The following is a 91,459-nucleotide window of genomic DNA, read 5'->3' as shown; positions in this document are numbered from 1 at the left end:
ACGGCCAAGCGGATGATCTCGGGGCTGGTTTTGAAATACTTGAAAGAGGCGGGATTGGTCATGGGCAAAAGCTACGCAACACCCCTGCCCCACTCAAGCAACATTCTTCTGACAAGACCCTATTCCCTTTTCACCAAACACCTGTTTTACGTTTTGAACATCGGAGCTCACCAATCACCCGAGTTTCTGTTCATGATTGACTGAGGGTCGCGGCCAAATGACACAAAAAATCGCTCTTTGGTCCATTCCAATATCCATTGCGGTACTGGCCCTAAAACTGTTGGCTTGGTGGCTGACGGGCTCAGTGGCTTTGTTGTCGGACGCAATGGAATCTACCGTGAATGTCGTTGCCGCGCTGTTGGCGTATTTCGCAGTTCGGGTCGCGAACAAGCCCCCTGATGAAAACCACCCGTTTGGTCACAAAAAGGCCGAGTATCTTTCCGCTGTCGTCGAGGGCGTGCTGATTGTGCTGGCGGCGTTCTTGATCATCAGAGAAGCTGTGCTGGCGCTCCCAAACCCGCATCTGGAGGATGCGCCGCTGCTCGGCATCATTGTCAATGTCATTGCAACGGGTGTGAATGGCGCATGGGCCTACCTATTGCTCAAAATCGGCAGGCGGGAGGGGTCGCCTGCTTTGGAGGCAAGCTCTCGGCACATTTTTACGGATGTCCTGACTTCAGTTGGTGTTATCGCAGGTCTGCTACTGGCGCTTGCCACCGGCTGGCTGATCCTCGACCCGATCCTGGCAATTCTTGTTGCGCTGAACATCTTGTGGGAGGGCTGGAAAGTTATTCGGGCGTCTGTCGATGGCCTAATGGATGTGACCCTTTCGGATCATGACTTGCAGACTGTTTCCAACGCAATCGAAGCAAATCTCGGCGCGGCCTTAGAGTACCACGACCTCAAAGGGCGCAGATCCGCAAATGTCATCTTCGTGGAGTTCCATCTTGTTGTGGACGGCACAATGCCAGTCAGCGCGGCGCATGATATTTGCAATTACATCGAGGACGAATTGGATCGTTTGTATCCGGACTCCGTCTTTGTCATTCACCTCGAACCTGATGACGAGCTGAAGGGTGACGGGGTTAGATCCCACTAAACTGGTCACATGGCTCCGCAAAAACTCTATTGGTTTTACTGATCTTACTAAGACGTTCGGCTTGAAATTCGTCAGACTTAAGCCCGATGTGGGAAAGCCGAACCAGAAGTAACCTGTCTCCAACGTCACGAAACGTGATGCTCAGAATTGGAGGCGAAAATGAAAATTCAAAGAAAGCTGGGTCAACTTCTAAGTACTGCGGCGTTGGCTTCGTTGATCGCGGCGACGCCTTATGTGCCAGCGTTCGACGCCGATGGTCGCCTACATTTTGAACCGTCATATGCCTTTGCCAAGAGCGGCAGGGGAAGCGACGGGGATGGTCGCGACGATGATCGTGACGACAACTCTGGGTCTGGCAATAGCGGCCGTGGTGGTGACAGTGACGGTGACCGGGACGACAACTCAGGTTCGGGCAATAGCGGCGGCGGTGGCGACCGGGACGATGATCGGGATGACGATAGAGACGATGATCGCGACGACGACAGAGATGATGACCGGGACGACAATTCGGGATCAGGCAAAGGTGGTCGCGACGACGATGATGATGATGACTCCAAACGCTCCAATAGAGGCAGCGGAAAGAAGGATCGGTCTCAAACAGGGGGCAATCCGTCGGGTTCGGCTGGGATAACGAAGGTCGAAACAAACGCTAACGGTATTGAAGTGCGGTACGCCGACGGAACCAAGGAGGAGATCGAAAACGGGCGGTATGAGAGAAAGAATGCGCAGAACCGAACTGTTGAGGAACGCCCCGCGACCGGCGCTGACGTCTCAAGGCTTCGGTCTTTGGCAAATGGTATCTCAATCGACAACGTGCGCTCTTCTGGGCAAGGCGGAACTGCTGGAAGTCGGCCCACGAAAATCGAACGCCAGGGCAATAATATCGAAGTGAACTATGCCAATGGGTGGAAAGAGGAGATCGAGTTCGGGCGCTACGAGTTGAAAGACCCGTACAACCGGACTGTTGTTGAGAGAAACGCAACGGCCTCTGATCGCCAGAGGTTACAATCGGTTGCCAACTGAACAGCAACACCAGTCTATTATCCGTTGGCGGCTTCTCATAGAGAGGGGCCGCCATCGTCGTTAACGAGACCGCCGTTAATCTCCCTTATTCCAAACATCATGTGCAATTAGCGCGGCCTCTACCCGATTTCGCGCGTGAAGCTTGGACAGGATTGCCGTCATGTAGTGCTTCACGGTCTTTTCCTGAAGGTCTAACTCATCAGCGATTTCACGATTACTCAGTCCTTTGGCCACACGTCGAAGTATTTCTTCCTCACGATGCGTAAGGTCATCGAGAATGCAGCTGCTAGTAGACATGCCGGTGTCAGCATTGATTTGCAGCAATACTCGTGAAGCCAAGCCCGGAGAAACGAATCCTTCACCTGCGGCGATGCTGCGTAAGGAAGCGGTTAGTTCGCTTGCGGTTACTCCCTTCACAATGTACCCAATCGCGCCCGCCTCCAAGGCGTCCGCGACATCGCTGCTGTTCTCTGAGACCGTCAAGATTGCAATGACGGGTGGATTTTCCATCGCCGCAATTTTACGTGTCGCGCTTATCCCGCCACCGGGCATAGAGAGGTCAAGAATAGCTATGTCCGGCTGATGCGTGCCGACCAGCGATACTGCCTCTTCAGCGTTGGACCCAGCGGCCAAAACTTCGAAGCCATCAGCTTCATCCAACGTTCGTTGCAAGCCATCCCTGAATATCGGGTGATCATCAGCTATTACGACAGATGTAGTCATGATGTGCCTAACTTTCTGGGAAAGAGTGTCATAGCTATGGTGGTGCCTTCGCCCGGTCTTGATGCGACTTCGAACCTGCCACCAATACTCTCGACCCGATCTCGCAAGCCCATTAGCCCCTGGCCACCATCGTCTCGCAACGCGGTTTCTTCTGACCTGTCAAATCCAGGTCCGTCGTCTTTGACCTTTACAACTATGCGGTCGTTCTGCGCCTCAGAGATAACCGTGCACTTGGATGCTGGAGCATACCTCGCGGCATTGGAAAGCGTTTCCTGAAGGAACCGAAAAACGCACAGTTTGTCGGACAATGACAACTCTAGGGCCTGGCTACCCAAGAATGAAATATCCGGTCGCAATGGGCTGTGTTCGGCGTGATCTTCTACGGCTCTCTTCACGACATCGACGAGTGACAGACCATCGATATCCGGCGCGGACAGCCCTCGCGATATCGCGCGAATTTCAGCCAGAGATTTTTGCAAAGATTGTTGAATTTCCACTGCCTCTTTAGGCATTTTGGACTCTTTGGCAAACGCCGCCTCCAATCTAAGGGCGGCGAGTGACAAGTATTGCGCAGGACCATCATGTAGCTCGGAGCCAAGTTTCTTGAGGAATCGATCTGTTTGCGTGGCATATCTTTCCGACGCCTCGACCACACGCGACCGCAGCAGGGCATTCTGCTCCGCCATCCTCTCACTTTCTGTCAGGCGTTGTTTAAGAAGAGACCCCTGTCGTCGAATTGTTTTGTCGCCAATTGCGACGATGGAATACAAAACAATCGTACTTGCCAGAAATGCGGAACCGACGACCAACCAGCTTGTTCGTCTGGCCTTGGCTAAGTCTAACTCCAGCTGATCAGCTCTTTCATAGAACTCCGCAACTGCGATGATCTCGCCAGACCAGAGTTCGCGGATCGGGCTGTAAACTTCAAGTAGTGGTATCCCCAATGCCGCCTCAGCGGCGCTTTCGGCATGATCAAGCTCTTCGAAAGAGCCGGAGATGTCACCGCTCCACGCTCGCCTTAGATCATCCGTTGGATTGAAACGGTTTCCAATGATGTCTGTATCCGAGGCGTGCGCAATCACACCGCCTTGCTTCCAGAATTTGTAGGAGACAATGCGGTCTCGCATTGGCTGGGTCATGAAAATCTCGTCCAGCGCCAGGCTCGCTTGCTCCGAAAGGCGGTCGCCATGTGCCAATTCCTGGCTGAGCGGGGATACTACACTTTCCATATACAGCGCCGCAGAGTTGGCAGAGTTTTGCACGACGGCGTTCTGGATTCGATTAGACACCCAGACCCCGACGATTGCGGTAGCAGTACCCATCACGAAAATGCTGGCCGCAAGGAAAACTCGCGACAACGACCAATTGCCAATCGTCAGGTCAGCTACTTTCGTTCTCATCGTGAAATCGACTATGAACTACAATCTGTTATCGCACCACAGACCTTGGTCTGACGTCATTTAGCTAAATCTCAGACCCTGAGCTTCCGCGCAGCGGCCACAGTCAGATATCATCCATCGTTCTCAGTCTTTGCAGCATCGGGCAGTGAACCTTACCACTATCACAATTGGCTGTAAGCTCACTCAAAGCACGCTCCAGGCGTCTGAGCTCATTTATCTTGGTTCGAACGCTGGCAATGTGAGCCTCGGCCAATTCTTTAACTGATCGGCAGTCATCGGCGCTTCCTTCTGACAGCTCCAAAAGCGCCTTTGCGTCTGAGAGAGAGAACCCCAGGTCGCGGCATTTCTTCAAAAATCGAAGTCTTCCCACATCGTTTGCCGAATAGAGGCGACGATTGTTCAGAGCTCGTGCGGGTATTGGTACGAAACCTTCGCGTTCGTAGTAGCGGATAGTTTCTATGCCGACCCCGCTTTGCCGGGAAGCCTCACCTATCGCAATCATGTGAAGTGCCCCCTATTGATCCTGTAGTCGCTACAGGAGTTGTACGTTCTGAATGCCGGTGCCTCGACACAATCAAATCGAGCACCTCGGGAGCGAAAGATGAAGAAATATGTGACCCTCAGCTACCTGGGATCGGTTTCCGCTCTGGGGGTCGCGACATGCTGTGTTCTTCCAATGGCCATGATGTTGCTCGGCTTGGGTGGCAGTTGGTTGGCGACATTCGGAAAAATAGCGGCAGCAAGCTACTATGTCCTCGCCATCTCAACAGCGCTGGTCGCGGTTTCATGGATCGTAGCGCATCGAAACGCGACGTTGGCAAATCTGAAATGTTGGCTTGGTGGAAGCACGACGATCACCGCGTTGGGATGGGTCATCTTGTTCAATGAGGCTCAAATCAACGATCTTCTAATCATACAGATGTGAGACAATGACAAAACAAACTGTGGTGCTCGATAGTACTTTGACCTGCCCTGAGTGTGGGCACTTTGAAACCGAGAAAATGCCAACCGACTCGTGCCAGTGGTTTTATGAATGCAAATCATGCAAGGCAGTTTTGAAACCATTGGAAGGCGATTGCTGTGTTTTTTGTTCCTACGCAACTGTCCCGTGTCCGCCAATTCAGTTAGGTGACTGCCGTTGTGGATAAGCGGGCCGCAACCGCAACATCCGAGAAAGGTAGTGATTGTCCGCATTGGCTCGTCGGCCAAAGTTTGCAAAGTCTGGTTTCTGCGCATTGCAGTCGTTAGGGCATCGCGCAGAAAATTGCACTTTGGGCTCGAAGCGGAAGATTAACGGAGGATTCCGAAAGTCTGCTTGGGAGCGGCGAGCGGACGATCCCGCCCGCCAAAGCATTAAAGATCGATACGTTCGGCAATACTAAGCGCGTCTTCAAGCTCGACGCCAAGGTAACGCACCGTACTGTCCACTTTGCTGTGACCGAGCAGAAGTTGAACGGCACGTAGGTTTCCGGTCTTTCTGTATATCAAAGCCGCTTTGGTGCGCCTAAGCGAATGCGTGCCGTAGCTGGACGGATCGAGACCAATCGCTGACACCCATTCCCGGACAAGCCTAGCGTATTGCCGGGTCGAAAGATGCGGCAAAGCATGCATACGACTTGGAAACAGATACCGTTGTCCATGCATGTATTGAGAAGAGACCCATTGCGACACGACTTCACGTGTATTCTCCGTCACTTCAAATTGCACCGGTTTTGCAGTTTTGCTTTGAACAACGGATACCCGATCGCGAACAGAATTGCCGACGGCGAGATCGTTAACCCTCAGGCGGACGAGATCGCACCCGCGCAACTTGCTATCGATGGCAAGATTGAACAATGCCAGGTCTCTCAGCTTGTTTGCAAGTTCGAGCCGAGCGCGAATGGCCCAGACTTGCTTTGACTGCAATGGTCGCTTCTGTCCGACTAGTCTGCCTTTGTTCCAAGGCGGACGACGCGTTGTGACAACGGGAAGTAGAGATTTGGACATCTTAGATCTCCGTCCATTCCCTTCCGTCCCAAACATCGACACTGTGCCGACAGCTGCAGTCTAATTGCCGCTCGCGTGTCTTCAGCACAGGAAATTCTCAGGTTTCAGGAACTGCCACCGCTGATCTTCTTACCCATCACATCCGCTGCCTGCCGCAACGGGTCATCTGCGAGGTGCGCGTAGCGTTGCGTGGTAGACGGGTTCGTGTGTCCAAGTAACCGACCGACTATAGGCAGACTCAGACCGCTGGAAACGAGATGCGACGCATGCGTATGCCTATTGTCGTGGATACGGTAGTCTTGAAGACCTGCTGATGTGGTGACCGAGCTCCAAAATTTCTTCAGATCTTTGTACGGTTGGTCCGGAGAGCGTCCCGGAAACAACCAACGACTTTCAGGAGATGCCCCTGCTTTCATTGCCGCAAGCAAATCACAGGTTGCTGACGAAAGCGGCAGGTGCTCTCGTCGCTTTTGCTTTGTGTGGTGCGACGGCTTTGTCCAGACCCCGCGGTCCAAATCGAAGTCTTCCCATTTTGCCTTCAGCACTTCGCCGATCCGTGCGCCTGTCAGGAGCTGCAGGCGAATAGCGTTCGCTGCAACCTGATTTGGATGCTCTGACAGAGCCACCAAAAGTCTTTGCAGCTCACCGTCTGACAACCAGCGGTCCCGCTTTTCCTCGGGGAACTTTTCTATGCCGCGCGCCGGATTGTCAGAACGCTGACCCCAGCGCACAGACAGTTCAAACATTTTCGACATGAGCGCCAGAGTGCGATTGGCTTGATAGGGCGTATCACGCATTTGATTGTGAAGCTTCTGAACATGCTGATGCGTCACTTCAATGACTTTAAGATCCCCAAGCTTGGGGAGAATGTATCTGTCCAGCATTGACCGATCATTCCGAACGCTACCGGGACGTTTCTTCGGTTCCGCATGTTCGGTCATGTATTGCGTGGCAAGTGAGTTCACCGTTGGTGAATGCCTTAGGCTTTGAGCATCGGCGACAGGATCTGCGCCACGTACCACGTCAGCAAGAAGCGCGCGTGCTATTTCGCGGGCGGCGCCCAAAGACAAGGTCGGCCCATATCGCCCAAGTGTCTTGCGTTTCGACCGACCGGTTTGTTTGTTGCGATATTGAACTAAGAAGCTTTTGACGCCGGTCGTTTTCACGCGAAGTCCAAAACCCGGCAGACCGTCGTCCCAATATATCGTGTCCCGGTTTGTCGCTGAAAGGCGATCGACACTTGATTTTGTTAATCTGACGTTCGGCATATTGGTCTCGGACGGCTTGGGTAAGCACAAGGTAAGCAAAGTGCGGAGAGTTGGGAAGGGTCTTATAGAAACCTCTGCACGCTAAAACTTTTGTTATTTAAGAGAATATACTGTCCAATCGAATTGGCTAAAATTCTATCGAAAAGGGGCTAATAAGACTTTTAATCAGTGGGTCGCAGGTTCGAATCCTGCACGGCTCACCACTTCTATAACAGTAGTAAAACCTGCATGCGTCGTCGGTTACTGCCTTTCGCAGAGATTCGCTTTCCAAGGGCATACGGCCGTTCTTTGATGAGAACTTCCAAGTGCCAAAGGGGCGCAGTTGATGCACTTTTCGTCGCGCTTAGGTACCGGCTGCTACAGAAGGTTTGGGATGAGGTTTAATTGATTTTGAATAGATTGATTTCGTCCTGCAAAGCCATCGGTTTTTATATTGCCATTTGGTCAGACAAATCCGGGCTCGCGACGATATCCCAAGGGGTAGTTCGTCACGACAATTAGCGGCTTAGTGACCCGGATTTCTTGCACAGCTCAAAAGTTTTCCACCTCGAGCAGCTTACAGCACAGAGATCAACACATTGGCGGCACCCGCAAATCCGGCCAATGCCGCTGCGCTTGCCAAGGTTATGCAAATTATTTCCCACACGCTTAGTTTCATTATGGCCCCCACCAAAATGCCCGTTACCGTGCAGATAGATCAGATCGGGAATATCGAAAAGGTAGGGTCAGTTTACGTTGCGGAAACTCGCTTTGTGGACAGCGCATATTCGCCGAGATAGGGTGTCTCCGGACGACTGGTGGCCGTTTTGGACCAAATTGAAACTTGACCTGTAGCCCTACAGCATCACCTGCCGAAACTGTCAGGCTTTTACCGACCCTTTCTGATAGGCTGCGATAAGAAGGCGTTGAATGTCCGACGTTCCGCCCAGCGTAATCGTGCCTGCCATATCGCGAACCATCCGTTCGCATTCTCCGGTCAAATAGCCGCTTGCACCGTTGATCCGCTGCGCGTCCAGTGCATTTTCTAGCAAAGATTCCGCAACCTGTAGCTTTGCCACCGACGGGGTCATGCGGTTTTGGATACCGGCATCCAATTCTCGCGCGGCGTTTTCGATCAAGAGGCGGGCGATCTCATAGCGGACCTGCATATCGGCCAGACGATTCGAGACGGTTTGATTGTTGATGATTGGCCTACCATTCGGCGCGCGATCACGGGCAAATAATACCGTTTCGTCCAACTGCCGTTTCATCGCCCCGACATGGCTTGAGAAAATGAAACTTCGTTCCCATGCAATCGAAAGGTTGAAGATAGCGTGCCCGGACCCTTCCGACCCTAAAAGCGACGCTTGCGGAATTTCGACGTTTTCAAATACCAGCTTCCCGGTAGGAACGGTTCGATGACCAGTCTTTTCGTACGGCGCGCTTCTCGAAATACCGGGCAGGTTTAGATCAACTATGAATGCAGACATTCCCCAAGCCCCGAGATCAGGGTTGGTTAGTGCAAAAACCTGGGCAACGTCGGCGGCAGGTGCCATCCCGATCCAAATCTTCTCACCGTTCAGAACATACCCGTTTTGCGTTTTCTGAGCCGTCGCGCGAATTCCCGTCACGTCTGAGCCGCTGTTCGTCTCGGTCACGGCATGCGCACAGATTGCATCACCATTGATCAGGACCGGCAACCATGCCGATTTCTGTTCCTCGCTGCCAAACTCCAGAATGGATTTCTGCATTGCCCAAAGCTGGCCGTTCAGGCCAAGCAACATGCCATTGTCCCGACACCCTTCGCCCAGCGCGTGCAGCGCCTGGACAGCGTCCAGAAACGACCGACCCTCGCCTCCGAACTGTTCCGGCACGGTTAACGCCAGAACCCCGGCGTCGGCAGCCGCGCGCCAAAGGGCCCGCCAATCAGCCGCGTCCTTGGCGCCACGTTTGTCGCGCTCTTCTACATCAGCGCTCAGAACCTCTTTGCCCAGGCTGCGGAAGGTTTCGCATTTTTCACCAATCGGTCGCATCGGAACACACCTGTTGTTTGAGCGGGATCAGAGAGTCTTCAACAAACTCATAACATTTTGCACGCTGCTGAAGTTTTCGAACGTGATTTTGTCTGCCGGTATTTCGACCTGCAATTCCGTTTCCAAATGCGCAACAAGGGTCATGACGGCCAGCGAGTCCAAAAGCCCTGACATCAGCAACTCATCAGACGGTGTAACCTGCCGACCGTCCAGAATGGTGCCCGAGATAAAATTTGCGATACCCTGCTCACTCATGCTGCTCAATTGTCAGCCTCCAATAGCTGTCTTCGATTGATCTTGCCCGTGCTTGTTTTGGTGAATGCTTCTTTGAATTCTACATCGTCAGGAACCATGTAGCCAGGAAGTTTGGACTGTAGGAATGACTTCAGATCCGCCGCGCTTAACTCATGGTTTTCCAACAAAGTGACAAACCCCAGAATTTTGGCACCGTCTGACGAGACAACAGCCGCTGCCTCTGCAACAGCTGCGTGAGAGTTCATTGCCAACTCGATCTCATCAAGTTCGATACGATAGCCGCGCACTTTGGCCTGGCGATCTTCACGTCCCAAGAAAACCCATAGCCCGGATGGATCCTGTTCGACTCTGTCCCCGGTCCGATAGAAACGCTTGCCGTCCAGTGTCGTAAATGATCGGGCATTCTGTTCGGGATTGTTCCAGTACCCGGTCATCATGGAACTGGATGAGACTAACAATTCACCGTCGCTTGTGCGCACAAACGTTGCGTGATCCATGGTTCGGCCGATGGGTATCGGCTCGTTGGCGGGGTGGGTGTCAGGAACGGTGTATTCCGAAACCTGATTGACCTCAGCCGGTCCATACGAATTTGATATTTTTGCAGAAAAAGCATCGCGCAACAGCGGCAGCGCTGATGGCGGCATCGGTTCGCCACCATAAATCAGCCATCGCAGGCGAGATACATCCCGCTTATCAAGCGCGCCGCGCTGGCAAAGTTGCACGAAAGTGTAGGGGACCGAGCTCCAAATGGTCCCGCCACGGTCTTCCAACAGTTTTGAAAGGCTTGCGGGGAACAGCAGCGTTGGCTCTGGGACAAGTTCGGTCGATGCGCCCACCATTGCAGGGGTAAAGAAATCGGCCAGGGAGAAATCAAAATGCAGCGGCACGGTGTTAAAGAACACGTCGTCAGGACTTAACCCATAGTGCCTTATCCAAGCGTGGGCAAACGCGCTGCCGGATGCAAATGTGTGACAAATGCCTTTTGGCGTGCCGGTGGAGCCAGATGTGAAGATGATATAGGCCAAATCATCCCGTCTGTTTTCATGACACTCAAAACCGTTCACCTGTTCATCTGGCAACGAACAGTCGCAATCGGGGATTTCTACACCGACAACATGAACGGACTTTTCGGCGACAATCTTTTTTATCAAAGCCTCACTTCGCGGGCCGCCAATCACAACCGAAATCGCGCAGTCTGAAATGATCCGGACCAAGCGCGCCACAGGGGCTGTGGGGTCGAGCGGCACGAAGGCTGCGCCAACCATCCAAACCGCGTGGATGGCGACTGGCATTTCCAGACCTTTGAACAACGCCAATGCAACACGATCACCGGGTTTGACCCCTGCTGAACGCAAGGTTACGGCCGTGGCCTCGGCTTTCCTGCGCAGTTCAAGGTAGGAAAGGGAAGCTCCGTTGCAGCTAAATGCAACGCGGTCGGGCCATTTTTCGGACGCACGCCAGAGCGATTTATCGATATCGCTTATTTCAATAGTATCGTTCAATAGGTCACACCGGCGATTTAGTCGAGCCATGCAGCACGTGGCTGGACGCGCCACAATCCCAGTCGCTGTCTGTTTCGATCTTAGACTTTTTTCGTTTGCAAAGTGGAGTTGGATCACTTGTGATTAAATTTGTTTGAGTCTTTTGCAGCCTATTTAACTTCAGAGCAAAGCCAGAGCGACACGCAGCGCCAGCGCTGAAAGGAACGGAAGCACCGGTTGCATTAGGTCTCGCAAAACTGGGTACCTAAGTGATATCTATGTAGGTGGACGACATGCGCGACAGGGTCTCTTGCCGCTGCATCATCTTTGGGGTTTCCGGCAGGTTTAGATGCTTCAGGATATCCGACCACCTGTGTAACCAATCGTGTTTTTGAAGGGCGTGTTTCAAGTTGATCTGGCGCATACGGTCTTGTTCAGCCGTGTCGTCGAGGATCGAAACGATTGCGTCCAGGGCTTTGTCAGGGTCTTCTGACAGACGGATTACGGATTCAGGCCAATCGAAACAGCGCAGATAATCCTCTGTCTCTGGCGCATACCCAACTTGAATGGCACCACCTGCGAGACCTTCGACATGTCGGGGCCCCCAGGCGATATTGCCCTTTTTCTGATCGTCGTGACCGATCTTGGCGATGTCGACCATGAATAGTTTCGAGTGTTGGATCAGATTTGCCAGTAAGTCCCGGTGCACTTTGTGCTGCGCCGTGGTCGGCGGTTTGGTTGCCGAGTCATATAGGTAGAAACCGCGCCGCTCTGCCAATGTGGTCAAAAGCCTGTCATGCAGTTCGGGACGGCGGCGTCCCATGCAATATATGTCAATCGGGCGGTCCGCGGTCAGAGCATAAGGCGCAAACCGAACCATGTCGGCGGCTCCGGGTAGGTGAATAACGGGTTTCCCGGTAATGCGGTGCAACGCATCGCAGGATTCGGCAAACGCGCTGGCAATCAGGTCGAATTTCGACAGTGACTTTATCAGTGGCAGATACTGATCGATACCGCTGCTCCAGACCTCTTCCAGCACACAGACCGCGAGACCACACCGGTCACGCCAATTTGGGATTGCATCCAACGCCAGCAACTCCAAAGGTTTTTGGGCATTGCAGAAGAACAGGTCATAGTTCCGCGTCAGTGGGGCTTTCTCCACCCCGGATGGCCAGTACTGAAACAGAGCGCTGCGCCGCGACAGCCACCGTTTGGGGTTCAATGGAATTTTGCCACTGGTCCTGAGGCGGGGTGCCACAAGCTGCGTATCTTCGATATCGGAAATGACGTCCTCGAACTCGAACCCTGAACAGCGGGACACATTGTCATTGAGATTGCGTTGCGAGAAAATCAGGACTTTTCGGTCTGAAGACGCCAAGTGCTTATCCTTTGTCAGCAATAAACCAGCCCGCATTACACACACAGAGTGTCAAATTTTAAACAGTTTTTCCGCAGTGCGGTCGGTTGCGCGGTACGAAGGCACAGTTTTGTGCAGAAAAAACCAAGAATCATGGAAACTGAACCCATTGTCTGGTTAGCTTTTGGCGTGCCTTCAAATGCCTGACAACGAGTGGCTGATTTTGACCAGCGTTGCCGGGCTGGAATTTTTTCGAACAAGGCGCAGTGTGTGTAGTTGGTAGCGGTCTAGTAGAGGCGGTTTTTAATGATTTTCACAGAAACGCATTTGCGTGGCGCTTATCTGGTAGACTTGCAGGAAATTTCGGACGATCGTGGGTTCTTTGCCCGGGCCTTTTGCGCAAATGAGTTTGAAAAGCATGGTTTGAAACCGGCAATCGCGCAAATAAACCTTTCATTTAATGAGAAAAAAGGCACGATGCGTGGTCTGCATTACCAGCAGGCCCCGGCGACCGAGGCCAAGTTCATGCGGTGTATCAGCGGCGCAATCTACGACGTGATTGTAGACATGCGCCCGGACAGCGACACCTACCTTCAGCATTTCGGCATAGAGTTGTCGGTGGAAAACCGGCGTGCGCTCTACGTGCCCGAAATGTTCGCTCACGGCTATCTGGCGCTGACGGATGGCGCGCAGGCTTACTACTCGGCCAGCGAATTCTATACCCCCGGCGTTGAGCAGGGGCTGCGCTACAATGATCCGGCTCTTGGTATACAATGGCCGCAACCTGTAACGATTGTTTCTGAAAAAGACGCGGGGTGGCCGCTGATTCAGCGCTAAGCCCCACCGCGAATCCCAACCGCGAATCCAAGGACAGACAAACTTTGCATGACACGTTCGACGGAACATAAAACAACGGTAATGGTCACGGGGGCCGGTGGCTTCATCGGTCGCGCTGCCGTCCAAGCGCTTGCCCGCCAAGGGCACCGCGTGATCGCCACATACCGGAGCGACCCTTGCCCCAAAATTTACGGCGATGTGCATTGGGTCAAGCTTGACGTGACAAACGCCTCGGATGTCAGTGCAATCATCCATCTGCACCGGCCCAGCCACTTGCTGGCCTTGGCCTGGTACATGGGGCCGGGAAACCAGCAGTCGCCAGAAAATTTTCGCTGGATTCAGCATTCAATCGACCTTCTGTTCGCTTTCTCGAGCGCAGGCGGCAAACGTGTAACGTTTTGCGGATCGTGTATGGAGTATGATTGGTCCGGCACTGACAAGCTGCGCGAAGACAGCGCTCCAATTTCTCCGGCCACGGAATATGGGGCGGCCAAGGCGGCTCTGTTCACGGCCTTTGGTCCCATGTGCAAGGCGCTGGGCCTGTCAGGGTCATGGGCGCGGCCGTTTTTCCTGTACGGCCCGGGTGAGAACCCGCGGCGGCTTGCGGCGGATGTCATCCGCTCGCTGCTGCAGGGGCAAGAAGCGCTATGTACACATGGGCAGCAGAAACGCGATTTTCTGCATGTTGAGGACGTTGCTACCGCTATGGTCGCCTTGCTGCTGAGCGATCTGCAGGGGCCAGTCAATATCGGCAGCGGAACGGCAATCCCGCTTGCCGATCTGATCCATGAGATCGGGCGTCAGACCAAGGCCGATGATCTGATCCGTCTGGGTGCCCGCGAGGCGCGCCCGGGCGATCCGCCGTTGGTCGAAGCCGACATCACCCGGCTGCACGACCAGCTGAAATGGACTCCTAGATTTACATTGAAAACCGGAATTGCGGATACCATCGCCTGGTGGCGCCGCGAAATTGTGAGAGAACGTTGATATGAGTGACAAAAACATTGTTATCCTGGGCTCCGGCATGTCCGGATTGGGCGCGGCCCACCACCTGCATGGTGCCGGCGTGTCCAGCAGAATGTATGACAAGAACGCCTTTCCCGGCGGTCATACAGCAACCTTTACCCATGATAGTGGTTTCATCTTCGATGACGGACCGCATATTTCCTTTTCGAAGGACCCGCGCATTCAAGACCTGTTCGCCGAGAATGTCGGTGGCCAATACGAAAAACTACAAGCCTATGTGAACAACTATTATCATGGCGCATGGGTCAAGCACCCGGCGCAGGCCAATCTGCACAACCTGCCGGACGAGCTGAAAACACAGTGCATTCTGGACTTTATCGAAGCCTCGAAACAGGATGTGGTTGAAAAGCCTGCAAATTATCTTGAGTGGCTGATCTCGGTCTTCGGCAAAACCTTCGCCACCCATTTTCCGGCCGTCTATGGAAAGAAATACCATACCGTCGATGCTGACCAGATGAGCACCGTCTGGATGGGGCCCCGGCTTTACCGGCCTTCGATGGACGAGGTCATCCGAGGCGCGATTTTTGCCGAGACCCCCGATGTTCATTACATCACCGATTTTCGGTATCCGACCGAGGGCGGGTTTATATCCTACCTCAAGCCGTTCATGGAAAAGACCGATCTTCATCTGGATCACAAGGTCGTCGCCATCGACCCCGAGGCGCGCACCGTGCAATTTGAAAACGGTGTGACCGAGAGTTATGACCACCTGATTTCCTCGATCCCGCTGCCTGACCTGATCCCGATGGTCAAAGGCGCGCCGGATCATGTGCGCAAGGCGGCGGCGAAGCTGGCCTGCACCACCTGTATCACGGTGAATATCGGCTTGGCGCGGGATGATTTCACTCCCGCCACATGGACCTATATCTATGACGAGGACATCGTTTTCACCCGCCTCAGCTTTCCGCACAAAATGTCGACAAAAACCTGTCCACGGGGTTGCGGATCAATTCAGGCGGAATGCTATTATTCTCACAAATACCGCCCGCTGGATGTATCACCGGATGAGCTGATTCAGCCCGTGATCGACGATTTGGTGAAGATTGGTCTGATCGAGCAAGATGAGAAAATCCTGCACACCGATGCCCGCTTAATCACCCATGCGAACATCATCTTTGACCTCGACCGGGAAGAGGCGTTGCCGATTGTCCATGACTGGCTGGATCAGGTCGGCATCCACTATGTTGGCCGCTTTGGGGAATGGGGATACCAGTGGACGGACGAGGCCTTTAAATCAGGTGAGCGCGGTGCCAGAACGGTGCTGGAAAAGATCGGGGCGCTGGTTTAAGCGCCCCGTAAAATTTCCTGTCATACGATGGGCTCGGTCCGGCGGAAATCCTTGTCCAGCTGGTTTTCCCGAAGCAGTGCTTCAAGCTGGGCAAGGCGTTTGTATTTGCGGCCCTCGAAATCCTCGACCTTGAGGTCACAAGCCTTTACCGCGTCATAAATTTGCTGCGCGCCCCGGACCGCGTCCCATTTCGGCTTGAACCCCGGAATGGATTTTTCGATTTTGGCCGAGCTGACGCGGTATGACCGATTGTCTGGTCCTGCATCCGCCGCGTAGTCTATATGTGCGCCAGGCACCGTCTTGGCGACAATCTCCGCCAGGTCACGAATCTGATAGTTATTCTCGGTCCGGCAGACATTGAAGGCCTCACCCGAAATGGCCTTTGGGTCGGCTTCCAACGTGGCAAGAAAGGCGCGAGCCATATCCTCGACATGGATGATCGGCCGCCACGGCGTACCATCCGACATCATGAGGATACGCCCCGAGGTATAGGCGTGCGCGATCAGATTGTTCAGCACGATGTCAAACCGCATCCGGGGGCTCGCGCCGTAAGCGGTGGCAAAGCGCAGGAAAGTGGGTGTGAAATTGTCATCGGCCAGCGGTTTCAGGTCGCGTTCGGCCAGAACCTTTGAGACGCCGTAATCCGTCTGTGGGTTTAACTTACCTTCTTCGTCGACAAAACCCTCACCCGCGCGACCATAGTTGGAACAGGAGGAGGCAAAGACGAACCGGGACACCCCCGCCGCCTTGGCCTGTTTTGCCACGTGAATCGTGCCTTCGTGGTTTATCTGTTGGGTCAGACCCGGCCGCAATTGGCCAAGGGGGTCGTTTGAAAGTGCCGCCAGATGCACGACCGCATCAAACCCTTTCAGGTCTTCGACCGTCAGATCACGAATGTCTTTACCCAGGTTGGGGATGTCCGGAACGGTGCCGCCCGGGGCGAAGTCCGCGCGGTCAAAGAGATTTATATCGCACCCAGTCACCTGGATTCCCGCCTCGGCCAATACCGGGGCGGTGACCGTCCCCACGTAGCCGAGATGACCCGTTAACAGAACCTTTTGAATTTTCCCATGTTGCCCACGGACGGTTGCCATTTTTCCACATCTCCTCAAGTCGGCGTTTGTCCGCCAGGTGATCCATGCAATACCAGAATCCCGGATGGCGATAGGCCATCAACTCACCCATCTCCATCAGTTTGGGCAGGGGGCCTTCTTCCCACATGATCTCATCGCCATTTACGCTGGCGACGGCGTCGAAAACGCCGGGTTCCAGTACGAAAAAGCCGCCATTGATCCAATCAGCCGCGGTTTCCGGTTTCTCCATGAAGCCTTCGACCAGACCATCCTCGCGCACCTGAAGGTGACCGAAAGTGGTAAGCGGGCGCACCATGGTGATGGTGGCGAGTTTTCCATGTGACCTGTGAAAGGCGATAAGCGCATCCAGATCGACGTTCGAAACCCCATCGCCATAGGTCAGCATGAAGGTCTCATTGCCAAGGTAAGGTTGCAGCCGGGCCAGACGCCCACCCGTCATGGTGTCCATGCCGGTATCGATAAGATCCACGGTCCAGGGCGGCGTCTCAGGCTCAGGCCCACCGTTGGCATAGTCGGGTTCGCCGAACAGCTCGCGCTGATCGAAATCAATACGCAGGTTTCCCTGATACTGGCACAGTTCTGAAATGTAGCGCTTGATCAGATCACCCATATACCCAAGCGCCAGAACAAACTCGTGATGTCCGTAGGTCGAATAGTGCTGCATGATATGCCAAAGGATCGGCCGGTTGGCGATCTCAACCAAAGGCTTGGGGCGGACCCGGGTCTCTTCAATCAGGCGAGAGCCCTTACCACCTGCAAATATGGCTGTTTTCAATTGTGCCTCCCAACGGAACTGATTACTGCAAAAACATTTAAAAGTAGGAACATTCAAATTCGACACTACGTAGGCGGCTGCTGTCAATCTTTGTGGCCACGGCAGGCGCAGAAAACGCAGAAATTTTTGATATTAGCTGCTCATAGGTCGATTGGTGGCTGCCAAACCAAATGCTTTGGCTGTGCCGCCATCATGCGCGACGGTTGAATCCCGGAACTTGGCATCGTCCCTGATCGCCCTGGCCACAAGGTTCATTTTGGTGACGTAGGCGACAAAGAATATCCAGTTGGCCTCTAGCCGACCAAGCAAGGTGCTTTCGGTAATATTCGCCAGCAAGTAGGTAACCATCAGCGCCAGGGCACAGACAATCCCGGCCCGGTTTTCGACGAATCGCATCGAAAAAAACGCGGAAAAGAAAAAGCGAACAATGGCGGTGCCCAAAAGTGCAACGCCCAGAAAGCCGGTATTCAGCCAGGTTTCGATCAGACCGTTATGAGAATAAAAGGGTGTGAAACCCAGATTGGCCTTGTTGGAAAACCATGCCAGGTGGCTGGAATCGGGGTGCCAGAACACTCCGTAGCCCCAGCCAAGCCAGAACCGGTCCATGACGTAAGGCCAGGTAAGCTCCCAAATGGGGATCCTCTCGGACAGGGTTGGTTTGCGACCGATCAGCGCAAAAAGCGGGTCGGCCAGCGGCGAAGACAGTAGAAAGGCGATCAAACTTATTAGCAGGACCGAGAACAGAATAAAGCAGATCGCCCAGATGACCTCGAACCGAGGAATGATTCGACTGACGACCAGCGCGCTCATCGAGACCAATGCAACCACTTGCGATGTGCGGGATTCAGACGCGACCAGCAACAGCAGGCCGAGGAAAAATGTGACCTGAAACACCAGCTTCAGTTTTCCTTTCACCTGACCGATCGCATAAAACGAGGTCAGCAAAGTCATGACACAGGCTGCACCCAAGCCGTTCTTGTGCAGGAAAATTCCGTTCCACGTATCGCCCCAGGGCGGTATCCCCCTGGCTTGTGGCAGGGCAGCGATGGCACCCATGGTCAGTAGCATTACAACCGCGTAAAACGACGCCATGAACAACAGCAACCCGCGCAGCGACATGATGCTGCCCAAAAAAAGGGCAAAAGCGGTTGTGACGACCAATGGCACGCATCGCTCGAATGAATAGGCCGGAAGGCTGCTTATTGTTGTCGAGACAAGCGCCCAGATCACAAGGATCGCAAGCTCTGGCGAAGCAAAAGCTCCGCGAATAAGATGCCGGTAATACAATGCTGTAATTGCCATGGCTGGCAGTAACATCAGGATTTCCAGCTTATTGGCCAGATTGTTCTGCCACAGCACAATGTTGAACAGATCCGTGCCGAAAAAAACCACAAGCATCAGACATAAAGCAAGGATCACGTGACGGAACGGCAGGTCCGATGCGTGTCGATTTGCGTTATTCTGGCTCAGGGCGGTCATTGTTAAATCTGTCAGACCAATTGATAGCGTTCCGGGCTGAACAACCCGGCGGTTTTTCGAATAAATGCGAGTGTCCGAAGCTTACGCAGCGATACGTGGATTGTCTATCACGGCAGAACCTGGGAATGCGGCAACGCCGACTTGGTGCACAATTACTCGGCAAATTCGGGGGGCCGTTAGGTTGCGAACAACGACCCTGCCGCTGCAAAGCGTGGTGTTTTACGGCTGTGATCAGGATATTGTTTTCCATCGGCACATATGAGTGTCAGTATGCTCCATGGGATACACACGCGGTCAGCTAGGCAGTCGGCGTGCCAGAAAATGGTGAGTTTTACGAGTGTTCAGTGCCTAATCCGGGCTATTGGATGTGGATGGGTTTAGAGTTGCCGGCCAAGGGATACAGTCCGCGATGACATGGTATTTTGTTCCACGAATGCTGTCGGCGTTTATCGCGATTGTGATTCTGATCGTAATGACCCGTGTTTTGGGTGCTGCAGACTTTGGGCGATACAATCTTACGCTTTTGTCTGGAATGTTGCTGTTTTCGTTTACATTCCAATGGCTGGCAATTTCCATTGGTCGATTCCATCACGCACCTGAGTTCGAAGGGCAGACGATCGCGACGGTCCTGGGGGCTTCGGCTCTGCTGGGGGTGTTTTTGCTGTGTCTCGTCGGTCTTGTTCGGATGGTTCTGCCAGCGGAGTGGGTCAGCAGTTTCTTCCTGGCCGTTGTGTTCTGCACCAGTCACGCGATGTATGAATTGGGAACGGTCTGCCTCAGGCAATACAATGAGGGACCGAAATTCGCCGCCGTGACCTTGCTGCGCCAGGCCTTGGGCGTGTCACTGGCCGTGACGTTTGTGGTGTATGGCGGAGGCTACGCAAGTGCGGTGATTGGAATGTCGATGGGCGCGGCGATTACAGGTGCCTATGCCCTGGTCATCGCGCTGCGCAGGTCCGGTATCGTGGTGCCATCCCGTGGTGCACTAAGAACTTATTTCCGGTTCGGATTCCCATTGGCGGTGGTGTCGTCCAGCGCCTCGTTCTTTGCGATGTCTTCTCAGTCTCTTCTGGCTTTCTTCGCGGGGATGGACGCGGCCGGATATTTTGCAGCGGCACAAACGCTTGCTTCCAAAGCGCTGAAATTGCCGATGACGACATTGTCGCGTGTCGTGGCCCCCAGTGTTTTCGAAGCGCATGAGACCAACGGGCTCCGATCGTCGGACGCCGTGCTGGAACGCTATTTCTCGTTCCTCGTGCTGATTTCAATGCCGATCGTCGTTGCGCTGGTCTTTGCTGCGGACGTATTTACGCATCTGCTGTTCGAGCAGAGCTTTGCCGACGAAACCGCACTTTACCTAAGATTGCTTTCCCCTGCCGCATTTATCGTCGGCTTGCAGGGTGCCTATTTCAGCTATGCATTTATGCGGTCAAAGAAAACCGGATTGCAGCTTGGCATTAGTGTTGCGTCACTTGTGGTGCATGCTTTGTTGTCGCTTGTAACTATCTACCTGTTCGGCGCGTCCGGCGCTCCGATTGCATTCCTGATCAGCGGTGTAGTTAGCTTTGTCGCTTATTACTACATCGGTCGAAAGGTCGACCCGCTACGGGTGTCGACGACAGAACTGAAATATGGCGTTCTTGGTGCGATAGCTTATGCGCCATTTTGTATCTCTGCCGGGATGTCAGCGAATCTGACCCTGCAACTTGCACTTCTAGCGGCTGGTTTGATGTTTATGTTCTGGGTGTTGGTGTTGCTTGGACAAGTTGCGGCGGTCGTCGTGTGGCGCAGGGCGCGCGAGTTCGTGTCTTGGGCGAAAACCTGAGCGCAAAACATCTCAACTTAACAGAGATTTGAGACCCAATGGGCAAGATTTTACCAATCGTGTGGTGCTAAATCGCCGATAGGTTATGGAAATCCGGGAAAAGCGCGCCCATCTATCGTCGACAGAACTGATTGGTGTTAAGGTTAAGGCCTTCTTAATGAGTTTCTTTTTGCGTCGATGACCGGGATCAGCATGCACCAAGAGGGTGCTGCCCCAAAAGTGACACAATGCTGCGTACAATCGGGCCAGTGCGTGAAACAAGTGGATGAGATCTAACCAAGCGAGCTGAGGCTGGAATGATAATTTTCTATTTACTATCAGGCCCTCTGTTTGCCACGGTTGTCTTCGTGGCGTTGGCGATATCGGATGCAAGCTCGATTGCAGCACTCTCCGGTGGACTTGTAGCTGGTTTTTGTGCGCCCGCTTTGATTGCTTCTTTGTATCTTGTTTGCAAAAGCAAGTTGCGTGTGAAGATCATCAATAAATTACCCCTGAAAACCGGACAGTAACGGGCTGTTTTTTGGGCAGGCCGCTCAAATTTTGACGTCTGCACCATCACGCGATGTGCGGTTGGGTATTACGGCCGTGATTATTCAGATAAAAATCGGGGTTGAAAGCTTTTCTGCAAAGAATACGAAATGTGTCACGCATGTGGAAAAGTTAACAAACAAGTTGTCACCTCAGGCAATAAATGCAAACATATTTCAGGCAAAAACCCGGCCATTTTATGACATCGAGTCGGGAAGCAAGACGAAACGGGGCAGCGGATGTGGTGTCGTTGCGCCGTTGATCTATTGAGCAAAAGAAGTTTGAAACTCACGGCTTTCGCCCTTTTTTTGGGGTAGGCTCGCGGGTCCATAAGGTGTGTTGTGCCTTGGTTTTAGGCGCTTTTTTGAGTAGTCAGTGCGTAAGTTTGGGGGTCATTATGAACCACAATCGAGGTTCTTTTCCGATAGAAGAGACCGAAATATATAATACAAGACAACATTTTATACCTGCTTCAAAAAATCGCGTAAATCTCCAAGGTTTCTATGCGGCCAAGGGTAAGCGTTTGTTGGATATTGTTCTGGTCTTGATTGGCGCGCCCTTTGTGCTGCCACTCATGCTATTGATTGCGATCTGCGTGAAACTGGACGGCGGGCCGGCAATTTACAGACAGAGGCGTGTTGGTCTGGGCGGGCGTGAGTTCGATTTTCTGAAATTCAGGTCCATGATGATCGATGCAGATCAGATATTTCTGGATCATCTGAGGGAGTGCCCTGCTGCTGCGGCTGAATGGCAAGCCCGGCAAAAGCTTGAAAACGACCCGCGTGTTACCAAGGTTGGACGGTTTATTCGGGCCTCCTCTTTGGATGAGTTGCCCCAGCTTTGGAATGTTCTGATCGGCGACATGAGCCTTGTTGGCCCGCGCCCGATGATGCCTCAGCAACAGGCGCTGTATCCGGGAAGCGACTACAACCTGATGAAACCGGGGATCACCGGATTATGGCAGGTGTCCGAACGCAATGATGTCGAGTTTTCGGACCGCGCCGTTTTCGACACTGAATATGCTCAGAAGGTTGGACTGTGGGTAGATATTAAGATTTTGTTTCAAACCATCGGCGCTGTTTGCAATGGCACAGGTCGCTGAGCCGTTGCACCACACCCAAAAAAACAGAGTGATGCTACGATCATGAAGTTGACCCGTAAGAAAATATTTCATTCCGCACCTGCACTGTTCAGGTTGTCATCATTGGCCCGAAGCCTCTGTGCGGCGCTATGCCTGTTTGTGTTGACGCACGGTCCTGCCGCTGCTGATTACAAGCTGGAGCCCGGAGACCAGATTCGTTTGTCCCTGACCGGCCTTGATGGCCTGTCTTTTGACGCAATCGTTGATGCGCATGGCAACGTAAACTTGAAATGGCTGGGCCATTTTGAGGCCAAAGGCCTGTTGGCCGATGAGCTGGAAAACCTTGTGCGGTTGGATGCGGCTGGCAAAATCGTCAAGCAATACAATGCGAATGGGGAAATCTACATCATCCAGCTGGACGGGGACGAGATCGAAGTCGCCCGCAATGGATACAGGCCCATCATAATCGGTGGGGATGTCGCGCGTACTGGTCAGATTGATTTCCGTCCGGCCATCACCGCGCGTGAGGCTGTGGCCCTTGCCGGTGGCGTCCGCAGCATGCTGTTGGCCGATGATGTTACTATCGACCCGATACAATTGATGCGGTGGCAAACCACCTATGGGCAAGCGGCGCTGCAACACGCGCAGGCAATCGTTCAGGTCTGGCGCACGACGTCCGAGCTGCGACAAGATCTTGACATGCCGCCACCGACCCACGCCCAAGTCTCGGTGTCCAACGCGGTTCTGGACGAGTTGATCGCCGAGCAGATCAGGATCAGAGCCGTCAATCAGGAAAACGAAGCCGGTGAGCGGCGTTATTTCGAAGATGCCGAGGACCAGGCCGAGCAACGCATTGAGATTCTGAAAGAGCAGGAGATCGAACTCGCCAAGGCTCTGGCGTCCGATGAAGAGGAAGAGGCCAGAGTGATCAGCTTGATCGAACGTGGGTTGGCCGCAGGGTCAAGGATTGCCGATACGCGCCGGACCACCGTGTTGTCCGCCACGCGCTTGTTGGAGGTCGAAGAAGATCTGGCGGCCACAAATCTGGTTCTGACCAGATTGAAACGGGACCGAGAGTTGTATGAACAGCAGCGATCCCTTGTGTTGTTGCAGCAGCGTCGCGATGCGCATCTGGCCCTTCGCGATGCCAGCTTGCAAATGGATACGATTGCAAAATATCTGGCTGGTGCGTCCAGCGAGATCGGCACCGAAAGCCTGATCAGTGATATTGATTACTCGGTTACGATTTTCCGGGTTGTCGACGGTGAATTGCAGGAGCTTCGGGCTGAGAAAATGACTCAGCTGCTTCCGGGCGACAGTGTCGAAATCTCGGTAGAGCAGGTGACACAGCAGACCATACAGCAAACAACACAATTGACCGAATAGTGGCCTGCGGGAAGGATCAGGTCGTGTTTAAGTAACGAGTAGGCCCAAGGAGTCGCGTATTTCGCGGGTTCCGGGGCGGTTTTAAGAAGTGAAGTTTTTTAATGGCGTATCTCAAAGCTAAGGCCGCGCCTCATTCGCAAGGCGCAAATCTGACGACGCTAAAGGCGTGCATCTTGGTGCTGTGCTTTGCGGTTATGCAGACTGTGCCCGCGGCGATAAATGGCTTTCCCTTTATTTTCTTCGATACGCGCGGTTACAACAATGCCGGCAAGGCGGTAGTAGAAACCATAGCGGGTAAGCAATGGGTCGATGAAGCGCCGGTAACCAAGGCGACCTCGCCAGCGGATCCTTCGGTCGAACAGGCTGTGGCGGCCGCACCGGGCCAACGCGTGATTTCGATGTCCCGTTCGCCTTACTACGGCGCTTTGGTCTTTGTGTCCCTGCAAGCCGAAGCACTTTTGTTGGTGCTGTTTCAATCGCTGATCGTTGGCTACGTGGCTTGGCTTGTGGTGCGGCAAATTTGCAAGGAAAACCCCACGAAACCTTATCTGGTCATTGGCGTAATCTGTGCCGCGGTTACACCATTGCCGTATTTCACAGCCTATGCCATGCCAGATGTGTTTGCAGCCGTGGTGCCGCTTTGTCTGTTTCTGCTGTGTGTTTCGAAACGCAGCCTGACGAAAACTCAGATAGTAATCTGCTGGGTCATTCTGGCCGCAGCGGTTGCCATTCACAGCAGCCATATTCTTTTGACCTTTGGCCTGTTGGTGCTTTTGGCGCTGATGTCGCTATGGCCACGGGTTAGACCGCTGCTATCTGGTTGGCTTATGTCATTTTTGGCTTTCAGCGCGGGGGTGTCGGCGGTTTTTGCCTTTGCCTTCGTGTCCCAGGCCGTCTTCGGCAGTTGGCCGCAGAACCTGCCTTTCCTCACAGCGCGCGGGATCGAGGATGGTCCGGTGGCCGAGCTGATGGCAAATGACTGCGGCGGGTATGAGTTTGCAATTTGTGACGCAGCGCCTTTGGACAATAACAGTTCGCAACTATTTCTTTGGGACAAGAACGGCTACTACCAGTCAGCAGATGAAGCTACGAAGCAACGGCTGAGTGACGAAGACTTCTCAGTTTTCCTGACAGCCGCACTTGCGGAACCAGTGATGCAGATACGGGCTTCGGTTGGGAATGCATTAAGACAACTTGGTATGTTTGGTTTATACGAATTCTATACCGCCAAACGAGTCTTTGCTGAAAGCGCGCCGCACTTCATGAATGGCTCTAACCTTAGCAGGTTCGGGGCGTCTTTGGCTGTTACTGGCGGCTTCCCGTTTATATTCCTGTCGACGTTTGTCTATGCGTCGGCCGTTATTAGTCTGATTACGGTGGCTATTATGTTCGGGGTGCGATCAATATCAAACACGGCGATGGCGTTGGCCGTGCTGATCCTGGCAACCTTGCTGATAAACGCTGTGGTCTGCGGCGTGTTGTCGGACCCGCACCACCGATATCAGGCGCGGGTTATCTGGTTGTTGCCCTTCCTGGCAACATTGCTTGTTTTTCAGGGTGCCCAACGCGCCAAGCTGGTCCCGACCCAGTTTTCCGCGGAAAATTCAGATGCAACGCTTTGACCTCAGACTTTGGTGGAGTCCACCGGTCGGCGCAAAAGCACGTCGAAGAAACAGAGTGTAAAGGCGGATTTCCAAAGATGCCCTCGTCCCAGTTCTTAAAATTCGCGATCGTGGGTGCTGTTGCCTTTGTGGTGGATGCGGGTTTGCTGCTCATCGCGATCGAGGGGTTGAACTGGGCACCAGAGGTTGCGCGGCTGCTATCCTTTTTGGGGGCTGTGACCACAACCTGGTATCTGAACAGAACGTTTACATTTGCCACCCAGGCATCGCCCACGGTGAAGGAATTCATCAGCTATGTGCTGGCGATGAGCTTTGGGCTGGCGGTGAATTACGCCGTCTTTGTCGCCGTGATCAGGTTGAACGAGATCGCGGGTGCCCATCCGGTGATTGCGCTGGTGCCATCGACGCTGGCCGGGATGATCATCAACTTTCTGTTCTCACGCCGTATTCTGGATGCGGGTGACGCCCCGAAATAGGGGGCTGTGCTTACAGGCGGGGCTTAATCAGCGGTCGTGCTATCGGCCAGATGACGGGCAAGCTCTTCCCGGTCTTCAGGGGTCAGAAGCCATTCGTCATCCATCCCGGTTGCAAGACCCAGCTGTTCGATATTGGGGCGCGACACCCCAAGAAGCTGCCGGACCTGGTCGCGGAACTTGAAACCGACAACGCCGGTAATGACACTGCCAGCGGCGAAACCACCAGCGCCGAACATGAGGTTTCTGCGGGTTACATCAAACTTCATTTATCACCCCCAGTTTGTCGCCCAGCCGCGCCGCAAAGGCCATGATGGTGAGCGTAGGATTGGCGTGACCGCCGGATGCAAACACCGATGACCCCGCCACGAACAGGTTCTGATACCCGTGCACGCGGCAATCGGCATCGACGACGCTGGTTTTCGGGCTGGCCCCCATTCGCGTCGTGCCCATGGTGTGACCACCCCCGGTGACGCCGAACATGATCTCTTCGTTGGACATCCGCAGTCGCCCGGTATCCGAGGCGATCAGCCGTTCGCCCAATGTTTCAAGAAAGGTATCGACCGCCCGGAAACTGCGGGCACCGATGTGGAAATCTGTGCGCAGCTTTCGCAGACCGGACGGGTCGGTGCCCTCTCTGACGGTGACCCTGTTTTTAGGTTCGGAATCCATTTCCGCCCGGACGATGATGCCATAGGCCACGGCACCGTCGCCCCATTTGCCGGCAAACATCGTTTCGACGGGATCTTCCGAAACGAACTTTCCGGGATACAGGGCGACCGACACCTCAAGCCCGCCGATTTGCCGATACAGGTCATCGTCCGGTTCCAGCAGGGCGGTCAGCTCACCGAAACCGTCGGGAGCAATGGGAAACTGAAAGGCCCCGTTGCAAATCAGCTTGGCGCAATCGGGGAAATGCGGATGCTCCATCAGATAGCGGCCGACCTGATCGTTCTCGTTGCCGACCGCAGGCCCGGTCTCGGGCTGCGAGCTGAGCAGAATTTGCGCGTTGCCCATCGCCCCGGCTGCAAGCACGACCGCTTGCCCGGGCCGCAGGTCAATCCGTCTGGTGCCGCCGTCCAGCGTGTAGATCGAGATGGCCTCGATCCCCTTCCGGTCGTCCCTTGGGTGCAGGTGGCTGAGGGTGGCGCCAAGCGCAAGATCGGTTGTGGGCAGTTGATCGTAGAGCTGGGGTTCGCGGATCAGGCGCAACGGGTCTTCGGTGGAGATGGGCCGGTAGACGAAACCCGGCTCAAAATCCGCCGCATAAGTCAGGAAAGGTTCTGGCCTGCCCAGATATTCCGCGGCCATTTTGTAATAGGGGTCCAGATCGCTGCGCGTGATTGGCCATTGTCGAAAATTGCGGTCGATCAGCGGGCTGCAATACCCGGCCCAGACAGCGGATGTTCCACCCATGGCGCGCACCCAATGCAGCGGCCAGTGCGATCCGTCCAGATGCCCGCGACCGAAGATCTGGGCAAAGTCGGATTGAATGTCATCGTTGTATTGGGCCTCTCCGGTCTCAAGCATGATCGCGCTTTTGTCGTGTGCGCCAAGGCGTTTGGCCATCGCATATGCGGCAAGACCGGAACCAGCGACAATAACGTCGTAGGTGTCGAAATCTACTTCACTCGCTAAAACCTGCAAACTGGCTACTCACTTTTTTTGGAAACAAAAACGGTCATTGGGCAATGCGGTCATGGTAAGCGATTCTTACGCGCGGTCGTATATTTTTTTCGGGTCCAAGCGCTCAATCCCAATCACAATCGGCGTTTCGTGCACCGCAGAGTGAATAAGCAACCAATCAGCCGAAGTTCGGATCGCCGTAAAGTTTCGCCTTCTTCAGGTCGACGCGCGTCGCCACCAGTGCGGATGGGCGCACGCCCACGTTTTCCAGTTCTCGGATCGCCTGCAACATCGAATTAACGCGTGTGCTGTTCCAGCGGGTAAACAACAGGACGCGGTTGGATATTTGCGACAGATAGGCCGATTCCACTGCCGATAGCAGCGGCGGGGTATCCAGCAGAATCACGTCATACATATGCGACAGCGAGTAGAGCAGATCAAGGAACGCCGGTGAGCATAGGAAATCTGCGGCTACCGTTTGGGCCTCTTCCCCTTCGCCGCAGATCAGCGGCAGGATATCCAGCCCTGCCTGCGGGCTGCCGACGACATAGTTCAAAAGAAACTCCGGGTCTGCTCCGGCGTGTTGCAGGGCGTCGGGTGTCAGTCGGGAATAGTCACGATAGGCCGAAGTCAACGTGTCACAATCTATGATCAGCGTGCGGTAATTCGCCTTGGCGCAGACTGCGCCCAATAACAGAAGCGATGAGGTCTTGCCCTCATCCGGCAGCGCGGAGGCACCCGAAAATATCACGCACTGCGTGTCCGAAGCAGAAAGCTTGTTCTTTCCTTCCGGACGGTTCGAAAAAATCATGCTGGCTTGGGCCTCTGGCTCGCTTTGCGTGTTCGAGACGCGAAGGCCGACATCGCTGCTGGCAAGCAGCTTGCGTCCGAAATGGTGCATTTCCGCATCCAGCTTGCCGTCATGAATAAAGAAGGTCTCGAACGGCGGGTCTTCTTTGGCCTCTGGCACGATCGCAGACAGCTTGACCCCGGTTGTGCTTTCAAGCTCGTGCGTTGTTCTGAGCCGCTTCTGAAAAAGCTCGCGCACAACCGTTCCGATCAGGCCGAAAAACACGATCGCGAACATGACGAGGATCGCCGTCTGCGAGCGTTTGGGTTCCGAAGGATCAATAGCAGGCCGGGCCCGTTCGATGATATGCGCGCCCGCATCCAGATAGTCCGCTTGTTCTGCCCTACGGCCCAGCTGCGACACGAAATCCCGATAGATGGTTTCCGTAACCAGAATCTCGTTTTCGATCCGCTTGGTGACCGAGTCGTGCTGCACCTGCCGGGCCTGCTGCTCGCGGAATGTTTCGATGCTTTGTTGCAGGCCAACCAGTTGGGCATTCAATTGATCCATTTTCCGCTCGGCGGATTGCTGTATCGCATCCAGCGCGGTGATGGCCGCATCGTCTGTAATGTCGCTGCTTGTGCTGCGTGACAACAGCCCGACCTGGGCGGCATAGTCGACTGCTTCGCGCAGATTACCCTGATCGCGCAGCTCTGTGATCGTGTTTGTTTGTTCTTCAAGCTCCTGCAGGGATGCGTTGGCCAGAGAAGATCGCCGTTCCGCCTTGATCCTTTGCGCCTTGATCGTTGCATATTCATCAGGGGAATAAGGCGTCTCGATCGAGTGCGTCTCAAGGTCTGAACTCAGTTTGTTCAAGTCTTCCCGCAGCTGACCGATACGGATAGTCAACCAGCTTTGCGATTGCCCAAGTGCTTCGCGCTTCATTTTGGTCAGAACGGTCAGGTATTCCGATGCCAGGCTGTTGGCGATTTCAGCGGCTTTGTGTTTCGACTTAGTGGTCACTCGAATTTCGTACACGGCCGATAGGTCCCCGACCTGTTCAATACGCCTCGATCTCAGCAGGTTTTCGACGGCTGCCTCGCGGCGTATCTCTTCCTCGGAACGTGTGTCGCCGTCAGCAGTCGCTTCGTCACCGCCCGCGAGTATATCCACCAAAGCATTCTTTAACCCGCGCGCCAGCGCGATCGGGTTCAGGGTAATTCCGCCTTCCTCTCCGGCAAACTCGGGATCGTTCTGCAAATTCAGGCGTTCAACTACGCTTTCAATCAGGTCCGTGGACCGCAGCAGTTGCAATTCGCTTTCAAGGGATGTCAGCGACAGCGGCAAGCCCGAGACCTGCGGCGTGAATTCCGTTTCCGTTTGTACACGGGTTTCGATCATGACCTTGGCGCTTGAGGTGAACCGGGTGTCGGCCGTGTAGGTCAGCAGATAGGCCAGAACCCCACCGCAGAACGCAAGTGCAAGAATCCACAGAATGGATCGGCGGATGGCCCAGACAGCATTGGACAGCAATCTAAGCTCGGGATCGCCGGCAGCGGCTTGCCCCACACCCGATAACTCTACGTCGAGCCCTCTGCGATACTGATCAGTCATAACTCATAACAACTTTTGACACAGATATAGTTCAGGTCAGCCCGGCAGCGTCTGGTGGACAACATGTGTCGTCAGCGGCCATCAGCCTGCGGGCTAGAAAAATTCAACAATGCATTAACCAAACCACAATTGACGGTGAAAAGTAAGCAAGTTTGACAGGAAACGCGCAAATACACATGTTATTCGAAACAATCCGGGTCAGAACCGATGAATTTCCTAGCAAGAATCGATGGGCCTGCTAACCTGCTTACACTTTCGTTTTTTTGTGACCAGTTGGCTTTTACATGAATAAGATTCTGGATAAGCGCCTGCCGCATGCTTTTGTCGGGGGCATGCCAGTTGCGATCGCGGGTGCCAACGAATTGACAGACGTCATGCTTGAGGACGTGCAGCGGCGGCGGTGCGGTAAGCTCAATCGTGCGACAACTGTTTTTTCGTCAAACGCACAGGCGATTTCGCTGTATGCAAGCGATGAACACTTCGCCAAGACAATGGATTTGGCCGATATTATCCACGCGGATGGCCAGATTGTTGTCTGGGCGTCCCGCTTATCCTATGGCCGTCTTGGCATCCCCGAGCGAACCGCAACAACGGATTTCATCCACTCGGCGGCCACGGTTGCGGCAAAAAATGGTCTGAGCTTTTATTTGTTGGGTGGGGTTGAAGAGATCAACCGCGAGTGTGCGGAAAAGTTGGCCCTTATGTATCCGGGCCTTACCATTGCCGGACGGCGACATGGTTACTTTGATCCCTCCGAAGAAGACGCGGTCGTGGCTGATATCAATGCCAGCGGTGCGGATATCCTGTGGGTCGGGCTGGGCAAGCCAAAGGAACAGTTTTTTGCGGAACGGATTGCAACGAAACTGTCGCATTGTGCCTGGATCGTCACTTGTGGCGGGTGTTTCCACTATATTGTGGGCGATTACGCGCGCGCGCCGGAATGGATGCAAACCTTGGGCTTGGAGTGGTTGCACCGCATCGCGACAGGGCCGGGCCATCTGGCCCGTAGATACATGCGGACCCTGCCTCATGCGCTCAGCATTGTGTTGCGCAAGGACGTTCCCAATCGTTTTGGCCGCAGGTAGGGGCAGACAGTTGCCATAAGTTTGAGTTTTGCCGCCGCCTCCGGTTGGTTGGTGTGTTGTGAAAGGTTCGGTGTGAGTAAGGTCGAGTTCATTGGAATCGGTGCGCAGAAGGCTGCGACGACGTGGTTGCACCATGTCCTATCGGAGCATTCTGCCGTGACCATGGGCGACACCAAAGAGCTCAACTTCTTTACCGCAAATTATGACCGGGGCTACATCTGGTACGAAAGTTGTTTCGCTGATGGCCCCGCCGGTACGATCAAGGGCGAATGCTCTCCGACATATTTCTTCAGTCTGGACGCCCCGCAGCGCGCAAGGGACTACAACAAGGACTTCAAGCTGATCTGTATCCTGCGCGACCCGGTCGAAAGAGCCTATTCCAACCATCTGCATGAAATCCGAAAAGGCCATATCGCATCCTCGATCTCGTTCGAAGATGCTCTGGCGCGGAACCCGGCCTATGCGCGGCAAAGCCAGTACAAAACGAACCTTGAACACTGGCTTGCCTGTTTTGACCGAAGCGCGCTGTTGTTGCTGTTTTCCGAGGATATCTCTGAAAATCCCAAGCGGGCATACGATCAGATCTGTCGTCACCTTGCAATTGCACCCGATCCGAATCCGGCGTCGCTGTCTGATCGCCACCACGAAACCGTCACCTACCGCAGCCCGGCTGTACAGCATACCCTGCGCCGGGGTGGTGACATGATGCGCTCGCTGGGGATGCGTAAAGCAGTACGAACGGTGAAAGCTTTGCCGGGGTTCAAACACGCGCTGTCCATGAACAAAGAGCACCTGAAAACAAAGATCGCGCCGCCAACGTCAGAAACGCGGCAGAGGCTGACTGACCTCTTCACGCCCGATATGGAGTTTGTGGCGCAGGTCACGGGCCGTGCGGAATTGCCCTGGCAGACTTGGCGCGAACGGAAGGGCGGCGTTTAACCCATGCGATTGAACCGTGCCGCCCAGATCTTCGGAGAGATGCGCATCAACCAGATGGGCCACGTCGCGCGGCGTCTGCTCGGTGCCCGGTTTCTGAGCATCGAAGATTTCTTACCACCGATTTCACCAGAACAAGGCGCGCGCCTTGCAGCCTTGGCGCGTGGTGCACGCGGTAAGATCAACGCTCCGATCCTCGTGCTGGGGGTCATGCCGCGCTCGGGCACGAATTTCGTACGTGATCTGGTGGCTATGCACCCGGATGTGGCGGCGGATGCCGGACGGTTGTATGAATTTCCATTATTGCATGCAGCGGATGACGCAGCTGCGTTTGGGCGGGATTTCCTAAGGTATTTTCCGCGAAACGGCGAGGTTCTTGAGAAATACGATCTGCTGGCGATGTTGGCAGGGGCGTGGTTTCGGGAATTGCAGGCGCAGGCGCCGGGCAAGCACATCCTGCTGAAGTGTCCGCATGTGCATAACCTGACCCTCGCGCCGTATATCTTCCCGGACGCCAAACTGATCCTGTGTCTCAGGGATGGGCGCGATGTCGTGGATTCAACGCTCAATACCTTTTCTCGGTATTCTGTGACCCGTAAAACCTTTCGCCAGTTGGCTGATGAGTGGCGGCTTGGAACCGAAGCCATAACAACCTTCGCCGAAGGCGGCGTGAATGAGACCGAAGACGCGTTGGTGGTGCGGTATGAGGATATCGTCGCGGACTCGCAGCTTTTTGTTACGAACATGCTGGCCCATACTGGGCTAAACCCCGAAGTTTTCCCTTGGGATAGGGTCGATCAATTGCCAGTGCGCGGTTCGTCGCGGTCAAATGCTTCAGACGATGCGCGTTGGCAGCCGCAGTCAAAAGCGTCGGACTTTAATCCGGTAAAGCGCTGGGCGGCATGGTCGAAAGCAGACAAAGCCCGGTTTGACAGGCTGGCAGGGCGCGCATTGGAGCTTGCCGGGTATGAGCGGTGAACGCAGAATACAACCCGGCCCGCATGTGGCCATTTGCGTCGCGACGTATCTGCGTCCGCTGGGCCTGCGGGCTTTGATCGAAAGCCTGAACGCGCAAACCATCAGCGATGAACAGGTGCAGGTGACACTGGTGATCGCCGACAACGCGCCCGATGCCACGGCTCAAGCCACGTTGGGGGATATCCAAAGCTTGTCGAACTGGCCGGTGATCTATGTGACCGAGCCGACGCGCGGCATCGTGGCGGCCCGGAATCGCACCTTGTCCGAAGTGCCCCAAGATGCCGATTTTGTTGCTTTCCTCGACGATGACGAAGAGGTTTCGCAAATCTGGCTGGCAGAAATGCTCAAAACCATGCGCCTGCCCGACACCGTGGCAGTTCAGGGCCCGGTTGAGCCGCGCTATAGGCAAGCCCCGCCGGACTGGGTTGATGCCTTGAACCTGTTTCGCATGGGACCCTATGATCAAGGGGCGGAATTGGTGTCGGCGGCGACCAACAATTCGATGGTGCGGTCTGCCGTCATCCGCGACCGGGGGCTGCGTTTCGATCCGCGTTTCAACATCACGGGCGGAGAGGACGAAGAGTTCTTTACTCGTCTGCGCGACGGTGGTGGCACGATCCGCGCGGCGGCAGATGCTCTGGTCTGGGATGACGTTCCCGAAAACCGCACCACGATCCGGTGGCTGGGGCGGCGTTGGTTTCGCAAGGGCAACACGCTGAGCCGCATTGCCCTGATCCGGCGTAAGGCTGTTGGGATGCGGGTGGTCAAAAGCCTTGGCGCCCTGGGGTGGGGGTGCGCGATGTGCCTGTGTCTGGGCTTCGGCTCACAGGCCAGGTGGTATCGCGGCCTGCTGGAAATATTTCGGGGCGCTGGCATGATGGCCGGCTTGTTGCGTTTTGAGTTCTCTGAATACAGCAACTCAGCCGTAAAGGTCGACCGGGTCGGAGGCCGATAACATGCAGCACACCACGTTTTCGATCATCATCCCGGCCCGAAACATGGAGCCGTACATCGCTGAAACGCTGGATAGCGTCAGCGCTCAGAGCTTTAGGGCATTCGAGGTGATCTGCATCGATGATGGCTCGACTGACAGAACGGGCCGCATCATTGAAGACTTTACCCAGCGCGACGTCCGTTTTTGCGTGGTGCAGGGCCCGTCAAAGGGTGTCAGCGCAGCGCGAAATCTGGGTCTAACACTAGCGAAAGCACCCTTTGTCTTGTTTCTTGATGCTGACGATCTGCTGCACCCCGAAGCGTTGCAGCGCTACTACGACACGCTGACACGCACCGAAGCGGTTGGTGCGCTGGCCGGTGTGCAGCGTATGGCTGTCGACGGCCATATCATGCGTGGCACGGATAACAGGTCACTGGTTCCTGCTCAGGATCAACTGGACGCGCTGCTGTGCAAGAATTTCGTGGTCAATGGCGGTGCTCTGGCGCTTCGCACTGACAGCGCAAAGCGGGTAGGCGGATATGACGAAAGCCTGGTAAAAGGCGAAGATTGGGAGTTCTGGTGCCGTCTCGCGTTGCTGGGAGAGTTCGCCGTGGTCGACGGGCCGCCGCTGCTGCGCTACCGTCAGGTGGCCAGCGGGGCCAATCATCAGGCGCGTGGGTCCGTTTTTGCCCGCCGTGTGCCCAGCATTCAGAAGGTTGCGGCCAATGCGGATATGAAGGCGCGGTATGGGTCTCGGCTTCGTCGACTTTTGCGTAAGCGTCAGATTGATATCTTTTGGTCAGGCGTTCGCAACCAATTCCAATATGGGCGCAAGTCGACCGCTGTGTTCGAAGGCCTGTGCGGCGCGGTTCTTTATCCCGATAGCCTGCTGCGACCAAAACTGATCTGGCGGTTCCTGCAGAGTTTGGACCGTCGTGCAAATCAAGGGACCGTTACACCCGGTAAAAGCGAAGGGAGGCACTGACAAATGAGGATATCCCGACGTGCGGTTTTGCTGCAGGGCACTGCGCTTGCTGTATCTGTTCCGTTTCTGAACCAGATGGCCCTGGCCGAGCCTGAAACCGATGGCGTGGTCGGGTTCGTTGGTGAGGACATCGTTCAGCTGACCGTCATTGATACGTTGTTTGAAATCTCGCCTGTGATTCCGGTAACCCAGCGGGATGACCGGGCGTGGTACCCCGATCCGACGGATAGTTTTGGATCGCTCGGGCAACTCAACGGTGTAGAAGGGTATTTCTCGGGTTTTGCTAATACCACGCTGCCGCAGGGTTTTACCGAATGGCCGAGGGTCATCAGCGATACCCGGCGGTCTGGGTTCCAGATGACCACAGGAGCGTTTCTTAAGCATATCCCTGTTGATCAGCCCGACCAATGGCGCGTCACTATTGATGGAAGTCCGGCGTATGTCGTGTCGCTCTATCGCAAATCTGTCCCGATCCGCACAAGAGCAGTTGCCAAACGCAAGTGGGAAAGCACCAAGCGGCACAACCTGACCCTGACGCTGGATCGTGCCATACCGGAAGGCGCCGTGGTTGTGCTTGAGGGGCCATCGGTGCCAGCGGTCAGTCAGCGCAAGTCGCCCGAAGTCTTCAACGAGGCGCTGCATGTGTGTCACGCAGGTTATCCGCTGAATGGTCCTAAAAAAGCGTATATCGGGGCATGGTGGGGGCACAACAATGTGGGTCAACCGGGCAGCACCGATGCAATTTTGTCCCAGAATACCGAATGGGCAGTTCTTTCAACCGCAGACGGCGCGACGGTTCGCACCGGCAGACTGACCCTTGCCAAACCCGCGTCCGAGCCGCATCGGAACGGTCAGAATTTCAATGGCTGCGACATATACGAGGCGGATTTTTCGGACCTAGACGAGGACGGAGAATTCATCCTTCAGGTCGACGGTTTCGGTCGGTCGTTTCCATTCCGGGTCTCAGCCGCGCCCTATGTGGAAACGCTGCGACTTGCGGCACGTTGGTATTTTCATCAAAGGTCGGGGTGCGAGATCGCCGAACCCTTCGGCGAAGGCCGGACCCGTCCGCGCAACGGCCACCCCGAGGATGGCCTGACAGTCTGGCAAACCGATATCCGCTTGGGCAGCACCGGTGAAGGGTATGGCAAGGCCGGGGCAAGTGGGCTTTTGTCTGAACAGCCCGTAGGCGTGACTGGTTTTGACAGTATTCCTGTATCGGCACGCGCGCAGGACAATCCCGATGCCTGGGGTGGATGGCATGACGCCGGGGACTGGGATCGGCGCATTCAGCACATGGATGTCGTCTATCACATGGCCAATATCATCGAGGCTTTCGACTATACCCGCGCGCTACACCTGAACCTGCCCGAAAGTGGCAAGCCGTTCGCTCATCCTGATGTAAAGGCGCGCAAGGACGCGACTGATCGCGGCGACGGGATGACTGTTTTGCCTGACCTTATACACGAAGCGCTATGGGGCATCTCATTGTGGCGTAGAACTCAGGGTGAAGACGGGGCGATTATAGGTGGCGTGGAGTATTCCAATCCAGGCATTTTCGGATCGGTGTCATGGAACCCCGTGCAACTGACCTATGCCTACGCCCCCGAGGATTGGGCCGCATTCAATTTCGCGCTGAGCGCGGCAAAGCTGGGTCATGTCATCAAACAGGTTTGCGGAGATTCCGCACTGGGCGACGCCTTGATACAAGAAGCCACGCGGGCCTGGCACTGGGCAGAACAGGATTTTCTCTCCGACACTGCCGAACCGCGCGACCCCGAGGCGGTCGAAGTCATCAATCGGTCGCGCGTGGCCTCGGCCGCAGTTGTATATCGGGCCAGCGGCGATACAGCGGCCCGCGATGTGTTCGAAGCGCACAACCCCTTTGTACCACGGGCCGAGTCCCCGGCAGAGGGGGTCAAAAGGGGAATATACTCCCACGCTTACCTCGAATACGTGCTGGCGGCGCGGCAGGGGAGGCTGGCAGATACGGAAATCGTTGACGCAATCGAAGGCTGGATCGGGTATCGCGCCAGACGCTCGGAACGCATGGGGGCTGATTTCGGCCTGCACAATACCGACACCTATCCGTGGGGGCGGGGGTGGCTGCGGTTTGGTCCCGGATCCAACTGGCGGGCCGGAGAAATCGCGATGTTCTTCTCGATGGACAAGCAGTTGTCACCGGAAATGTCGGATGCCGTGACCGAAGGGATGTGGTTCGGCCTGGGTTGCAATCCGTCGAACACGAGCTTTGTGCAGGGGTTGGGACACCGGGACTTCGCCGACCCGCTGATGACGGATGAAAACGGCAAACCTCCGATACCCGGGCAGATCAGCTTTGGCGTCGCAGGTGGCAAGCTTCACCAATGGGAAGAGCGCAAGACGTCGGGTGCGATTTACCCACCCAATCAAGACGACTGGCCGATTTATGCGCAGATTTTCGAAAGCCAAAGCATCGCAATTTGCTCTGAACATGGGGTGAAGTCCAACGCGTTGGAGTGGCTGGTGGCCTGCGCCATGGTTAACGCGGGAAGTCCTGAACCGTCTCAGTGACATTTTTCATCGCAGACCCTGCTGCCCTGAAAGGGTTGAACGGACCAAAAATCGCTCTTTATCATATAGGCAGCGGCAACCCTTTCGCGCCCCAGCGGTCTTGGATAAGACGGTTGCAGCGCCGTCAGAGCTTAGTCTGACGCAATTAACCAGGAGCGCATTCATGAAGTATCGTCGTCCGGTGTTTGCAGCTCTTTTCTGCGCGCTGCCTTTTGCGGTTCAAGCTCAATCCACGCAAGATGCGTCGGGGCTAATGATTGAGCTGAATGCAGTAGAAACTGTCGAAGGTGCCTGTCGGCTGACTTTTCTGGTCGAAAACGAAACTGAAACCGCGATTGATACTGCCGATTACCAGGTGGTGATCTTCGATGCCTCGGGTGTGTTTGAACGCCTGACCCTTTTTGGGTTCAGGGATCTCCCGGCGCAGCGTCCGCGCGTGCGCCAGTTCGATGTGCGCGGCCTGTCCTGTGAAAACCTCGGGCGCGTTCTGATAAATGGGTTAAGCGGCTGTACCGTCGAAGGCGCAGAAAGCGATATCTGCGACGAAACACCGACCCTGAACAGCCGTACAGAAGTGGAGCTTTTGGGATGAGTTTTCTTGACGCCCTGCGCGAAATCCTTGCCCTGGGCGGGCCGGTGGTGGCAGTCCTGATCGCGATGTCCGTGGTGACGCTGGCCGTCACGTTTTACAAGCTTTGGCAGTTCGCCGCATCAGGCGTGGGGCGGCACCGGGTGCTATCGCAGGCGCTGCAAGCCTGGGATGCCGGGGACAAACAGACCGCCCGCGCGCGGTTGGCAGAAAGCCACAGCTATCTTGCGCCGCTGGTCGGTGTTGCAATGGATGCGCCCGACACGCCCGGTTTGGATCAGCGATTGGACGCTGAGGCGGGGTTGGCGCTGGCCGGGCTTGAACGTGGCTTTCGCCTGCTGGACACGGTCGCGCAACTGGCGCCCTTGCTGGGTTTGTTTGGAACCGTGTTGGGCATGATCGAAGCGTTTCGAAGCCTGCAAGCTGCAGGCTCCTCGGTTGATCCGTCTCTGTTGGCAGGGGGTATATGGGTGGCGCTGGTAACGACCGCTGTGGGGCTTGCCGTGGCGATGCCAACCTCGATGGTGTTGTCCTGGTTCGAAAGCCGCACCGCGCGCGAACGGGTTTTTGCCGATAAGGCGTTGCGCACCGTTCTGGTGCCGGGGCAAGCGATCCCGTTGACCGAAGACGCGCACAGCATGGCGACCACGCCCGGACATGCGTAACATCGCACCCTTTGTCAGACGGCCGCTGGCGATGACGCCGCTCATCGACGTGATCTTCCTGCTGTTGTTGTTTTTTATGCTGACCTCAACCTTTTCCAAATATGGTGAGATTGAGTTGAGCAACGCGACAGCCGGTGGCGCGACGTCTGACGTGCCTCAGGACCGGGCGTTTGTTCAGTTGGGGGCTGACAGGCTGGTTCTGAACGGTGCGCCGGTAACACTGGACGACCTGACGGCGCAGGTGACAACAGGTCAGGTTTTGATCGACCTTGATCCCGACACAACGGCACAGAGGTTGGTGGACGTGCTGGTTCTGCTGCGCGGGCGTGAAGGTCTGAGTGTCTTGGTGCTGGAATGATCCGCTATAGCCGCCCCCGCCGCAAACGCGACTCGACTATTGCGCTGATCAATGTCGTGTTTCTGATGCTGATCTTTTTCTTGATCGCGGGCACGGTGGCCACGCCTTTGGACCCTGACCTGAATCTTGTCGACACATCCGAGCTCGAGGGGCGCGAGCCGCCCGACGCGCTGGTGCTGCATCGGGATGGGCGGCTCAGCTTTCGGGGCACGCCAGTAGACCCCGAAGCCTATATGGCTGGGCGCGACCCCGGACCGGTGCGTATCGTTCCTGATCGTGACGCATCAGGTGCCCGCCTGATGGAGGTGACAGGCGCGCTGCGCCGACTTGGAGCAACATCGGTGTTTGTGGTCACTGAAAAGGCACTGGAATGATCCGGGGGTCCGTGATCGTTGCGGGCTTTGCTGCTCTGCTGTCGTTGCTGCTGCACCTGATGGGGCTAAGTCTGACCGCGCCCAGATTGGCAGACCAGTCAACCGCTAGCGATGCGCCAGACAAGGTTGAACTTGGAAACAGCTTTGAGGATCTGGTCGACGCTGTTGCGGAACCGGTTGAACCGCAACCGGTGGAAGCACCTGAACCGCCTGTCGACGAATCGCCCGAACCCGCGCCCGAACCCGCTGAGATTCCGACCAGCGAGGTTCACGTGGCCTCGGACAATCCACAGCGCACATTTGCGCCGGATACAGGTACCTCGGAGGTTTTGCAGCCTGTCGCACCCGAGCCGGTCGAGGCTGACACTCCCGAATCCGAAAACACCACCGACGGTGACCAGAGCGCCAGTGACGACGCAGACGAGACACCGCCCGAGACCGCCGAGGCTGTTGAACCACCCGAGGGCACCCCCGAAGCTACCGAGCCGGTCAATGAGGTCCCCGTCGCATCCCAACCTGCTGAGACCGAACAGCTTGCCGCCCTGCCGGACCCGACCGACGAAACCGTGCCATCGGTCGTTCCCGTTGTTCCGTTGGAAAGCGAAACGGAGGAGGCCGAAATTGCCGCAACGCCGGTCGAGCCAGTGCCAGATACATCCGAGAACACTGAAAGCTCAGAGCTGGCCGTAACCTCTTCGATCCGCCCGCCGCGTTTGGATCGCCCTTCGCAGCCTGACCGACAAGGAACACTGAACGGAGCCCGAGATTTTAGTGCCCTTCGGTTCCCGTCCCGTGAAATCGAGTCTCCTCTGACCACCTACAGGCGCCGGGGTGTCGATACATTCACCTCGGGCGATAGCGGAACCCGGTCTGGCGGGCGTGGACCTGGAAACTCGGACAGAACCAATTACGCCGGGCGGGTTCTGGTTCACCTGAACCGCGCGCCGATCGTCTACACGGCGGCACGCGGGTTTGCGAAAGTATTTTTTGAAATCAATCCGGACGGAACCCTTGCGTGGGTTGATGTCGTAGACAGCAACGGGACACCGGATGTCGAGCGCGCCGCCAAGGCGCAGGTGCGCGCGGCCTCACCCTTTCCGAAACCACCAGGAGGCGTGAGCCGCAAGCTGTCCTTTGTGTATTCCAGCAACTAATCGGACGCGCCGGTCTCAAACTGATTCGACATAGCTTCCGCCTTTGGTTGGGGCGGTTCTTTCCTCGCGCAGATGTGTTTTTTTTCGACGAAAACGCGAGCGATGAGCCAAATGTTATTGTTTTGTAAATTTAAAGACCAATGACCGTTTTTCTGCATTCAACTTCTTGTTAAAAGATCGTGAAATCCATCAAGTAATTGAAAATAAACAATTAAGATAATTTCTCGTCTTAGGCCGTATGCAAAGGTGCAACGCAGGTTTCGCGCCGAGACGTTCAACAATTCCCGTGCGGTTGCCTGACCATCGAGTTTGTTCGATTAGGCAGTCCGTCACGCTCTGTGGCGACTCCTCTCAAAGTAAATGGAACTACCATGAAAAAGATTCTCATTGCATCGGCCGCTCTGATGGCGACTGCAAACGTTGCAGCGGCTGAATCCGGCGTCAAATTTGGCGGCTACGCTCGTTTTGGTCTTGGCTACGTCGAAGACCGTACCGGCACCGTCGAAAACTTCAACACAGTTGGCGGCGTAATCACGTCCACTGATACCGCCACTGTCGATACCGATAACACCGCCCTGATATCGCGGTTCCGCCTGAGCATTGACGGCTACACCGAGACGGACAGTGGCGTTCGCTTTGAGGCTCGTGTTCGCTTGCAAGCCGACGACACCCCTTCGACCGGCGAACAGCAAAAGGCTGGTCTGAACGGCGCTCGCTTCTCAGTCATCTACGGTGGTTTGCGTGTTGACGCTGGTAACGTTGCTGGTTCGTTCGACAACTTGGACGACTATTTCGGCACCGAAATCGGCCTGGAAGACTTCCTGGGGCAGTATTCGGGCGTGAACTACAGCTTCCTCGAGTACACCTCGACCGGCTCTGGCGCGAACGCTGTATTTGTCAAATATAGCGTCGGTGATTTGTCCGTATACGGATCGTATGACCAAAATACGATTGCTGTTAACGGCGGAAAAGACAGTGCAGACCGTTGGGACGTCGGCGCGAGCTACACTTTTAACGACATCATTACTGCATCGTTGCTCTACGGTGAAACCGACCTCGCAACTGGCGGTGATGAAAGCCTGGCCCTCTTCACCCTGGGTGTAGATATGGGAGATTTCTACGGCACACTGTTCTTGGCCGATGATGATGTTGAAAATGACGACGAAGACGGCACGGCGTACGGTTTCTCGGTTGCCTACAACGTAGGTGCTGCGACCACGCTGGAACTGGCATACGGTGACGGTTCGGCTGATGATGACCAGCGTTTCATCGGTGCCGGCGCAATCTATGATCTGGGTGGCGGCGCGTCTCTGCGCGGCGGTGTCGGCGAGATCAAAGATGGCGATGAGGACGGTATTATCCGTGCCGACTTGGGTGTCCGGTTCAACTTCTAAGTTGACCTAAGCTGAATATGTAGAAGGGCGGGTTTTCTAACCCGCCCTTTTTTCTGCCTATTTCTTTTCAAAAAACAAGATAACCTCGCCCAGACGGACCCCGAAGCGCGAGACATAGGCGCGGTTCAGCAGACGATCATCCGTCAGCAGCCACATCCAATCGTCGAAGTTCACGCGCATCGTTCCGTCTTTGACCGGCAGGTCGATTTTGTATTTCCAATTGAACGTATCGCCACGCTCGATCCCGCTGGCGGTGCCCAGAACGCCGGGTGCAGTACCGGTCCAGGAGTCTTCGCCGGCTTTAGTAAGTGTCCAGATGCGTTGTTCGGTTGCACCATCATCATAGACGAAATCCTCGACCAAGGTCAGGGTTTCGCCATCCCAGGTTCCGTCAATGTCGACAGTAAAGCGGCGGGGTACATTGCCCAGAACATCCTGAAACTGACCGTAGGCAACCGTTTTTCCCTCAAAGAACTCTTCAAGGTTCAGTTGCCGGTCGGACAGAAATGTCTTGGGGACGCGCGGTTTCGCGGAACAGGCGGCCAGAGCCGCAAGCCCCGCGATGGCAAAACCCAGGATCAGAACGCGGCGTGCAATCATTGAACGGTCCTCTGCTCCGCTGCCGCGTCATATCCGTTGGTACCGCTGACATGGGCGGTTTTGGTATCCGGTGCCGGACGCATTGTAGCAACCAGTTCCGCAACCTTGAGGCCAAACTTGCGCATTTCTGAACGGTTCATGATCACGCCATTTTCAGTCAGATACATCCAATCGGTGACATCAAGCGTGTGCCCGCCCGCGTCCTGCGGCAGGATGATGCGGTAGGTTAGCTTGACGGTCGAACCCGATATGGTTCCTTTGCCTTCGCCCACGATATCATCTGCCGTGGTGGTAAACGTGTTGCCGGTCCCAAGCGTCAGATGCCATTTCCGTGTCATTTTCTTGCCGTTGGAATAGGTGAAATACTCGGCCAGTGTACCGGTTTTTCCGTTCCATTCCCCAACCATGCGGGCGACGAAACTGTTCGACATTTTGCCATTGGGCCCATAGATCAAGCCTTCGGACAGTATTTCGCCGTTCAGAACCTCTTTCATTCTGAACTCAGGGCCGGTGCCGGAGTAATCGTTGGGTGATTGCGATCTGAAGCTCAGGAAACGGTTCTTGGCAACTAGAAGACCGAGGATTGCGAGCAAGAAAACAACAAGCGTATTCATTTGGCTGTAACCTCCGTGGGCAACGTCAGGACCAACCCGAACGCGCCAAGTTTCAGGATGCAGGGCAGTACGGCATATGCGATGGTGAGTGTCCGCAAAGCTTCGGCGGAATTCGCTTGCCCCGGATTGAATCCACTGCGTTCCAGCAGCGGCAAGGTGAAAAAGGCAGCAAGCGCAAGGCCCAGCTTGCCTGCAAATGACCAGATGCCAAACGCGGCCGAGGCGTTCAGTCCTGCACGCGTCAGCACGACTGAAAACATGGCAGGCAGCACTACCATATCCGCCCCAAGCGCGGCACCCGAGGCGAAGCAGATCAGTGCAAAGCCTGTCAGGTCCCCCGCCGACAACATCGCTGCGCCGACAAAACCGGCGATCGACAGTGGCATGGCAATCATCAAGGTCTGTTTCGCACCAATTCGGTTGCTGAGTTTGGCCCAGAGCGGCACGGTCGCCCCGGCGCTTAGGAAAAACAGGATCAGCAACGGTCCGGCCTTGCCGGGCAGTTGCAGGCGGTCTTCCACAAAGAACAGAAACAGAGTTGATGTGATGGCGACTGGCAGGCTGTTAATCAGCGCCAGAAACAAAAGGCGCAGCGCGCCGGCTTGACCAAGCCCCGAAAATGACAACCCCTCGCCGGTGATCGGTGCGCGACGCCACATCGGAAGCGTCATGATCAGGGTGAAGATCGCCAGCAATCCTAGAAACAGGCCAAACGCGGGATAGCCTTGTGCGCTGGCCCCCAATGCCACGAACAAGGTCGGAGCGCTGGCAGCAAGAACAACTCCGGTCAATTGTCCACCTTCCCGCCAGGCGGCCAGTGTCATAAGTTCCTTCGGGTCAGTGCGTTTTGCCAAGGTCGCGCTTCGGCCATACAACAATATGGTGCCCACGCTGTAGGCCGAGAACAAGAGGATCAAAACAGACACTAATGCAGCGATACTTGCCCCCTCGGGTAAACCAAACAGCAAGGGAAAACCCAGCGCCAGTCCAAACGCAGCGACAGCAGCAAACAGGGCTTGCGCGCGCGGCCAACGGTCGATGGCCCAACCGATAAGCGGATCCTGCACCAGATCGACCAGTCGGATTACCAGCAGAACGGTACCGATCACAGCCAATCCGATACCCAGATTAACGGCGGCAAATCGCGGCAAATGAATATACAGCGGAATACCTGCTGCCGCCAACATCAGGGCGTATAGGCTGACCCGGGGGTAAAGCATCACTGGCCTTTCAATTGCCGGGTGAAGCTGGCTGATCTTGTGTCATTGCCAAGGAAGATGGACATGAAGGCCCGCTTGGCCCCCGGGTAGGCCAGGGTGCAGGTTTTTTGGCCGTTGCGCCAAAATCCAACCTGGTTCGCACCTTCCGAGATGGCGACGTAATTGTCGCCCCGGCTGACGCCTTGGAAGCACTGCTCCAATTGACCTGCGGTGGGCGCAGGGTTGCCCTGGCGCGCCATCTCATCCAGTGTCGACTCGACCAGGGCTTTTTGTTTCAGGTTCTTTCGGTAGGTCAGTTGAATCCCAAAATCTTCATTCCAATTGAACGCGTCACCCTGCGAGGTGAAAAGCTTGGCGTCGTAAACCGGTACACCCAAAAATCGAAACGTCGCGCTGCCCTTGAGCTGCGCGTCAGAAAGCGTCTGATTGATAGGAGACGCAGCAAGCCCGCCCGGAGCCAGTATCACCAAGGAAACCAGCACCGTACGGCAAGCGTCAGGTATCAGCCTATGCAGGAATGACCGGGTCTTTTTCAAGCGTTCCATTGTCAGCTCCGAGTGTTTGCGGGGTGCCATTCAGACGCTCAACAACATGCATCGCGCTGGCAATCCCATCTTCGTGAAAGCCGTGCCGATTGTAGGCACCGGCAAACCAAGTTCGGTTCTGTCCCTGCATCTCGCGGATTTGCCCCTGGGCTTTCAGGGCGGCTTTGTCGAATACCGGATGGGCAAATTCGACCTTGTCATAGATTTTATCCGCGGGAATTTCCGATGACGCGTTCAGCGTCACGAACAGCGGGTCGCTGTCCGGAATGTTCTGTAGCCGGTTCATCCAATATGTCACGCCGACGTTTCCGGCTTGTGACCGATAGGTCCAGCTTGACCAGCAGGCGCGCCGCCGTGGCATCTGGCCCGGGTCACAGTGCAAAATTGCGGTGTTGGGCTGATAACGGATAGACCCTAATGCGGCCTTTTCTGCATCCGTTGCGGCCTCACCTAGAATCGACAGCGATTGATCGGAATGGGTGGCTAGTATGATCTCATCGAACAGATCAGCCTGTCCCTGGCTGTGTACCGTCACGCCGGTATCGTCCCGGTGAATGTGATCAACCGGGCAGGCCAGGCGTATTTCACTGCCACGCGCCCGCAAAGCAGCATCAATCCGGCGGACATATTCGATACTCCCGCCTTTGACCGTGTACCACTGATGCTGATTGGCCCGTCCGCTCGCCAACAGGGCATGATTGCGGAAGAACTGCACCAAAGAGCGGGCTGGGAACTGGTCGACAAACTCCACTGGGGTGGACCAGATAGCACCGCACATGGGCATCAGGTAATTGTGGCGGAACCAATACCCAAGGCGAAGCTGATCGACCAGCTCTCCGATCGTGGTGTCATCATCCTTGGCGGCCTCGGGGGCTTCTTTTCCGAACCGTACAATGTCCGCAATCATCTTGTAATAGGCCGGCCGCGCAAGGTTGCGTTTCTGCGCCGTCAGGGTACGCAAGTTGTTCAGACCGTACTCGATGCGGCCATTGTCAATCGTGGCCCCAAAGCTCATTTCAGATTTGATGAGCGGCACGTTCAGTTCGTCGAACAAACGCGTCAGATACGGATAGGTGGCATAGTTGAACACAATAAAACCGGTATCGACCGGCTGATCACCGTTCTTGCCAGCAAGCACAGTGCGCGCGTGTCCGCCAAGGCGCGGCTCGGCCTCAAATACGGTCACATCGTTGTTTTCTGAAAGATAGTAAGCAGCCGACAGACCGGAGATACCTGCACCTACTACTGCGATTTTCTTGCGTACGCCTCGGGTTTCGTCGAACATGCCATCCTCTATATGCGACATTTTACAATAAGATACGCATCGTATGCTCGGATGGATCAATCGGGTTGAATGTTTTCTCGGTGGGCTGATGCGCTGTTGCCCGGGATGTGATCCAGACGTTCTGCCCAACCGTAGAACACCCATCACAACGAAAACGGACGAGGAATGAGCAGTTTCAGCGGAAAAACCTATTGGATTATTGGCGCAAGCGAAGGGCTGGGCCACGCGCTGGCTGAGACGTTAAGCCGTCAGGGCGCGCGGCTGATCCTGTCCGCCCGAAATGCAGACCGCTTGGCTGAAATCTGCGATACGCTGCCCAATGCGCAATCCGTACCGTTTGACGTCACCGATCTGGACGCCGTGCGCCGCGCTGCGGTCGAGGTCGCTGAAGTGGACGGGCTGGTCTATAACGCGGGTGCTTATGAGCCGATGCGCACGGCCGATTGGGATACCGAGGCGGTATTGTCGATGACAGACGTGAACTATACTGGCGCGTTGCGGGTCCTGGGTGAAACAGTGCCGGATTTTGTGCGCTCGGGCCGGGGGGATATCACCTTGATCGGATCGCTTTCAGGATATCGTGGGTTGCCGGGGGCCGTGGGGTATGCGGCCAGCAAAGCAGCCCTGATTTCTCTGGCAGAGACGATGCGGTTCGATCTTGCCGGAACTGGCGTAACCGTGCGGATCGTCAACCCGGGTTTCATCAAGACCCGACTGACCGAGAAGAACGATTTCAAGATGCCGATGCTTATGACACCCGAAGATGCAGCCGAGCGGGTGGCCAAGGCGATGTCACGGCGCCGCTTCCGTACTGACTTTCCAGCGCCGTTTTCCTGGGGAATCCGGTTGCTGGATTACCTGCCGGATCTGTTGGTCTATCGCGGAAAATAGACTCTAACCAAACTGCCCCTGACAGAACCAGCCCGCCGACATGGTGCCGCCATGGCCGTAGAACAGCCACAACCGCTCCCCCTGTTCCGTCACCACCACCCAGTAATCCCGGACCCCGCTGCGCCAATTGGGGTCGTCCAGCCACCATTCCGGTGCGATCCGCTCTGGGCCGGTGGCCTGCGCCAGTTGCCAGTCACGCCCACGCCAGCGAAAGGCACTGGGCACTGTCGGGGTTTCCGGGGCCATGACCGGTTCGGGCTGCCACATCAGCAAGGGTCGCGGGCGGGGCGACGGGGGCCAGTCGTGTGCCGGTTCCGACCATGCAGCCGCCAGCGTCTGCGCGGTTTTTTCGGGGATATGAGAGGCAACGGGATGATGCCGTGTGATCGCCTCTAACCCCACCCGTGCGCCCAGCTTGCCGATGAGGTCATCGACAGCTCTGTTACCCTCCAATCGTTCGCGGGCCACGCGGCGGGCCTCGGCATGGCCTGCCATGGTACGGGCGTGGATGGGTTCGGACTGGATCGCCTCAAGCCGCAGCATGTCGATACCATAGCCCGCATCGATCTTGTCGATTTTCATCTCTAACAAAGGTCGAATACGGTGCTTGTCATAGGTTGGACGGGCCAAAGCAACCTCGATGATCTCGGCCGCCTGATCGGCGCGGTGCGCCTCCAGCCGTAATGTCCGCGCGCCGCGCCCCTTTTCTTCCAGCTTGGTGCAGAGCGTCGGCAGCATCCGGTCGATGGCGGCCATCACGTCCTCGATCAGGCCGATCGGATTGGGCAGCGTCATCCGCACGGCAAAGTGATACGGCGGGCGGGCGGGCGAGACAGGCTCGGGCGCGCTGCCCATGGCCTGATCCAGCCGTAGGACAAGCCCGCGCCCGAACCTGCGGGCCAACGACGCGCGCGGCTGGCCCAGCAGATCGCCGATCCGGCGCAGCCCCAGGCGGTTCAACTGCGCGACCACCTGATCCTCAAGCCGCAGCGCCGCGATGGGCAGGGGGCTGAGCGCGCCATAGGACTGTCCCGGCGCGGCAATCCGTGAACCGCCGCCCAAGGTCATCACCTGTGGTGCGGTTCCACCCTTGGTCCAGTGCCGCCGCTTGCCCGCCCGGGCGCGGGTGGCGCGTGCTTCTTGGCTGATGGCGTCGCCGTTGCGGTCGGATGTGGCCTCTTGCCCGGCATAGCGCGCCAAAGCCCAGGCCGCGCCCAGCGTGTCGGCGATGCCCATCTGCACGCTCAGACCCATATCGGCGCAGTCGACCTCAAGAACGTTCAGCAGCGCCTCTTCCCCGCCAAACAGATGCGCGCAGCCCGACAGATCGACGATCAGACCATCGGGAGCCTCTTCGGCGACCCACGGGCTGAACTTGCCCGCCCAGCGGCGCAGCGCGGTCAGAAACGCGGCCTCGGCCGGGGCGTTGCGGGGGCGTGTCACAAGGTTTGCGCACATGGCATGGGCATCGCGCACGGGCTGGCCCACGCGCAACCCGGCGGCCTGGGCTTCGGCGTTCAGTGACGTGACAACCTGCATATTCGATTGTTCCGCCACCACAGCCAAAGGCCCATCCTGCAGCCCCCGCGCAGCGCGGATCAGCCGTTCAGCCCCCAAACGGGGAAACCACAGGGATAATATTCGGCGTTTTGGCATCGGGCAGACATCAAAATGTTCTTACTTTGTTCTAAATGAGAATCATGCCCTGAGTCGAGTCCGCACTTACCCGCAGGTCAGCCGCTGAATGATCCCGGAGCCGTTCACATAGATGTTCAGCCGGTCGATGCGATAGTCCTGCGTGGCCAAGTCATCGGGGCCCAGCACGCGGGTCCGTTCCGGCAGGCTGGCCTGAATGGTCGAGACCGGCTGGCCCACGGAATCGGCAAAGGGTTCCCCTTTGCAGAAGGCCAGGTCCACCGGGGCGGCTTCAGGCTCAGTAGGGCCGGGCTCGGGCAGGTCGGTTTCAGCGCAGGCGGCAAGGACAATCAGGATCGGGATAAACCGGTGCATTGGCGCTCCTCTTTTCGGCAATGTCGTTTCTGAAATATCAAAAGCTTACAGAGCCTGCCATGAAAGCGCAGTTGAAAACACCCTGTATTTGACGCAGGGTCGGGTCAAACAAGACAGGGAGACAAGCACCATGCGTACCCGTGCCGCCGTTGCCGTTCAGGCTGGCAAACCTTTGGAAGTGATGGACGTAAACCTTGAAGGCCCCAAGGCGGGCGAGGTTCTGGTTGAAATAAAAGCGACCGGTATTTGCCACACCGATGAGTTCACCCTGTCAGGTGCAGATCCAGAAGGCTTGTTTCCAGCCATTCTGGGCCACGAAGGTGCGGGCGTTGTGCTTGAGGTCGGCGCGGGCGTGACCAGCCTGAAGCCGGGCGATCACGTCATCCCGCTCTACACACCCGAATGTCGTGAGTGTGAGTACTGTCTGCATCCCAAGACAAATCTGTGTCAGGCGATCCGTGAAACCCAGGGCAAGGGCCTGATGCCCGATGGTACCTCGCGGTTTTCGACGCTGGATGGGGATCCGATCCTGCACTACATGGGCTGCTCGACCTTCTCGAACCACACGGTTCTGCCGGAAATTGCGTTGGCCAAGGTGCGCGAGGACGCTCCCTTCGACAAGATATGCTATATCGGCTGCGGTGTGACCACGGGCATCGGCGCGGTGATCAATACCGCCAAGGTGGAAATTGGCAGCCGGGCCATCGTGTTTGGTCTGGGCGGCATTGGCCTGAACGTGATCCAGGGCCTGCGTCTGGCCGGAGCCGATCAGATTGTTGGTGTCGATCTGAACCCGTCGAAGGTCAATATGGCGACCGCGTTCGGCATGACCGACTTCGTGAACCCCAAAGAGGTCGAAGGCGATCTGGTTCCCTATTTGGTTAACCTGACCAAGGGCGGGGCGGATTACACATTCGACGCCACCGGCAATGTCGGTGTGATGCGCGACGCGCTGGAATCGGCGCATAAGGGCTGGGGTGAATCGATCATCATCGGTGTGGCGCCTGCCGGTGCCGAGATCTCGACCCGTCCGTTCCAGCTGGTGACTGGCCGGTCATGGCGCGGCACCGCGTTCGGCGGTGCCCGTGGCCGGACCGATGTACCCAAGATCGTCGACTGGTACATGGAGGGAAAGATTGAGATTGACCCGATGATCACCCACACCATGGGGCTGAACGACATCAACCACGGGTTCGATCTGATGCACCGGGGTGAAAGCATCCGGTCGGTTGTTGTGTATTAACAACCCTAAATTGACAGGGCGGGGTTTGACCCGCCCCTTTTGATTCTTATCTTCAGGTCATTGTAAATTTCTGAATTGAGGGACTAAATTGACCAACAAGACAACGGAACGCTTGGCTGTTCTGATTGACGCCGAGAATGTCCCGGCGAAGCATGTTGCCGAGATATTTGAAGAAGTCGCCACCTTGGGTGAGGCTAGCCTGCGCCGAATCTATGGTGACTTTTCGGGCGGCACCCCGCAAGGCTGGAGCGCCGAGAAACTGGCGGAATACGCCATCGTTCCTCACCAGCAATTCGCCAACACCACAGGCAAAAATGCCGGAGACATTGCCCTGGTGATCGATGCAATGGACATTTTGCATTCTGGCCGCTTCGACGGATTCGTTCTGGTGTCCTCGGACAGCGATTTCACCCGGCTGGCCAGTCGTATCCGCGAACAGGGGTTGAGCGTTTTCGGGATTGGTGAGCGCAAGACGCCCAAGGCCTTTGTCGCGGCTTGCAACCGGTTTATCTACATCGAGAATATCAAAAAAGAAGAAGCGCAGACCAGCGGCACCGAAGGGAAAGCGAAGAAGCCTTCTGTCAAACAGGATTTGAACCACGCATATCAGCTGATCCGGAATGTCGTGCTCAAATCTGAAGACCCGGACGGTTGGGTCGGACTTAGCGGGGTTGGTAGCCAACTCGGCATGAACTACCCGGATTTCGACACACGCTCCTACGGATTCAAGCGCTTGAGTGACCTGGTACGCGCAACCGGGAAGTTCGAAGAATCCAGCGAAAACGGGGGCCTAAAGATCAGACCAAAGGACAGGTAAGGGTTTACGTATCGCGGCTGCGCTAAGACTCCGGCCGGGCTGATGCCCCGGTATCCGACCGCGGTGACCGCACGCGCAAGACCGGCGTATTCGCTGACGTGTTCGCCCGGCTTTCACGCCAGACGACAAACACTCCAGATGCGATGATGATACTGGCCCCCACGGCGACCCAGCCGTCCGGGCGTTCGCCAAAAAAGGTCATGCCGAATAGCGTTGCCCAGATGATCTGACTGTACTGGCTGGGGGCGACAACCCCGGCAGGGGCCGCGCGGTAGGCCAGAATGATCAGGTGTTGCGCGATAACCGAGAAGATTCCAACCAGTGCCATCATCGCCAGATGTAGCAGAGACGGGGGTTGATAAACGGCGGGTTGTGCGAGACTCATGACTGCGATCGCCAGCAGCATCGGATACAGGATCAATACGGCCGAGCGTTCCTCGTTTCCGATTTTTCGCACCAGAACGGATGCAGAGGCGCTGCAAAACGCAGCCGTCAGCGCCGCAAGGTGGCCCAGTGTGATTTCGGTTGCGCCAGGGCGCAGGACGATCAGGACACCGATCATACCGACGCCAACGGCCGCCCAGCGTTGGCCGCGAACGACCTCACCCAAAACCGGAATCGACAGGACGGTCACGATAAGCGGGAAGGAGAACAGCAGCGAGTATACCTCGGCCAGCGGAAGCACTGAAAACGCATAGAACGCGCAGACCATGGACGTCACCATCAAGCCTGAGCGCAGCATAACCAGCCAAGGGTGATGCGGCAGGAAGTTTCCTGTTGTCCGGTCGGTCAGGATCGTCACAGCCATCGGCACAAAGGAAAAAAGCGTGGCGAAAAAGATGATCTGCATTACCGAATACGTGCCACCCAACACCTTGATAAGGGCATCATGGCTGGCAAAGACAGCAAAACCCAAAAATGCATAGCCAAGGCCGCGAAGGGTGGTGTTTTGAGTGCTCATCGCTGCGGCCTCAGGTGATGTATCGGCGTTACCGTCGCAGCGCGGGCGGGGTCCGGCTGTCGTGTCTTTGAGTAAACACATTTCAGTGGGGCGCATAGCCCCTAATTTACCGCTAACATTGCATACCCGCTATGTACCGGAATCATCGCAGGACCGGCGGCGCGTCTTTAGGCTGACGTGCGGACTGAACCCCCGCCTTCATGCCCGCTCCGATCCGACGGGCTAGCGCACTCCACGGAGTAGCCGTTTCCGGTGGCAGCGTCTGAGTGGCGACTTCTTCGAACAGGTCCAGCCAATGGGCGAACATCTCGGGTTTCACGTCGGGGCGTTCGATATGAACCCGCTGCGGATTGCCGTCATAGCAGCGCTCGAACAGGATAGCGTTTCGCCAGAAGGCGGCGATCTTTTCCTCATGCGCGGGCCAGTCGTGGACGTGCGTGTTGAAAACGGGGCCAAGCACCGCATCCTTGCGCACGCGGGCATAAAACGCATGGACTTGTGCGTTGATCTGGTCCGGCGTTGCAGGAAAGCGCGGCGGCAGGGTGGGTCTGGTCATTGGGCTCTCGGTTTTCGACTCTGATCAGGGCCATATCCGGTTCAGGGGTCACACGACAGGAGTGGTTTTGTCGCGCGGGTCCGGCGTCAGAAGATGCCGCAGCAGGGCCACCGGATGCGCCCGCAGGCTGAGGCGCGTGGCGACATAATCCTCGACCACCTGTTCGCCCAGGGTCATTTGGGGCAGATAGGCCGCGGGTTCATCCAGCACCTCGCCCTCAAGATCCTGCGAGAACAGCGGCAAGGGTTTAGCGGTTGCAATCGCCTTGGCCTGCCACAACGCCTCGCGCCGGGTCAGGCCGCAGGCGGCAAAGGCGTCGGCCTCGGCCAGCCGTTCGATCACCGCCGGACCAAGCCCGGCACGGCTCCAGACGTCATCGACTTGATGGTAGCCATTGCCGCGCGCGGCAGTCAGCCAACTGGCGTCTTCCTCGCTGAGACCTTTTATCTGGCGGAACCCCAGCCGCAGGGCCAGACCGCCATGGCCGTCAGGCTCCATCACATTGTCCCAGAAACTGGCATTGATGCAGACCGGTCGCACCTGCACGCCATGTTCGCGCGCATCCCGCACGATCTGGGCAGGGGCGTAGAACCCCATCGGCTGTGAGTTCAGCAGCGCGCAGGCGAAAATGCCCGGGTGATGGCATTTGATCCAGGCCGAAGCATAGACCAGCAGCGCAAAGCTGGCCGCGTGGCTTTCGGGAAATCCGTAGGACCCGAACCCTTCGATCTGCGAGAAACAACGCTCGGCAAAGTCGTCGTCATAGCCGTTGCGCTTCATACCGCGTAAGAAAAGCGCGCGGAATTCGCTGACATTGCCGTGCTTCTTGAACGTCGCCAGAGACCGCCGCAGCCGGTCGGCCTGTTCCGGGGTGAATCCTGCGCCGACAATGGCGATCTGCATCGCCTGCTCTTGAAACAGCGGCACGCCCAGTGTTTTGCCTAGCACCTCGCCCAGCGCGTCCGAGGGGAAGCTGACCTCTTCCTCACCATTTCGCCGCCGGATATATGGGTGGACCATGTCGCCCTGAATGGGGCCGGGGCGGATGATGGCGACCTCGATCACCAGATCATAGAAATTGCGTGGCCGCATCCGAGGCAGGAAATTCATCTGCGCTCGGCTTTCCACCTGAAACACGCCCACACTGTCCGCCTTACACAGCATGTCATAAACCGCCGGGTCTTCGGGCGGCAGGGTGGCAAGGGTATAGCGGGTCTGGTGGTGCTGGCCGATCAGATCGAACGCCTTGCGAATGCAGGTGAGCATCCCAAGGCTGAGAACATCGACCTTCAGAATACCCAGAGAGTCGATATCGTCCTTGTCCCAGCAAATGACGGTGCGGTCTTCCATGGTGGCGTTTTCGATGGGGACAAGTTCGTCCAAACGCCCCTCGGTGATGATGAACCCGCCCACGTGCTGCGAGAGGTGGCGGGGGAAGCCATCGATCTCATAGACCAATGATAGAGTCTGTTTCAGGCGGCGATCTTCGGGGTCCAAGCCAATCTCGCGCATCCGGTGCGCCTCGATTCCGACGGTCGAGAAGAAGCCCCAGAGCTGCGATGACAGGGCCGAGATCGTGTCTTCGGTCAGGCCCATGGCGCGCCCAACCTCGCGAATGGCGCGCTTACCACGGTAATGCACCACCGTAGCACAGAGGCCCGCGCGGTCCCGGCCGTAGCGATCATAAATGTGCTGGATCACCTCTTCGCGGCGTTCATGTTCGAAATCCACGTCGATATCAGGGGGTTCGTCGCGGGCCTCGGAGACGAAACGTTCGAACACCATCGTGCCCAGTTCGGGGCTGACTTCGGTGATGCCAAGGCAGTAGCAAACCACCGAATTGGCCGCCGAGCCGCGCCCCTGGCACAGGATATCGCGGGACCGTGCGAATTTGACGATGTCTCGGACGGTCAGGAAATAAGGTTCGTATTTCAGCTTGCCGATCAGGGTGAGCTCATGGGCCAGCATCTTTTTTGCCTTGTCCGACGCGCCCGCCGGGTAACGCCATTTCAGCCCCTCATGCGCCAGACGGTGCAGACGTTCGGTCGGGCTTTCCCGCTCGCTACCCTCACTGGGGTATTCATAGCGCAGTTCGTCGAGCGAGAATGTGAGCTGTTCGCTAAGGTCATGCGCGCGGGCGATAGCCCCTTCATGCCCTTTGAAAATGCGCAACATCTCTGGTTCAGAGCGGAGACGCTGTTCACCATTGGCGAGCGCCTCACGACCCAGATCATCGACCTTGCGGCGCAGGCGGATGGCGGTCAGCACGTCGGCCAGTTTGCGGCGGGTGCCGTGGTGCATCATCGGCGTGGCGCTGGCGAGAGTGGGGATGCCAAGTTGCTTTGATTCAGTCTCTAATAAGCTGAAATATGCAGTATCTGCCCCATCATACCGAGGATGCATTAACAGATGCATCCGTCCGGCAAAGCGGCGCGTCAGCTGTTGTGCCTGTGTCCGCCAAGCGTTCGCGCCGCCCGGGGACCGGGTCGCGTGTGGCCAGAGCAGCAGGTGAAGACCGTCTGAGAATTCCATCAGGTCCGACAGGTGCAGGATGCAGTCACCTTTCTCGGCGCGCAGACGGCCGGCGGAGAGAATACGGCACAGGTTACCCCAGCCCTGACGGTTCAGGGGCAGGGCGGTGACGGTGGGCGCGTCGGTGAAGATCAGCCGCGCCGCCGGGATCAGCCGTGGTACGGCATGGATGGGGTAGGAGGGCGGTTTGGGAATGTGGTCAGGGCAGGGTGGTCCGATCGAGGTGTTCTGGGCCTCCCACTCCAGCCGTTCACGCACCTTGCGGGCGATCTCGCGCCCCCTTGTATGGGCGCGAACGATCCCGGCGACCGAGTTGTCATCGGCAATGGCAATGGCGGGCAGGCCCAGGGTGACGGCGCGCTCCATATACTCCTCGGGGTGCGAAGCCCCGGTGAGAAAAGTGAAGTTCGATGTGATCGACAGCTCGGCATACATGGCGATTCCACATTTTATTCACGTTTTGTTCTTTTTCGAGTCCTTTGTGCCAAAATCAATGCTCATCGGTCAGAATGACGCTCTCGGTCCAAGATCGTGCAGAAAAGCATGTGCCGCGCATTTCTCAACGCGCGGCACATGATTGTAAGTCACTCGCGTGACTTGATGAGAAGATCGTAGCCCGTTGCGGCGTGAACGGGTTAGCCGTCCAGCCCCTCGGGCTTGCCGACAATTGTGAAATGCAGACCTTCGGGGTTGAGCAATTCACTGGCGACGCGGTTCACCTCTTCCAGTGTCACCGCGTTCACCTTGTCGTTCCGCGTGGCGATATAGTCGATGGGCAGATTTTCCATCTGCATCCCGACCATGATCCCGGCAATACGACCGTTTCCGTCAAACCGCAGCGGATAAGCACCAGTCAGATAGGTCTTGGCGTCGTCCAGCTCTTTCTGGGTGACGCCCTCGGTCGCGGCGCGAGCCCATTCCGCACGGATCACCTCGACCGCTTCGGCAATACGATCATTGGAGGACGAGACCGACCCCAGGTAGACTGACGCAAGATCTTTTGGCACCAGGTAGGTTGCGATGCCATAGGTTAGGCCACGTTTTTCGCGCACTTCCTGCATCAAGCGGCTTTCGAACCCACCGCCACCAAGAATGTGGTTGAGGATAAACGCGGCAAAGAAATCAGGATCGTCGCGATCAATTCCAGCATGACCAAACAGCGCAACCGATTGCGGCGTGTCAAACTCAACCACGCTCACACCGCCGGGGATGTTCACCTCGGCCCGCTCTGGTATGGGTTTGCCCGTTTCGGGCAGATCGGCCAGCAGCGTGTCCAGCAGCGCGCCAAGTTCTTCGGCAGTGATGTCGCCCACGGCGCCGACATAGAGCCTATCCTTGGCAAAAACGCTGTCATAGGCGGTCACCACGTCATCGCGCGTCAACGCGCCGACACTTTCGATCGAGCCTTTGCCCTCGGACCCGTAGGGATGATCGCCGTAAGCCATCCGCGCAAAGTTGCGCCCCGCGATATCGTTGGGATCGGTTTGATCCGAGCGTAGGCCGGACAGAATCTGCGCCTTTACGCGCTCCACAGCATCTTCGTCAAAGCGTGGTTCGTGGATCGTGGTGCGCAGCAGGTCGATCACTTCGTCGCGGTTTTCGGTCAGGAATTGCGCCGAGATCGACACCGAATCATCCGATGCGTCATATTGAAAGGAAGCGGCCAGAGCTTCGAGTTCGCGCGCGTAGGTCCGGGCGTCCATGTCACCCGCGCCTTCTTCGATAAGGCCGCTCATCAGGTAAACAGCGCCGCGTTTGTCCGGATCATCCAGCGACGTGCCGCCACGAAAACGCAACTCCAGCGCGGTGAACGGGATCGAATGATCCTCGACCAGCCAAGCGGTGATGCCACCGGGCGAGGTCACTTCCTTGATCTCAATCGCAGCCCAAGCGGGCAGCGCGATGACAAAGGCAATCAGGGTTGCGAAGATCCGTTTCATTGCGTCACCTCATCGTCTTTCATCAGCCAGCCAGTGACGGAAGTTTCAAGCTGTAGAACCTCGCGCGCGGCTGCAATGATCTCATCCCCGGTCACGGCTTGCAGGATATCGGGCCAGGCTTGCACGTCCTCGACCGTCAGGCCACTGGTCAAAGCGCGGCCGTAGCGGTTGCCAATCCCGTCCACATTGTCGCGCGCGTAAATCTGCGCGGCGCGCAGCTGCATCTTGATCCGGTCCAGATCGTCTTGGTTCACACCTTCGGCAATAAAATCGGCAACGGCCTGATCCATCGCATCTTCGGCCTCTTGCAGCGAAACGCCCTGTGCCGGAACAACCAGCAGATCAAAGGTTGTATCGTCCAGCGAAACGCCGCGGTAAAACGCGCCAGCATATACAACCTTTTGCTGTTCGAACTGAAGCTTTTCATTCAGATACGACGTGGTGCCGCCGCCCAACAATTCAGACAGAAGATACAGTGCTGCTGCCTTTTCCTGTTCACCCGGATCACGCTCGGGTGCAAGATAGCTTCGTTGGACATAGGGTTGCGCAACACGCGGGTCTTTGTACGTCAACCGTCGCGCTGCTGTTTGCGGGGGCTCTTGCGCGCGGTCCCGCTGCGACACATCCGGGTTGGCCGGGATAACGCCGTAATATTGCTCGGCCAAGGCTTTGACATCATTGGGTTTAACGTCGCCCGTGACCACAAGAATGGCGTTATTGGGTGCATAATTGTTTTGGTAGAAGGATAGTACATCCTCCATACCCAGTGTCTCCATCTCATGCCGCCAGCCGATGATAGGTACCGCGTAGCCATGGTTTAGGTATTGCGCGGCGCTGATCTGCTCGCCGAACAGGGCGCGGGGGTTGTTGTCTGTGCGCTGGTTCCGTTCTTCGAGGATCACGCCGCGCTCGGTGGTGATGTCTTCTTCGGTCAGACTCAGATTGCGCATCCGGTCCGCCTCCATCTGCATCATCAATTCCAACCGATCTGCGGCGACACGTTGGAAATAAGCGGTGTAGTCATAAGACGTGAACGCGTTGTCATTCCCGCCATTGGCCGCGACGGTGCCCGAAAACTCACCCGGAGCCAGCGTGTCGGTGCCTTTGAACATCAAATGTTCAAGGAAATGTGCAATGCCGGATGTACCCGCAGGCTCATCGGCTGATCCGACACGATACCAGACCATATGCTGCACAACGGGCGCACGGTTATCTTCGATGACGACGACATCCATGCCGTTGTCCAGCGTGAACGTCGTAACCGCCTCATGCCCTTCTTTGGCAATCAGGGGGCTGGCGGCGAGCAGGGCGGCAGATAATGCCAAAGCCCGAACCATGGGGCATCCTCCGTTTCGTTTGGTGCTATTCAAACTACGATGGTGCGGCGCAGGTTCAAGGCCGATGACGGAAAGTTAAGATTTATTCATTCGCCGGAGGCGCGGAAGGCGTTTCAAGCCCGGCCCGGCGCGCGGCTTCGTTTTGCGCGGCAGCATCAAGCGCTTCGCGTCGATAAACCTGCTCGTACCGATCCACTTTGAACAGGCGCAGACGCGTCAAACGGCCTTGTTTCCTGCGGAACTCAGCATCTTCGGTTTCGATGACCTGCCGTGTGTTGGCGGGAACGCCATAGCGGCTTGAGGCCGTGACCAGCGCGGCGTCGCTGGACGGGATGGACGTATTGGGGTTCAAAGCCGCCTCGCTGCCGCCCAATGCCACGATGGCATCCGCTTTGGGGTTCGGATCGGTCAGGTTGGCGCCGCCCGGCGTTGGGGCAGGCAGGAAATCGTAATCCTTGGGCTGCGTCAGCGGTTTGACTGGCATAACCGAGAACTCATCCGGGCCGTCACCGGGTGCCTCAAGATGGCGCAGGCCGATGTTCGAGCATCCGGCAATTGTAAAAGCCAATGTCACAGCAAGTATGGAACGCGGCAACCGCATCAGAGTCTCCAGCCTGTTTGTGGCGCTTTTATCCCATTTCTCGGAGGAGGTCACGAGGGCTTTTTCCCATCAAACACCACAAGGCCGATAGCACCGGCAAAGATAAACACATCGGCCAGATTAAAGACAAACGGGTTGTTTATGCCGCAGCAGGACATGTTCAGGAAGTCCAGCACAAAACCGTACAGCACCCGGTCAACCACATTTCCAAGCGCGCCACCAATAAGCAACCCGCCGCAGACAAGCATGAGTTTCGTGGGTGCTGTCCGCATCAACCAGACCAGAACACCGACCGAGATCGCAAGCGAAATGCCGATCAGCATCCAGCGGGCAGCCTCGGAATTTCCTTGGAACAGGCCGAAATTGATGCCCCGATTCTCGCCGTATTTGAACACCAGAAGCGGCGGCAGAATGTCGATATTGCCCTCGGCCACGCGCAAAACGTGGACGACCAGATACTTGCTGATCTGGTCGATCAGGAATGCGGCCAGCGCGGCCCAGAGCAGAAGGCGATAACGCATCAGTGACGGAAGTGGCGCATGCCGGTGAAGACCATGGCAAGGCCTGCATTGTCCGCAGCGGCGATCACCTCATCATCGCGCATCGAGCCACCGGGCTGAATCACGCAGGTGGCGCCAGCTTCGGCGGCCTCCAACAAACCATCGGGGAAGGGGAAGAATGCATCCGACGCCACGGCAGAGCCGATGGTCAAAGGTTGCGCCAATCCCAGCGCATCGGCCATGCGCTCGGCCTTTTTGGCGGCGATCAGGGCCGAGTCGACCCGGCTCATCTGGCCCGCACCCACGCCCACGGTTGCACCGTCCTTGACGTAGACGATGGCGTTGGACTTGACGTGTTTCGCCACTTTCCAGGCAAACAGCAGATCGCGCATCTGCTCGTCTGTCGGGGCTTTCTTGGTGACGACTTTCAGATCATCCAAGCCAACAAAGCCGTTATCCTTGTCCTGCACCAGCAGGCCCCCGGCCACCTGCCGTACGGTTTTGCCGCCGGCGGTCACGTCCGGCAAACCCTCGGTCGTCAACAGGCGCAGGTTTTTCTTGGCGGCAAAGATCGCCTTTGCCTCATCCGATGCACCGGGGGCAATCACAACCTCGGTGAAAATACCGGTGATCTCTTGCGCGGTTGCCGCGTCCAGCGGTTGATTCAACGCAACGATGCCACCAAAGGCCGAGGTCCGGTCACAGTCGAAGGCGGCTTTGTACGCCTCAAGCAAGGTCGCACCTTTGGCCACGCCGCAGGGGTTGGCGTGTTTGATAATGGCACAGGCTGCACTTTCTGACGGATCGAACTCGGCAACCAACTCGAACGCAGCATCGGTGTCGTTGATGTTGTTGTAGCTCAGTTCTTTGCCCTGATGCTGCACGGCGGTCGCCACACCGGGACGGTTGGTGCCATCGGTGTAGAACGCGGCCTGTTGATGGCTGTTCTCGCCATAGCGCAAGGGCTGCTTCAATTCTCCGGCAAAGGCGCGCCGGGTGGGCGTGTCCAGTTGCAGCGCATCCGCCATCCAGTTCGACACGGCAGTGTCATAGGCAGCCGTGCGCGCATAAGCCTTTTGCGCCAGCCATTGACGGAAGCCATACGATGTCTTGCCGTAATTCTCTTCCAGCTGATCCAGCAGGGAAGAGTAATCCTCGACATCAACCACCACGTTTACAAAGGCGTGGTTTTTCGAGGCCGCGCGGATCATCGCCGGGCCGCCAATGTCGATGTTTTCTATGCATTCATCGTAGCCCGCGCCTTTGGCCACCGTTGCCTCAAACGGGTAGAGGTTCACAACCAGAAGGTCGATCGCGCCGATTCCGTGTTCCTCCATCGCCGCAACATGGGTGTCATTGTCGCGTAGGGCCAGCAACCCGCCATGCACCATCGGGTGCAGGGTTTTGACCCGGCCATCCATCATTTCGGGGAAGCCGGTGATCTCGCTTACGTCCTTCACCTCTAGCCCCGCATCGCGCAGCGCTTTGGCCGTGCCGCCGGTCGACAACAGCTCAACCCCGCGCTCGACCAGTGCCTTTCCCAGTTCGACCAGCCCGGTCTTGTTGGAAACGGAAAGCAGCGCGCGGCGCACGGGGTGAAGATCAGTCATGGGTCCAAAGGTCCTTTTGGCGTCAGTCGAAATCGGGTTCGTCCCGGTGCAAGTCGCGCACGGCATAGGCTGTATCCTGTGCCTTGCTCAACGTCCACTGGATGCGCGTCGCATACTCCATTGCGCGCCCGGATAGAACGATCTGTTTTGTCGCGCGTGGTTTTAACCGGCCTTTTTCAAGATAAACGCTTGGTTCAACGGTTAGTTTTGCAGCACCATCATGACGGAAAACCCATATTTCCCCGCTTTTGAGAGCCATTGACACCGCTGCACCGCCCAGATCAATAGCCGCATCAACATCCGGATGCAGGTGAAACCGGATGTCATAACCAATCCCATTCAGGCCCGACGCATCCAGCGCCCTGTCAAATTGCCGTTTGGCCTTGTCGCTGGCGGTCAGCAAAATATCCTCGCCCGTCAACTCGCGCCCGTCAAAGCGCAGTTCGAACGTGCGGGCGTGGGTCAGGCCGAAAACCTTGGTGTAACCGTCATGCCCGGCCATGAAGCGTGCGCCTTCCATCGCCTCTTCAAATTCCACTGGTACGTCCTTGGGGGCGTCCACCAGTGCCTCGCTGTCGCTGCCGGGTCCTGCATTCGCCAATCGGGCACTGGAATACCCATCAAGGCACAACGTCGAATGAGACGGAGTCGCCCGTCCGGCCCGCCGCCATTCCGCACCGAAGGTTTCACCGGACCCGCAGTTCACAATCAACGGCCTCCGGCCTGATGTGAGTTCAAAGGCAAGGGTCGACGCGTGTGCATTGTAAGATGCGGCCCCTGTGGGCGGCGCGCTGGCGTCCAGAATCACGCTGGTGCGCCCCGCATAAAGGCGCGCGTAGCCCATCGCCAGACCGGATGCGGGCTGGGGTCGAACGCCGCTTTGGGCGAGGGCCTGATCCAACCGTCCCTCGACGCCGCGTCCCCCGCCATGAAACCGGGCAAGGGCGCCATCGGAATGGCGCAAGCTGCGCAAGGTGGGCGCGATGCGCTTGATCGCGTCGGCCTGCGCGCCGGGCGTCCCCCGTCCCAAAGCGCTGAGCGCGGCCGAGGTCCAGGACAGCAGAGTAAAAACTTCTAACAGTTCTTCGGGATTGCGGGTGGAAATGCCGCCCTGCCGGTCAACTTGTTTCTCGCATTCCTTTGCAAGGGCGCGCAGGGCCGGGTCTGACATCTGTTCCAGCCCTTTCAGCGCCAGCCCGGCCTGCACCAAACCGGCCAGCGCCTCGAATCGCGGCAGGCCCGGCGTGGCTGCGTGCCAGCGCTTTGACAGGAACCATGTTTGTTGTGCCAACGCGCGGAAGAACAGACGGGTTCGCTTTTCATCCGCACCCCGCAGCAGGAAGGCCGCGTGATTAATCCAACGCATCACGCGCCGTCCGGTCAGATCTGGGGCCCATCCGGGCCCGTGTCCGCGCCCATGCGCGTCGATCCAGCCCCAAACCCAACGCTGCGCCTTGTCGCGCGCCCGCATGTCTCCGACTGCGGCAAGATCATCCAGCCAGGCAAACCCGTGGCGCTCGTTGTCAAACCCGGTGCTGGGGGCGGTAACGTCCCACAGATCTGTATCTTCAGCCTCGACCAGATATCCGGCAAACAGCAAATTGCCCGCAACCAGTTGCCGCCCGCGCGCAAACGATCCAACGGTACGGGGTTCAGGCTCGGTCACGAAGCCGGTGACTGCCTTGCGTCTCTGGCTGAGCCGCGCGTACAGGCGGTTCTGAAACCGCGTCCACCGGTTTGTCATGGTATCTGTCTTTGACATGACGCTCGTTACTCTGCCCCTCGCGCTCTGCTGGCGCCTGAGACCCAACGATAGACCGCGCTGGTCGTCAAGTCACCGAAAAGCGTGCCCTTAGGCGGATTTGTTCAGGCAGGCGATGTAGAAGCCATCCATCCCGCCAAGGTCTGCCCAGTAATCGGGCCGCAGGCGCAAGCCGCCCTCTGGCGTAATCCATTCCTGGTCCACACCGGCAATCTTCAGCGCATCGCGGTCGACCGTCATGTCGGGGTTTTGATCCAATGCCTCTTCAATCTGCACCTCCCCCTCGTCTGGCAGCAGCGAGCAGGTGCAGTAAACCAGCCGCCCACCGGGTTTCAGCAAGGTCCAGGCATGGGCAAGCATCTGCGTCTGCAACGCGATCAGTCCGGCGAATTCCGAGCCGTCCTTGGCAAAGGGCAAATCGGGATGCCGCCGAATCGTGCCCGTGGCCGAGCAGGGTGCGTCAAGCAGGATGGCGTCGTACTGGCCCTGATGCTCTAGCGCATCGCCTGCAATAACATTTGCTTGCAGATTTGTGCGCTTGAGATTCTCGCGGACTCTTTCCAGACGCGACTCCGAGATATCCAGCGCTGTGACAGTCGCCCCGGCAGCGGCCAATTGCAGAGCCTTGCCGCCGGGCGCCGCACAAAGATCCAGTACGGATTCCCCGGCCCGTGGTGCCAGAACGCGCACCGGCAAAGCCGCCGCCGCGTCCTGCACCCACCAGTCACCGTTAGCGAACCCCGGCAGGGTTGAGACCTGCCCCGCATCGTGAACACGTAGCGACCCGGTCGGCAGCGCCTCTCCGGGTCCGGTTGCACCCGGCTTGAGCGTAATATCCAGTGGAGCACCTGTGAAATGGGCCCGTTCCATCTCTGCGACGGCGTCCGCCCCCCATGCCGCGATCAATGGTTCGCGTAGCCATTCGGGCAAACGCGGTACACGCATTTTGGGCCAGGCCTCAGGTCCTTCGTCGGCCACTTTGCGCAGAACCGCATTTACCAGACCCTTGAGCCGGCCATGCTTGCGCGAACGGCCCACGATTTCGACCATGGAATTAACCACGCCATGTGCAGCTTCACCCAAGCACAACTCAACCGCGCCCAGACGCAGCGCATTCTGCACGGTCAAAGCGGGCGTGCGGTTCAGATGGTTGTCCAGCAGACGGTCTGCGCGTTCAAGCCCGCGAAGGGTTTGCAAGGTCAGACGTTGCGCCCGGGCGCGGTCATCCGGTGCCAGCCGGTCCAACGCGCCGGCGGCCAGGCATTCAGGCAAAAGCCGCCCTTCGCCCAGTATTTGATCCAGCAGATAGATCGCGCTGCGTCGCGCTGCCGTTGCATTGTCGGACATGGAACCGCCTTTGATTATAAACGCGTCCGCATTGCCAACAGCGGACGCGGGCGTATATCAAGCCCATGCACGGAAAGGAACCCGATGTCATGAGTGACGACCGCAAAGATCTGCCCCCTGCCGCCCAACGCGCACTGGCCGAGGCGGAAGAGCGCCGCAAGAAAGCCGAGGCCGAGGCCAAAAAGATGCCCAGGGAACTGGGTGGTCGCGATGGGCCCGACCCTGCACGCTATGGCGATTGGGAGAAAAAAGGCATCGCGATCGATTTCTGATCCTTCGACCCAGTGAAGCGCGAAAAAGACGCCAAACCGGTCGTGTCGTACATTTGAGCCAACGCGCACCGCCCGTTTTGCAGGCCGTGCCGTGACCGGTTCATAGCCCCAGCACATCAACCATATTGTACTGGCCGGGTGCCTTGCCTTGCCCCCACAGCGCTGCTTTCAGCGCGCCGCGAGCAAAGATGGCGCGGTCAGTGGCAAGGTGGCGCAGCACGAGCCGTTCACCGGGCGCGGCAAAAAGAACGTCATGCTCGCCCACGATGTCACCGCCGCGAATGGCGTGAAACCCGATGTCGCCCCTTTTGCGCGCGCCGGTGATGCCATCGCGGCCCCGGTCAGCCACATCTGCCAGCTTGACGCCCCGCCCTTCGGCGGCGGCCTCACCCAACATCAACGCGGTGCCCGAAGGAGCATCGACCTTGTGGTGGTGGTGGCCTTCGATCACCTCGATATCAAAATCCTCATCCAGCGCGGCGGCGACTTTTTTGGTCAGTTGCACCAGCAGATTGACACCAAGGCTCATGTTCCCCGCCCGTAGGATGACAGCATGGCGCGCGGCAGGCTCTAGCGCTGCGATCTGGTCCTCGGTCATGCCGGTGGTGCCGATCACATGCACGCAACGCGCCTGTGCCGCCAGAGACGCGAATCCCAGTGTCGCCTCAGGCGCTGTGAAATCAATCACCGCCTGTGCCTGCGCGAAAGCCTCCAGTGGGTCGTCGGTAACTTCGACACCCAGGGCCTGACCACCCATTGCTTCGCCTACATCCTGACCGACCCAATCGTGGCCCCCACGCTCGACCACTCCGACCAGACGGGCTTGATCGCTATCCGATACGGTCTTGATCAGCATCTGCCCCATACGGCCCGAAGCCCCTGTGATAACGATCCCCGGAATATGGGTCATTGCGCTGGTCCTTTCGTATTTGTCGGCTCAAAGCCTCCTACCCCGTTCGCGCCCGCTTGGCAAAGCCTTGCTTTGGGCTTAGATCGGGGATATGGCAAAGAACAAATTCCACGATGGCCCCGGCCCGTCCCAACGACAGCTGCGCGTCGGCGAGCTGATCCGCCGCACCCTGTCCGAGGTTCTGGCGCGCGGAGATGTCCACGACCCCGACCTGAACCGTATGTCCATCACTGTGGGTGAGGTGCGCACTTCACCCGATCTGAAGATCGCCACTGCCTATGTGCTGCCCCTTGGCGGCAAAGGGCAGGAGGACGTGATCGAACTGCTGGCCCGCAACAAGGGTGAATTGCGGCGCGTGGTTGGCAAGAAGGTCGGCCTGAAATTTTCGCCCGATCTGCGGTTCCGTCTGGATGACACGTTTGACCGTCTGGACGACACACGCCGCATGTTTGAACAGGACGCGGTGCGCCGCGATCTGGACGAGTGATACGCGCACTTATCTCTTTGGGCGCTGTCCTTTGGGCCGCGCAAGCTGCTGCGGTGACCTGCGAAAAGGTTACCCATGAAGAAAAGCGTTACACGGTTTGCGAAGTGGATGCGTCCGAGGCAGACCTTCGCCTGTTTCTGAAGGATGAAAATGGCGAGTTGCTGGGGCATTTCTCCTCGGTGAACGAAGTGCTGGCCGCCGACGGCAAACGTCTGGCTTTCGCAATGAACGCGGGCATGTACCACGATGACCGCTCACCCGTTGGCCATTATGTCGAAGATGGTCAAGAACAGATGCGCGTGATCCCCAATGCAGGGCCGGGCAATTTCGGTTTGTTGCCCAACGGAGTGTTCTGCATTAGCGAAGGCCGGGCCGACGTGTTCGAAACGCTGGACTACGTAGATCGGGCACCCGTGTGTCGCTTTGCTACGCAGTCCGGTCCGATGCTGGTGATTGACGGGGAATTGCATCCGCGTTTTCTGCCCGATTCGACCTCGCTCTATGTGCGAAATGGGGTGGGCACCAGTGCGGATGGGACGCGGGCGGTGTTTGCAATCTCGGACGATTATGTCACCTTCCACGAGTTTGGCAGCCTGTTTCGCGATGTGCTGAAAACTCCGAACGCGCTGTTTCTCGACGGCAATATTTCCCGAATGTATGAGCGGGCCAGCAACCGGTCTGACATCGGGTTTTCGCTGGGTCCCATTGTGGGGGTGGTAGAAGACGCGCCCTGAAATTGACAGCGGCAAAGCGATCCGCTAGGTCGCGCGCCTCAGCAAGGATCAAGGTGCAAGATGGGACGCAAACGCAAGGGCCGCGACATTTCCGGTTGGCTGGTGGTGGACAAGCCTGCGGGCATGACCTCGACCGCGGTGGTCAACAAAGTGCGTTGGGCGATGGACGCCAATAAAGCGGGCCATGCGGGTACTCTGGACCCCGAAGCAACCGGCGTTTTGGCCGTGGCTTTGGGTGAGGCGACCAAAACCGTTCCCTACATCACCGATGCGCTGAAAGCCTACACCTTCACGGTACGTCTGGGGCAAGCCACCAACACCGACGATGCCGAGGGCGAAGTGATTGCGCAAAGCGATGCGCGCCCTTCGGATGACGAGATCAAGCAGGCGCTGGCCCCGTTTCTGGGCGACATCATGCAGGTGCCGCCCAAGTTCTCGGCCGTGAAGATCGACGGACAGCGTGCCTATAAGCTGGCCCGCGACGGCGAGGATGTGGAACTGTCCGCCCGGCCTTTGTGGGTTGAGGAGCTGATTCTGGTCGACCGCCCTGATCAAGACCACGTTGTGCTTGAGATGACCTGCGGCAAAGGCGGCTATGTCCGCTCGATTGCCCGCGATCTGGGCGAAGCACTGGGATGCCACGGCCACGTCAAAGAACTGCGCCGCATCTGGTCCGGCCCGTTCGAGGCCGAAGACGGCCTGAGCATCGAGCGGATCGACGAAATGGCCAAGACACCCGCGCTGGACGAGTATCTACACCCGCTGGAAACCGGCCTGACCGACCTGCCAGAGCTGAAGTGCACCCCCGAGGGCGCCACCCGTCTGCGCAATGGCAATCCGGGCATGGTTCTGGCTGGTGACGTGGAATATGGCGATGAGGCATGGGCTTCGCTCGACGGCAAGGCCATTGCTGTTGGCATATATAAATCCGGTGAACTACACCCGCACCGGGTGTTCGTCGATTGACCGGCATGCTAGGCGAAGGACATGATCACCCGTTCCCATACCAAGGGCGATGCGCCCTCGACCGCCGTTTACTCTGACTGCGAGAAGTATCGCTATAGCCTGACCCGTATCTGGGATCCGGCGGGGCGAAAGGCGCTGTTCGTGATGCTGAACCCATCGACCGCGACCGAGGTGCAGAATGACCCGACCGTCGAGCGCTGTGAACGGCGCGCGCGGGCCTTGGGGTTCGGCGCGTTTCAAGTGACCAACATCTTTGCCTGGCGCGACACCGATCCTCGCAAGATGCGCGCCGCAGCCGATCCGGTGGGGCCGGAAAATGACGCCGCCATTCTGGGCGGAGCAGATTGGGCCGATCAGGTTATTGCCGCCTGGGGCACCCACGGTGCGCATCTGGAGCGTGGCCCTGCGGTCGAAACCCTTTTGCGCGGAACGGGTCTGCCGTTGTTTCATCTGGGGCTGACCAAGGAAGGGCACCCGAAACATCCGCTCTATATCGCGTATACTCAGCAACCCGAACCATGGTGACAAAGGGTTAACCACAAGACCAGCTTGGCTTTGACCAAGCGGTTGATTGCATGGGATATTTATCCTCGGGGCGATGCGTTCACGGAGGGTTCCCATGTTTCTGTTCGGTTTGCTGAGCCTTGCCGCCGTCGGTGGTGCGGCTATTGCCTTGAGCGACGCGTTTGTCTCTGATGACGAGCCTGAAGAGGACGATAGCATTGATGACCAGCCCGACGCAATCTCTGAGGGTAAATTTATTGAATTCGACACGCCTGAGGAAGATACGCTCGAACCTGCAGAGCAGACCGAACCTGAAGAGCAGACCGAGGCGGAAGACTCCTCAACCGGAACGCCCCCAACCGGAACGATTGTGTCCGAGTATCAAGGCGATCTGGTCATTTCCGGTACTTCGGACGCGGATATTTTGACCGGGCAGTATGGCAATGATCAGATCAATGGCTTTGACGGCGATGACGTCATTCACGGCTGCGATGGCAATGATGTGCTGCATGGGGGCGCAGGTTTAGACATTATTCTTGGCGGTGAAGGAGATGACATCCTTCACGGTGAGGATGGGGGTGACCTGATCACTGGGAACGAAGGCGAAGACACGCTTTACGGCCATTTCGGCGCGGATCAGATGGAAGGGGGTGCGGGCGACGATACCCTTTACGGCGGACAGGACGATGACACTCTGCTTGGCGGTGACGGGGGTGACGCGCTGCATGGCGGTTTCGGCGACGATATCCTGGACGGAGGCGCGGGCGAGGACGTTCTGTTCGGCGGCGATGGCAATGATGTGCTTACCGGTGAGGACCCCGATGGCGAACACGCCCCTGACTTTCTGAACGGCGGTGCCGGAGAGGACACATTTCTGGCAGACAGTGGAGACATCGTTACCGGGGGCGACGGCGCGGATGACATCATTCTTGACCCCGATACCGAGGATGAAGCGGTGACCGTGATGGATTTCCAACCCGGCCAGGATAAGCTTTTCGTGTCCTGGGACGGTCAGGATGATCCGGAAATTCAGATCGAAACTGACGCTGAGAACGAAAATCTGGTCCATGTACTTGTTGAAGGGCAGGGTGTTGCGCAGTTGCTTGGCGCAGAAGGATTGACCGCTGACGACATTCAACTGATCTCTGGTGCTGAACTGGCGCACCTGACCGCGCTAAGCTGATTTAAGAAACCCTTTGCCATTCGAAGAAAATACGCCTATACGCGCCCATCCGCATCGGAATCGGTGCGGTTTTCTCCATGGGCCTGCGCTGGACGACATCCCGGCCTGCGCCATTCACGCTAACCTTAAAAGGAGACCCCGATGTCGATCACTGCCGCTGAAAAAGCACGCGTCATGAAAGAATTCGCAACCAAGGACGGCGACACCGGTTCGCCAGAAGTCCAAGTTGCCATCCTGACCTCGCGCATCAACACCCTGACCGAGCACTTCAAGACCCATAAGAAGGACAACCACGGTCGTCGCGGTCTGCTGAAGATGGTTGCCCAGCGTCGTAAGCTGCTGGACTACCTGAAGGGCAAGGAAGAAGCGCGTTACCAGGACCTGATCAAAAAGCTGGGCATCCGCCGCTAAGCGCTTTTTGCACAAGACTTGCAACCGGGTTTTCCGGTTTGACGCCCGTCATTTTGGCGGGCGTTTGCTTTTTCTGGTCGCCGGACGGGCAGGGCATCGCAAAACGCTGTTATCAGCCATGCGCTTTCTTGACGAGAACACGTTTGGCATTGCCACGCGCGGCATCCACCAGATCAGAAACGTCTTGGCTGTTGCAAGGTTCGAATATGCTGCCCCAGTTTTGGTGAACCCAAAGTGCCTTTCGTCGGTATTTTAAAGATCAATCAGGACAAGTTTGCAAGCAGTGTCGCGCCAAAGGAAAGGGTCAAAGATCGCATAGCCACAGCCGATATCTGCACTTGCTTGCGGTGCACAATCCGCGATGGTGCCCCGCAGTTGCTGGTATTCCAGATAAATGATTGCAGCTGCACGCCGGACAAGCTCATCTCTGTTGTTGTCGACCAGAGATGCGGCAGGGCGTGAATCTCCGGCTATCCAAGAGCTGATGGTTTTTGCTGATCTAGGCTGATCATGAATTATCTCTGATCGCTGCATGATCAGGTTTACCACGTCTTCGCGCGTTCCGACTACAGTGCCAGCCACAGGCGGGTAGCACATAATCAGAACGACCAGCATGAAGGGCGTGCCAATCGACACGGCTGCGCCCTGCAGCGCAGCAAAACCGCTACCCAAGAACAGGGCGAAAGCAACCAAACCTTGCAACTTGCCCTCTAATCCTGCGCCTGAGATCCGCCCGTTTTGCGGCTGCGCGCCGCACGCAAACGGTCTTTCAGGCCCGGCGGCCAAGCAGCTTGACCAGGTTCATCTGCCAATGGTTCGACCAGTTCGGCATCCATTCGGAAGGTCGCACGCATCTGCACCAAGCCGTCCACCACGTTCACCACGTGATCCGACGGATCGATGACCAATCTCCCGGTCAGACGTACCGGTTCGTGGTCGTAGGCGGGAGTCCAGCCATTGTGGAGTTTCACCCGGATCATCTGATTTGGTGGCGGGGGCGGCAAATGACTGCACATTCCGGGCTGAGGCACCAGATAGGCCGTGCGCTGCCCGTCTTTGTCTGGGGGTGCTGGAAGGGCATAGCCCGTCACGGTGACGATCTGTCCGTCCAATTTGGGGTTTCCAGCGGTGTCGGCTTTTTTGCGATGCCGGGATACCACCTCGCGCTGAGAGAGCAACCCATCGATATCGATCTGATCGGTGGCTAGTGCCTGTTCGGTCTCGGCCAAAAGCATATACCATCTTTGCCGCTCATCCGGACTGCCAACGTCCGTTTGCAACCGACCACGCAGACGGATTGCAAACAAGATGTCGTCACGTTGTTCCGGCGTGAGCGCGCGAAACGGGTCGTCAAAGCTCTGCGCTGCCGGATCCGGCAAGACTGTCCAATCGATCAAAGCGCCCGGTGCGGCAAATGCCGGACCCAACAGGCCCAACCATGCCAGAAATGCGATTGTCACCCAGGTTTTTGTCCGCATACCTTGCCCAAAACGCTCAATTCCACCGTATCTTAGCGGGTTTTGGCGCAGCGCGTCCACGCCGGGATCATCACGAAATCACATGCGGAGCAAGACCGTCTGGCCGTTCGGTTTCGCTTTCCTTTGGGTCCATTCTCATGTATGCGCCAGACATCTGAGACGTTGTGCCCTGACCCCGGCACTCGAATGGAAGATAAAGTGGGGTCGGCGGCAATGGGGCCGCCAAGCAAACGGGAGACCCGGGATGCGCCTGGGAGTGCTCCCTTTTAGGATACGCATATGTTTGATGTAACAAAGAAATCAATGCAGTGGGGCGAAGAGACGCTTACACTGGAAACCGGCAAGATTGCCCGTCAGGCCGACGGCACCGTGATCGCCACGCTGGGCGAAACCAGCGTCATGGCGAACGTGACCTTTGCCAAAGAGCAAAAGCCCGGCCAGGACTTTTTCCCGCTGACCGTACACTACCAAGAGAAATACTATTCCGCCGGTAAGGTTCCGGGCGGCTTCTTCAAGCGCGAGGCGCGCCCGACCGAGAAAGAAACGCTGACCGCGCGTCTGATCGACCGTCCGATCCGCCCGCTGTTCGTCGATGGTTTCAAGAACGAAGTGCTGGTGATGTGCACCGTGCTGAGTCACGATCTGGTCAACGATCCCGACATCGTTGCGATGATCGCGGCGTCGGCTGCGCTGACCATTTCCGGCGCGCCGTTCATGGGCCCGATCGCCGGTGCCCGTGTTGGTTTCGTGGATGGTGAATACGTCCTGAACCCGACCGTGGACGACATGCAAGACCTGCGCCTGAACCCCGAACAGCGTCTGGACCTGGTTGTGGCTGGTACCAAAGACGCCGTGATGATGGTGGAATCGGAAGCCTACGAATTGTCCGAGGCTGAAATGCTTGGTGCCGTGACTTTCGCGCATGAGCAGATTCAGCCGGTCATCGATCTGATCATCGGTTTGGCCGAAGAAGCCGCGAAAGAGCCGTTCGCCTTCGAAGCCCCCGATTACTCGGACCTGTACGCTGCCGTTGCAGCCGCCGGTGAAGAGCAGATGCGCGCCGCCTTTGCAATCACCGACAAGCAAGAGCGCACCGCCGCTGTTGCTGCAGCTCGTGAAGCGATCAAGGAAGCACTGACCGAGGAACAGCTGGAAGACAGTAACCTTGGTTCGGCGATGAAAAAGCTGGAAGCAGGCATTCTGCGCGGTGACGTCGTCAAAGGCGGCAAGCGCATCGACGGTCGTTCAACCACCGATGTTCGCGCGATCGAAGCCGAAACCTCGCTGTTGCCCCGTACGCACGGTTCCGCCCTGTTCACCCGTGGTGAAACGCAGGCGCTGGCTGTGACCACGCTGGGCACCGGTGACGACGAGCAGTTCATCGATGCGCTGCATGGCAACTTCAAATCGAACTTCCTGCTGCACTACAACTTCCCTCCCTACTCGGTTGGTGAGGTTGGTCGCGTTGGTTCGCCCGGTCGTCGTGAGATTGGTCATGGCAAGCTGGCATGGCGCGCGCTGCAGGCGGTTCTGCCTGCGCCGACCGACTTCCCCTACACCATCCGCGTGGTGTCAGAGATTACTGAATCCAACGGCTCATCCTCGATGGCGTCGGTCTGTGGCGGTTCGCTTTCGATGATGGACGCGGGTGTTCCGCTGAAGGCTCCGGTTGCCGGTGTCGCCATGGGTCTGATCCTGGAAGATGACGGGTCGTACGCTGTTCTGACCGACATTCTGGGTGACGAAGATCACCTTGGCGACATGGACTTCAAAGTAGCGGGTACCGAAAACGGCATCACCTCGTTGCAGATGGACATCAAGGTCGCAGGCATCACGCCGCAGATCATGGAAACCGCCCTTGCACAGGCCAAAGATGGCCGGATGCACATCCTGGGTGAGATGGGCAAAGCCCTGTCCGAGACCAGCGAATTCTCGGTCCACGCGCCGCGTATCGAGACCATGAACATCCCGACTGACAAGATCCGTGAAGTGATCGGCTCGGGCGGTAAGGTCATCCGCGAGATCGTGGAAACCTCGGGTGCCAAAGTCGACATCAACGACGACGGTGTCATCAAAATCGCTTCGCCCGATGGTGAATCGATCAAGAAGGCCTATGACATGATCTATTCGATCGTGGCCGAACCGGAAGAGGGTCAGATCTATACCGGTAAAGTGGTCAAGATCGTCGACTTCGGTGCCTTCGTGAACTTTTTTGGCAAGCGCGACGGTCTGGTCCACGTGTCCCAGATTGAAAACCGCCGCCTGAACCATCCGTCGGATGTTCTGAAGGAAGGTCAGGAAGTGAAGGTCAAGCTGCTGGGCTTTGACGACCGCGGTAAGGTCCGCCTGTCGATGAAAGTCGTCGATCAGGAAACCGGCGAAGAGGTTGTGCCTGAGAAAAAAGAAAAGAAAGAGGAAAGCGCAGATTAATCTGCACGCCTTTTTTAACCCGAAAGGCCCCGGTTTCGACCGGGGTCTTTTTTGTAAGGGCTGCTTTTGCCACCTCTTGAAAAGTCGTTGGGCGACACCGAAAGTAAAAGGACTGTTCTAAGAGGCCCTTACATGATCCTTGAAATACGTCACTACACCCTCAAGCCGGGACGCCGAGAGGAGTTTATCACTTTCTTTGAAAAGCATAATCGCTCAGCACTGCGCGACGCTGGTATGCTGGTTTTCGGCCCGCTTCGGGATTTGGAAGATGCCGACAAGGTTCACTGGATGCGCGCCTTCCCCTCGATGGAAGCACGAGAGAAGATAAAGGGCGATTTCTACGGCGGGCAGGTCTGGCATGACCAGATCGAACCAATCGCAATGTCGATGATCGCCCATTTCGAGGCAGAGGTGGTTGAGACCACTGACGGTTTCGAAAACTTTAACGGTGCCTCGTCAGTCGACGGATAGCTTCCGCAAAAACATCGCTGTCTTGCACGCTTCGGTCATGACGTGCGTCGCTAATGCGCCACGCCTGACGGTCCGTGCTTCATAACGTGCCATTGCCCGTAGCTGTCGGTCAGGTCCAGCTTGATCGCAGCATCCGCCTTGGTCGACGCGCTGCCGATTTCGGCCAGAGTGAACTCAATCCCGCCGGGGATGTCGATGCGAACGCGGTGTTCGCCACCGCCGTGGGGCGCCTGAATTGGACGACCGGTCGAATTCAAGACATCCCCAATTGCGACCTTCGCGGTGCGCCCCTCCATATCCATTTCAAAGTCAATGGGCGCAAACAACGTTTCGTGAATGGTTTTGCACATGGCTCGGAAGACGAACCAATGGGTTGCCATTTCCTGGGTCTCTTCCCCATGAAAGATCTTTTCCAGTGCAACCCGCTGAGCATCCGATGCGCTGGGGTCGATAATCACCTGCATCTCACCGCCGCCCTCAAAAATCGGGCCCGGCCAGGCATAAATCAACGCGGCCTTTGCCCCGGTGAGGTCGGTGTCTCCGAAATGACCTTTGGAAATCTCTAAAACCTCGAACCCGCGGCAATGACCGTGGGTCGGCAATTCCTCGAACTGGCAGGGGCAGGCATAGCCGCAATTGCAGTTCCCGAAAGCGTCGCCCTCAACGTACCAATCTGTGAATGCCATCGTTCTCTCCTGTCTTGCAAAGTCTGTATGCCCGAGATCGACGTTCTGCCTGGATGTGAGTCTGCCACCGCCACCCTACCATATAAGGGGCAAATCACGAACTGATGTCCGTGCCTTTCGGTGCCTTCACCTAAAGTCCGGCTCGCCCTGCGGGTTCTGAAAACGCGCGGCGCAGAGTTTCGCTTTCCCTGCAAGCATCTGTGATCTATGCAAAGCGCTATGCGATCTTTTGTCATTCATATGTCCTCAAGTACAGCCCGGCGGCCCAATGCCGAACAGCTTTGCGCCGACCTTCCCGATGCCGAGCTTTTCGAGGCAGTAAATGGCCGCGACCCCGCACAGATTGTCGGAGTTCAGCTTCACCCCGGTAACCTGCACCGACCGCATTATCCGTTTGCGTTGCAGCCGGCAGAGATCGGCGTCTTCGAAAGCCACCGCCGCATCTGGCGCAAGCTGGTCGAGGAAGAGATTGATCTGGCGATCATCACCGAAGATGACCTGCGTATCGACGCCCCGCGTATGGCCGAGGCGTTGGAGATGCTAGAAACGATCGCCACCCCGGATCACTACATCCGCATCCCGGTGAAGCAGCGCGAAGTCCCGGCCCACACCCTTGCACACCAGAACGGGCTGCGCCTGATCCTGCCCAAGGTGATCGGCCTGCAATGTGTCTGTCAACTGGTGGGGCGACGTGCGGCCAACCGTCTGCTGGCTGCCACCACTCAGATCGACCGTCCCGTGGATACGTTTCTTCAGATGCACTGGCTGACCGGCCAGCCCATCCATGCGTTGCAAGGCAGTGGTAATCAGGAAATTGCGGGCGAAATCGGCGGCTCGACCATTCAGAGCAAGCCGCCTTTGTCTGATAAACTGACCCGAGAATTCAAGCGTGCCGCCTATCGGGCGCGGCTGCATCTACACCCTCAGCGCCCGCCCAAAGTGTCAGAATAACATCTTTGCCAAACTGCGCCCGACCGCGCGATTGGGGGCCAAGTTAGCCCCCAATATCTAAATCCGTCTTAGGACGGTGCTTTTGTCGTACGAAGATATGGAAAGACCGTTTTGAACTCCCCAAACTTTTCTTTCGCCTCGTCGTTTGACACCGCAGGGGGGATGATCACGTCCTCACCCGGTATCCAGTTTGCTGGCGTGGCGACACCCTTGGCCGACATTTGCAAACCGTCCAGCGCACGCAAAATCTCGGCAAAGTTCCGGCCCACGGTCATCGGATAGGTCATGGACAGTTTCAGCTGCTTGTCCGGCCCGATGATAAAGACCGACCGCACTGTGGCGCTGTCTGCGGGTGTGCGGCCATCGGGCAGGTATGCCTCGGCTGGCAGCATGTCGAACGCCTTGGATACCGCTAACCCGTCATCGGCGATGATGGGAAAGCCGGGATTGGCGTTTCCATAGGCTTCGATGTCCTTTTTCCACTTTTTGTGGTCTTCGACGCCATCGACCGACACGCCCAGCACCTTGGTGTTGCGGGCCGCCCATTCGTCATTCAGTTGCGCGACGGCCGAGAATTCGGTCGTGCAGACAGGCGTAAAATCCTTGGGGTGCGAGAACAGGATTGCCCAGCTGTCGCCGATCCAGTCGTGAAACTGGATGGTGCCCTGGTCCGTTTCTGCTGTGAAGTTCGGAACCGTATCGTTGATGCGCAAACCCATTGTGAAGCTCCTTTGCTGTAAAAGCCCGATTCGGCTGCCGTCAACCTAAACACTTTCCGCGATTGTTAAACCTTGCATTCGCGCGGAATGATTTGATCAAATCATGTCTTGCCGCGCCCTGTTGCCGGTGCCAGAGTAGCCGCAACTACGCTATTTTGAGCTGCGGGCACAGGAGAATACGCCATGATCGAAAAACGCGATTTTTACATCAACGGTCAGTGGGTGGCCCCCGCGTCGGGCAATGACTTTCACGTCATCAACCCCTCGACCGAAGAGCCATGCGCGGTCATCTCACTCGGTACGCAGGCCGATACGGATGCAGCTGTGGCGGCGGCCAAGGCGGCCTTGCCAGGGTGGATGGCCACCCCGGTCGCGGATCGGATTGCTTTGGTCGAAAAACTGGCCGAGATCTACCAGTCCCGCGCCGAAGATCTGGCACAGGCCATGTCGCTTGAGATGGGCGCGCCCATTGATCTGTCACGCACGGCGCAATCAGGTGCGGGGATTTACCATCTGAAAAACTTCATCCGCGCGGCGCGTGACTTCCAGTTCGAACGCCCGCTGGGTGATCATGCCCCCAATGACCGGATCATTTTTGAGGCCGTTGGTGTCGCTGCCCTGATCACGCCGTGGAACTGGCCGATGAACCAGATCACGCTCAAGGTGGGTGCTGCAGCGATTGCGGGATGCACCATGGTTCTGAAACCGTCCGAACAGAGCCCGCTGAACGCGATGATCTTTGCCGAGATGATGGATGCGGCCGGTTTCCCACCCGGGGTGTTCAATCTGGTGAACGGTGATGGTGCCGGAGTAGGGTCACAACTGTCGGGCCATCCGGACGTGGACATGGTCAGTTTTACCGGCTCGACCCGCGCCGGCACCGCGATTTCGAAGAATGCTGCGGATACGTTGAAGAAGGTGCATCTGGAACTGGGCGGTAAGGGCGCGAACGTGATCTTTGCCGATGCCGACGAAAAGGCGGTCAAGCGCGGCGTGTTGCATATGATGCAGAACACCGGCCAAAGCTGCAACGCCCCAAGTCGCATGCTGGTGCAGCGCCCAATCTATGATCAGGCGGTCGAGACAGCCGCCGAAGTGGCCGGCAAGGTCACCGTTGGACCGGCGTCCGAGGAAGGACGCCATATCGGCCCTGTCGTGAACGAGGTTCAGTGGACCAAGATTCAGGATCTGATCCAGAAAGGCATCGACGAGGGTGCGCGTCTGGTTGCAGGTGGCACAGGGCGGCCCGAAGGGCTGAACAAAGGGTACTACGTGCGCCCCACGGTGTTTGCAGATGCCAACAACCAGATGACCATCGCGCGCGAGGAAATCTTTGGCCCGGTCTTGACCATGATCCCCTTTGATACTGAGGATGAAGCCATCGAGATCGCCAATGACACGCCGTATGGCCTGACCAACTATGTCCAGACTCAGGACGGGGCGCGGGCCAACCGGATGGCGCGTCACCTGCGGTCGGGCATGGTCGAGATGAATGGTCAGTCACGCAGCGCCGGATCGCCGTTTGGCGGGATGAAGCAATCGGGCAATGGGCGCGAAGGCGGCGTTTGGGGTCTTGAGGATTTTCTTGAGGTCAAAGCCGTTGGCGGCTGGACGCCAGAGTAAGAACAAACGCCATCGAAAACGGATTGGGCAAGGCGCAGAGATGTGCCTTGCCCTTAGTTTGTCAGATGGGTCGAACCACCAACTGCGGTTCGCCATTCGATGTTCGGCGCGTGGACCGGCCATCCCAACCGACCTCACCGCTGACCCGTTGCCGGAACGACGAAAAGCTGTCGAAAGTGACCACGTCGACGGGCGCGTCGAACTGCAGGGTAATCCGCCTGTGCGCCCCATCGCCCAATACGGTCAGGCCGCGAATCTCAGCGGTGAAGGTCTGACCCAGATAGGTGCCCTTGACCCTGTCACCCACACGCAGGTGCATCCGGTTTCCGGCCATGGCGCGCAACGTATTCCAGTCGCGCACGCCATGCTGGTGGGCGACCAGTTCCAGCGACTGCGCGTGCGACAGGTCGACCCCTGTGCCGCGCAGTTTTTCACGCAGCCGCTTGGCCTGCGCCTTAAGTTCGCCTATCGGGGCGATTGTCTCGGTTTGTGTCATGTCTTGCCTCGTTTCCGTAAACGGGCGCAAAGATTGGACGGGGCTCGCATTGCCATCCGTGCGCCGGGAAAGGGCAACAGATGTTCACTCAACCGGGTTTCACCAAAGCCATAAGACCGCGAGCGGCAGGGGACCCGAACCTTGCCGTTTTGTTGCATTGGCAAACCTGCCTGTCAATCAGGCATCGGCTTGCGCGGCCTCGTAGGCGAGCATGGCGCGTTTAACCGGCAAGCCCCAGTGATAGCCGCCCAAGCCCCCGGATTTGCGCAATGCCCGGTGGCAGGGTATCAGCCAACTGACGGGGTTACGCCCAACCGCCGTTCCTACGGCACGAACGGCCCGCGGGGAGCCAACCCGTTCTGCGATCTCGGAATAGGTCGTGACATGGCCCGACGGGATATGCATCAAAGCCTCCCACACCTTGATCTGAAGGGGTGAGCCAATCAGGTAGAGCGGTGTCGGCTCGAGCCGGTCGCTGGCCGCGCCAAAGGCGCTGAGCACCCAAGGCCGCAGCCGCATCGGGTCCTCGACAAAATCAGCCTGTGGCCAACGTGAGAGCATATCCTCCATCGCGCCTTCTTCACCGGACTCTGCCCCGAATGCCAATCCGCAGATCCCCCTTTCGGTCCCCATGACAAGGGCCGGGCCAAAGGGGCTTTCGAACCAACCCCAATAGATTGTCAGCCCAGCCCCTTTGCGCGCGTATTCCCCGGGGCTCATGGATTCCCATTTCAAGAAAAGGTCATGCAAGCGGCCACTGCCTGAAAGGCCAACGTTGTGCGCCGTCTCCAACGTGGTAAACCGATCGCGCAGCAGGGCTTTGGCGTGACCCAATGTCAGATATTGTTGGAAGCGTTTCGGCGATACCCCGGTCCAGCGCGAGAACAGGCGCTGGAAATGGGCCGGGCTCATGTTCATCTCACGCGCCAGTTCTTCAAGGCTCAGCCCCTCGCCGCCCTGGTCGATCAGGTCGATGGCGCGCCGCATGACGTTGTAGTGATAACCGGATTCGGAGTTCTGGATGTTCATGGCTGTCACCTTTTTTTGGCTTGCCCTGATACTAGACGGTCGGACCTGACCGAAGCGACCCGAAACTTGCGATTTTTGTGCCCATTGTTGGAATCAGCCCGGCTGATTACTCTGAGGAAACTCAGGAGCGACTGATATGCCCCAAGCCGACGCCTTCCACCTGTCCGGTGCCGCTGCCCGAAAGTACCAGGATCATTCCGTGCCTGCCATGTTTGCGCCGCTGGCGCAGGCCACGGTTAAAAAGCTGGGACTCTGCGAAAACGATCACGTGCTGGATGTCGCCTGTGGCACCGGTGCGCTTACGCGAGAGATCATCGCAACGTTACCGGGCCGCGGGCGCGTTGTCGGTGCTGACTTGAACCAGACGATGATCGATGTGGCCTCGGCTTTGACACCTGCGTCCAGCCATTCCGTGGACTGGATGGCTGCGGATGTTACTGACTTGCCTTTCGACGATCACAGTTTTGATGTGGCCTGTATTCAGCAAGGGCTGCAGTTCTTTCCCGACAAACCTGCGGCACTGGCCGAGATACACCGCGTGCTGAAACCGGGTGGAAAACTGTGCCTGACCTGCTGGAGCGCGATCTCAGAGTTCAACAATGGGTTGGCTGAAGCACTGGAACGACATGTCAGCCCCAGCGCCGCGCAAAAGGCGCGTGCGCCGTTTTCGTTTCGCGATGGTGATCTGATAACCGCGCTTTTGGAAGGTGCCGGGTTTCGGGTTGCCAAGCATGACATCATCACCCTCCACCGCCGATTTGAAGACCTGCGCGCGCAGGTTCTGGCCCTACCGGTGGAACAGGACATGCGTGCCAAAGGGGATGCGGGCATCGACCGGGTTCTAAAGGATATCGCCGATCACCTTGCCCCTTTCGACAAGGACGGGGTGTTCATCGTTCCGCAAGAAGCGCATTTCTTTGCCGCAACTCGTGCCTGACGCACTTTACCCGCCGGTTCAGGCATTGCATTAAGGGTCGGATGGCAAAGCAACTCGATTATCACAAAATCCGCGAGATCTTCACGCGCTTCCATGACGCTGACCCCGAACCCAAGGGTGAGCTGGAGCATGTGAACGTCTATACGCTTGTCGTCGCCGTGGCGCTGTCGGCGCAGGCGACAGATGCAGGTGTCAACAAGGCCTCACGCGCCCTGTTTCAGATCGCAGACACGCCGCAAAAGATGCTGGATCTGGGCGAAGAGGGGTTGATCGAGCATATCAAGACCATTGGCCTGTTCCGCCAGAAGGCGAAGAACGTCATCAAGCTGAGCCGTATCCTCGTCGATCAATACGGCGGCGAGGTTCCAAATTCCCGCGCGGCGCTGCAATCCTTGCCGGGCGTGGGGCGCAAGACGGCCAATGTGGTTTTGAACATGTGGTGGCGGTACCCTGCGCAGGCCGTAGACACGCACATCTTTCGTGTCGGCAACCGCACCGGTATCTGTCCGGGTAAAACCGTTGATGCGGTTGAGCGCGCGATCGAAGATAACATCCCAACCGATTTTCAGTTGCATGCGCATCACTGGCTGATCCTGCATGGCCGCTATCACTGCAAGGCACGCAAACCGATGTGCGCAACCTGCATCATCCGCGATCTCTGCGAATTTGAGGACAAGAACCTATGAAAACCTACCAGCTTGTTGGCATCGGAAACGCTGTTGTGGACGTGATTTCCCAGGCCGATGACAACTTCCTTGAACTGATGGGGATCGAGAAGGGCATCATGCAACTGATCGAACGTGACCGGGGCGAGGTGCTGTATGCCGCGATGGAGGGGCGGGTGCAGACGCCGGGCGGGTCGGTCGCCAACACGATCGCCGGGGCCGGTGCGCTGGGCTTGGACGCCGCGTTCATTGGCCGGGTTCATGATGACGCGCTGGGCCGGTTTTATGCGGATGCGATGAACGAGGACGGGGTGGATTTCGTCAACCCGCCCGTGCCGGGGGGTGAATTGCCGACCTCACGCTCGATGATCTTTGTCTCACCCGATGGGGAGCGGTCGATGAACACCTATCTGGGCATTTCCTCGGAACTGTCGTCAAAGGACGTCCCGAATGAGGTAGCAGGCAATAGCCAGATCATGTTCCTCGAAGGCTATCTGTTCGACAAGGAAAAGGGCAAGGCTGCGTTTCTTGAGGCCGCGCGCGACTGCCACAAGGGCGGCGGCAAAACCGGCATCGCCATTTCCGACCCGTTCTGCGTGGAACGCCACCGCGCCGATTTCCTGCTGCTGATCGAACACGAGCTGGATTTCGTCATCGGCAACGAGGACGAGATCAAGTCGCTGTTTGAAACCAGTGATCTTGAGGAAGCGCTGGCTAAGACGGCTGAGATTTGCCCTCTGGTCGTCTGCACCCGGTCTGGCGATGGGGTGAGCATTCTGCACGACGGCGCCCGCATTAATGTGCCGGTTGAAAAGATTGTGCCCGTCGACGCAACCGGCGCGGGCGACCAGTTCGCCGCTGGGTTTCTGTACGGCATGGCGACAGGCCGCGACTACGAGACCTGTGCAAAAATCGGCAATGTCTGTGCCCGCGAGGTGATTTCGCATATCGGCCCGCGGCCGGATACCAACGTGCTGGAATTGCTGCGGGAAGAAGGGTTGGTTTGAGGAGTTCCGTTTAGAAGGTTAAAGGGGACCGATGAAACCACGGCACGGTTGGGCTCCATGGTCACTATCCGACATAACATCATCACGGCAGTGCATTTTTTACCTAAAAGCGGTCGTTCGAGCTGCGCCATGGGTGCCAGTTTAGAGCCCGTCGTTGCCGTGTGACAACCGAAAGCTTCGCATGCTTAGTTAACTTGCAATTCACAGAGAAGTCGCGGGAGTTGACTAATCATGAATGATATGGATCAGTCTGCAGGGCGAACAAAATGCGTGCCGTAGCGAGCCATTTTGAATGCTTTGTAGAGCCAATGTGGCGCAACTTTTACGCTAAAGTGTCCCGAATCGAATGAATTCTGAACTCACAGTCCGTGCAAAAAAGCTGATTAAAGCAGGTGGTCCGGTTGGCGCTCTGGCGCGGTTGTCGGGAGCTGTAGACAGGCCGGGAGCGGTGTTTGATATTGGTGTGAACCGCGGAACAATCGCAAGGCATCTGATCCGTATTTTTCCCAACAGTCAGTGCTTTCTCTTCGAGCCATTGCCGCAGCAGGCCGTTTTTATCGCCGACCGCTTTCAATCTCACAGAAACGTAACCGTAGTTGAACAAGCTCTGAGCGACAAAAGCGGTCGATCCGAATTTTATGTCGGGAAAAAGGTCGGGACTTCTTCGCTCTTACCAATGAATGGCGCAGCGCTGAAAAACCATCCAGAGGCTGTTGTGGACACCACGATCGAGGTTGATCTGAATACGATTGACAATTTTTGCGAGGAGAAAGGTATTGACCATGTCGTTTGTATGAAGACTGACGCTCAGGGATCTGAATTAAATATTTTCAAGGGAGCGGCAGCCATGTTGTCCGAGCAGCGGATCGACATGATCATGTTCGAATGGTTTGCCACACCGCATTATAAAAACTGCCCGCTGCTGCTAGACTTGTGTAATGAACTGGATCGGCGGAACTATTCAATGTACGATATTTTCCCAGAACGCTCCTTCAGAAACGGTCAGAGGCGGTTCGGGAATGCCGTGTTCATTTCTGATATGTTTCGCGAAAATAACCTTTCGCAACTCTAAGTAGAAACTGTATCTGGCTTTCGACTTAAGTGCGAAAGGTGCGCTGACACTACTTCCGTTTCACAGGCATTTTTTTGAGCAGATCAGCTCGTGACAAGACGTCCGCTGTGGGCTCATAACAGACAAAAAGAACTCACCCCAAATACCCCTCAAACGCCTCCATCACCCGCTCATACACATCTCGTTTGAACGGCACGATCTCATCGATCAGGCGCGCGGGGTCCTGCCACTTCCAGCGGGTGAACTCGGGGTGTTCAGTCTTGATGTTGATTTGGTCATCAGCCCCCAGAAAACGCATCAGGAACCATTTCTGTTCCTGCCCGCGATAGCGGCCCTTCCAGATCTTGGGTACGATGTCATGCGGCAGGTCATAGGGCAGCCAGCCATCGGTTTCAGCGATGATCTGAACCAGATCGGCAGTGACGCCGGTTTCTTCCCATAACTCTCGCAGGGCCGCGTCGCGGGCGTTTTCACCTTTGTCCACGCCGCCTTGAGGCATCTGCCACGCATCCTCAAACCGGTCGTTGCGCTGGCCGACAAAGATTTTACCCCCAGTATTCATCAGCATTAGCCCGACACAGGGGCGATAGGGCAGTTTGGCGATCTGTTCGGGGGTCATGCGCGGCCTCATGGTTGTCCGGCCAAGCTGTACCAAGCGTGACCGCTGCAGCAAAGGGGGTGACGTGAGGTTTCGCGTGACAAAGGTGACGCGCACGGCAATTTGGGGCATGACGTCAGGAGGGAGAGTTTTGCCATGACCGCGTACCCAAACATGCTGGCCCCGCTTGATCTGGGCTTTACCACCTTGAAGAACCGTGTGTTGATGGGCTCGATGCACACGGGGCTTGAGGAAACCGGCGACTGGAACCGGGTGGCCGAGTTCTATGCCGACCGGGCGCGCGGCGGCGTGGCACTGATGGTGACGGGTGGGATTGGTCCAAACCTGGAAGGATCGGTTCTGCCGGGTGCATCGATGATGACGACCGAAAAGGACGTGGCGAACCACTCTATCGTGACGGACCGGGTGCATCAGGCGGGCGGCAAGATCGCGATGCAGATCCTGCATGCGGGCCGCTATGCCTATGGCCCGAAATGCGTAGCGCCCAGCCCGGTAAAATCGCCCATTTCGCCATTCCCTCCAAGCGAGCTTGATGAGGAGGGCATTGAGAAACAGATCAGCGATATCGTCAACGCTGCCGTTCTGGCTCAGAAGGCGGGTTATGATGGGGTCGAAATCATGGGGTCCGAGGGGTATTTCCTAAACCAGTTCCTCGTGACCCATACCAACAAGCGTACCGATCGCTGGGGCGGGTCTTACGAGAACCGGATGCGCCTGCCCATCGAGGTCGTGCGCCGCACGCGTGAAGCAGTGGGCCGAGAGTTCATCATCATCTACCGCCTCTCCATGATCGACCTTGTTCCCAACGGCTCGACCCATGACGAGGTGGTGCAACTGGCGCAAGAGATCGAAAAGGCCGGCGCCACGATCATCAACACTGGCATCGGCTGGCACGAGGCGCGAATCCCGACCATTGCCACCAGCGTTCCCCGCGCGGCCTTTGCGTGGGTCACGAAAAAGCTGATGGGTAAGGTGTCTATTCCGGTGATCACCTCGAACCGCATTAACACCCCCGAGGTGGCCGAAGAGGTGCTGTCGACAGGTTGTGCCGACATGGTCTCGCTGGCCCGCCCGATGTTGGCGGATGCGGATTTCGTCAACAAGGCAATGGCAGGAGAGTCCGCCAAGATCGCGCCCTGCATTGCCTGTAACCAAGCGTGTCTGGATCACACGTTCAGCGGCAAGCTAACATCATGTCTGGTGAACCCACGCGCCTGTCACGAGACCGAGCTGGTGATCGAGAAGACCGACAAGCCAAAGTCCGTGGCCATCGTCGGCGCAGGTCCGGCTGGGTTGTCCACCGCGATGACCGCCGCCCAGCGTGGCCACAGCGTCACCTTGTTCGACCGTGCCAGCGAGATCGGGGGCCAGTTGAACATGGCGAAACAGGTTCCGGGAAAAGAGGAATTCTGGGGGTTGGTTGACTGGTACCGCACCATGATGGCCGATCTGGGTGTCAAACTGGAACTGAACCGCGAAGTCAGCGCCGATGATCTGACCGGCTTTGACGAGGTGGTGATCGCCACGGGTGTCACCCCGCGCGATCCGCAGATACCCGGGCAGGACCGCGACAACGTATTGAGCTACATCGAAGTGCTGCGCGGCAAGGCCGTGGTCGGCGCATCCGTTGCTGTTATCGGTGCAGGGGGTATCGGCTTTGACGTCTCTGAATTCCTGATCGAAGACGGCCACAGTGCGACCACAGACCTCCCCCTTTGGATGAAGGAATGGGGCGTCACCGACCCCGCCAATCACCGTTCGGGCCTCGCCCCCGAAGGTCCACAGCCCGAGGCGCCCAAGCGTCAGGTTACGCTCTTGCAACGCAAGAAACAGGCGCATGGCAAGGGGCTTGGGAAAACCACGGGCTGGATTCATCGCGCGACGCTGAAAATGAAGCAGGTAAATTTCGTGGGTGGCGTGAACTATGAAAAGATCGACGAGGACGGCCTGCATGTCAGCTTTGGCGAAGACCGCGCCGATCCGACTGTCATTGCAGCGGATACGATTGTTTTATGCGCCGGGCAGGTTTCTGACCGCAGCCTTGCAGATGCGCTGATCGAACGCGGTATCACGCCGCATGTTATTGGCGGGGCGGATGTTGCCGCGGAACTGGATGCCAAGCGGGCGATTAATCAGGGTACACGATTGGCGGCGGCGTTCTGAGATTACCTGGACTGGCCTGATGTCCGGCCCGCTGGGGGCTTTACCGCAAGGCGTGCAAACTTACATCGAAAATGTCAGGCCGGTATCGTTTTCAAAACGCGCGACATAGTCCCGGTAGTCGCGATAGGCCCGGCGACACAAGAGACGCGTGAGGGCCGTCGCCTTCCATGGTTTCTTGCCGCCGACATAGTGCCACATTTTCGGATTGTCCCGCGCCTCGGCCAGTTGCGCCCGAAAGAGATCTGTCATTTTTCGGTATTTCGGACTGACGGTGTCAAACCAGATTTGGGGCCGCGTGTTCCACTGCATGGGCAGTCGGCTCCATTTGCCAAAAAAAATCTCGTTCAGCCTATCCTGTTCGGGCAGATCGTGGATATGGGGGATCAGCCTGTCGAAGTCGTCTAAGTCACTTAGATCAGCGCTGTTCCGGATTGCCGGGCAGTCCATCACCATGATGCCTGCGTTGAAGTAGTTTTCGCCGGGAATGAAGCCAAGCCTGATGCTTTTGATCACCCTGGTCAGGGATTTCTCGTATTCTCGCGCTGGTCTGAGCATCTGTTGCAGGTTCGGGCGCAGGAACCGGCCTTCACCCATCGTTACCAATCCCATGTCGACGCAGGCCCCGAGTGCATGGCCATCAAGGTCCTGTTCCAAAAGCTCGCACACGTCCGAAAGGACAAGCGTATCAGCATCGATGAAAACACAACGCTGGTCACAGAGTTCAGGCAGGAAGAGGGGCAGCAAGGTGATTGCCGGAAACTTTGTTTTGAAATCCGGGAACCTATTGAGCTTGGCAAGGTCATAGGCGCGGTAAGACACCGTGCCGCGCGCCAGAGTGCTGTTTACCTTTTCGACCAGAGCAATATCATCAGATGTGAAGTCTTGCCCGAAAATGGTGACATCAATCGCCTTGCTGGCATTCTGAATCGCCGAATATGCAGATACAAGGGCTGGAAACAGAAGATTCCCATCCACGCCGTAAACCACTTGCATAACAAACCTAGGAATATGTTTATTTGATGGGCACAGTTACAACCACGACGAACGTATTGCAATTGCAACCCTGCGCCGGACTGCATTGGTTGCTTTTTGATAACATGTTCCCGAATGTGAACCCGTGGGTTCATTCCACTGTTATCGTGATCACTTCCGAAACGATCGGAGTTGCATGCGGTACATGGCTGGCATCACCCAGAACCAGTTGCAGCGTATGCTCACCGGGTGGAAGGTCCAGCGTTACCTCTGTCTGGCCGCCGCCGAAATGCAGGTGGTTGTCATCGGCGGGCAGGCCATAAGCCAGCTCATCGGCACCGTCTTCACCTTCGCCAATTGGCGGGCGATCTATCAAAAGGTGGTGGTGGCCGGTGTTCTCTTTCTCGGCCCCGGCTGGGGCAACGCCCATACCCCTAAGACCAAAGACCACCGTGACCGGAGATTGAACCGTTTCCCCGTTGGCAGGGGTCACGAAATAGACTTCCGCGTCGGGGTTTGATGGTGTTTCTCCTCCGGCCAACGCAACGGTTGCGGACAGGCACAGGGCCGCAATTGCAAAAAGCGGTTTCATGATCTCCTCCATGGTCACAAATTTGCCATTCTCATCCTAGCATATCAGGATCACCGGTCCCAAAATCGGTCTCTTTTATGGGTGTAGTGTATTTGGAAACCATTGTTTCCGCGTTTCCCATCTGCAAACGATCCGTTTTAAAACCCTGATATTATCCCATGTCTGCCCAGTTTCCGCCCAGATTGACGCCAATAGTGAGACAAAGAACGAAAGACCTGGGGAATGAGAATGGACCGACTGACCGAAATGGAAGCCTTTGCCAACGTGGTGGACCAGGGAGGCTTCACAGATGCGGCCAAGAAAATGGGCATCTCTAAATCGGCTGTGTCAAAGCATGTATCCAGCCTTGAGGCCCGGTTGGGCGCGCGGTTGCTGAACCGCACCACGCGTCGCGTTTCCCCGACCGAGATCGGATTGGCCTATTATGACCGCGCGCGCCGTGTGTTGAATGACGCGGGCGAGGCGGATGCGCTGGTTACATCAATGCAGTCGGCACCGTCTGGCCTGTTGCGGATCAGTGTGGCGACGGATTTCGGGGTGAATCACCTGTCACCGGTTTTGTCGGATTTTCTGGCCGCCTACCCGGACATTACGGTGAACATGGTTCTGAACAACCGCTATGTGGAACTGATCTCGGAAGGATTTGACGTGGCCGTACGTATTGGTGAGCTGGAAGACAGCACCCTGCGCGCCCGCAAACTGACTGAAACCGTGAAACGGATGGTCGCCGCGCCCAGTTACATCGAAAAGTTTGGCCGCCCGCAGAAGATCGACGATCTGAACGAACACAAACTGCTGCACTATTCCAGCCAGTCATCCGGCAATGTCTGGCGGCTGACCGCACCATCCGGCGAAAAGCGACAGGTGCGCACGGCCGGCTGGCTGAGCGTCAATGACGGTCAGTCGCTGCTTAATGCGGCCATCTCGGGTCTGGGGATCGCCTATCTGCCAAGCTATCTATACGCGGACGCGCTGAAAACCGGTGCGGTTTTGGATGCGATGCCGTCCTTGCCTGACGAAGTGCAGGGCATCTATGCCGTCTATCCACCCGGCCGTTTCACGCAACCCAAGGTGCGCGCTTTTATTGATTTCCTCGTCGAGTCCTTCGCAGACAAAGGCCTGATGGACTGGGCGAGTTAACAGAAACAACAGTACGCTGGCGGGAATTCTTGCTGCGTTCTGTGAAATGACTCACTTCGTTCGCTTAAGGTGCTGGCAATACGTCAAAGAAAATCTCATATTGTCTTTGTTTCGTCGACAAATCGTCTTTTTTGGTGAAGATAGTTTATAGAATAGCACATATCTCCTCGGTAAACTTCGACGGCCCGCGCTTTGATGCGGGTCATTTTTTTTGAATTGTCAGAACCCTTCGACGCAGGAAAGCCGAGTCAGTTGACCAGCAGCACGGCCTCAACCCGGCGATTAAGGTCGCGACCTTCGGGTGTGGCGTTCGAGGTTAGGGGGGCTAGGTATCCGATTCCGCGCGCTTCGATCCGGTCGCCTGACACGCCATATGCTTCAATCAAGCGGGCGCGCACCGCTTGTGCCCGTCCCGTGCTGACAGAAATATTGGCATCCAGCGCACCGGTGTCGTCCGTATGCCCTACAAGTGCCAGTCGCGTGCCCGGGTTGTCGGCCAGATAGCCCGCTATCTGCGCCAGTGAGGCAAACGGGCCGTCGCCCAGGGTGATTTCACCGGTACGGAAATTCAGATCGTCCAGAATAACGTGCCCGTTCTGCGCCAGGGCAGAAAGCAGTCCGCCCGAGTTCTCGACTGTTTCTTCGATCACCAATGGGGGAGGGGCAGGGGCGTCTACCGGGGTCACCCGGATCATCTGGATGTAACCGCTGGGCGGGTTGCGGCTGACCAGCAGGCTCAACACGTCTTCTCCGCGTGTGGCGGCCAGAAAGCGATAATCCTGTATCGCCACGTACATGTCGGGGGTTGGCACCACCTCTGTCGCGAAGCGGAAGTCGAACCCGCCGCAGGCCTTGGCGGCACATTCGAACATAATGTCATAACCTTGCGCGGTGATTTGTTCGCGCAGCGGCGCCAGAAGTTGCAGTGTTGTGCTGGAACCAGACTGCACGCGCCATGTGAACCTTTCGACACGACCTTCGACTTGGCGCACCGGCAGGGTGCCACCGTCGAATGGGCCGGTCGGCATGTCGTAACTGTCGAGCGGACTGACACGTTCGCTTAGCTGGCGCGCGCCGGTGGGCAACGTCAGATCCTGTGCGGCAAGGGGTCCTGCCAGCACCAAAAGGATCACTTGGGCAATTCGGATCATCGAGCCTGCGCGTGATAGTCGTCGTTCGGAGCCATAGCAGTCGCGCTTGCAACCCGGTTAGACATGTTGAAAAACCCGGCGACATTGGCAATATCCCAGATATCCCGGTCGGTGAAACCTACGTCGCGCAGACGCTGGCGATCAGGCTCTTCGATCTCAGTGCTGGCTGTGGTCATCTTGGCGGCGAAATCCAACATCGCGCGCTGGCGGGGGTTCAGATTGGCAACGCGGTAATTCATAATCAGCCTCTCGCCCAATTGCGGATCTCCAGAAAGCTGCCGCACTGCCGCGCCATGGGCCACTAGGCAGTAGAAGCATTTGTTGATTGCTGACACGACCACCGCGATCATTTCGCGCTCTAATTTGCTTAGGCCGCTGTCGCCAAGCATCAGGTCATTGTACATCGCGGTAAACGCGTTCAGCTTGTCGATGTCAAAGGCATAGGCGCGCAGCACGTTGGGCACAAAGCCAAGCTTTTCAACGCAGATATCAAAATACTTTTGCGTTTCGGGGGGCAGTGGGTCCACCATTGGCAGGTTCAGCGCAGTGGGCATAGTCTGGTCGGTCACGTCGGGCTCTCTCCTTAGGCAGACTGACGGTAGTGGTATTCGTCGACAATCTCCATCCCAAGTGCGTGATATAGCCTGTTAGCACCGTCATTTGCCTTGGTGCAGATCACGCTGAGCGTTTTGGCGCCGTTCGCCTGCGCCCAAAATGCAGCAGCGCGCATTGCCCACGCACCCAGCCCCTGCCGGCGGTGTTCTGGCAAAACCTCAAGTGCGTGAACCATGACAATGCCGTCCTGCAGCGCAGCAAAGCTGGTGCCGGCGGGATGATCGCTGCGACGCAAAAGAAAACCGGTTTTCGGACCCTTCGCGCGGTCCATTACGGCGATCCGTTCCGGCCCGATCCCGCCCTGCGCCCAGATTTCGCGCATAATGGCCAGAGGCTCCCAAATGGTGAAGACCGTCACACGGGGGATGGGGATGTCGGTCAGATGATCAACAGGGCAGGCGTAGATATTGACCGGGTCCAGAACATTATACCCCCGCGCGGCAAGCTGCGCGTCCAACGCTTCATCCTCTGGACGTAGGCAAAACAGGCGCTTTTGCCCCATCGCCTGCATCGCGGCTTCGGTGGCGTCAATATCAGCCTCGGTCGCCGGACCCAGCGCACTTGCGGCACTCACGCGTGAGCCGCCGCCCTGTCCCTGTCGCAATTGAAACGGCCCTAGCCTTTCGTACCGCGCAGCAGGCCAAGTGCCGTCGACGATGGCGGCCCAGTTGGTGTTCACAGATTCAATTCTTTCGCCAAACGGGTTATGGCCGCATCAATTTGCGCGCCGTTCGTCCCCCGTACGACCACGT

Annotated in this window: 92 protein-coding genes (1 of these 92 cut by a window edge); 46 read left to right on the top strand and 46 right to left on the bottom strand. The window is 57.1% G+C overall.

Features of this window, described 5'->3' with window-relative positions; translation table 11 throughout:
• From LCM21_RS14340 to LCM21_RS14330, 3 genes are all read left to right on the top strand, one after another.
• A partial coding sequence (locus tag LCM21_RS14340; protein ID WP_224891210.1) for a hypothetical protein occupies positions 1-204 on the top strand: 204 nt, incomplete at its 5' end.
• 13 nt (positions 205-217) lie between these two features.
• Positions 218-1,099 carry a cation diffusion facilitator family transporter gene (locus LCM21_RS14335; protein WP_224891209.1) on the top strand — a complete coding sequence of 294 codons (882 nt, stop codon included), beginning with the start codon at positions 218-220 and terminating at the stop codon, positions 1,097-1,099.
• A gap of 159 nt (positions 1,100-1,258) precedes the next feature.
• Complete coding sequence (locus LCM21_RS14330) at positions 1,259-2,122, top strand: hypothetical protein (protein ID WP_224891208.1); 864 nt, start codon at positions 1,259-1,261, stop codon at positions 2,120-2,122.
• A gap of 75 nt (positions 2,123-2,197) precedes the next feature.
• Here the strand turns inward: LCM21_RS14330 and LCM21_RS14325 are convergent, their stop codons facing one another.
• From LCM21_RS14325 to LCM21_RS14315, 3 genes are all read right to left on the bottom strand, one after another.
• Positions 2,198-2,845, bottom strand: a complete 648-nt coding sequence (locus LCM21_RS14325) for a response regulator (RefSeq protein WP_224891207.1) — start codon at positions 2,843-2,845, stop codon at positions 2,198-2,200.
• Positions 2,842-4,245, bottom strand: coding sequence for a sensor histidine kinase (locus tag LCM21_RS14320; protein WP_224891206.1), 1,404 nt, complete (start codon positions 4,243-4,245; stop codon positions 2,842-2,844). The genes LCM21_RS14325 and LCM21_RS14320 overlap by 4 nt, the downstream gene beginning before the upstream one ends.
• A 103-nt stretch (positions 4,246-4,348) precedes the next feature.
• Positions 4,349-4,747, bottom strand: a complete 399-nt coding sequence (locus LCM21_RS14315; protein ID WP_224891205.1) for a MerR family transcriptional regulator — start codon at positions 4,745-4,747, stop codon at positions 4,349-4,351.
• Positions 4,748-4,846: 99 nt separating this feature from the next.
• Here LCM21_RS14315 and LCM21_RS14310 point away from each other — a divergent pair, with 99 nt between their 5' ends.
• A complete protein-coding gene (locus LCM21_RS14310) occupies positions 4,847-5,170 on the top strand; it encodes a hypothetical protein (protein WP_224891204.1) in 324 nt (107 codons plus the stop codon).
• Between the two features lie 4 nt (positions 5,171-5,174).
• Positions 5,175-5,393, top strand: a complete 219-nt coding sequence (locus LCM21_RS14305; RefSeq protein WP_224891203.1) for a GDCCVxC domain-containing (seleno)protein — start codon at positions 5,175-5,177, stop codon at positions 5,391-5,393.
• A 205-nt stretch (positions 5,394-5,598) separates the two neighbouring features.
• On the opposite strand, the gene LCM21_RS14300 is transcribed toward LCM21_RS14305, so the two are convergent.
• The 6 genes from LCM21_RS14300 to LCM21_RS14275 all read right to left on the bottom strand — a co-directional run bounded on the left by LCM21_RS14300 (position 5,599) and on the right by LCM21_RS14275 (position 12,625).
• On the bottom strand, positions 5,599-6,231 hold the full coding sequence (locus LCM21_RS14300) for a tyrosine-type recombinase/integrase (protein ID WP_224891202.1): 633 nt from the start codon (positions 6,229-6,231) through the stop codon (positions 5,599-5,601).
• Between the two features lie 104 nt (positions 6,232-6,335).
• Positions 6,336-7,499: a tyrosine-type recombinase/integrase gene (locus LCM21_RS14295; protein ID WP_224891201.1), complete on the bottom strand. Its 1,164-nt coding sequence runs from the start codon at positions 7,497-7,499 to the stop codon at positions 6,336-6,338.
• A gap of 860 nt (positions 7,500-8,359) precedes the next feature.
• The gene (locus tag LCM21_RS14290; RefSeq protein WP_224891200.1) at positions 8,360-9,511 is read right to left on the bottom strand and encodes an acyl-CoA dehydrogenase family protein; all 1,152 of its coding nucleotides are present in this window, start codon (positions 9,509-9,511) and stop codon (positions 8,360-8,362) included.
• 27 nt (positions 9,512-9,538) lie between these two features.
• A complete protein-coding gene (locus tag LCM21_RS14285) occupies positions 9,539-9,766 on the bottom strand; it encodes an acyl carrier protein (RefSeq protein ID WP_224891217.1) in 228 nt (75 codons plus the stop codon).
• A gap of 5 nt (positions 9,767-9,771) precedes the next feature.
• Positions 9,772-11,268 carry an amino acid adenylation domain-containing protein gene (locus tag LCM21_RS14280; RefSeq protein ID WP_224891199.1) on the bottom strand — a complete coding sequence of 499 codons (1,497 nt, stop codon included), beginning with the start codon at positions 11,266-11,268 and terminating at the stop codon, positions 9,772-9,774.
• A 244-nt stretch (positions 11,269-11,512) separates the two neighbouring features.
• Positions 11,513-12,625, bottom strand: coding sequence for a glycosyltransferase family protein (locus LCM21_RS14275; RefSeq protein WP_224891198.1), 1,113 nt, complete (start codon positions 12,623-12,625; stop codon positions 11,513-11,515).
• Between the two features lie 285 nt (positions 12,626-12,910).
• Between LCM21_RS14275 and rfbC the strand changes: the two genes are divergently transcribed.
• The 3 genes from rfbC to LCM21_RS14260 are packed head-to-tail and all read left to right on the top strand — an operon-like array spanning position 12,911 to position 15,755.
• Positions 12,911-13,441, top strand: a complete 531-nt coding sequence (gene rfbC, locus LCM21_RS14270) for a dTDP-4-dehydrorhamnose 3,5-epimerase (RefSeq protein ID WP_224891197.1) — start codon at positions 12,911-12,913, stop codon at positions 13,439-13,441.
• A 48-nt stretch (positions 13,442-13,489) separates the two neighbouring features.
• Positions 13,490-14,428 (top strand): NAD-dependent epimerase/dehydratase family protein, encoded by a 939-nt coding sequence (locus LCM21_RS14265; protein ID WP_224891196.1) that lies wholly within the window; start codon positions 13,490-13,492, stop codon positions 14,426-14,428.
• Position 14,429: 1 nt separating this feature from the next.
• Positions 14,430-15,755, top strand: a complete 1,326-nt coding sequence (locus LCM21_RS14260) for a protoporphyrinogen/coproporphyrinogen oxidase (protein ID WP_224891195.1) — start codon at positions 14,430-14,432, stop codon at positions 15,753-15,755.
• A gap of 20 nt (positions 15,756-15,775) precedes the next feature.
• On the opposite strand, the gene LCM21_RS14255 is transcribed toward LCM21_RS14260, so the two are convergent.
• The 3 genes from LCM21_RS14255 to LCM21_RS14245 form a co-directional block, all read right to left on the bottom strand.
• Positions 15,776-16,783 carry an NAD-dependent epimerase/dehydratase family protein gene (locus LCM21_RS14255; protein WP_319003918.1) on the bottom strand — a complete coding sequence of 336 codons (1,008 nt, stop codon included), beginning with the start codon at positions 16,781-16,783 and terminating at the stop codon, positions 15,776-15,778.
• Entirely contained in the window at positions 16,710-17,624 is a 915-nt protein-coding gene (locus LCM21_RS14250; protein ID WP_224891194.1) for a sugar phosphate nucleotidyltransferase, read from the bottom strand. Before LCM21_RS14250 ends, LCM21_RS14255 begins: the two co-directional genes overlap by 74 nt.
• Before the next feature lie 132 nt (positions 17,625-17,756).
• Positions 17,757-19,103, bottom strand: coding sequence for an O-antigen ligase family protein (locus LCM21_RS14245; RefSeq protein ID WP_224891193.1), 1,347 nt, complete (start codon positions 19,101-19,103; stop codon positions 17,757-17,759).
• 409 nt (positions 19,104-19,512) lie between these two features.
• On the opposite strand from LCM21_RS14245, the gene LCM21_RS14240 reads away from it, so the two are divergent.
• From LCM21_RS14240 to LCM21_RS14215, 6 genes are all read left to right on the top strand, one after another.
• Complete coding sequence (locus LCM21_RS14240; protein ID WP_224891192.1) at positions 19,513-20,928, top strand: oligosaccharide flippase family protein; 1,416 nt, start codon at positions 19,513-19,515, stop codon at positions 20,926-20,928.
• A gap of 296 nt (positions 20,929-21,224) precedes the next feature.
• Complete coding sequence (locus tag LCM21_RS14235; protein ID WP_224891191.1) at positions 21,225-21,437, top strand: hypothetical protein; 213 nt, start codon at positions 21,225-21,227, stop codon at positions 21,435-21,437.
• A 365-nt stretch (positions 21,438-21,802) separates the two neighbouring features.
• The gene (locus tag LCM21_RS14230) at positions 21,803-22,558 is read left to right on the top strand and encodes a sugar transferase (RefSeq protein ID WP_224891190.1); all 756 of its coding nucleotides are present in this window, start codon (positions 21,803-21,805) and stop codon (positions 22,556-22,558) included.
• 102 nt (positions 22,559-22,660) lie between these two features.
• Positions 22,661-23,923, top strand: a complete 1,263-nt coding sequence (locus tag LCM21_RS14225) for a polysaccharide biosynthesis/export family protein (protein WP_157769965.1) — start codon at positions 22,661-22,663, stop codon at positions 23,921-23,923.
• Positions 23,924-24,024: 101 nt separating this feature from the next.
• Positions 24,025-25,545: a hypothetical protein gene (locus LCM21_RS14220; protein ID WP_224891189.1), complete on the top strand. Its 1,521-nt coding sequence runs from the start codon at positions 24,025-24,027 to the stop codon at positions 25,543-25,545.
• A 77-nt stretch (positions 25,546-25,622) separates the two neighbouring features.
• Complete coding sequence (locus tag LCM21_RS14215; RefSeq protein ID WP_157769966.1) at positions 25,623-26,021, top strand: GtrA family protein; 399 nt, start codon at positions 25,623-25,625, stop codon at positions 26,019-26,021.
• Between the two features lie 23 nt (positions 26,022-26,044).
• Here LCM21_RS14215 and LCM21_RS14210 read toward each other — a convergent pair whose 3' ends face one another.
• From LCM21_RS14210 to LCM21_RS14200, 3 genes are all read right to left on the bottom strand, one after another.
• Complete coding sequence (locus LCM21_RS14210; protein ID WP_157769967.1) at positions 26,045-26,287, bottom strand: hypothetical protein; 243 nt, start codon at positions 26,285-26,287, stop codon at positions 26,045-26,047.
• Positions 26,277-27,665 (bottom strand): GMC oxidoreductase, encoded by a 1,389-nt coding sequence (locus LCM21_RS14205; RefSeq protein ID WP_224891188.1) that lies wholly within the window; start codon positions 27,663-27,665, stop codon positions 26,277-26,279. The genes LCM21_RS14210 and LCM21_RS14205 overlap by 11 nt, the downstream gene beginning before the upstream one ends.
• 157 nt (positions 27,666-27,822) lie before the next feature.
• Positions 27,823-30,048, bottom strand: coding sequence for a GumC family protein (locus tag LCM21_RS14200; protein WP_224891187.1), 2,226 nt, complete (start codon positions 30,046-30,048; stop codon positions 27,823-27,825).
• Between the two features lie 284 nt (positions 30,049-30,332).
• Here LCM21_RS14200 and LCM21_RS14195 point away from each other — a divergent pair, with 284 nt between their 5' ends.
• The 12 genes from LCM21_RS14195 to LCM21_RS14140 all read left to right on the top strand — a co-directional run bounded on the left by LCM21_RS14195 (position 30,333) and on the right by LCM21_RS14140 (position 42,053).
• Positions 30,333-31,133 (top strand): WecB/TagA/CpsF family glycosyltransferase, encoded by an 801-nt coding sequence (locus LCM21_RS14195; protein ID WP_068336481.1) that lies wholly within the window; start codon positions 30,333-30,335, stop codon positions 31,131-31,133.
• Positions 31,134-31,205: 72 nt separating this feature from the next.
• A complete protein-coding gene (locus LCM21_RS14190) occupies positions 31,206-32,072 on the top strand; it encodes a sulfotransferase domain-containing protein (protein WP_224891186.1) in 867 nt (288 codons plus the stop codon).
• A gap of 3 nt (positions 32,073-32,075) precedes the next feature.
• On the top strand, positions 32,076-33,047 hold the full coding sequence (locus LCM21_RS14185) for a sulfotransferase family protein (protein ID WP_224891185.1): 972 nt from the start codon (positions 32,076-32,078) through the stop codon (positions 33,045-33,047).
• The gene (locus LCM21_RS14180; RefSeq protein WP_224891184.1) at positions 33,037-34,002 is read left to right on the top strand and encodes a glycosyltransferase family 2 protein; all 966 of its coding nucleotides are present in this window, start codon (positions 33,037-33,039) and stop codon (positions 34,000-34,002) included. The genes LCM21_RS14185 and LCM21_RS14180 overlap by 11 nt, the downstream gene beginning before the upstream one ends.
• Position 34,003: 1 nt before the next feature.
• On the top strand, positions 34,004-34,966 hold the full coding sequence (locus tag LCM21_RS14175) for a glycosyltransferase family 2 protein (RefSeq protein WP_224891183.1): 963 nt from the start codon (positions 34,004-34,006) through the stop codon (positions 34,964-34,966).
• Positions 34,967-34,969: 3 nt separating this feature from the next.
• Positions 34,970-37,519, top strand: coding sequence for a glycoside hydrolase family 9 protein (locus tag LCM21_RS14170; protein ID WP_224891182.1), 2,550 nt, complete (start codon positions 34,970-34,972; stop codon positions 37,517-37,519).
• Positions 37,520-37,682: 163 nt separating this feature from the next.
• Positions 37,683-38,111, top strand: coding sequence for a hypothetical protein (locus LCM21_RS14165; RefSeq protein WP_224891181.1), 429 nt, complete (start codon positions 37,683-37,685; stop codon positions 38,109-38,111).
• Entirely contained in the window at positions 38,108-38,773 is a 666-nt protein-coding gene (locus tag LCM21_RS14160) for a MotA/TolQ/ExbB proton channel family protein (RefSeq protein WP_224891180.1), read from the top strand. Before LCM21_RS14165 ends, LCM21_RS14160 begins: the two co-directional genes overlap by 4 nt.
• The gene (locus LCM21_RS14155) at positions 38,766-39,131 is read left to right on the top strand and encodes an ExbD/TolR family protein (protein WP_224891179.1); all 366 of its coding nucleotides are present in this window, start codon (positions 38,766-38,768) and stop codon (positions 39,129-39,131) included. Before LCM21_RS14160 ends, LCM21_RS14155 begins: the two co-directional genes overlap by 8 nt.
• Complete coding sequence (locus tag LCM21_RS14150; RefSeq protein ID WP_224891178.1) at positions 39,128-39,505, top strand: ExbD/TolR family protein; 378 nt, start codon at positions 39,128-39,130, stop codon at positions 39,503-39,505. Before LCM21_RS14155 ends, LCM21_RS14150 begins: the two co-directional genes overlap by 4 nt.
• Positions 39,502-40,659, top strand: a complete 1,158-nt coding sequence (locus LCM21_RS14145) for an energy transducer TonB family protein (RefSeq protein WP_224891177.1) — start codon at positions 39,502-39,504, stop codon at positions 40,657-40,659. The genes LCM21_RS14150 and LCM21_RS14145 overlap by 4 nt, the downstream gene beginning before the upstream one ends.
• A 371-nt stretch (positions 40,660-41,030) precedes the next feature.
• Positions 41,031-42,053, top strand: a complete 1,023-nt coding sequence (locus LCM21_RS14140; RefSeq protein ID WP_224891176.1) for a porin — start codon at positions 41,031-41,033, stop codon at positions 42,051-42,053.
• A 57-nt stretch (positions 42,054-42,110) separates the two neighbouring features.
• On the opposite strand, the gene LCM21_RS14135 is transcribed toward LCM21_RS14140, so the two are convergent.
• The 5 genes from LCM21_RS14135 to LCM21_RS14115 are packed head-to-tail and all read right to left on the bottom strand — an operon-like array spanning position 42,111 to position 46,317.
• Positions 42,111-42,653: a DUF3833 domain-containing protein gene (locus LCM21_RS14135; RefSeq protein WP_224891175.1), complete on the bottom strand. Its 543-nt coding sequence runs from the start codon at positions 42,651-42,653 to the stop codon at positions 42,111-42,113.
• Positions 42,650-43,267 carry a DUF3833 domain-containing protein gene (locus tag LCM21_RS14130; protein ID WP_224891174.1) on the bottom strand — a complete coding sequence of 206 codons (618 nt, stop codon included), beginning with the start codon at positions 43,265-43,267 and terminating at the stop codon, positions 42,650-42,652. Before LCM21_RS14130 ends, LCM21_RS14135 begins: the two co-directional genes overlap by 4 nt.
• Positions 43,264-44,487 carry an MFS transporter gene (locus LCM21_RS14125; RefSeq protein ID WP_224891215.1) on the bottom strand — a complete coding sequence of 408 codons (1,224 nt, stop codon included), beginning with the start codon at positions 44,485-44,487 and terminating at the stop codon, positions 43,264-43,266. Before LCM21_RS14125 ends, LCM21_RS14130 begins: the two co-directional genes overlap by 4 nt.
• Positions 44,487-45,032, bottom strand: coding sequence for a hypothetical protein (locus LCM21_RS14120; protein WP_224891173.1), 546 nt, complete (start codon positions 45,030-45,032; stop codon positions 44,487-44,489). The genes LCM21_RS14125 and LCM21_RS14120 overlap by 1 nt, the downstream gene beginning before the upstream one ends.
• Positions 44,995-46,317, bottom strand: coding sequence for an NAD(P)/FAD-dependent oxidoreductase (locus LCM21_RS14115; RefSeq protein ID WP_224891172.1), 1,323 nt, complete (start codon positions 46,315-46,317; stop codon positions 44,995-44,997). The genes LCM21_RS14120 and LCM21_RS14115 overlap by 38 nt, the downstream gene beginning before the upstream one ends.
• Positions 46,318-46,482: 165 nt before the next feature.
• On the opposite strand from LCM21_RS14115, the gene LCM21_RS14110 reads away from it, so the two are divergent.
• Complete coding sequence (locus tag LCM21_RS14110) at positions 46,483-47,208, top strand: SDR family NAD(P)-dependent oxidoreductase (protein ID WP_224891171.1); 726 nt, start codon at positions 46,483-46,485, stop codon at positions 47,206-47,208.
• 3 nt (positions 47,209-47,211) lie between these two features.
• Here LCM21_RS14110 and LCM21_RS14105 read toward each other — a convergent pair whose 3' ends face one another.
• The gene (locus tag LCM21_RS14105; RefSeq protein ID WP_224891170.1) at positions 47,212-48,864 is read right to left on the bottom strand and encodes a DUF6504 family protein; all 1,653 of its coding nucleotides are present in this window, start codon (positions 48,862-48,864) and stop codon (positions 47,212-47,214) included.
• Positions 48,865-48,930: 66 nt separating this feature from the next.
• The gene (locus LCM21_RS14100) at positions 48,931-49,218 is read right to left on the bottom strand and encodes an I78 family peptidase inhibitor (protein ID WP_224891169.1); all 288 of its coding nucleotides are present in this window, start codon (positions 49,216-49,218) and stop codon (positions 48,931-48,933) included.
• 130 nt (positions 49,219-49,348) lie between these two features.
• On the opposite strand from LCM21_RS14100, the gene LCM21_RS14095 reads away from it, so the two are divergent.
• Both LCM21_RS14095 and LCM21_RS14090 read left to right on the top strand, forming a co-directional pair.
• On the top strand, positions 49,349-50,461 hold the full coding sequence (locus tag LCM21_RS14095) for an S-(hydroxymethyl)glutathione dehydrogenase/class III alcohol dehydrogenase (protein WP_224891168.1): 1,113 nt from the start codon (positions 49,349-49,351) through the stop codon (positions 50,459-50,461).
• A gap of 88 nt (positions 50,462-50,549) precedes the next feature.
• On the top strand, positions 50,550-51,278 hold the full coding sequence (locus LCM21_RS14090; RefSeq protein WP_224891167.1) for an NYN domain-containing protein: 729 nt from the start codon (positions 50,550-50,552) through the stop codon (positions 51,276-51,278).
• A 22-nt stretch (positions 51,279-51,300) separates the two neighbouring features.
• Here the strand turns inward: LCM21_RS14090 and LCM21_RS14085 are convergent, their stop codons facing one another.
• The 10 genes from LCM21_RS14085 to LCM21_RS14040 all read right to left on the bottom strand — a co-directional run bounded on the left by LCM21_RS14085 (position 51,301) and on the right by LCM21_RS14040 (position 64,424).
• On the bottom strand, positions 51,301-52,239 hold the full coding sequence (locus LCM21_RS14085) for a DMT family transporter (RefSeq protein WP_224891166.1): 939 nt from the start codon (positions 52,237-52,239) through the stop codon (positions 51,301-51,303).
• Positions 52,240-52,381: 142 nt separating this feature from the next.
• A complete protein-coding gene (locus LCM21_RS14080) occupies positions 52,382-52,795 on the bottom strand; it encodes a group III truncated hemoglobin (RefSeq protein WP_224891165.1) in 414 nt (137 codons plus the stop codon).
• Between the two features lie 48 nt (positions 52,796-52,843).
• Positions 52,844-55,762 (bottom strand): error-prone DNA polymerase, encoded by a 2,919-nt coding sequence (locus LCM21_RS14075; protein WP_224891164.1) that lies wholly within the window; start codon positions 55,760-55,762, stop codon positions 52,844-52,846.
• Between the two features lie 200 nt (positions 55,763-55,962).
• Positions 55,963-57,267 (bottom strand): M16 family metallopeptidase, encoded by a 1,305-nt coding sequence (locus LCM21_RS14070; protein WP_224891163.1) that lies wholly within the window; start codon positions 57,265-57,267, stop codon positions 55,963-55,965.
• Positions 57,264-58,604 (bottom strand): M16 family metallopeptidase, encoded by a 1,341-nt coding sequence (locus LCM21_RS14065; protein WP_224891162.1) that lies wholly within the window; start codon positions 58,602-58,604, stop codon positions 57,264-57,266. The genes LCM21_RS14070 and LCM21_RS14065 overlap by 4 nt, the downstream gene beginning before the upstream one ends.
• 82 nt (positions 58,605-58,686) lie before the next feature.
• Positions 58,687-59,205, bottom strand: a complete 519-nt coding sequence (locus LCM21_RS14060; protein WP_224891161.1) for a DUF3035 domain-containing protein — start codon at positions 59,203-59,205, stop codon at positions 58,687-58,689.
• Positions 59,206-59,255: 50 nt separating this feature from the next.
• Positions 59,256-59,726: a signal peptidase II gene (lspA, locus tag LCM21_RS14055; RefSeq protein ID WP_224891160.1), complete on the bottom strand. Its 471-nt coding sequence runs from the start codon at positions 59,724-59,726 to the stop codon at positions 59,256-59,258.
• Entirely contained in the window at positions 59,726-61,315 is a 1,590-nt protein-coding gene (gene purH / locus LCM21_RS14050; RefSeq protein ID WP_224891159.1) for a bifunctional phosphoribosylaminoimidazolecarboxamide formyltransferase/IMP cyclohydrolase, read from the bottom strand. The genes lspA and purH overlap by 1 nt, the downstream gene beginning before the upstream one ends.
• A gap of 22 nt (positions 61,316-61,337) precedes the next feature.
• The gene (locus LCM21_RS14045) at positions 61,338-63,077 is read right to left on the bottom strand and encodes a heparinase II/III family protein (RefSeq protein WP_224891158.1); all 1,740 of its coding nucleotides are present in this window, start codon (positions 63,075-63,077) and stop codon (positions 61,338-61,340) included.
• A 90-nt stretch (positions 63,078-63,167) separates the two neighbouring features.
• A complete protein-coding gene (locus tag LCM21_RS14040; RefSeq protein WP_224891157.1) occupies positions 63,168-64,424 on the bottom strand; it encodes an RsmB/NOP family class I SAM-dependent RNA methyltransferase in 1,257 nt (418 codons plus the stop codon).
• An 89-nt stretch (positions 64,425-64,513) separates the two neighbouring features.
• Here LCM21_RS14040 and LCM21_RS14035 point away from each other — a divergent pair, with 89 nt between their 5' ends.
• Positions 64,514-64,696: a DUF1674 domain-containing protein gene (locus LCM21_RS14035; protein WP_224891156.1), complete on the top strand. Its 183-nt coding sequence runs from the start codon at positions 64,514-64,516 to the stop codon at positions 64,694-64,696.
• A gap of 100 nt (positions 64,697-64,796) precedes the next feature.
• Here LCM21_RS14035 and dapB read toward each other — a convergent pair whose 3' ends face one another.
• Positions 64,797-65,606, bottom strand: coding sequence for a 4-hydroxy-tetrahydrodipicolinate reductase (dapB, locus tag LCM21_RS14030; protein WP_224891155.1), 810 nt, complete (start codon positions 65,604-65,606; stop codon positions 64,797-64,799).
• Positions 65,607-65,697: 91 nt separating this feature from the next.
• Between dapB and rbfA the strand changes: the two genes are divergently transcribed.
• The 6 genes from rbfA to rpsO all read left to right on the top strand — a co-directional run bounded on the left by rbfA (position 65,698) and on the right by rpsO (position 69,891).
• A complete protein-coding gene (gene rbfA, locus LCM21_RS14025) occupies positions 65,698-66,093 on the top strand; it encodes a 30S ribosome-binding factor RbfA (RefSeq protein WP_068336555.1) in 396 nt (131 codons plus the stop codon).
• On the top strand, positions 66,090-66,827 hold the full coding sequence (locus LCM21_RS14020) for a phosphodiester glycosidase family protein (protein WP_224891154.1): 738 nt from the start codon (positions 66,090-66,092) through the stop codon (positions 66,825-66,827). Before rbfA ends, LCM21_RS14020 begins: the two co-directional genes overlap by 4 nt.
• A 60-nt stretch (positions 66,828-66,887) precedes the next feature.
• Positions 66,888-67,793, top strand: a complete 906-nt coding sequence (truB, locus tag LCM21_RS14015) for a tRNA pseudouridine(55) synthase TruB (RefSeq protein ID WP_224891153.1) — start codon at positions 66,888-66,890, stop codon at positions 67,791-67,793.
• A 21-nt stretch (positions 67,794-67,814) separates the two neighbouring features.
• Positions 67,815-68,318, top strand: coding sequence for a DUF1643 domain-containing protein (locus LCM21_RS14010; protein WP_068336563.1), 504 nt, complete (start codon positions 67,815-67,817; stop codon positions 68,316-68,318).
• Between the two features lie 94 nt (positions 68,319-68,412).
• Positions 68,413-69,480 carry a calcium-binding protein gene (locus LCM21_RS14005; protein ID WP_224891152.1) on the top strand — a complete coding sequence of 356 codons (1,068 nt, stop codon included), beginning with the start codon at positions 68,413-68,415 and terminating at the stop codon, positions 69,478-69,480.
• A 141-nt stretch (positions 69,481-69,621) separates the two neighbouring features.
• Positions 69,622-69,891, top strand: coding sequence for a 30S ribosomal protein S15 (gene rpsO, locus LCM21_RS14000; protein ID WP_068336567.1), 270 nt, complete (start codon positions 69,622-69,624; stop codon positions 69,889-69,891).
• A 252-nt stretch (positions 69,892-70,143) separates the two neighbouring features.
• Here rpsO and LCM21_RS13995 read toward each other — a convergent pair whose 3' ends face one another.
• Together LCM21_RS13995 and LCM21_RS13990 are read right to left on the bottom strand one after the other, a co-directional pair.
• Positions 70,144-70,593 carry a BCCT family transporter gene (locus LCM21_RS13995; protein WP_224891151.1) on the bottom strand — a complete coding sequence of 150 codons (450 nt, stop codon included), beginning with the start codon at positions 70,591-70,593 and terminating at the stop codon, positions 70,144-70,146.
• Between the two features lie 8 nt (positions 70,594-70,601).
• Positions 70,602-71,351, bottom strand: coding sequence for a DUF3299 domain-containing protein (locus tag LCM21_RS13990; RefSeq protein WP_224891150.1), 750 nt, complete (start codon positions 71,349-71,351; stop codon positions 70,602-70,604).
• 297 nt (positions 71,352-71,648) lie between these two features.
• Here LCM21_RS13990 and pnp point away from each other — a divergent pair, with 297 nt between their 5' ends.
• Both pnp and LCM21_RS13980 read left to right on the top strand, forming a co-directional pair.
• Positions 71,649-73,799 (top strand): polyribonucleotide nucleotidyltransferase, encoded by a 2,151-nt coding sequence (gene pnp / locus LCM21_RS13985; RefSeq protein ID WP_068336580.1) that lies wholly within the window; start codon positions 71,649-71,651, stop codon positions 73,797-73,799.
• A 132-nt stretch (positions 73,800-73,931) separates the two neighbouring features.
• Positions 73,932-74,270: a putative quinol monooxygenase gene (locus LCM21_RS13980; RefSeq protein ID WP_224891149.1), complete on the top strand. Its 339-nt coding sequence runs from the start codon at positions 73,932-73,934 to the stop codon at positions 74,268-74,270.
• A 50-nt stretch (positions 74,271-74,320) separates the two neighbouring features.
• On the opposite strand, the gene LCM21_RS13975 is transcribed toward LCM21_RS13980, so the two are convergent.
• Positions 74,321-74,956: a DUF1326 domain-containing protein gene (locus LCM21_RS13975; RefSeq protein WP_224891148.1), complete on the bottom strand. Its 636-nt coding sequence runs from the start codon at positions 74,954-74,956 to the stop codon at positions 74,321-74,323.
• 219 nt (positions 74,957-75,175) lie between these two features.
• Here LCM21_RS13975 and LCM21_RS13970 point away from each other — a divergent pair, with 219 nt between their 5' ends.
• Positions 75,176-75,907, top strand: coding sequence for a glycosyltransferase family 25 protein (locus LCM21_RS13970; protein WP_224891147.1), 732 nt, complete (start codon positions 75,176-75,178; stop codon positions 75,905-75,907).
• Between the two features lie 68 nt (positions 75,908-75,975).
• Here LCM21_RS13970 and LCM21_RS13965 read toward each other — a convergent pair whose 3' ends face one another.
• Complete coding sequence (locus LCM21_RS13965; protein WP_068336589.1) at positions 75,976-76,626, bottom strand: peroxiredoxin; 651 nt, start codon at positions 76,624-76,626, stop codon at positions 75,976-75,978.
• A gap of 183 nt (positions 76,627-76,809) precedes the next feature.
• Between LCM21_RS13965 and LCM21_RS13960 the strand changes: the two genes are divergently transcribed.
• Complete coding sequence (locus LCM21_RS13960; protein WP_224891146.1) at positions 76,810-78,249, top strand: aldehyde dehydrogenase family protein; 1,440 nt, start codon at positions 76,810-76,812, stop codon at positions 78,247-78,249.
• Between the two features lie 61 nt (positions 78,250-78,310).
• On the opposite strand, the gene LCM21_RS13955 is transcribed toward LCM21_RS13960, so the two are convergent.
• Both LCM21_RS13955 and LCM21_RS13950 read right to left on the bottom strand, forming a co-directional pair.
• The gene (locus tag LCM21_RS13955) at positions 78,311-78,745 is read right to left on the bottom strand and encodes a glyoxalase superfamily protein (protein WP_224891145.1); all 435 of its coding nucleotides are present in this window, start codon (positions 78,743-78,745) and stop codon (positions 78,311-78,313) included.
• Between the two features lie 177 nt (positions 78,746-78,922).
• Complete coding sequence (locus LCM21_RS13950) at positions 78,923-79,774, bottom strand: methylated-DNA--[protein]-cysteine S-methyltransferase (protein WP_224891144.1); 852 nt, start codon at positions 79,772-79,774, stop codon at positions 78,923-78,925.
• A gap of 136 nt (positions 79,775-79,910) precedes the next feature.
• Here LCM21_RS13950 and LCM21_RS13945 point away from each other — a divergent pair, with 136 nt between their 5' ends.
• From LCM21_RS13945 to LCM21_RS13930, 4 genes are all read left to right on the top strand, one after another.
• Positions 79,911-80,711 (top strand): methyltransferase domain-containing protein, encoded by an 801-nt coding sequence (locus LCM21_RS13945; protein WP_224891143.1) that lies wholly within the window; start codon positions 79,911-79,913, stop codon positions 80,709-80,711.
• 41 nt (positions 80,712-80,752) lie between these two features.
• Positions 80,753-81,397 carry an endonuclease III gene (nth, locus tag LCM21_RS13940; RefSeq protein ID WP_224891142.1) on the top strand — a complete coding sequence of 215 codons (645 nt, stop codon included), beginning with the start codon at positions 80,753-80,755 and terminating at the stop codon, positions 81,395-81,397.
• A complete protein-coding gene (locus LCM21_RS13935; protein WP_224891141.1) occupies positions 81,394-82,383 on the top strand; it encodes an adenosine kinase in 990 nt (329 codons plus the stop codon). The genes nth and LCM21_RS13935 overlap by 4 nt, the downstream gene beginning before the upstream one ends.
• A gap of 346 nt (positions 82,384-82,729) precedes the next feature.
• Positions 82,730-83,455: an FkbM family methyltransferase gene (locus LCM21_RS13930; protein WP_224891140.1), complete on the top strand. Its 726-nt coding sequence runs from the start codon at positions 82,730-82,732 to the stop codon at positions 83,453-83,455.
• 133 nt (positions 83,456-83,588) lie between these two features.
• Here LCM21_RS13930 and LCM21_RS13925 read toward each other — a convergent pair whose 3' ends face one another.
• Positions 83,589-84,074 carry an RNA pyrophosphohydrolase gene (locus LCM21_RS13925; protein ID WP_224891139.1) on the bottom strand — a complete coding sequence of 162 codons (486 nt, stop codon included), beginning with the start codon at positions 84,072-84,074 and terminating at the stop codon, positions 83,589-83,591.
• Between the two features lie 135 nt (positions 84,075-84,209).
• Here LCM21_RS13925 and LCM21_RS13920 point away from each other — a divergent pair, with 135 nt between their 5' ends.
• Positions 84,210-86,237 (top strand): NADPH-dependent 2,4-dienoyl-CoA reductase, encoded by a 2,028-nt coding sequence (locus tag LCM21_RS13920; protein ID WP_224891138.1) that lies wholly within the window; start codon positions 84,210-84,212, stop codon positions 86,235-86,237.
• A 60-nt stretch (positions 86,238-86,297) separates the two neighbouring features.
• Here LCM21_RS13920 and LCM21_RS13915 read toward each other — a convergent pair whose 3' ends face one another.
• Positions 86,298-87,212, bottom strand: coding sequence for a glycosyltransferase family 8 protein (locus tag LCM21_RS13915; RefSeq protein WP_319003917.1), 915 nt, complete (start codon positions 87,210-87,212; stop codon positions 86,298-86,300).
• 148 nt (positions 87,213-87,360) lie between these two features.
• On the bottom strand, positions 87,361-87,801 hold the full coding sequence (locus LCM21_RS13910; RefSeq protein WP_224891136.1) for a DUF4399 domain-containing protein: 441 nt from the start codon (positions 87,799-87,801) through the stop codon (positions 87,361-87,363).
• Positions 87,802-88,029: 228 nt separating this feature from the next.
• On the opposite strand from LCM21_RS13910, the gene LCM21_RS13905 reads away from it, so the two are divergent.
• The gene (locus LCM21_RS13905) at positions 88,030-88,941 is read left to right on the top strand and encodes a LysR family transcriptional regulator (protein ID WP_068336630.1); all 912 of its coding nucleotides are present in this window, start codon (positions 88,030-88,032) and stop codon (positions 88,939-88,941) included.
• 248 nt (positions 88,942-89,189) lie between these two features.
• Here the strand turns inward: LCM21_RS13905 and LCM21_RS13900 are convergent, their stop codons facing one another.
• The 4 genes in view from LCM21_RS13900 to LCM21_RS13885 are tightly spaced (at most 14 nt apart) and all read right to left on the bottom strand, a layout consistent with a single transcriptional unit that may run on beyond the window.
• On the bottom strand, positions 89,190-90,092 hold the full coding sequence (locus LCM21_RS13900; protein WP_224891135.1) for an OmpA family protein: 903 nt from the start codon (positions 90,090-90,092) through the stop codon (positions 89,190-89,192).
• Complete coding sequence (locus LCM21_RS13895) at positions 90,089-90,661, bottom strand: peroxidase-related enzyme (protein ID WP_224891134.1); 573 nt, start codon at positions 90,659-90,661, stop codon at positions 90,089-90,091. Before LCM21_RS13895 ends, LCM21_RS13900 begins: the two co-directional genes overlap by 4 nt.
• 14 nt (positions 90,662-90,675) lie before the next feature.
• On the bottom strand, positions 90,676-91,386 hold the full coding sequence (locus tag LCM21_RS13890; protein WP_224891133.1) for a GNAT family N-acetyltransferase: 711 nt from the start codon (positions 91,384-91,386) through the stop codon (positions 90,676-90,678).
• Positions 91,383-91,459 carry the 3' end of a competence/damage-inducible protein A gene (locus LCM21_RS13885; protein ID WP_224891132.1) on the bottom strand. It continues 646 nt past the right edge of the window, so 77 of the gene's 723 nt are visible here — the last part of the coding sequence; its start codon lies off the right edge, out of view — the gene reads right to left on this strand; the stop codon is at positions 91,383-91,385. Before LCM21_RS13885 ends, LCM21_RS13890 begins: the two co-directional genes overlap by 4 nt.

This window comes from Ruegeria profundi (assembly GCF_020171505.1).
Lineage (GTDB): Bacteria > Pseudomonadota > Alphaproteobacteria > Rhodobacterales > Rhodobacteraceae > Ruegeria > Ruegeria profundi.
This window is presented reverse-complemented; position numbering and strand designations above follow the sequence as displayed.

Coding starts and splice junctions, on each gene's coding strand:
- LCM21_RS14175 (WP_224891183.1), top strand. CDS start 34,004: ATGCAGCACACCACGTTTTCGATCATCATCCCGGCCCGAAACATGGAG.
- LCM21_RS14095 (WP_224891168.1), top strand. CDS start 49,349: ATGCGTACCCGTGCCGCCGTTGCCGTTCAGGCTGGCAAACCTTTGGAA.
- rfbC (WP_224891197.1), top strand. CDS start 12,911: ATGATTTTCACAGAAACGCATTTGCGTGGCGCTTATCTGGTAGACTTG.
- LCM21_RS14045 (WP_224891158.1), bottom strand. CDS start 63,077: ATGTCAAAGACAGATACCATGACAAACCGGTGGACGCGGTTTCAGAAC.
- LCM21_RS13950 (WP_224891144.1), bottom strand. CDS start 79,774: ATGAACATCCAGAACTCCGAATCCGGTTATCACTACAACGTCATGCGG.
- LCM21_RS13945 (WP_224891143.1), top strand. CDS start 79,911: ATGCCCCAAGCCGACGCCTTCCACCTGTCCGGTGCCGCTGCCCGAAAG.
- LCM21_RS14325 (WP_224891207.1), bottom strand. CDS start 2,845: ATGACTACATCTGTCGTAATAGCTGATGATCACCCGATATTCAGGGAT.
- LCM21_RS13930 (WP_224891140.1), top strand. CDS start 82,730: ATGAATTCTGAACTCACAGTCCGTGCAAAAAAGCTGATTAAAGCAGGT.
- LCM21_RS14115 (WP_224891172.1), bottom strand. CDS start 46,317: ATGTTCGACGAAACCCGAGGCGTACGCAAGAAAATCGCAGTAGTAGGT.
- LCM21_RS14235 (WP_224891191.1), top strand. CDS start 21,225: ATGATAATTTTCTATTTACTATCAGGCCCTCTGTTTGCCACGGTTGTC.
- LCM21_RS14315 (WP_224891205.1), bottom strand. CDS start 4,747: ATGATTGCGATAGGTGAGGCTTCCCGGCAAAGCGGGGTCGGCATAGAA.
- LCM21_RS14130 (WP_224891174.1), bottom strand. CDS start 43,267: ATGAATACGCTTGTTGTTTTCTTGCTCGCAATCCTCGGTCTTCTAGTT.
- LCM21_RS14300 (WP_224891202.1), bottom strand. CDS start 6,231: ATGTCCAAATCTCTACTTCCCGTTGTCACAACGCGTCGTCCGCCTTGG.
- LCM21_RS14145 (WP_224891177.1), top strand. CDS start 39,502: ATGATCCGGGGGTCCGTGATCGTTGCGGGCTTTGCTGCTCTGCTGTCG.
- nth (WP_224891142.1), top strand. CDS start 80,753: ATGGCAAAGCAACTCGATTATCACAAAATCCGCGAGATCTTCACGCGC.
- LCM21_RS14010 (WP_068336563.1), top strand. CDS start 67,815: ATGATCACCCGTTCCCATACCAAGGGCGATGCGCCCTCGACCGCCGTT.
- LCM21_RS13935 (WP_224891141.1), top strand. CDS start 81,394: ATGAAAACCTACCAGCTTGTTGGCATCGGAAACGCTGTTGTGGACGTG.
- LCM21_RS14310 (WP_224891204.1), top strand. CDS start 4,847: ATGAAGAAATATGTGACCCTCAGCTACCTGGGATCGGTTTCCGCTCTG.
- LCM21_RS13970 (WP_224891147.1), top strand. CDS start 75,176: ATGCGATCTTTTGTCATTCATATGTCCTCAAGTACAGCCCGGCGGCCC.
- LCM21_RS14210 (WP_157769967.1), bottom strand. CDS start 26,287: ATGAAGTTTGATGTAACCCGCAGAAACCTCATGTTCGGCGCTGGTGGT.
- LCM21_RS14200 (WP_224891187.1), bottom strand. CDS start 30,048: ATGACTGATCAGTATCGCAGAGGGCTCGACGTAGAGTTATCGGGTGTG.
- LCM21_RS14135 (WP_224891175.1), bottom strand. CDS start 42,653: ATGATTGCACGCCGCGTTCTGATCCTGGGTTTTGCCATCGCGGGGCTT.
- LCM21_RS14185 (WP_224891185.1), top strand. CDS start 32,076: ATGCGATTGAACCGTGCCGCCCAGATCTTCGGAGAGATGCGCATCAAC.
- LCM21_RS14065 (WP_224891162.1), bottom strand. CDS start 58,604: ATGGTTCGGGCTTTGGCATTATCTGCCGCCCTGCTCGCCGCCAGCCCC.
- LCM21_RS13960 (WP_224891146.1), top strand. CDS start 76,810: ATGATCGAAAAACGCGATTTTTACATCAACGGTCAGTGGGTGGCCCCC.
- LCM21_RS14220 (WP_224891189.1), top strand. CDS start 24,025: ATGGCGTATCTCAAAGCTAAGGCCGCGCCTCATTCGCAAGGCGCAAAT.
- LCM21_RS14240 (WP_224891192.1), top strand. CDS start 19,513: ATGACATGGTATTTTGTTCCACGAATGCTGTCGGCGTTTATCGCGATT.
- LCM21_RS14305 (WP_224891203.1), top strand. CDS start 5,175: ATGACAAAACAAACTGTGGTGCTCGATAGTACTTTGACCTGCCCTGAG.
- LCM21_RS13910 (WP_224891136.1), bottom strand. CDS start 87,801: ATGAAACCGCTTTTTGCAATTGCGGCCCTGTGCCTGTCCGCAACCGTT.
- LCM21_RS14245 (WP_224891193.1), bottom strand. CDS start 19,103: ATGACCGCCCTGAGCCAGAATAACGCAAATCGACACGCATCGGACCTG.
- LCM21_RS14040 (WP_224891157.1), bottom strand. CDS start 64,424: ATGTCCGACAATGCAACGGCAGCGCGACGCAGCGCGATCTATCTGCTG.
- LCM21_RS14160 (WP_224891180.1), top strand. CDS start 38,108: ATGAGTTTTCTTGACGCCCTGCGCGAAATCCTTGCCCTGGGCGGGCCG.
- LCM21_RS14105 (WP_224891170.1), bottom strand. CDS start 48,864: ATGCCAAAACGCCGAATATTATCCCTGTGGTTTCCCCGTTTGGGGGCT.
- LCM21_RS14195 (WP_068336481.1), top strand. CDS start 30,333: ATGAATAAGATTCTGGATAAGCGCCTGCCGCATGCTTTTGTCGGGGGC.
- LCM21_RS13955 (WP_224891145.1), bottom strand. CDS start 78,745: ATGACACAAACCGAGACAATCGCCCCGATAGGCGAACTTAAGGCGCAG.
- LCM21_RS14320 (WP_224891206.1), bottom strand. CDS start 4,245: ATGAGAACGAAAGTAGCTGACCTGACGATTGGCAATTGGTCGTTGTCG.
- LCM21_RS14265 (WP_224891196.1), top strand. CDS start 13,490: ATGACACGTTCGACGGAACATAAAACAACGGTAATGGTCACGGGGGCC.
- rpsO (WP_068336567.1), top strand. CDS start 69,622: ATGTCGATCACTGCCGCTGAAAAAGCACGCGTCATGAAAGAATTCGCA.
- LCM21_RS14215 (WP_157769966.1), top strand. CDS start 25,623: ATGCCCTCGTCCCAGTTCTTAAAATTCGCGATCGTGGGTGCTGTTGCC.
- LCM21_RS14070 (WP_224891163.1), bottom strand. CDS start 57,267: ATGAAACGGATCTTCGCAACCCTGATTGCCTTTGTCATCGCGCTGCCC.
- LCM21_RS13900 (WP_224891135.1), bottom strand. CDS start 90,092: ATGATCCGAATTGCCCAAGTGATCCTTTTGGTGCTGGCAGGACCCCTT.
- LCM21_RS14060 (WP_224891161.1), bottom strand. CDS start 59,205: ATGCGGTTGCCGCGTTCCATACTTGCTGTGACATTGGCTTTTACAATT.
- LCM21_RS14110 (WP_224891171.1), top strand. CDS start 46,483: ATGAGCAGTTTCAGCGGAAAAACCTATTGGATTATTGGCGCAAGCGAA.
- LCM21_RS14005 (WP_224891152.1), top strand. CDS start 68,413: ATGTTTCTGTTCGGTTTGCTGAGCCTTGCCGCCGTCGGTGGTGCGGCT.
- LCM21_RS14120 (WP_224891173.1), bottom strand. CDS start 45,032: ATGGAACGCTTGAAAAAGACCCGGTCATTCCTGCATAGGCTGATACCT.
- LCM21_RS14140 (WP_224891176.1), top strand. CDS start 41,031: ATGAAAAAGATTCTCATTGCATCGGCCGCTCTGATGGCGACTGCAAAC.
- LCM21_RS14085 (WP_224891166.1), bottom strand. CDS start 52,239: ATGAGCACTCAAAACACCACCCTTCGCGGCCTTGGCTATGCATTTTTG.
- rbfA (WP_068336555.1), top strand. CDS start 65,698: ATGGCAAAGAACAAATTCCACGATGGCCCCGGCCCGTCCCAACGACAG.
- LCM21_RS13925 (WP_224891139.1), bottom strand. CDS start 84,074: ATGACCCCCGAACAGATCGCCAAACTGCCCTATCGCCCCTGTGTCGGG.
- LCM21_RS13975 (WP_224891148.1), bottom strand. CDS start 74,956: ATGGCATTCACAGATTGGTACGTTGAGGGCGACGCTTTCGGGAACTGC.
- LCM21_RS14335 (WP_224891209.1), top strand. CDS start 218: ATGACACAAAAAATCGCTCTTTGGTCCATTCCAATATCCATTGCGGTA.
- LCM21_RS14165 (WP_224891181.1), top strand. CDS start 37,683: ATGAAGTATCGTCGTCCGGTGTTTGCAGCTCTTTTCTGCGCGCTGCCT.
- LCM21_RS14080 (WP_224891165.1), bottom strand. CDS start 52,795: ATGACCAGACCCACCCTGCCGCCGCGCTTTCCTGCAACGCCGGACCAG.
- LCM21_RS14035 (WP_224891156.1), top strand. CDS start 64,514: ATGAGTGACGACCGCAAAGATCTGCCCCCTGCCGCCCAACGCGCACTG.
- LCM21_RS14285 (WP_224891217.1), bottom strand. CDS start 9,766: ATGAGTGAGCAGGGTATCGCAAATTTTATCTCGGGCACCATTCTGGAC.
- LCM21_RS14330 (WP_224891208.1), top strand. CDS start 1,259: ATGAAAATTCAAAGAAAGCTGGGTCAACTTCTAAGTACTGCGGCGTTG.
- pnp (WP_068336580.1), top strand. CDS start 71,649: ATGTTTGATGTAACAAAGAAATCAATGCAGTGGGGCGAAGAGACGCTT.
- LCM21_RS14075 (WP_224891164.1), bottom strand. CDS start 55,762: ATGTATGCCGAGCTGTCGATCACATCGAACTTCACTTTTCTCACCGGG.
- LCM21_RS14125 (WP_224891215.1), bottom strand. CDS start 44,487: ATGCTTTACCCCCGGGTCAGCCTATACGCCCTGATGTTGGCGGCAGCA.
- LCM21_RS14295 (WP_224891201.1), bottom strand. CDS start 7,499: ATGCCGAACGTCAGATTAACAAAATCAAGTGTCGATCGCCTTTCAGCG.
- LCM21_RS14180 (WP_224891184.1), top strand. CDS start 33,037: ATGAGCGGTGAACGCAGAATACAACCCGGCCCGCATGTGGCCATTTGC.
- LCM21_RS14170 (WP_224891182.1), top strand. CDS start 34,970: ATGAGGATATCCCGACGTGCGGTTTTGCTGCAGGGCACTGCGCTTGCT.
- LCM21_RS13980 (WP_224891149.1), top strand. CDS start 73,932: ATGATCCTTGAAATACGTCACTACACCCTCAAGCCGGGACGCCGAGAG.
- truB (WP_224891153.1), top strand. CDS start 66,888: ATGGGACGCAAACGCAAGGGCCGCGACATTTCCGGTTGGCTGGTGGTG.
- LCM21_RS14100 (WP_224891169.1), bottom strand. CDS start 49,218: ATGCACCGGTTTATCCCGATCCTGATTGTCCTTGCCGCCTGCGCTGAA.
- LCM21_RS14290 (WP_224891200.1), bottom strand. CDS start 9,511: ATGCGACCGATTGGTGAAAAATGCGAAACCTTCCGCAGCCTGGGCAAA.
- LCM21_RS14150 (WP_224891178.1), top strand. CDS start 39,128: ATGATCCGCTATAGCCGCCCCCGCCGCAAACGCGACTCGACTATTGCG.
- LCM21_RS14155 (WP_224891179.1), top strand. CDS start 38,766: ATGCGTAACATCGCACCCTTTGTCAGACGGCCGCTGGCGATGACGCCG.
- dapB (WP_224891155.1), bottom strand. CDS start 65,606: ATGACCCATATTCCGGGGATCGTTATCACAGGGGCTTCGGGCCGTATG.
- LCM21_RS14260 (WP_224891195.1), top strand. CDS start 14,430: ATGAGTGACAAAAACATTGTTATCCTGGGCTCCGGCATGTCCGGATTG.
- LCM21_RS13905 (WP_068336630.1), top strand. CDS start 88,030: ATGGACCGACTGACCGAAATGGAAGCCTTTGCCAACGTGGTGGACCAG.
- LCM21_RS13965 (WP_068336589.1), bottom strand. CDS start 76,626: ATGGGTTTGCGCATCAACGATACGGTTCCGAACTTCACAGCAGAAACG.
- lspA (WP_224891160.1), bottom strand. CDS start 59,726: ATGCGTTATCGCCTTCTGCTCTGGGCCGCGCTGGCCGCATTCCTGATC.
- purH (WP_224891159.1), bottom strand. CDS start 61,315: ATGACTGATCTTCACCCCGTGCGCCGCGCGCTGCTTTCCGTTTCCAAC.
- LCM21_RS13920 (WP_224891138.1), top strand. CDS start 84,210: ATGACCGCGTACCCAAACATGCTGGCCCCGCTTGATCTGGGCTTTACC.